The following is a 115,343-nucleotide window of genomic DNA, read 5'->3' on the forward strand; positions in this document are numbered from 1 at the left end:
TCTGCAGGACGACCGTCGCGTCACCCGGCCCGCCCTCGGTCAGGGCGTAGATGATGTCGAACACCTTCAGCGAGTCCATGAACCGGAAGATCACCGCGACCAGGACGTACGGCCACAGCATCGGCAGGGTCAGCCGCCGGAAGGTGTACCACCACCCCGCGCCGTCCACGGCCGCCGCCTCGAACGGGGAGGCGGGCAGCGACCGCAGCCCGGCCAGGGCGAGGATCGCCACGAACGGGGTGTAGACCCACACGTCCACCGCGATCGACGACAGCAGCGCCCCCGTCGGGGTGTCGGTCCACTGCACCCCGCCCAGCCCGAACGGCTTGAGCAGGTGATTGACCACCCCGACCGACGGCTGGAGCATCAGCTTCCAGATAATCGCCGCGATCACCGGGGCGATCATCAGCGGCAGGATCAGGATCTTCTCCAGGATCCGGCCGACGATCGTCGACCGGTGCAGCAGCAGCGCGACGGCCACACCGAGCACGGTCTCGGCGAGGGCCGCCCCGACCGCGTACAGCACGGTCACCCACGCCGAGTTCCAGAACGCCTCCTGCGTGAAGACGGCTCTGTAGTTCTCGAACCGCACCATGTCCGGCTGTGGTTTGGTCGCCGAGAAGTCGAACAGCGTGTAGTACAGGCCGAGTCCGAACGGGTAGAGGATCCCGCAGGTCAGCAGCAGGGCCGGGACGATCAGGAGGTACGGCCGCAGCGCGAGCCGCATGGCTAGCCCACCTTGCCGGCGAGGTCGTCCGCCAGCCCGTCCAGGACCGGCTTGGCGTCCTTGCCGCCGTAGATCTCCTGGAGGGCCGCCGCCCAGCTGGTCGTCGCGTCGAAGAACTGCGCCTGCGGGGTGAACTGGATCCTCGTCTGGTCGACGACCGTCTCGAAGGTCTCCAGGAAGCCCGGCAGGTGCCTCATCTTGTCCTTGTAGGCGGCGTCCTCGGCGACGGACCTGCGCACCGGGTCGATGTGGTTGTGGGTGATCGCCGACTTGCGCAGGTGCTCCTTGCCGGTAGCCCACTGCAGGAACAGCCAACCGGCGCTCTTCTTCTTGCTCTTGGCGTTCATGCCGAGCGACCAGATCCACATGTTGGTCGCGAGCGAGCCGTCCCGCCCCTTCGGCCCGGGGTGGAAGGCGATCTTCCCGGAGGCGGGGCTCGCGCCCTTCACCGCCTGGAAGTAGGCGGCCGTGTCGGCGTCGAACAGCATCCCCGCCTTCTTCGCGCCGAGGTCGCTGGAGCACTGGTACCAGGTGTACGACGTCCAGGACGGCGGCCCGCCCCGCTTGACCATGGCGGCCCAGTCCTCGGTGAAGGCGACGGCGTCGGAGCTGTTCATGACGGGGATGAGCCTCCCTCCGTCGACCGTGAAGTCCTTCAGCCCGTTGCGGGCGTACATCGTCATGAAGCCGGGGTGGATGGTGGCCCAGCTGCGGGACCCGCGTACGGCGATGCCGTACATGCCGTCGAAGCCCGCACCCGGCGCCCGCTGCTTGATGATCCCGGCGAGTTCGGTCAGCTCGTCGAACGTCTCGGCCGGTTTCACGCCGAGCTTGCGGAACACCTCGGTGTTGTAGGCGACGACGTTGGTCTCCCAGCCCCACGGCAGTGCGTATTGCCCGCCCCGGCCGAGCGGCGCGCCCGCCTTCAGGGACCACTGGTCGGCCTGGAGCAGGTTCGGGAAGAAGTCCGCCTGGTCCCATTCGGCGCCCGTCGCCGAGGAGTTGCGCATCCAGGGCCCGAGGTCCTCCAGCCAGCCCGGCGGCCCGTACTGCCACACCATGTACGCGCCGAGCATGAAGACGTCGTAGGACGCCCGCCCGCTGGAGAGGTCCACCGTGAGCTTGTCGAAGTAGTTGTCCTCGGGGAAGACGTCGTACTCGACCTCGATGCCGGTCCTCGCGGTGAACGACTTCAGGTCGGCGATGAGCGCGTCCGTGTACGGATGCTTGTTGAGCAGGGCCTTGACGGTGGTGCCCTTCTCCCGCTTCCAGTCGAAGGAGCCGGTGACGTCGTCCGCGGCGGACCCCTCGCTCTTGCCGTCGTCCCCCCCGAACCCGGCCCCGCACGCCGTCAGCAGGGGCGCCGCGGCAGCCCCGGCGGCGAGCGCGAGGAACCTCCGGCGGTCGTGCACGTGCGTGTCCATCCGTACCTCCACCTGGAAGCTGGTTAACACGTCGAGTCGACTCGTTAACAGAGGGTGGAACGGCTGAAGTTGGGCGTCAATCCCTCGCGCACGGGAAAATATCGGGGCACAGTGAGAAGTTCACAGATCCGGCTGCGACGGTGTGGGAGGTTCCGGATGGTGGACGACGGTGCGGGCGAGGGTGCGGGCTGGCTGGGCGTCGACCTGGGCACGCAGAGCGTCCGCGTGCTGCTCGTCAGCACCGACGGCACGGTCCTCGGCCGCGGCTCGGCCCCGCTGACCGGGCGGCGGAACGGACCGCGGCACGAACAGGACCCGCTGCGGTGGTGGGCGGCGCTGTGCGAGGCGTCGAGGACCGCCCTCGGCTCCGCGCCCCCGGGTCTGCCGGTCGGCGGACTCGCGGTGTGCGGCACGTCCGGCACGGTCCTGCTGACCGACGGGTCGGGCCGTCCGGTGAGCCCCGCGCTGATGTACGACGACGCGCGGGCCAAGGCCGAGGCCGCACGGGCCCGCGCGGCGGGGCTCGCGGTCCAGGACACCTGGGCGTTGCCGAAGGCACTGTGGCTGCTCGGCGAGTACGGCGGCTCCTCGCTGCGCCTGACCCACCAGCCCGACCTGATCGTCTCCCGCCTCACCGGCGAGCCGCCCCCGGCCGACTCCAGCCACGCCCTCAAGACGGGCTACGACGTGGAGCACGACCGCTGGCCGACCGCCGCCCTGGCCGAACTGGGCGTGCCCGACGGCCTGTTCCCCGGCGTCGTCCGCCCGGGGACCCGCCTCGGCGAGGTCGGCCCGGCCGCCGCCGACGCCACCGGCATCCCCGCCGGCACGCCGGTGCTCGCCGGGATGACCGACGGCTGTGCCGCGCAGATCGCCTCCGGCGCGCTGCGGCCCGGCTCCTGGAACTCCGTGCTCGGCACCACGCTCGTGCTGAAGGGCGCCGCCCGCGACCCCGTCCGCGACCCGTCCGGCGTGGTCTACAACCACCGTGCGCCGGACGGCACCTGGCTGCCCGGCGGGGCGTCGAGCGTCGGTGCCGGGGCGCTCGCAGCGCACTTCCCGGAGGCCGACCCGGCGGCCATGGACGCACGGGCCGCGGCGTTCGAGCCGTCGCGTGCGATCGCCTACCCCCTCGTCTCACCGGGGGAGCGGTTCCCGTTCCGCGCGCCGGAGGCGACCTGGCTCGTCCTGGGTCATCCCACCGGGGACGCGGACCGGTGGGCCGCGCTGCTCCAGGGCGTCGGCTTCACCGAACGCCTGTGCCTGGACTACCTGCACCACCTCGGCGCGCCCCTGACCGGCCCGCTCACCTTCACCGGCGGCGGCGCCCGCAGCCCGTACTGGAACCAGCTGCGCGCCGACATCCTGGGCCGCCCGGCCCGCGTCCCCGAGCAGACCGAACCGGCCCTGGGCATGGCGGCGCTGGCCGCCTACGGGGTGCTGGGCACCGGCGCCCTCGCGGACGTCACCGCACGCATGGTCCGCGTCCGGACCGTCGTCGAACCCCGCCCCGGCCGCACGGCGGTCTTCGCCGAGCCGTACGCGCGTCTGGTCGACGCCCTGCGGGACCGCGGCTGGCTGCCCGCGCCGGTCGCCGCGCACGCACACGGCCGCCTGAACCGGGATACTTCCGCCTCATGAGTACGACCCTCCTGCTGGTCCGCCACGGGCAGACCGTCTGGCACGCCGAGAACCGCTACGCCGGCATCAGCGACATCGACCTCACCGACACCGGCCGCGCCCAGGCCGACGCCCTCGGCCGGTGGGCCGCCGCCCATCCCGTCGACGCGATCTGGACGTCCCCGCTGTCCCGGGCCGTCGCGACCGCCGAGCCCGCCTGCCGCGCCCTCGGTATCACTCCGCAGAGCGAACCCCACCTGCGCGAATGCGACTTCGGTGTCCTGGAGGGCCGGACTCTCGCCGAGTTCGAGGCCGAGGACCCGGAGTGGGCCGCGGCCTACCGGGCCGACCCGGTGGAGCATTCCTTCCCCGGCGCCGAGGACCCGCTGGCCGCGGCGGCCCGGGGCGTGCGCGCCCTGCGGGACATCGCCGCGGCCCACGCCGGCGAACGCGTCCTGGTCGTCGCCCACAACACCCTGCTGCGGCTGGTGCTGTGCACCCTGCTGTCGATCCCGGTCGCCGAGTACCGCAGAGTGCTCCCGCGGCTGCGGAACGCGGCGATCAGCGAGCTGCGCATGAACCCCGACGGTTCCGCCGCACTCCTCTCACTCAATGTGCCGTGCGGGACCGAAGTGCCGTAGCACCATGGGCACATGACGCAGATCGACACATCGGTGCCGCACTCGGCCCGGATCTGGAACTACTGGCTGGGCGGCAAGGACAACTACCCGGTGGACGAGGCGGCCGGTGACGCGTACACCGCCGTCTTCCCCGGCATCGTCACCATCGCCCGCGGCAGCCGCGCCTTCCTGGGCCGCAGCATCCGGTACCTCGTCCAGGAGGCCGGCGTACGGCAGTTCCTCGACGTCGGCACCGGCCTGCCGACCGTCGACAACACCCACGAGGTCGCCCAGCGCCTGGCACCCGAGGCGAGGATCGTCTACGTCGACAACGACCCGATGGTCCTGGCGCACGCCCGCGCCCTGCTCACCTCCACCCCCGAGGGCGCGACGGCCTACGAGCCCATCAGCCTCTTCGAGCCCGAGGAGATCCTCGCGGCCGCCGGCAAGACCCTCGACCTCACCCGCCCCACGGCCCTGATCCTCAGCGGCATCCTGGGGCACGTGGCCGACTACGAGCAGGCCCGGGACCTGGTGCGCCACCTCCTGGCCGGTCTCCCCGCGGGCAGCCACCTCTCCCTCAACGAGGGCTCCCGCGGCACGGACCCGGCCTACGAACGGGCCCAGGACGCCTACAACGAGACGGGCGCGGTCCCGTACTTCCTGCGGCCGGTCGAGCAGATCGAGGCGTTCTTCGAGGGTCTGGAGCTGGTGGAACCGGGCGTGGTCCCGGTACCGCTGTGGCGTCCCGAGCCGGGCGACCCGGCCGAGCCGATCGGCCAGCACGGCGGGCTGGCCCGCAAGCCCTGAGCCGCCCTGGGCCCACCGGGCACCGGCGACCCGGCCGAGCCGATCGGCGTGCACGGCGGGCCGGGCCGCAAACCCCGCGCCCGCCGGGCACGGGAAGACCCCCGCGAGTCACGTCCTCGCGGGGGTCTCCTTCTTTCCGCCTGCCGCCGTGAAGGGTGAGAAGACGATCACGAGGCAGGACGCTTCAGCCGGCCGCCGTCACGGCGCCAGCAGCAGCACGTCCGTCCGGGACCTGGCCGCCTCGTAACGCCGGGCCACGTCCTGCCAGTTGACGACCTGCCACATCGCCTCGATGAAGTCGACCTTCTGGTTCTTGTACTGGAGATAGAAGGCGTGCTCCCAGGCGTCGAAGACCAGGATCGGGGTGGCGCCCTGCCCGACGTTGCCCTGGTGGTCGTAGACCTGCTCCACGATCAGCCGCCCGCTCAGCGGCTCGTAGGCGAGCACGCCCCAGCCCGAACCCTGCGTGGTCGCGGAGGCCTTGGTCAGCTGGGCCTTGAAGCCGGCGAACGACCCGAACGACTCGACGATGGCGTCGGCGAGCTCCCCCACACCGTCGGCGGCCAGCGGCTCACCGCCACCGTCCTTGGGGCCGGTCATGTTCTGCCAGTAGATGCTGTGCAGGATGTGCCCGGACAGGTGGAAGGCGAGATTCTTCTCCAGCCCGTTGACCGCCCCCCACGTCTCCTTGTCCCGCGCCTCGGCGAGCTGCTCCAGCGTGTCGTTGGCGCCCTTCACATAGGCGGCGTGGTGCTTGTCGTGATGCAGTTCGATGATCTCGGGGCTGATCACGGGGGCGAGCGCGGAGTAGTCGTAGGGCAGTTCAGGCAATGTGTAGACGGGCATGGGCGGGATCCCCTCCGGACCTCTTATTGCAATAGTCTTGCAACTGCACGCTAGCAGCAGAAAGGCGCCGAGGGGTGGTCCGGGTACGCGAAAGGCCCCCGCGTGTGTCGCGGGGGCCTTCGGTGGTGGGTCTGCTACTGCCGGGCGCGGGCCCTCTGCCACGCGTACCCGACCGCCGCCAGGACCAGGATCATCCCGCCCGTCGAGTACAGCTGGACGCGCGTGTCCGGCTCCCGGGCCATCAGGACGAAGACCGCGGCCATGCCGGCCAGGGCCACCCAGGTCAGCCAGGGGAACGCCCACATGCGCACGGCCAGCTTCTCGGGTGCCTCACGCTCCAGGCGGCGGCGCAGGCGCAGCTGCGAGACCGCGATGAAGATCCAGACGACCAGGATCACCGCGCCGATCATGTTCAGCAGCCAGGCGAAGACGTCGTCGGGCCGCCAGTAGCTCAGCAGCACGCACAGGAATCCGAAGACGCAGGACGCCAGTACGGCGATCCGCGGCACCCCGCCCGAGACCCGGCCGAGACCCTTCGGGCCCTGCCCGCGTTCCACCAGCGAGTAGGCGATGCGGGAGGCGCCGTAGATGTTGGCGTTCATGGCGGACAGCAGGGCCACCAGGACGACCACGTTCATCAGCTGCCCGGCGCCCGGGATGCCGAGTTCGTCGAGGGCGGCGACGTACGGGCCCTTCTCGACGACCGCCTTGGAGTCCCAGGGGACGAGCGTGACGATGACGGCCATGGAGCCGATGTAGAACAGCGCGATGCGCCACATCGCCGTGCGGACGGCGCTCGCGACGCCCCTGACGGGGTTCTCCGACTCGGCGGCCGCGATGGTGACCGTCTCCAGGCCGCCGTAGGCGAAGACCGAGGCGAGGAGGCCGATGACCAGGCCCTCACCGCCGTTCGGCAGGAAGTCGGTGAGGTGGCTCGCGCCCGGCGAGTCCGTGCCCGGCAGGACCCCCGCGATCGCCAGGACGCCGAGCACCAGGAACAGGGTGATCGCACCGACCTTCAGCGCCGCGAACCAGAACTCGAACTCACCGAAGTTCTTCACGGCGGCCAGGTTCGTGACGCAGAAGACGACCATGAACAGCGCGACCCACGCCCATTCCGGCGTGCCCGGCAGCCAGCCGCTGACGATCTTCGCGGCACCGATGCCCTCCAGGCCGACGGCCGTGCAGAGCAGCACCCAGAAGGACCAGCCGGCCGTGAACCCGGCCCATGGGCCGATCGCCCGCTCGGCGTGCGCCGAGAACGACCCCGACGACGGATACGCGGCCGACATCTCGCCGAGCATCCTCATCACCAGCATGACGAGGGCTCCGGAGAGGGCGTAGGCGACTACGATCGACGGGCCGGCCGCGGCGATACCGGCACCGGAACCGACGAACAGACCGGCCCCGATCACCCCGCCGAGGGCGATCATCGACAGGTGGCGCTGCTTCAGGCCATGGGACAGGGAGGTGTCGTCCGTACCGGGCGGGGTCCCCGTGGTGGTGCTGCTGGGCATGGGCGCGGCTCGTCCTATGCGTGAGAGACGTACGAGGGCAAAAACGCCGCCAGTCTCGGACGCCTCTCCGCATACACGAAGAGGCATCCCACTATCCGGACAGTCGCGTCGCTCTGTGTGGCTAGGCGGCGACCGGTGAGTAGTGCGTGGCGTCGCCCTCGATGACGTAGCTCTCCTTGCCCTCGATCCCCACGGGGATGTCCCCGGCCACGGTCACCCGGTGCAGGCGCCGCGGCCGGCCGTCGTAGTTGTCGACGGCGTAGTGCTGGGTGATGCGGTTGTCGAAGAGCACGAGCTGGTTCGGCGACCAGCGGTGGCGCAGGATGTTCTCCGGCCGGGTGACGTACGCCTGGAGCAGGTCGAGGATCTTGCGGGACTCGCCGGGCGAGAGGCCCACGATCCGCTGTGCGAAGCCGCCGATGAACAGCCCGCGCTCACCGGTCAGCGGGTGCACCCGGACCACCGGGTGGACCGTGCGGTACTTGATCGACGTGAACTGGGCGCGTCGGGCGGCCTGCTCCTCGTCGACGTCCTCCTCGGGGACGGCGTAGTCGTAGTCGTTGGTGTGCTCGGCCCACAGGGTGTCGGCGAGGCCGCGCAGCGACTCCGGCAGGTTGCGGTAGGCGGCGGCCGAGCTGGCGATCAGCGTCTCGCCGCCGTAGGGCGGGACGGTGATGCTGCGCAGACTGCTGGCCTGCGGCGGGTTGAGGACGAAGGTGACGTCGGTGTGCCAGTGGTTTGCGGCCCGGCCGCCCTCGCTGTCCACGGGCAGCACGTTCGGGGCGCCGTCCACCGCCGGCACCGTCGGGTGGGCGGTCGTGATGTCGCCGAAGTGGCGGACGAAAGCCTGCTGACCGGCGTCGTCCAATCCCCGCGCGTCGAAGACGAGGGCCTTGTGGGCGTTGAGCGCCTCCCTGAGGGCGGTGGAGGTCTCCTGGTCGAGGGGCCGGGTGATGTCGACGCCCTCGACGCGGGCGCCGATGTGCGCGGTGACCTTGTGGATCTCGATGGTCATGACGGGTTCCTTTCAGGAGGACCGGAAGAGGGATCAGACGAGCGCGGGGGCGACGACGTGCTGGTTGGCGGGGCGCGGAAGGCCGTAGCGCTCGCGCAGCGTGCTGCGGTCAGCGCCGTACTCGGTGCGGAGCAGGCCACGGGCGCGCAGGATCGGGACGACGTGGTCGACGAAGGCCTCCAGCCCGGACGGCAGCACCGCGGGCATGATGTTGAAGCCGTCCGCGGCGCCCGAGGCGAACCACAGCCCGATGGTGTCGGCGACCTGCTCGGGCGTCCCGGCGAAGGTGAGGTGCCCGCGCCCGCCGCCCAGCCGCGCGATCAGCTGCCGCACGGTGAGCCGGTCGCGCCGGGCCAGCTCGACGACGAGCGTGTAGCGGCTCTTGGCGCCCTCGATGGCGCTCTCCGGCGGCAGTCCGGAGGGCAGCGGGCCGTCCAGCTCCAGGGTGCCGGGGTCGAGGTGCAGCAGCCGCTCCAGGCGGTCCACGCCGTGCGCGTGCACGATGTGGTCCTCCAGGAGCCGCTCGTTCGCCCGTGCCTCGGCCTCCGTGGAGCCGATCACCGGGACGATGCCCGGCAGCACCTTGATGTGGCCGGCGTCCCGTCCGGCCGCGACCGTCCGCGCCTTGAGGTCGGCGTAGAAGGCCCGCGCGTCCTCGACGGTCTGCTGGGCGGTGAACACGGCCTCCGCGTACCGGGCGGCGAACCGCTTGCCGTCCTCGGAGGAGCCGGCCTGCACGAGCAGCGGGTAACCCTGGGGGGAACGGGGCACGTTGAGCGCGCCCTCGACGCTGAAGAACCGTCCCCGGTGCCGGGGCGGGTGGATCTTCGCGTCGTCGCCCCACACGCCCGCCGCCTTGTCGGCGACGATCGCGTCGTCCTCCCAGCTGTCCCACAGCTTCAGCGCGACGTCGAGGAACTCGGCGGCCCGCGCGTACCGCTCGGCGTGCGCCGGCTCCGCGTCCAGACCGAAGTTCCGGGCGGCCTCCGCACCGGCGGTGGTGACGATGTTCCAGCCCGCCCGGCCGCCGCTGAGGTGGTCCAGCGTGGCGAACTTGCGGGCCAGGTTGTACGGCGAGTTGTACGAGGTGGAGGCCGTGGCGATCAGGCCGATGTGCTCGGTCGCCGTGGCCAGCGCGGTCAGCAGCGTGATCGGCTCCAGCGCCCCGGCGGGCCGCTGCGCGAGGTTGTTCCACAGCTGCGGGCCGTCGGCGAGGAACAGCGAGTCGAACGTACCGCGCTCGGCGATCCGGGCCAGCCGCACGTAGTGGGCCAGGTCCACGTGCGCGTGCGGGTCGCTCTGCGGCAGCCGCCACGACGCCTCGTGGTGGCCGGTGTTCATCAGGAACGCGTTGAGGTGAAGCTGTCTGCGGGTCATCGATGGTCCTCCGTGACACCGAGCGCGGCCAGCAGCCGCTCCCGGTACTCGCCGAGCAGGGGGTCGCGGTACGACCGCGGGTGCGCGCGGTCGATGGTGAGGTCGAGGCCGATCCGGCCCTTCTCCAGGACGAGCACCCGGTCGGCGAGGACGATCGCCTCGTCCACGTCGTGGGTCACCAGCAGCACCGACGGCCGGTGCCGCTCCCACAGCTCCCTCAGCAGGCCGTGCATCCGGATCCGGGTGAGCGCGTCCAGCGCCCCGAACGGCTCGTCGGCCAGCAGCAGTTCGGGCTCGCGCACCAGGGAACGGGCCAGGGCGGCGCGCTGGGCCTCACCGCCGGACAGCTCGCCCGGCCAGGCCCGCTCGCGGCCCTTCAGCCCCACCTCCTCCAGGGCCGCGCGGCCCCTGCGGCCGGCGTCCTTGCCCTCCGCGCCGAGCAGCACGTTGTCGAGGACCCGCCGCCAGGGCAGCAGCCGGGAGTCCTGGAAGACCACCGACACCTGTTCGGGCGCGGTGAGCTGCCCGGAGCCGGTGACGCCGTGGTCGAGTCCGGCGATCGCCCGCAGCAGGGTGCTCTTGCCGGAGCCGCTGTGCCCGAGGAGGGCCGTCAGCTGCCCGGCGGGCAGATCGAGGTCGATGCCGTCGAGGACCGTGCGCCCGTCGAACGACCGTGTCAGGCCGCGCAGTCGGACGGCGGGACGGGTCAGCTGCTCAGTGTGCGGCGCCATGACAGCACCCTCCGTTCGACGATACGGACCGCGCTGTCGGAGAAGAGGCCGAAGATGCCGTAGACGACCAGCCCGACGAGGATGACGTCCGTCTGGCCGTAGTTCTGCGCCTGGAACATCATGTAGCCGAGGCCGCTGGTGGCGTTGATCTGCTCCAGCACCACCAGGCCCAGCCAGGAGCCGGTGACCCCCAGCCGCAGCCCGACGAAGAAGCCGGGCAGGGCGCCGGGGATCACGACCTGCCGGATGAACCTCGGCTTCGACAGGCCCTGTACCTCGGCGAGTTCGACGAAGCGGCTGTCGATGCCGGACAGCGCGGCGTGCGTGTTGAGGTAGATCGGGATGTAGACGACGATCGCGATGATGGCGATCTTGAAGGTCTCGCCGATGCCCAGCCAGAGGATGAACAGCGGGATCAGACCCAGGGTGGGGATGGCCCGGTTGAGGTTGACGGTCCCGTCGATCAGCGCCTCCCCGGTCCGGGTCAGCCCGGACGCCAGGGCGAGCAGGACCCCCACGGCCAGGCCGATCGAGAAGCCGGTGGCCGCGCGCTGCAACGACGTCAGGATGTCGTCCGGCAGCGTGCCCGCGGACCACAGCCGGCTGCCGGTCTCCAGCACCGTCCAGGGAGCCGGGATCGCGCCCGGGTCGAGCAGCCCGGCGGCCGAGGCGAGGCTCCACAGCGTGAGGACGGCGGCGGGCCCGACGAGCCGGGTGGCGGGCAGCCGCCTGCCCGGGGCCAGCCGCCGGCGCCTGCGCACCTGGTGCGTCCCCTCCTCCGCGGCGAGGGGAGCGAGCGGTGCGCCGGTGTTCGTGCTCGTGGTGCTCGTGCTCGTCGTCGTGTGCGTGGTCGTGGACACGGCGGTCACCTCCGGTACTCCGCGGGCACGGCCTTGGCCGCGAGGGACTCGAAGCGGTGGTCGAACAGCTCCGAGACGTCGAACTTCTTCACGAAGCCGCCCTCGGCGAGCAGATCGGCGGTCTCCTGCTCCCACCTGATGGCCTCGTCCCAGCGGGGCGGGAACAGCGGCTTGTTGGCCAGTGCGGTGATGGCCTTCGCCTGGGGGAGCGTCAGGTTCTGCGTCCCGACGTAGAACTGCTCGTTCCACTCGTCGGGGTGCTCGTACGTCCACACCTGGCCCTTCGCCCAGTACGGGACGTACGCGGCGACCGCGGCGGCCTTCGCCCGGTCGTTCAGCACCGAGACCGGCGCCCACAGCAGGTTCAGCAGGTCCACCACGTCCGTGGTGACCGTGCGCGCGGACCTGTACTGCGCCAGATAGGCGGGCGCCTGGCTGTTGGCGAGCGGGGCGACGTCCACCTGCCCGGACTGCAGGGCGGTGAGGAACTGGTTGCTGGTCAGCGGCACCAGCTCCACGTCGTCGTACGTCAGCCCGGCCTTCTTCAGCGCCCGCAACAGGACCACACCCTGCGCCTGCCCCTGGGAGAAGGCCAGCCGCCTGCCCCGGAAGTCCGAGACCCGGCGGATGTCGCTGCCGGGCTTCGTGGCGAAGAGGTAGTTGGGCCTGCGGGTGATGTTGATCGCCACGATCCTCGCGTCGAAGCCCTGGTAGTGCGCCTGGATCGGCGGGATCCCCGCGTTGTTGGCGACGTCCAGGGACTTCGCGCGGAAGGCGTTGATGACATCGGGGCCGGCGCCGATGTTCAGCCAGTCGGACACCTTGAACGGCAGATCACGGAACCCGGCCAGCTTGAACTGCAGCTGCTGCGCGTTCTGGTACGAGGAGATCTTCAGGCTCGTCCCCGCGGGAACCTCGGAGGCCAGGGGAGCGTCGGACGCCGCCTCGGCCGCGGCGCTGTCGTCCGCGCAGCCGCTCAGTCCGGCCGCCGCGGCCGTCACACCGAGCAGTGAGGTCAGGAACAGGCGCCGGTCGACACCGGCAACGGAGGGCGAGGGCATGGGAGTACTCCCTGGGTATGGAAGACGGCACAGCACGCTGAATTCCCGGCGGAAAAGACGCCGGACAAGGAATTCACGCGAATGTCACAAAGGAAGGAGAAGGCGCTCCGTGAACGGGGCGCCAGGGCGCGTCAACGGGTCAGCAACAGAGGGTGCGACAGCTCGTGAGCGGGGTCATGAACAGGATGTTCCTGGTCAGCGGCCCGGCCTGTCAACATTCCGAGTTTCTGAATTAAATAGCCTCAGGTGACACGGCCAGCGGATCCCGATAGAGAACGTCGAGCGCCACCGAACCGCCGGCCACGGCCGGCACGGAATCCGTGAAACTGATCGGTGCGACGGTCGCGCCGCGATCCGCCCCGGCCTCTTCCCGCAGGGCGGCCAGACAGTCCTCGCGGTGCATGGCCCCGATCTCCGTCACCACCACCTGCTCGGGGTTGAGCACGTCGAGCAGCAGCCCCACCGCGCGCCCCGTCCGCCGCGACCGCTCCCGCAGCAGTTCCGCGGCCACCGTGTCACCGGCCGCGGCCGCGCCGACCACGTGCATCGGGTTCACCGCGTCGCTGACCCCCGCCTCACGGGCCCGCACGCACAGGGTGCGCTCACTCAACTCGGCCTGCAGGCACCCCACCCGGCCGCAGTCGCACGGCTCCGTGCCGCCCGGCACGGGCAGATGGGCGATGGACCCGGCCTGGGAACGCGGCCCGTGGTGCACCTCGTCATGGGTGGCGAACGCCGCGTCGACCACGTTGCCCGCGAACAGGTGCAGCACACTGCGGCTGCCTCGCGCCTGCCCGAAGAGCCGCTCCGCGTTCACCAACGCCCGTGCGTGACCGTCCACATGGACCGGCAGTCCGGTGTGCGCCCCGAGCACCTCCCGCACCGGCACCTCGCGCCAGCCCAGCAGCGGATGCTCCACGACGGTGCCCGAGTCCCGGTCCACCCAGCCGCCCGCCGCGAACCCGACCCCGAGCACGGTGCTGCCGGGGACACCGGCGAGCAGCGCCGCCAGACCGTCGGCCGCCCGGGCCAGCACCCGCCCGGGCCCCGTGCCCTCGTGCCTGATTTCGCGCCGGGCGACCACCCGGCCGCGCAGATCCAGCAGCGCGACCGTGGTGTGCGGCACCGCCACGTGCACACCGCCCACCACGAACCGGGAGTCGTCCAGGTCGACCGGCAGGTGCGGCCGGCCCACGCCCCGGGAGCGCCGCGGCACGGCCGACTCGCGGATGAGCCCCAGCTCGGTCAACCGGGCGCAGTAGTCGGTCACGGACGCCGGCGACAGGCCCGTCAGACGGGCGATGGTGCTGCGCGCGACCGGCCCGTGCTCCAGCACGGACCGCAGCACGACGCTCGCGCTGGTGCGGCGCCGGTCGCTGTCGGCGGCACGGGGGATGGGGGATGTCAGAAGGGGAGCCGCGGTACGGGGCATGGGAGTCTTCCTGGAAGCCGGTCCGACACGGTGTCGTCTCGATCGGCGGACCGGATCCCTCCGCCCCGCCTCACAATGGCCGGCGACAGGTGGCCGTGCCCTGGCGTCGCAGGTCGACGTAGCGACGCGACGAGAAGTACCGGGCCTGGGCAACCATGTCCGGGACGCTAGCAAAACGCCCCCTGGCTGCCCAGACGGCGACCGACGGGCGAGACGGCCGCCCCGGAGCCTTTGGGGGAAACCTACAGAGGCCCGTTTTCCCGCTCCCGTGTCGCACGGCACCCCATCACCGTGACCGGCATCACGCCTGACTCGCTGTAACCCGCATCCTTTGTGTGAAGCCGACCAACGGCCGGTCCCGGCCTTTGTGGACGGCTGACGGTGATCGGCGCGAGGGCGCTGGGATAGCGTCACCGTGTCCCACCGGCCCTCACCTCCGCGGAGTCCCCATGAGCACCGCTGCCGCCACACCCGCCCGCACCGGACAGGTCCTCGCCGACCTGCTCCCCTCCTCCCGAGTCCGGGACGCGGCCCTCGTGCTCGGCGGCGCCGCGCTCACCGGCCTCGCCGCCCAGATCTCCGTGCCCGTGCCGGGCTCCCCGGTGCCGGTGACCGGCCAGACCTTCGCCGCGCTGCTCGTCGGCACGTCCCTCGGTGCCGGCCGCGGCTTCCTGGCGCTCGCCCTGTACGCCCTGGCGGGCATCGCGGGCGTGCCGTGGTTCGCGCAGGGCACCTCCGGTGTCGCCCCCTCCTTCGGCTACATCCTCGGAATGATCCTCGCCTCCACCGTCGTCGGCGCCCTGGCCCGCCGCGGTGCCGACCGCTCGGTGCTGCGCACGGCCGGCACGATGCTGGTGGGCGAGGCGATCATCTACGCCGTCGGCGTGCCCTACCTGGCCATGGCCACCGGCATGTCCGCCACCGCGGCGATCGCGGCCGGACTCACGCCGTTCCTCATCGGCGACGCACTGAAGGCCGCCCTGGCGATGGGCGCCCTGCCGACGGCTTGGAAGTTCGCGAACAAGCGCTGACACCAAGGGCGTTGCCGAGAGGCCCGCCGGGGGCGTACTGCCCCCGGCGGGCCTCTGCGCGTACGCGAGACGCGACAGCGGGGCCGGATCAGCCCCCCTGAGCCCCCGGACGCCGCCGCTGCGACCACCACATTCCGGCCATGCCCGCCGCCAGCAGCGACGCCCCGGCCGCGCCCAACGGCAGCAGATCGCGGGCCGGGCCGGTCTTCGGCAGCTCCTTGCCACCCGGTCCCGCCGGCTCGTTGTCGGTGCCGAGCAGCAGGGGCGTCGCCGGGGCGTCCGGCGACGGGTTGCTCGTGCCGAACGGTACCGGGCCCTGCTGCCAGAAGGTCTTCTTCCCGTCGCCGCTCTGCACGGGCAGACAGATCTTCCCGGTCTTGCCGAGGTCGAACGTCGCGTCGACGGCGTACGACTTCGACGCCCCCGCGGCGAGATTGTCGATCGGGCATGCGAATCCACTGTTCGAACCCTCGGGCAGTCCCTTCTCGGGTATCGCCGAACACCCCTCGACGTTCTTGACGACAAGCCCGTCGAAACCGACGACCAACAGCCTGATCCGCCCGCTGTCCTTACTCCCCTCGTTCTTCGCCGTGGCGGTAATCGCCGTCTTTTCGGAACTGTTGTCCACTGAGATCTTTCCGGGCAGTGTCGTGGTGAGCTTCACGCCTGCCGGGGCGGCGTCTACCACCTTTCCCCCCTTGCCGCTCGCAGGCCCGTCGTCCTCGGCGCCGGCCGTTCCGGAAAGGATCAACACCGCCGAGAAAGATGCCATGACCAGCGATCCCGTGACCACTGTCGTACGACGAGAACTCATGTTCGTCCCCCTTGCGTCCCCCTGGGCTGCGCCTGAATTCGCAGCACTGAAAGAGTTACCACAAGATTTCGCCGCACTATCCTGGTACGGCGCGAAGTGTGACCGTTGTGTTTCACTGGAGTCGGTCGCGGGGTCGTGGAGGGGGTGCAGCGAATTGCCGGGGAATGCGAACAGCGGCGGTGTTCCAGGGATATTGGTGACGGGACGCTATCGGTTGGTCGAGAGTATCGGCCAGGGGGGAATGGGGCGGGTGTGGCGAGCCGCCGATGAAATTCTCGACCGGCAGGTCGCCGTCAAGGAAATGCGGATCGACGGACTCGACGCGGAGGACAGCAGGACCCGTCGTGAACGCACCCTGCGCGAGGCCAGGGCGACGGCCCGGATCGACCACCCCAACGTCGTACGGATCTACGACGTGGTGGACGAGGGAGAACGCCTGTGGATCGTCATGGAGTTGGTGGCGGGCCGCTCCCTCGAACGGATCCTCGCGGAGGCCGGGCCGCTGAGCCCCGGTGAGACGGCCCGCCTCGGCCTCGGTCTGGTCGCCGGGCTGCGGCAGGTGCACGAACGGGGCGTCCTGCACCGCGACATCAAGCCCGGAAACGTACTGGTCGAGCACGTGGACGGGGTGGCCGGATCCGCACGCGCCAACGGCAACGGTTCCGGCCCCGCACGACGCGTCGTCCTGACGGACTTCGGCATCGCGGCGATCCAGGACGCCAAGGCGCTCACCATGGTCGGCATGCTGGTCGGCTCGCCCGACTACATGGCCCCCGAGCGCATCTCCGGTCGCCCCCAGGGGCCGCCGTCCGACATCTGGTCCCTCGGCGCGACCCTCTGCGCGGCCCTGGGCGGCCGCTCCCCGTTCTCCCGCGACACCACACTGGCGACCCTGCACGCGGTCCTGTACGAGGAGCCCGAACTGCCCGCCACGTCGGGGCCGTTGCGGGACATTCTGACGTCCCTGCTCGCCAAGGAACCGTCGGCGCGCCCGCACCTCGACGCACTGGAGACGGCGCTGCAGCCGGTGGCGTTCCCGGCCCCGACACCGACGGTGGCGGTGCCCGCAGCGGCAGAGGTGGGGGAGGGACTGAGCGACTCGGAGCCGGAAGGAGACCGGGAGCCGGAGGCTGTGGCGGGCCGGGGACCGTCACCGGGGCTCGAGCGAAAGCCTCCGCCCGACGGGGAGTTGCCGCCGACTCGGGGGCCGAGTGCGGTGGCGGGTGGGGAGTCGGCACTGAGCCAGGGGCCGAGTGCGGTGGCCGGTGGGGAATCGCCGCCGAGCCCCGAGCGGACGCCTCTGGTGGACGGGGCGGACCCGCCGAGGCCGGAGCCGGCGCCCGCCCCCGAGTTGGACACCACCCTCGGCGGACGACCGCCGGCCCCACCACCGCGGTCGCGGGCGCCTCTCCCCGCCACCTCGCCGGAGCCCGAATCACCCACCCCCGCCCACCTCCCGGCTCCGCCTCACCCGGCGCCACGGGACCCCCGCCGACCCGCCCCCACCCCGGGCCCGCACCACCACCCCACACCCCCGATCTCCACCACACCCGCTGCCGCCGCAGCGAAGGCCCAGCCGGCGGCAACCCCGGGTGAAGGCCGGGCCGTCGGCACCACCCAGCACGCGGGCCCCGGCCGCGTCTCCCTCAGCCGTGCCCAGGCGGAGACCGAACGCCGTCCGCATCCGACGCCCCCGCCGATGCCGCCGGGCGAGCTCCCCGGACCGGCCGTCCCTGCCGCTCCCCGCACCCGCCGTCCCCGCACTCGTCGCCGTGCGGTGCTCACCGCTGCGGCAGCCGCCCTCGCCGCCGCCGGCACCGTCGCAGCCATCCTGCTGGCGACGTCGTCGGGCCCACCCGGCGGCAGCGACGGGACTCCCCGAGCGGGCTCCTCGGCGTCCGCGCAGCCCACCACCGGGGACGCCTCGGTGGACCCCGCCGAGGATCCCGGGAAGGCAGGCACTCCCGCCCCCACCGTCGAGGGCACCACCAGGCCGCAGACGCTGCCGCCCGGCACACACCGGGAGGCCGGCGGGTTCGCCTGGGCGACACCCGACGGCTGGCGGCGGGACGTGAAGACGGGTGCGGAGGTGCACTACACCTCCCCGGACGGCTCCCAGGAACTGGTCGGCAAGTCGTCCCTGGCCAGGGGCGACCTGCTGGAGACCTGGCAGACCTCGGAGCGCAACGCCCACCAGGGCCAGGGCTACCGCAAGATCCGCCTGGAGGAGACGACGTTCCGCGGCCACCCGGCGGTGGTCTGGGAGTACACATTCACGCTGAGGGGCGTCCACTGGCACGCCCGCCTGCTCGGCTTCAACGTGACCGGCAAGTCGTACCAGGTCAACACGTGGTACGAGGCCGGGACCGAGCAGGAGGCGCTCGCCGTCTACGAGAAGGTCAAGGACGGTTTCACGGTGCTGTAGGCACCGGCAGGCAAACGAAAGGGCCTGTGGCGCGTGCCGACGCACGCACCACAGGCCCCCGTCCACGACGAACGGCGAGCGGCCGGAGGATCAGCCGGCCGACACCTCGCTGCGCTCCTCACCCTGGACCTGCGGGGCGTCGGCGGCCGGACGTCCCCCACGCAGCCCCTTCTTCACGAAGGCGATGGCGAGCACCACCGCCGCGACGAGCAGCGACAGCAGGATGGTCTGACGCCCGTCGTGCTCGGTGTCGGTGAGCATGTAACCGAGGATGAACACGATCAGCGCGGCAGTCGCCCAGGTCAGGTACGGGTACAGCCACATCTTCACGACGAGCTTCTCGGGCGCCTCGGCCTTGATGATCTTCCGCATGCGCAGCTGGGAGAAGCAGATCACCAGCCACACGAACAGGGCGACCGCGCCACTGGAGTTCACGAGGAAGAGGAAGACGGAGTCCGGGAACTTGTAGTTGAAGAAGACGGCGACGAAGCCGAAGGCGACGGAGGCGAGGATCGCCGTGCGCGGCACGCCGTTGGAGGTCGTGCGGGCGAAGGCCTTCGGCGCGTCACCGCGCTGGCCGAGGGAGAAGGCCATGCGGGAGGCGGTGTAGAGGCCGGAGTTCAGGCAGGACAGCACCGAGGTCAGCACGATGAAGTTCATGATCTGACCGGCGTGCGCGATGCCGAGGGAGTCCAGCGCGGCGACGTAGGAACCGTCCTTGGCGATGGACTTGCTGTCCCACGGCAGCAGGCACACGACGACGGCGATCGAACCGAGGTAGAAGACGGCGACACGCCAGATGATGCTGTTGGTGGCCTTGGTGACGGCCTGCCGCGGGTTCTCGGACTCACCGGCGGCCAGGGTGGCGATCTCGCTGCCCATGAAGGAGAAGACGACGAGCAGCACACCGGTGAGGATGGCGCCGGCCCCGTTGGGCAGGAAGCCGCCGTGCGCGGTGAGGTTGCTGATCCCGGCCTGCTCGCTGTCCACACCCGGGAGCAGGCCGAACACGGCCAGTCCGCCGATGACGATGAACGCGGCGATCGCGACGACCTTGATGCCCGCGAACCAGAACTCGAACTCACCGTAGGAGCCGACGGAGACCAGGTTGGTCGCGGTCAGCACCAGCATCACGATCAGGGCCCAGCCCCACTGGGGCACGGCCGGTATCCAGCCCTCCAGGATCACCGCACCGGCGGTGGCCTCGACCGCCAGCACGACGACCCAGAAGAACCAGTAGAGCCAGCCGATGGAGAACCCGGCCCAGGACCCGAGGGCCCGGTCGGCGTGCGCGGAGAAGGAACCCGAGGTCGGGTTGGCGGCCGACATCTCGCCGAGCATCCGCATCACCAGCACCACGAGCGTGCCGACGAGGGCGTACGACAGCAGGATGCCGGGACCGGCGGTGGCGATACCGGAGCTGGACCCCACGAAGAGGCCGGCGCCGATGACACCGCCGATGGCGATCATCGAAAGATGCCGGTTCTTGAGTCCGGCCTGCAGCCCGGAGCCCTCGACTCCGGGTTCTCCGGGCCCTCCGGGGTCGTTTCCGGTCTTGTTCATGGTCGGCTGCGAGGTCATGGAACGGATTTCCTTTGCGCCGGGGAGCTGTACTTCCGTACGAACCGCCCGAGCCGCACGAACGGGGTGTGTCGGGGCATGACGGTGTACGGGTGGCCCGTACGAGCGGTGTACGAGCCGGTCCAGTGAATCGGAGGCGAACGGATAGGAGAACCTTTGAATCCAGATTGTTACTTGAGGTTTTCCTGAGGTTCCGTAATGGGGCTCACATTCGCCTCAGGTTTTTGTGAGCGCCACCCCGCGCGCCTTCCCCGAAACACCCGTGTCACACTCATCCCATGCGCGTGTACCTCGGCTCGGACCATGCGGGCTACGAACTCAAGAACCACCTCGTCGAGTGGCTGAAGGCGGCGGGTCACGACCCCGTCGACTGCGGCCCGCACATCTACGACGCCCAGGACGACTACCCGCCGTTCTGCCTCCGCGCGGCGGAGCGCACGGCCGCGGACCCCGACGCCCTCGGCGTCGTCATCGGCGGTTCGGGCAACGGCGAGCAGATCGCCGCGAACAAGGTCAAGGGCGTCCGCGCGGCCCTCGCCTGGAGCGAGGAGACGGCGTCCCTGGGCCGCCAGCACAACAATGCGAACGTCGTCGCGGTGGGCGCGCGCATGCACGCGCAGGACGAGGCGACGAAGTTCGTGGAGACCTTCCTCGCCACGCCGTTCTCCGGTGACGAACGTCACATCCGCCGGATCGACATGCTGTCGTCCTACGAGACGACGGGTGACCTCCCCCCGATCCCCCCGCACCACCCCCAGCAGTAACCCTCCCCACCCCGAGCCCGGCGGCTCCGCCCAGGAGCCCCGGGGCCGGAGGGGGGCGCCGGGCGAGGACGGACGAAGCCGTGCAGGAAGCGGCGCCGAAGCCCGTGAGGGCCGGGCTCCGGCGGGCGGCCGGTGGGTGAACCCCCGGCCGCCACCGCAGGGTGTCGATCACAGGAGAACCCGTGCCGGAAGGCCACACCATCCACCGCCTCGCCCAGGACTACGGCGCGACCTTCCTCGGGACGAAGCCCCGCACCACCAGCCCCCAGGGCAAGTTCACCCCCGCCGCCGCTCTCCTCACCGGCACGGAACTCACCCACACCGAAGCCCACGGCAAGCACCTCTTCCTCGGCTTCCGCGACACCCGCTGGGTCCACATCCACCTCGGTCTGTTCGGCAAGGTCACCTTCGGCCCGGCCCCCGAACCGCCCCCCACCGACACGGTCCGCCTCCGCCTGGCGAACGACACCGCATACGTGGACCTCCGAGGCCCCACCACCTGCGCCCTCATCACACCCCTGGAGAAGCAGGCGATACACGGCCGCCTCGGCCCCGACCCCCTTCGCGACGACGCCGACCCGGACGCCGCCTACCGCCGCATCACCCGCAGCCGTACGACGATCGCCGCTCTCCTCATGGACCAGAAGGTCATCGCCGGCGTCGGAAACGTCTACCGCGCGGAGGTCCTCTTCCGGCACCGCATCGACCCGTACCGGGCCGGCAAGGACGTCACCCCCACCGAGTGGCACGCGATATGGACCGACCTCGTCGACCTCATGCACGAGGGCGTCCGCAACAACCGCATCGACACCGTCCGCCCGGAACACACCCCGGAGGCGATGGGCCGCCCCCCGCGCGTCGACGACCACGGCGGCGAGGTGTACGTCTACCGCAGGGCGAACCTGCCCTGCCACATCTGCGGCGGCGAGATCCGCACCGCCGATCTCGCCGCCCGCAACCTCTTCTGGTGCCCGGCCTGCCAACGCCCCTGAAACGGCGCCCTTGATACAGCCGGGCGTCCCTCAGAACCCGTGCGGCAGCCACGGCGGCACGACCGACCCGAACCCGAGCGACGCCTCCGCCAGCGCCCCCGGCCTGATCTCCCGCACACGCCCCGCCGCCGCCAGCGCGGCCAGCGACACGCCCCCGAGATACGCCGCGCCCAACTCCCGTACCGACAGGGCGACATCGGCCGCGTCCGCCGTACGCTCGCAGGACGCACCCTTCGTGTCCCCGCTCAGCCGCCAACGCCCGGCGTTCCAGGGGCAGAACGCGTCCTCCACCTCGAACACCACGTCCACCGGAGCCAGGTACGTCCGTGCCTCCAGCGCGGCCCCGACCTCGACCGGCCGCACGTACAGCGAGTCCCGCAACCACGGGTGGCACCGTCGCTGGTCGGACACCAGGAACTGCCACGCGTCGTCCACTGGACGCCCCCGCACGGTCACCTTCGACGTCAGGTCGATCCCGAGCAGAAACCGCCACAGCGCAGCGTTCGCCGCGGGGTCCAGCGCGACCACATCCGCCACGGCCACCGTGCCGTTGGACCCGGACAGCTCCCACTCCGGCTTGACGCGGAACCGTGCGTACCCGACCGGCTCCCCGTCCCGCTCGGCGAGCACGCACTGCAGCGGCGACGCCCCCGCCCGCTCGCTCTCCGGGTCGAGCACCCCGAGCCGCTCCCAGCCGGGCCGCCGCGCCAGCATCCCGGGCCGCGCCGGAACCAGCCGGGCGTACAGGGCCTCGCACACATCGAGCACATCGGTCGGCACCGCGTACCGCACCCGTACGTCATCCGTACCGTCCGGCACCGACAGCCCGACCCGGGTCGTGTCGATCTCGGCGGTCAGCGAGAGGGTCGCGTTGCCGTATCCGAACCGCCCATAGATCGCCGGCTCGGACGCGGTGAGCACGGCCAGCGGCTCACCCCACGCGCGCACGTCGTCCAACTGCCGTCGCATCATCGACGTCAGCAGGCCGCGCCGGCGATGCGTCGCGGCCACGCTGACCATCGTGACGCCCGCGACCGGCAGTGACGCTCCGCCGGGCACGGTCAGCCGGAAACTGAACGCCCCGGCCGTCCCCACGCACTCGTCCCCGTCCCATATGCCAAGGGAACGGTCGAATTCGGTCAGCGCGCGCCACAACTCCCGCTCCTCCGCGGCTTCCGGCACCCCGCCGAAGCCCCGAAGCAGGGCGTTGTACCAGGTGTCCCAATCGTCCCGCCGCAGGACTCGCAGACCGGGCGAAAGGCGGTTCGCGTCAGTTGCCATGAGCCATGCCTACCAGGGCAATGCGGGACGAGCGAGGGAATTTCTCCCGGGCGGCGGAGAGACGCACGCCGTGCCGTTCAACTGTGATGTTCCGCCCTCGGACGGGGGACAAGTAGGACCTCCCGTGCCAAGGGGCCGGTCCGATGGATAGGGTCCCGAACTAATGGCATCAGGACGAGAGCGGCGCGCGGAAGCCGAGACGTTCACGGCCCGGTTGAGGAAGCAGTGGCACCGGGTCCGTGTCGGCGTGCGCCGGGCCGCCGTGGACTACTTCCGCGGCAACGGCTCGGACTGGATCGCCCTGGCCGGTCTGATCCTGACCGTCCCTCTGATCGCGTCGGCGACGCTGGCGAACTCGGTGTGGTTCTCACCGGCCGCGCTGGTGCTGCCCGTCGTCGTGGGCGGTCTGCTGCTGCGGCCGGCGAGCCTGCTCGGGCTGTACGCCGCGGCGGCCACGGCACTGATCGTGGAGTCGGTGCAGCTCGGCCCGTACACGGAGGGCCCGTCGAGGGTCACCCCGGGCATCGTGCTGGTGGTGGCGGCCTGCGGATTCTTCGGACTGCTGCTCGCCCAGTTCCGCAGCCGGGTCGGCGTGCCCTGGCGGCGCGGCGGCACCATGCTGTTCGACCTGCGTGAACGCATCCGGGTGCAGAGCAAGCTGCCCGACCTGCCGGACGGCTGGCACCGGGAGATGGCGTTGCGCCCGGCGGGCGGCCAGTCCTTCTCGGGCGACTTCGTGGTGGCGGCGCGCACCAACGGCGGCCGCACGCTGGAGGTGGTCCTGACCGACGTCTCCGGCAAGGGTATGGACGCGGGCTCCCGCGCCCTGCTGCTGTCCGGCGCGTTCGGCGGCCTGCTCGGCTCCCTCCCGCCGCACGCCTTCCTGCCTGCCGCGAACGGCTACCTCCTGCGCCAGGACTGGGACGAGGGCTTCGCCACCTCCATCCATCTGGTCCTCGACCTGGACTCCGGCGACTACGAGCTCTACTCCGCGGGCCACCCGCCGGGCCTCCAGCTCAGCGCCGGCACCGGCCGCTGGGAGGAGAAGGCCGCCGAGGGCCCGCTCCTCGGGGTGTACGACGGCGCCCAGTTCGACCCGGTGAAGGGCTCGCTGCGGCCCGGGGACGTGCTGATGCTGTTCACGGACGGCCTGGTGGAGACCGCCGACCGTGACATCGTCGAGGGCATCGACCGCCTCACCGGAGAGGCCGACCGCTATGTGGCGGGCGGCTTCCACGGCGCCGCCTGGCACCTCATCGAGGCCGTGGCCAAGGACGTCAACGACGACCGGGCGCTGCTCCTGATCTGCCGCGAGGGGCCGACGGCCGCCGCGTCCCGCTGAGACACTGGAGCGGTGACCGAGACACCCCGGATGACCCTGGCCCAGGTGGAGGCCACCGCCCGCGCGGCGCACACCGGCCAGACGGACAAGGCGGGCCGGCCCTACGCCGAACACCTGCGGGCCGTGGCGGAGGGCGTTCGGGCGCGGGGCGGCGACGAGGAGCAGATCGCGGCGGCCTGGCTGCACGACGCCGTCGAGGACGACGCCCTGTCCGCGCAGTGGCTGCGCGAGGCCGCGCTGAGCAGCCGTACGAAGGACATCGTCCTCGCGGTCACCAAGCGGCCGGGGGAGCCACCGGAGGCATACGCAGCCCGGATCCTCGCCACGCCCGGTGCGCTGCTGGTGAAGGAGTCGGACCTGGCGCACAACGCGGACCCGGCACGGCTCGCGGTCCTCGACGCGGCGACCCGCAAACGACTGACCGAGAAGTACGCGCGGATGCGCGCACTTCTCGGTCTGGTGGGATGAACGCTGCCGCAGGCGTCAGGCGTTGACCTTCTCGCGCTCCCGTGCGCGCCGCTCGGCGCTCTGGCGCTCGCGGGCCTGCTCGGCCGCGTCCGGCTTGAAGGCCCAGTCCATCTTCGGTTCCATGGCGAACCGGAAGACGCGCTGCACCGGCTTGGTGCACAGCACCGTCACGACGGCGGCCGCGAGGACGGTCACGATGATCTCCCCGGTCGGCCGGTGCAGCCAGGACGCTTCGTACCAGCCCTGGTAGTCACCGGCCTTCACCAGGAAGCCGTGCAGCAGGTAGCCGTAGAGCGTGCCGGCGCCGAGGGCGGTGAACCACATGTGGCGGCGCGGCACCCACGCGAAGAAGCACGCGGTCAGCACCAGGGAGCAGCCGAACATGGCGAGCACCATGACCGGGCCGGTCCACCACGGGGCGCCGAGTTCCTGTGCGGCGTCACGGTGGTAGAACCATGCGGTGTTCATGCGCGGCACCGCCCACCAGCTGAAGGCCAGCGCGGCGGCGAACATCGGCACCGAGGCGATCCGCACCGCACGCGTACGCACCATGTGGAAGTGCTCGGGCTTCATGACCAGGCCGAGCACGAAGAACGGCAGGAACTGCAGGACGCGCTGCAGGTCCAGGTCGTCACCGATCTCCGGCGTGACGGTCGCCAGCATGGCGAGACCCAGCGCGAGCGGCAGCGGCCAGCGCACCAGGTTCCAGATGGGGGTGGTCAGGCGCCAGACGAACAGCGCGACCAGGAACCAGGTCAGGTACCAGGGGTCGAGGAGGCTGATCTCCTGGTGCGGGTCGTTGTCGATGACCCGCTTGAAGAGCGGATAGGCCGTCTCGAAGATGATGTACGGCACGGCCACGCCGGTGATCAGGCGCTTCAGCCGGCTGGGCCGCATGTCGAAACTGCGCGAGAAGTAGCCGGAGATGAGGATGAACGCCGGCATGTGGAACGCGTAGACGACCTGGTAGGCGGCCTCGAGTACCCGGCTGTCGCTCTTGAGCGGCTCCCAGGCGTGGCCCATGGCCACCAGCACGATCGCGAGGTACTTGGCGTTGTCGAAGAACGCGTCGCGCTGCTTGCCGTTCTGCTTATTCTGCGTGCTCTGCGGCGAGCGAGGGCTCGGCACTCCGTCGGCCGGCGACTGTGCCGGGGGAAGTGGCGCCCTGCGGTCGCCGTTCGGTCGCAGCGAGTTCGTCACAGACCCTCCCACCAAGAGCTCGGGGAGACGATCCGGGACCTCGCTGCGCGTGCGGGGGACGAGGCAGCGTGGAACATCTGAGGCACCCTAGCGTTCCCTGCAGCTATTCGTAAAACGCCGGACGTCATTCCCGGCTATTCGCTGCGGATACCCCGGATTACGGGTAGTTGACATCACTGTCGGCGTGATGGTCAACACATCGCCCGATGGCGGATTTTGCACACCAGGCCAGTCCTGCTTGTCAGCATACTTCCGGACTAAGCGGTGCATAAGACCAGCAGGCGACTCCAGCGGAATGTCCGCCTCCGTCCGTCTTCGGCCCCTGCCCATAGGGGTGTTGGTGAGGTCGTGGCAACAATTCGAAATACCTGCGAACGCATTGTGTGGAGACGGAAACGATGCAGCCGAATTCCCTGCCCGGGTGGCTCGTCGAATTGCCGTGCGACCGCTCGGTGTCGGGTACCCGCGCGGAGGCGTCACACACCGGCGGTGCACGGGGACGGATGCGACACGGGCGTGGTCGATGCGTCACCACCCGCATAGCCCGGCCCTGTTGGTGGCACGATGGTTCTGGCGGGGTGCGCGGGGTTGCGTCCCCGGGCCGGGAGAGCGGACCGACCGAGGGTGTGATCAGTTGTGGCCATTTCACTGTCTGTGGTGCTGCTGTTGGCGATCATCCTTGTGGTGTTGCTGAGAGGGGGGAGCATCAAGGCGGGCCCGGCCATCGTGGCGGTCCTCTTCGGCTTCTTCCTCGCCTCGACCGGCATGGCCCCGTCCATCAACCGCTTCCTCAACTCGATAGCGGACACCATCAACTCCATCAGCTTCTGACCGACCGGGAAGCGCCTCCCCTCCGGCCGCGGCCCCCGCGACAGCCCGAGCCGGCCGGCCGAGCGGCCAGGCCTACGTCCCGTGAGGCATCCGCCCCGCCTGCCCGGTGCGCGTACGCGTCCCCTGGACCCCGGGGGCATCGGGTTCCAGTGGTGGAACGGCAGGCTCGCCGCCCCGGTCGTCGAGCCTGATCCTGACCTGGCAATTGCGCTCGGCGTGCTCGACCACGCAGCCGCTGACCAGGAAACCCGGCGGGCGAGGGACGGCCTCGGGTGGTGCGGCGGAGATCTCCGCCGGCCCCGGCGCGGCATCAGCGACGCCGTCGATCCGCACGAAGACACCGAACGGCTGCCGGCGACGACCTCGCCGTTGACGGCGGTGCCGACCGGCAGGGCCGTTTTGGTCGCCACCCAGGCAAGCCGTATCTCCTCCGGTGCCGGAGCCCCGACGTCCGGCGGCCACGAGTACTCGGTCATGCACCGAACCCTGCCGGAGGCGCAGCGGTGACGAAGAGGCCGAGCTCCGGTCACCGTTCCCGCCGCACGTGGGGACGCCGGAAGATCGCTGACACGCCGAGCGACCTGGCCGACGAGGGCCGCAAGCCCGAGCCCGAGCCCCGGCAAGATCAGAAGGGGGAGGGGCGCGCGGGGGACACGCCGGGCTGAAGGGGGCCCCGGAAACACTCAGGGCCAGGTCGAGGAGCATCCCTCTGGCCTGGCCCTGAGTCATGTGGAGCGGGCGACGGGAATCGAACCCGCGTAGCTAGTTTGGAAGACTAGGGCTCTACCATTGAGCTACGCCCGCACGCGTGCGCCGCAGGTCGTGTGACCGCGGCACTGAAGGCATCCTAGCGGGTCGGCCCCCTTCGTCGCACACCGCATTCCCGCCCCGCCCGACGCGGCACGAACCCGGTGGAAATGCGGCGGCCGCACCGCCTGTGGGCATGTACCCTACGTGTCGCACCGAACGGGGTGTGGCGCAGCTTGGTAGCGCGTCCGCTTTGGGAGCGGAAGGCCGTGGGTTCAAATCCCGCCACCCCGACCAGCCACCCGATCACCTCGCGTGATCGCCCATCCGATCACCTCTCGTGATCGCCTTTTGGGCGGTGTAGTCGCTGCCGTTACTATGCAAGCTGCACGCCCGTGTGTCTCAGCGTCTGAAGTCCTCCGGGCGGCGAAATCCGCCGGGCCGCTCTGGCCCCGGCAGAAACCAAGAAGTCAGCCACAAGGAGACCGAACCGTGAAGAGCGCCGTGGAGACCCTGAACCCGACTCGGGTTCGGCTCACTGTCGAGGTGCCCTTCGAGGAGCTCAAGGACAGCCTCGACGCGGCGTACAAGAAGATCAACCAGCAGGTCACGGTGAAGGGCTTCCGCAAGGGCAAGGTCCCGGCCCGGGTCATCGACCAGCGGTTCGGCCGCGGTGCGGTCCTGGAGGAGGCGGTCAACGACGCGCTTCCGAAGTTCTACACCGACGCGGTCAACGAGGCCGAGCTCAGCGTGCTGGGCCAGCCCGAGGTCGACATCACGGAGCTGAAGGACGGCGAGACGCTGAACTTCACCGCCGAGGTCGACATCCGCCCGGCCATCGAGATCCCGGACTTCTCCGGCATCGAGGTCGAGGTCGACGCGGTCGAGGTCACCGACGAGGACGTCGACAAGGCCGTCGAGGAGCTGCGCGAGCGCTTCGCCTCCACCGCCCCGGTCGAGCGTGCCGCCGAGGACGGCGACGTCGTGACGATCGACCTGCAGGCCAAGGTCGACGGCGAGGTCCTGGAGGACGGCGTCGCCGACGGCGTCTCCTACACCATCGGCTCCGGCGAGCTGCTGGACGGCATCGACGACGCCGTGAAGGGCCTGGAGGCCGGTGGCGAGGCCACCTTCACCTCCGAGCTCAAGGGCGGCTCGGCGGCCGGCAAGGAGGCCGAGGTCACCGTCAAGGTCACCCAGGTCGCCAAGCGCGAACTGCCCGAGCTGGACGACGAGTTCGCGCAGCTCGCCTCCGAGTTCGACACCATCGGTGAGCTGCGCGCCGACAGCCGCAAGCGCCTCGAGAACATGAAGCAGTACGACCAGGCCACGCAGGCCCAGGAGCGCGTCCTGGAGAAGCTGCTCGAGCTGGTCGAGGTTCCCGTCCCCGAGAAGCTGCTCGAGGACGAGGTCAACACCCGCAAGCACAACCTCGAGCACCACCAGCTCGGCCAGATGGGCCTCGACCTCGCGAAGTACCTGGAGATCCAGGGCAAGAGCGAGGAGGAGTTCGAGACCGAGACCCGTGAGGCCGCGGTCAAGGGCATCAAGACCCAGTTCGTGCTCGACGAGCTCGTCAAGCAGGAGAAGCTCAACGTCAACCAGGAGGAGCTCACCGAGCACCTCATGCGCCGTGCGGCCTCCTCCGGCATGTCCCCCGACCAGTTCGCCCAGGCGGTCGTCGAGGGCGGCCAGGTTCCGCTCCTGGTCGGCGAGGTCGCCCGCGGCAAGGCCCTGGCCGTCGTGGTCGAGAAGGCCACGGTCAAGGACACCAACGGCGAGATCATCGACCTCGACGACGAAGAGGACGAGACCGAGTCCGCCGAGGCCTCCGCCGAGGAGACCCCGGCCGAGTCCGCCGAGGAGAAGACCGAGGGCTGAGCCCCCGGCAGCGGTGAGTTCGTGAGAAGACCCTGGGGCACGCCCCAGGGTCTTTCTTGTCACTGGGGGGGCAGCCCACCTCAGGGGCGCGGGGAACTGCGCGAGCGACCACGACGCGCCCGCAGCCGCCGATGAACGGAACCACCCCGCCGAAGCCGCGCGGCGCTACGCCCCCGGCGAACACTCCCATCTCCGGGATTCCCCGAAGGGACCCGCGCGTTAGGGTCCATGAATACGAGGGCAGTGGAGTCCCCGAACGGCTCCTAGCCCCTAGGGAAACGTGAGACGGCCCGGCGCCGTCGTAAGACGAGCAGGTGGATACGTGACGAATCTGATGCCCTCAGCCGCCGGCGAGCCCTCTATCGGTGGCGGCCTCGGCGACCAGGTCTACAACCGGCTGCTCAACGAGCGGATCATCTTCCTCGGCCAGCCGGTCGACGACGACATCGCGAACAAGATCACCGCGCAGCTGCTGCTCCTTGCCGCCGACCCGGACAAGGACATCTACCTGTACATCAACAGCCCCGGCGGTTCCATCACGGCCGGCATGGCGATCTACGACACCATGCAGTTCATCAAGAACGACGTGGTCACCATCGCCATGGGCCTCGCGGCCTCGATGGGCCAGTTCCTGCTCAGCGCCGGCACCCCCGGCAAGCGCTTCGCGCTGCCGAACGCCGAGATCCTGATCCACCAGCCCTCCGCCGGCCTCGCCGGTTCGGCCTCGGACATCAAGATCCACGCCGAGCGGCTGCTGCACACCAAGAAGCGCATGGCCGAGCTGACCGCGCAGCACACCGGGCAGACGGTCGAGCAGATCACCCGCGACTCGGACCGCGACCGCTGGTTCGACGCCTTCGAGGCCAAGGAGTACGGCCTCATCGACGACGTCATCCCCACGGCCGCCGGCATGCCGGGCGGCGGCGGCACCGGGGCCTGAGGGGTCCCCACGGGGCGTGTGGCGCCCCGTGAGGCCCATGGAGCCCTTCCGGGCCCCAGCAACCCCAGACTGCCCCAGCCGACCGCCTCAGCCCTTTTCAGGAGACACCGTGAACCAGTTCCCCGGCAGTGGGATCTACGACCGTATGCACGCCGTGCAGGACATGAGCGGCTCGCAGGGCCGCTACACCGGCCCGCAGGCCGAGTCCCGCTACGTCATCCCCCGCTTCGTCGAGCGCACCTCCCAGGGCATTCGCGAGTACGACCCGTACGCGAAGCTCTTCGAGGAGCGCGTGATCTTCCTCGGCGTCCAGATCGACGACGCCTCCGCCAACGACGTCATGGCGCAGCTGCTGTGCCTGGAGTCGATGGACCCCGACCGTGACATCTCGGTCTACATCAACAGCCCCGGCGGCTCCTTCACGGCGCTCACGGCCATCTACGACACGATGCAGTACGTGAAGCCGGACATCCAGACGGTCTGCATGGGCCAGGCCGCCTCCGCGGCCGCTGTCCTGCTGGCCGCCGGTACGCCGGGCAAGCGCATGGCCCTGCCGAACGCGCGCGTGCTGATCCACCAGCCGTACAGCGAGACCGGCCGCGGTCAGGTCTCCGACCTGGAGATCGCCGCCAACGAGATCCTCCGGATGCGCTCGCAGCTGGAGGAGATGCTGGCCAAGCACTCCACCACGCCGGTCGAGAAGATCCGCGAGGACATCGAGCGCGACAAGATCCTCACGGCCGAGGACGCGCTGAGCTACGGCCTGATCGACCAGATCATCACCACCCGGAAGATGGACAACTCGAGCCTGCGTTGAGGCGAGAGGCTGTAACGTCTGCCGCCCCTTGGCACGGTTTGGCTCGGTTCACGTCAAAGCGAACCGCGCCAAGGGGGGCCCGAACGGGGGGCCCGGCAAGGTACCGTCGGACATAAGGCAGCACCAGGAGTCCGCTGGACGTCGACGTCCAGGAGTCTCCCAGGCGAAGGGGAAGCACACCGTGGCACGCATCGGTGACGGCGGCGATCTGCTCAAGTGCTCGTTCTGCGGCAAGAGCCAGAAGCAGGTCAAGAAGCTCATCGCAGGGCCCGGTGTGTACATCTGCGACGAGTGCATCGATCTCTGCAACGAGATCATCGAGGAAGAGCTGGCCGAGACCAGCGAGGTCCGCTGGGAGGAGCTTCCGAAGCCCCGCGAGATCTACGAGTTCCTCGAGGGCTACGTGGTCGGCCAGGAGGCCGCCAAGAAGGCCCTCTCCGTGGCGGTGTACAACCACTACAAGCGCGTGCAGGCCGGTGAGAACGGCGGGGCGAACGGCCGCGACGACGCCATCGAGTTGGCGAAGTCCAACATCCTGCTCCTCGGCCCCACGGGCTCCGGCAAGACCCTCCTCGCGCAGACCCTCGCGCGCATGCTGAACGTCCCCTTCGCGATCGCCGACGCCACGGCCCTCACGGAGGCCGGTTACGTCGGCGAGGACGTCGAGAACATCCTGCTCAAGCTGATCCAGGCGGCCGACTACGACGTCAAGAAGGCCGAGACCGGGATCATCTACATCGACGAGATCGACAAGGTCGCGAGGAAGAGCGAGAACCCCTCGATCACCCGCGACGTGTCCGGCGAGGGCGTCCAGCAGGCCCTGCTGAAGATCCTTGAGGGCACCACGGCCTCCGTACCGCCGCAGGGCGGGCGCAAGCACCCCCACCAGGAGTTCATCCAGATCGACACGACGAACGTGCTGTTCATCGTGGGCGGTGCCTTCGCGGGCCTGGAGAAGATCATCGAGGCCCGGGCCGGCGCCAAGGGTATCGGCTTCGGCGCGCAGATCCGCTCCAAGCGCGAGATGGAGTCCAAGGACCAGTTCCAGGAGGTCATGCCGGAGGACCTGGTCAAGTTCGGCATGATCCCCGAGTTCATCGGCCGCCTCCCGGTCATCACCTCGGTCCACAACCTCGACCGCGAGGCCCTGCTCCAGATCCTCGTCGAGCCGCGCAACGCGCTGGTGAAGCAGTACCAGCGCCTCTTCGAACTCGACGGCGTGGAGCTGGACTTCGAGCGCGAGGCCCTGGAAGCCATCGCCGACCAGGCCATCCTCCGCCAGACCGGCGCCCGCGGCCTGCGCGCCATCATGGAGGAAGTCCTCCAGGGCGTGATGTACGAGGTCCCGTCCCGCAAGGACGTGGCCCGCGTCGTCATCACGGCGGACGTCGTCCAGTCGAACGTCAACCCGACCCTGATCCCGCGGGACGCGCGGGGGCGGGGGCCGGGCGAGCAGAAGACGGCGTGAGGCAGACGTAGACGTAAGGGAAGGGCCCCGGTCGATGACCGGGGCCCTTCCCTTTGTGCGCTTGGCGGCGTCAGGCCTTGACGCGGATCTCAGCGCGCAGCTTGGTGGTGATGTCGATCGCGACGTCCTTGGAGACGTTTCCGCTGACCTCGCCGGGCGACACCATCGTGACCGTGCTGTAGTCGGCCCACGCGCAAAACCAGTCGGTCTTGTCCTTCTTGGTCGCCGGGTCCTGCCCCTTGGCCGCCTGGCACTTCATGACCGCGCCCTCGAGATCGGCCTCTTCGGGCTCGCCGATCAGCTCGGTCTTCTTGCCGCTGCTGGAGGAACCTTCCTCCGACGACTTCTTGAAGTTCGAGAAGAACGTGTCCAGCGCCGCCTCAGGATCGGAGACCTCGCCATAGACACCGACGAACGTGACGCCCTTGGCGGTCGCCATCTGGGCGGCTGACGACGGATCGGTCGGGTCGTACTTGCTCATGTCCACCGTGGAGTAGGAGCCCAGCACGGACTTGCCGTTCTTGACGCCGCTCTTCTCCAACTCCTTGGTGGAGTCGTCACCGACCGTCTGCCCGTCCTTCGTGATGCGGTTGTACTCCCCGAGCACCTTCGCCGGCGTAGCCAGCTTGTGCGGACCGTCGTCCTCCAGGGCGCCCGCGCCGCCACCGCCGCCGATCACGAAGTACGCGCCCACGCCGATCGCCGCCACGACCGCGACCGCGCCGATGATCAGGCCCGCCTTCTTCTTGCCGCCGCCCGGGGCCGGGGGCTGGGGCACGCCGTACGGGGCCTGGCCGTAGGGCGGCTGCTGGCCGTAAGGGGGCTGCTGGCCGTAGGGGGCCTGCTGCGGCGGGACGCCCTGCGGGGGCTGCTGCGGGTAGCCGTAGCCGGGCTGGGGCGGAGGGGCCTGCTGGGGGTAGCCGTAGCCGGGCTGGGGTGCCTGCGGCGGCTGGCCGTACGGACCCGGCTGGCCGTACGGGCCGGGCTGCTGGGGCTGCTGCCCGCCGTACGGGCCCGGCTGGTTGTAACTCATGTTCTGGGTTCCCCTCCAGATGCTTATGTGTTCCGGACATCCTGGCGCAGACCCGCCGTGTGCATGGCATCGGGGCCCCCACCGTTACAAACGAAACGCGTTTCGGGACGGGGTCGTGACACCTCTAAACTGACCCCCGTGACCGAGAACGCTCAGCAGCAGCCACCAGCGCCCAGCACCGACCTGCCGACCCAGTACGCGCCGGCCGACGTAGAGGGGCCGCTGTACGAGCGCTGGGTAGAGCGGGGTTACTTCGAGGCGGACGAGAAGAGCGACAAACCGCCCTACACCATCGTCATCCCGCCGCCGAACGTCACGGGCTCGCTCCACCTGGGGCACGCCTTCGAGCACACGCTCATCGACGCCCTGACCCGCCGCAAGCGCATGCAGGGCTACGAGACGCTGTGGCAGCCCGGCATGGACCACGCCGGCATCGCCACGCAGAACGTCGTCGAGCGGGAGCTCGCCAAGGAGGGCAAGTCCCGCCACGACCTGGGCCGTGAGGCCTTCGTCGAGCGTGTCTGGCAGTGGAAGGGCGAGTCCGGCGGCCAGATCAGCGGCCAGATGCGCCGGTTGGGCGACGGCGTCGCCTGGTCGCGCGAGCGCTTCACCATGGACGAGGGCCTCTCCCAGGCCGTCCAGACCATCTTCAAGCGCCTCTACGACGACGAGCTGATCTACCGCGCCGAGCGCATCATCAACTGGTGCCCCCGCTGTCTGACGGCCATCTCGGACATCGAGGTCGAGTACCAGGACGACGACGGCGAGCTCGTCTCCATGAAGTACGGCGACGGGGACGACACCATCGTCGTCGCCACCACCCGCGCCGAGACGATGCTCGGTGACACGGCCGTCGCCGTCCACCCCGGGGACGAGCGCTACAAGCACCTGATCGGCAAGCTGGTCAAGCTGCCGCTGACCGACCGCTCCATCCCGGTCGTCGCGGACGAGCACGTCGACCCCGAGTTCGGCACGGGTGCCGTCAAGGTCACCCCTGCGCACGACCCGAACGACTTCGAGATCGGCCAGCGCCACGACCTCCCGGCCCTGACGATCATGGACGAGCACGCGGTCATCACCGCCCACGGCCCCTTCCAGGGCCTGGACCGGCTGGAGGCCCGCTCGGCGATCGTCGCAGCGCTGCGCGCCGAGGGCCGGATCGTCGCGGAGAAGCGGCCCTACGTCCACTCCGTCGGCCACTGCTCGCGCTGCAAGACCACCATCGAGCCGCGGCTTTCCATGCAGTGGTGGGTCAAGGTCGGCCCGCTCGCGAAGGCGGCCGGTGACGCCGTCCGCGACGGCAAGGTCAAGATCCACCCGCAGGAGATGGAGAAGCGCTACTTCGACTGGGTCGACAACCTCCACGACTGGTGCATCTCGCGGCAGTTGTGGTGGGGTCACCGCATCCCGGTCTGGTACGGCCCGAACGGCGAGGTCGTCTGCGTCGGCCCCGACGAGCAGCCGCCCGGCACCGAGGCCGAGGGCTGGCGTCAGGACACCGACGTCCTCGACACCTGGTTCTCCTCCGGCCTGTGGCCGTTCTCCACGCTCGGCTGGCCCGAACAGACCGAGTCGCTCGCGAAGTTCTACCCGAACTCGGTCCTGGTCACCGGCTACGACATCCTCTTCTTCTGGGTCGCCCGGATGATGATGTTCGGCCTGTACGCGATGGACGGCACCCCGCCGTTCCACACCATCGCCCTGCACGGCATGGTTCGCGACCAGTTCGGCAAGAAGATGTCGAAGTCCTTCGGCAACGCGGTCAACCCGCTGGACTGGATGGACAAGTACGGCTCCGACGCCCTGCGCTTCACCCTCGCCCGGGGCGCCAACCCCGGTGTCGACGTCCCGATCGGCGAGGACTGGGTCCAGGGCTCGCGGAACTTCGCCAACAAGATCTGGAACGCGACGCGCTTCGCGATGATGAACGGCGCGACGATCGAGGGTCCGCTGCCGGACGCCTCGAAGCTGTCGTCGACCGATCGCTGGATCCTCTCCCGGCTCAACTCGGTCGTCGCCGAGGTCGACGCGTTCTACGAGGACTACCAGTTCGCGAAGCTCTCCGACGCGCTGTTCCACTTCGCGTGGGACGAGGTCTTCGACTGGTACGTCGAGCTGTCCAAGACGACGTTCCAGGCGGGCGGCGAGGCGGCCGAGGTCTCCAAGCGGGTCCTCGGCGAGGTCCTCGACGTCACGCTGAAGCTGCTGCACCCGGTGGTCCCGTTCGTCACCGAGACGCTGTGGACGACGCTGACCGGCGGCGAGTCGGTCGTCATCGCCGAGTGGCCCAAGGACAGTGGCTTCCGCGACGCCGACGCCGAGCGCGAGATCGAGTCCCTCCAGTCGGTCATCACCGAGGTCCGCCGCTTCCGCGCCGACCAGGGCCTCCAGCCCGGCCAGCGGGTCCCGGCCCGGCTGACCCTCGACGGCACGCGGTTCGCGCCGCACGAGGCCGCCATCCGCCAGCTGCTCCGCCTCCAGCCCGAGGGTGACGCCTTCACGGCCACGGCGACCCTCCCGGTCGCCGGTGCCGAGGTCGCCCTCGACCTGTCCGGCACGATCGACGTCGCGGCGGAGCGCAAGCGCCTGGCCAAGGACCTCGCCGCGGCCGAGAAGGAGAAGGCCCAGGCCAACGGCAAGCTCGGCAACGAGGCGTTCCTGGCGAAGGCCCCCGACCACGTCGTCGACAAGATCCGCACCCGCCTGGCCAAGGCGGAGGAGGACATCGCCCGCATCCAGTCCCAGCTGGAGAGGCTGCCGCAGGCATAGCCCGTTCGTACGGTTCGTGAGGCCCCCGGAGTCGTCAGGCCCGGGGGCCTCACGCATGCCTCGGGGACATGCGCTCAGGGGCGCGGGGCTGTATCGATGTGCGGCTCCGCCGCGTGGGCGCGAACGACTCCCATGGACCCGCAGCCGCCCACGGTCACAAGCCACCGCAAACAATGTCAGTCGGTCTCCGTAGACTGGGCCCCGTGAGCGAGCTCCCTCCAGACCACAACGCCGACGACCAGCCCGACCCCCTCGACCCCTTCGACGAGATCATCGCGGAGGAAACCGACCGCGACCCCGACCTCGCCGTCATCGAAGCCGGCAGCCGCACCCTGCGCACCCAGGGCGGTCCGCCCGACGCCGACATCCCCGCGCGCCCCGCCGACCCCGAGGTCGACAAAGCTCTGCGCGAGGTCGAGACCGAGCTCGCCACCCGCTGGGGCGAGACCAAGCTGGAGCCCTCGGTCAGCCGTATCGCGGCGCTGATGGACGTCCTGGGAGAGCCGCAGCGGTCGTACCCGTCGATCCACATCACGGGGACGAACGGCAAGACCTCCACGGCCCGCATGATCGAGGCCCTGCTCGGCGCCTTCGAGCTGCGCACCGGCCGCTACACCTCGCCGCACGTGCAGTCGATCACCGAGCGCATCAGCCTCGACGGTGCCCCGATCTCCGCCGAGCGGTTCATCGAGACGTACCAGGACATCAAGCCGTACGTGGAGATGGTCGACGCCGCCCAGGAATACCGGCTGTCGTTCTTCGAGGTGCTCACCGGCATGGCCTACGCGGCCTTCGCCGACGCCCCCGCGGACGTGGCCGTCGTCGAGGTCGGCATGGGTGGCTCCTGGGACGCGACGAACGTGATCGACGGGGACGTCGCCGTGATCACGCCCATAGACCTCGACCACACCGACCGGCTCGGCACCACGCACGCCGAGATCGCCACGGAGAAGGCCGGCATCATCAAGCAGGGTGCGACGGTCATCATGGCGCAGCAGCCGGTCGAGGCGGCTCAGGTGCTGCTGAAGAAGGCCGTCGAGGTGGACGCGACCGTGGCCCGGGAGGGCCTGGAGTTCGGCGTCGTCGAGCGGCAGGTCGCCGTCGGCGGGCAGCTGGTGACGCTGCGCGGGCTCGGCGGCGAGTACCCGGAGGTCTACCTGCCGCTGCACGGCGCGCACCAGGCGCACAACGCGGCCGTCGCGCTCGCCGCCGTCGAGGCGTTCTTCGGTGTCGGTGCGCAGCGGGCCGACGCGCTGGATCTGGACACGGTCCGCAAGGCCTTCGCCGCCGTGGCCTCGCCGGGCCGGCTGGAGGTCGTGCGCCGGTCGCCGACGGTCGTGCTGGACGCCGCCCACAACCCGGCGGGTGCCCGGGCGGCCGCCGAGGCGATCGGGGAGGCGTTCCAGTTCAGCCGGCTCGTCGGCGTGGTCGGCGCGAGCGGCGACAAGAACGTGCGGGGGCTGCTGGAGGCCTTCGAGCCGGTGTTTGCCGAGATCGTGGTCACGCAGAACTCCAGCCATCGCGCGATGGACGCCGACGAGCTCGCCGCGATCGCCGTGGAGGTGTTCGGCGAGGAGCGCGTCCAGGTCGAGCCGCGGCTTCCGGACGCCCTGGAGGCCGCCATCACGCTGGCGGAGGAGGAGGGCGAGTTCTCCGGCGGCGGTGTGCTCGTCACCGGTTCCGTCATCACCGTCGGCGAGGCCCGACTGCTCCTGGGGAGGGGCTGAGTCCCGTGCGCACGCTTTGTTCTTCGACGTTGATCGGCGAGTTCTTCGTCATCGGGTTCGCCGGTCTGGTCGCCATGAAGGACCCCGACCTGTCCATGGCGACCGTTTGGACGGTCAGCGGCGTCGCGATGTTCCTGTGTCTGGTGCTGTGCGGCCTGGTGACGCGGCCGGGCGGGGTCGCCCTCGGCTGGGCGCTGCAGATCGCGCTCATCGCGTCGGGGTTCATCGTGCCGACCATGTACTTCCTGGGTGCGGTCTTCGCGGCCCTGTGGTGGGCGTCCGTCCACTACGGGCGGAAGATCGACGAGGCGAAGGCGAGATTCGCGGCCCAGGCGGGCTCCTCCACGGCTGACGCTGCGTAACAGCCCTCCGGACACGCCGGGTAATCTCGTCCCACCGCAAGACCTTCACCCCTAAGGAGCCCGTCGTGAGCCAGCGCACCCTCGTCCTCCTCAAGCCCGACGCCGTTCGTCGTGGCCTGACCGGCGAGATCATCAGCCGCATCGAGCGCAAGGCGGGCTGGACGATCACCGCGCTGGAGCTGCGCACCCTGGACCAGGAGACGCTGGAGCAGCACTACGGTGAGCACAAGGGCAAGCCCTTCTACGAGCCGCTGGTGGACTTCATGGCCTCCGGCCCGGTCGTGGCGCTGATCGTCGAGGGCGAGCGGGTCATCGAGGGCGTGCGCGCGCTCGCCGGCCCGACCGACCCGATCGCCGCGGCGCCCGGTTCCATCCGCGGCGACTACGGTGTGATCGTCCGGGAGAACCTGATCCACGCCTCCGACTCCGAGGAGTCCGCAGAGCGCGAGGTGAAGATTTTCTTCCCCGGCCGGGCGTAGCGTCCGCACCTCACCAGCACATACGGCAGAGTCTGGGGGCGAGTCCCCCGGGCTTTGCGGCATATGCGTGGCGATCGAGGGAACGATGGGCCCCGAACGCCCGTCTCCAGAAGCGAATGCGGTCGGCATCTGCTGACAATGGCGGAGACCCTCCCGCAGTGTTCGCGAAGGCGCGTCTACGATGGAAGCCTTCACGTCACAGCACCCACCTTTGCCTACCTGAAAAGCCCTCAAAAGCTCCTGGGAAGGCCAGACGAATCCTGATGGGGAACTCAATGTCGTTCATCGGCCGTGACATGGCTGTCGACCTCGGGACCGCCAACACGCTGGTGTACGTCAGGGGTCGCGGGATCGTACTCAACGAGCCGTCCGTCGTCGCGATCAACACCAACACCGGTGGCATCCTCGCGGTCGGTGCCGAAGCGAAGAAGATGATCGGGCGGACCCCCGGCAACATCGTTGCCGTGCGGCCGCTGAAGGACGGCGTGATCGCCGACTTCGAGATCACCGAGCGGATGCTCCGCTACTTCATCCTGAAGATCCACAAGCGGCGCTATCTGGCTCGTCCGCGGGTCGTCGTCTGCGTGCCCTCGGGCATCACGGGCGTCGAGCGTCGCGCCGTCATTGAGGCGTCGTCCCAGGCCGGCGCCCGTCAGGTGCACATCATCGAGGAGCCCATGGCCGCGGCCATCGGCTCCGGCCTGCCGGTCCACGAGGCCACGGGCAACATGGTGGTCGACATCGGCGGCGGCACCACGGAGGTCGCGGTCATCTCCCTCGGCGGCATCGTCACCGCCCAGTCCATCCGGGTCGCGGGCGACGAACTGGACAACGCGATCATCCAGCACATCAAGAAGGAGTACTCCCTCCTGCTGGGTGAGCGCACGGCCGAGCAGATCAAGATCACGATTGGTTCGGCGTACGACCTTGACTCCGACGAGCACACCGAAATCCGCGGCCGGGACCTCGTCTCCGGGCTGCCGAAGACCGTGGTCATCTCCGCAGCCGAGGTCCGCAAGGCGATCGAGGAGCCGGTCAACGCGATCGTCGACGCCGTCAAGACCACCCTCGACAAGTGCCCGCCGGAGCTGTCCGGCGACATCATGGACCGAGGAATCGTTCTGACCGGCGGCGGAGCGCTGCTGCGCGGCCTCGACGAGCGGCTGCGCCGGGAGACCGGCATGCCGATCCACATCGCCGAGGACCCGCTGGACAGCGTGGCGCTCGGATCCGGAAAGTGCGTCGAGGAGTTCGAGGCGCTCCAGCAGGTGCTGGACGCCCAGCCGCGCAGATGACATAACTCTTCGATTCCGCCGTACGGGACGATCTCCTCTCGTACGGCGGATCGTTGATATAGAGGCATAAGCTCCCAAAAGCAGCCCCTCGGGTTTCCCTGGGGCTTCCCGAATTCCTATGAGGAAGGGCACGGCCGCCGCACGTGAGGGACACACGAGAGAGCCGGCTGCTCCTGGTGCTGCTGATCGCCATCGCGTTCGCGTTGATCACGGTGGACATCCGCGGTGGGGAGGACTCGCCCGTCGACGGTGCCCGGCAGGGTGCGGCGACGGTCTTCGGCCCGATCGAGAGCGGCGTCTCAGCCGCGGTCGACCCGGTCGGCAACGCGGTCTCCGCCATCCGCGACTCCGGGGATCGCCACGACCGGCTCGCCGCGCTGGAAGAGGAGAACGCGGCCCTGAAAGCGCGGCTCGGCAGCGACGACCGCAGCCGCAGCCGCCTCAAGCAGCTCGACAAGATGCTGAAGATCGCCGGCCAGGGCCAGTACGGCATCAAGGGCGCGCAGGTCATCGCCATCGGAGCGGCGCAGGGCTTCTCCTGGACCATCACCGTCGACGTCGGCGCCAACGACGGCATCAAGCGCGACATGACCGTCCTGAACGGGGACGGGCTCGTCGGCCGCGTCACCACCGTCGGCCCCGACACCTCCACCGTGCTGCTGGCCAGCGACCCCGACTTCACGGTCGGCACCCGCATGGAGTCCGGCGACGAGCTCGGCTTCGCCTCCGGGCAGGGCGACCGTCCGCTGCGCGTGGAACTTCTCAACGGCAAGGCCGAGGTGAAGAAGGGCGACCGCCTGGTCACCTTTGGCTCGCAGGCCGACCGGCCGTTCGTGCCCGGCGTGCCCGTCGGCGTGGTGTCCCGCGTGGACCCCTCCGGCGGCGGCCTGACCCGCACGCTGTACGTCACGCCGTACGCCGCCTTCACCAAGCTCGACATCGTCGGTGTCGTCGTCGAGGCCCCGAAGAAGAACCCGCGTGACACGGTGCTCCCGCCCAAGCCCAAGCCGACCCCAAGGCCGACGGTGACGGTGACCGTGACGCCGTCCCCCGAGGCGCCCGTGGACGGCCAGAACCAGCAAGAGCAGTAGGAGCTGTCACCCCATGCGCGTCAACCGGATCCTGCTCTCCTCCGCCCTGGTCGTCATCGCCCTGGTGGTCCAGGTGAGCGTCCTCGCCCGCCTCCACCTGCCGGGCGCCGTCCCCGACCTGCTGCTGCTCACCGTCCTCGGCCTCGCGCTGGTGTACGGCCATGTGGGCGGCGCCCTCGTCGGGTTCGGCGCGGGTCTGCTCGCCGACCTGGCCCCGCCCGCCGACCACGCTGCCGGGCGCTACGCCCTCGTGCTCTGCGTCGTCGGCTACCTCGCGGGTCTGGTGAAGCCCGAGACGGGCCGGCTGAAGTCCGCGACCGGCCCCATGGTCGTGGTGGTCGCCGCCGCGGTCGCCTCCACGCTGCTGTACGCCGGCGTCGGCGCCCTGGTCGGCGACACCGCAGCCCGCCACGTGGGCCTCGGCAGCCTGCTGTTCACGGCCGCCCTGTACGACCTGCTGCTCGCCCCGTTCGTCGTGCCGGGGGTGATGGCGCTGGCCCGGCGTGCCGACAACGACCCGCTCGCCGAGTCCACCTCGGCCGCCGCCAAGGCCTCGGACATCTCCTCCGGCTGGCTCTCCGGCGGCACCGGCCTGAAGATCGGCAGCCAGCGCAACGGGCTGCGCGTGAAGGCCGCCCGGGCACGGATGGCGCGCGCCGGGCGCATCAAGGGGGTCAAGCGGCTGTGAACGCAGGGAAGTTCACCCGAACGGATCGGTCCGGGAGGAACGCCGGCCCGTGGGCCCGTCGTTCATCACTCGTATCCGCACATCCGTGCCCGGACACACCGTCGCACCCGCACATCCGTACGCGCACCGAGAGGGGGAGGCAGCCGCAGTGACCAACATTCCCGAGACCGGCAGGAGCTCGCGGGTCCAGATCCGGCTCGTCGTCATCCAGGTCCTCGTCCTCTCCCTCCTGCTCACCCTCGGCGGCCGGCTCTGGTACCTCCAGATCCGTGAGGGCGCCGCCTACGCCAAGGAGGCGTCGGGCAATCACGTCCAGCAGGTCGTCCAGCCGGCCGTCCGCGGCTCCATCCTGGACGCACGCGGCGTCGCCCTCGCGGACAACGAGACCCGGCTGGTCGTCTCCGCGTCCCGCACGGAACTGCTGAAGATGAAGGACGACGGCGAGGAAGTCCTGACCAAGCTCGCCGGAGTCCTGGGCATGACGCCCAAGGAGGTCCGGGAGAAGGTCCGGCTGTGCGACGCCAAGACGCCCCAGCCCTGCTGGAACGGCTCGCCCTACCAGCCCATCCCGATCACCGACGAGGCCACCGCCAAGCAGGCCCTGCAGATCCGCGAGCGCGCCGAGGACTTCCCCGGGATCACCGCCGAGCCGGAGGCCGTGCGCCGCTACGCGAGCCCCGGGAAGGCCAACTCCGCCCAGGTCCTCGGCTACCTCTCACCGGTCACCGACGAGGAGATCAAGAAGGCGCAGAACACCAACTCGCCGTATTTGCGCTCCGACCAGGTCGGCCGCTCCGGCCTGGAGCGCCAGTACGACAAGGCCCTGCGCGGCAAGGCCGGCGTCACCCGCTACGAGGTCGACAACCTCGGCCGGGTCATCGGCCAGGCCGAAGCCGACCCGGCCCACCCCGGCGACAACCTCGTCACCAGCATCGACTCCCGGGTCCAGCGGATCGCCGAGTACCAGCTGAACGAGGCCATGAAGGAAGCCCGCAAGCAGCACGACCGCAACACGGGCACCAACTACAAGGCCGACTCCGGCGCCGTGGTCGTCATGGAGGCCAAGACCGGCCGTGTCGTCGCCATGGCCTCGAACCCCACCTACGACCCGAACGCCTGGGTGGGCGGCATCTCCGCCAAGGACTACGCGCGGCTCACCGGCAAGAGCAGCAACTACCCGCTGCTCAACCGCGCCATCCAGGGCCAGTCGGCACCGGGCTCGATCTTCAAGGTCGTCCCGACCGCCGCCGCGGTCAACGCGGGCTACTCCTTCAACGGCCCCTACGACTGCTCCAGCTCGTACTCGATCGGCGGCCAGGTCTTCAAGAACTTCGAGTCCAAGGGGTACGGCCCGATCAGCCTCGGCCGCGCCCTGGAGGTCTCCTGCGACACGGTCTTCTACCGGCTCTCCCACGAGGAGTGGAAGCGCGACGGCGGCACCAAGCCGAAGAAGAACGCCAACGACTGGTTCTACAAGACCGCCCACCAGTTCGGCCTCGGCAAGGAAACCGGCATCGACCTGCCCAACGAGGTCACCGGCCGCGTCCCCGACCGCCAGTGGAAGCTGAACTACTGGAAGGCCAACAAGGACGCCTGGTGCCGCACCGGCAAGCGCAACGGCAGCTACGCCGAGAAGATCGCCTACGAGAACTGCCTCGAAGGCAACCGCATGCGCGCCGGTGACTCCGTCAACTACTCCATCGGCCAGGGCGACACCCTCGTCACGCCCATCCAGATGGCCACCATCTACGCGGCCATCTCCAACGGCGGCACCCTGTACAACCCTTCCGTCGGCAAGGCCGTCATCAGCGCCGACGGCAAGACCGTCTCGCCGATCAAGCCCGAGTCGCACGGCAGGCTGCCGATGACGCAGAAGACGCGCGACGAGGTGGACGAAGCCCTCGCGGGAGTCGCCACCCGCGGTACGGCCGCCTGGAGGTTCGGCGGCTGGCCGCAGGACAAGATCCCGATGCACGCCAAGACGGGTACGGCGGAGGTCTACGGCAAGCAGACGACCTCCTGGTTCGCCACGTACACCAAGGACTACTCGATCGTCATGACGATCTCCCAGGGTGGTACGGGCTCCGGCGCCTCGGGCCCCGCCGTCCGCAACATCTACAACGCGCTGTACGGCGTCTCCGAGGACGGCGACATCGATACGAAGAAGGCCCTGCTGCCCACGCCGCAGAAGACCCTGCCGAAGATCAAGACGGACGGCACCATCGCCTCCCCGAAGGTTCCCAAGGACGCGGCAAAGGACCGCCAGGCGGACAAGAAGGACCCCAACGCCCCGGCGGACCCGCTCCAGCCGGTCACGTCGGCCCCGCCGTCCCCCGAGAACCGCAACACCCGAAGGCGCCGCCGCCGGGGAAGCCGGAGGTGGCCGGCATGACCGGCGGAGTGAACAGCTTCCAGGTCTCCGGCTACGGACCCGAGCGCACCGGCTGGACACGGCTGCTGGCCCGCGACTCGGTGGCACGGCGGCTCGACTGGCCGATCCTGCTCTCGGCACTGGCCCTGTCGCTGCTCGGCACGCTCCTCGTCTACTCGGCGACCCGCAACCGCACCGAGCTCAACCAGGGCGACCCGTACTACTTCCTCATCCGGCACCTGCTGAACACCGGCATCGGCCTGGCCCTGATGGCCGGCACGATCTGGCTCGGCCATCGCGCCCTGCGCACGGCCGTGCCGGTCCTGTACGGCTTCTCTTTGCTGCTGATCCTGCTGGTGCTGACCCCGCTCGGCTCCACGATCAACGGCGCCCACTCCTGGATCAAGCTGCCCGGCGGCTTCTCGCTCCAGCCCTCGGAGTTCGTCAAGGTCACGATCATCCTCGGCATGGCGATGCTGCTGGCGGCCCGGGTCGACGCGGGCGACAAGCAGTACCCCGACCACCGCACGGTCGTGCAGGCCCTCGGCCTGGCCGCCGTGCCGATGCTGATCGTCATGCTGATGCCCGACCTCGGGTCGGTCATGGTGATGGTCATCATCGTGCTCGGCGTGCTGCTGGCCTCCGGGGCGTCCAACCGTTGGGTGTTCGGCCTGCTCGGCGCGGGCACCCTCGGCGCGGTCACCGTCTGGCAGCTGGGGATCCTCGACGAGTACCAGATCAACCGCTTCGCCGCCTTCGCCAACCCCGAGCTCGATCCGGCCGGCGTCGGCTACAACACCAACCAGGCCCGCATCGCCATCGGTTCGGGCGGCCTGACCGGCTCCGGCCTCTTCCACGGCTCGCAGACCACCGGCCAGTTCGTGCCCGAACAGCAGACGGACTTCGTCTTCACGGTGGCAGGGGAGGAACTGGGCTTCCTCGGCGGCGGCCTGATCATCGTGCTCCTCGGCATCGTCCTGTGGCGGGCCTGCCGCATCGCCCGGGAGACCACCGACCTGTACGGCACGGTGGTGGCCGCGGGCATCGTCGCCTGGTTCGCCTTCCAGACGTTCGAGAACGTCGGCATGACGCTCGGCATCATGCCGGTCACCGGCCTGCCGCTGCCGTTCGTGTCGTACGGGGGATCGTCGATGTTCGCCGTGTGGATAGCGGTGGGGTTGTTGCAGTCGATCAGGGTGCAGCGGCCGATGTCGGCCTAGCATCCCGGGAGGGGGAGCGGACATGTCCGGGGAGTACGTGGCCCGGTGCCCGGTGACCGAGGAACTGGTGAGCCAGCTCCTCGCCCTGGCGGAGCTGGACCTGACCGACGACGACGCCATCGAGGCGCGGATGCGGGCGGCCGGCTGGCCCGACTGGTCGCAGGCGGTGAGCGGACCGGCGTACGAGGACACACCCGACGTCCCGGACGCCACCCATGTCAGCCCGCAGGGGCACTTCGTCACCTGTGACGGCGACGGTGCGCTCCGCCTTCCCTTCGCCTACCTCTACTCGGTCGACGGCGGCCTGCTCGACGAGGACTGCTGGGGTCCCATGCCCGGCTGGACCAGCGAGCAGGGCGCCTGGCGGCCGGAGTTCGACGCGCACTTCGCCGCCGTCGTGCAGCGCTTCACCGACCGGCTCGGCCTGCCGGACCACGACATCCGGCAGCCCCGGTACGACACCCGGTACGTCAGCTGGCGCCTGGAGCACAACGTGCTGATCGTCGGCCAGGGCCCGGAGCCGCTGTCGTACCACCAGTTCGAGGACGCCCACGTCCACCTCGTCTCCCGCACCGTCAAGGACGCGCCGTTCCCGGACGGCGAGAAGATGCGGGCCCTGCTGACGACCTGAGCGTGACAGCCCTCGGGAGGACGCCCACCACTGCTGTCCCGGCCCGTCGGCCACTAGATTTGATCCATGGCGGAGACGAAACGCGAGATCGAGCGCAAGTACGAATCCGACGAGAGCGGGCTTCCCGACCTGACCCGCGTCGCCGTGGTCGCGTCCGTGGTCGACAAGGGCATCGCCCACCTCGACGCCACCTACCACGACACCGCGGACGAACGTCTCGCCGCCTCGTCCGTCACCCTGCGCCGTCGCACCGGCGGTTCCGACGCGGGCTGGCACCTCAAGTTCCCCGTCGCTCCGGGCGTCCGCGACGAAATCCGCGCCCCGCTCACCGACACCCTCCCCGACGAGCTCGCCGCGCTGGTCCGCTCCCGCGTCCGCGACAGCGAGCTGCTCCCGGTGGTCCGGCTGCGCTCCGACCGCGACGTACGCCACCTGCTCGACGCCGACGGACGGCTGCTCGCCGAGGTGAGCGTGGACACCGTGCACGCCGAGCGGCTCACCGGACGCGGCGGAGAAGCACGGTGGACCGAGATCGAGGTGGAACTCGCCGACGGGGGAGACCCGGCCCTGCTCGACAAGATCGACAAGCGGCTGCGCAAGGCGGGCGTCCGACCGTCGACGTCATCGTCGAAACTGGTCCGCGCCCTGGAGGAGACCGCACCGGGAAAGCGGCGCAGGTCCACCCGCGACCGCAAACCCGTGACCGCCGGAGACCATGTGCTCGCCTACGCGCGCACCCAGCGGGACGCGATCGTCGCCCTCGACCCCGCCGTCCGCCGGGACACTGAGGACTCCGTGCACAGCATGCGGGTGGCCACCCGCCGGCTGCGCAGCACCTTCAGGTCGTTCGGCAAGATCCTCGACCGGGCCGTCACCGATCCGGTCGCCGACGAGCTGAAGTGGCTCGCCGGTGAGCTGGGACGGGACCGGGACCGCGAGGTGCTGACCGAGCGGCTGACGTCGGCCGTCGGCGAGGTGCCCGCGGAGCTGGTGCGGGGCCCGGTCCTTGAGCGCGTGCGCTCCTGGTCGAGCGCCGAGCACGGCGGGGCCCGAGGCCGCCTCCTCGGTGTCCTGGACTCCCGCCGCTACCTGACCCTGCTCGACACCCTCGACGTCCTGATCGCCGACCCGCCCCTGCTGAAGGCCGCCGGGAAGGAAGCCCGCAAGCCGGTCGCCAAGGCCGTGCGGAAGGACTTCCGCAAGGTCTCGAAGCTGGTCGAACGGGCGGCGGAGCTGGAACCCGGCACCGACCGGGACGTCGCGCTGCACGAGGCCCGCAAGAAGGCCAAGCGCACCCGCTACGCGGCGGAGGCGGCCGAACCGGTCCTCGGCAAGCCGGCCAAGACCATGGTCAAGTCCATGAAGGCCCTGCAGAACCTGCTCGGCGAGCACCAGGACAGCGTCATGGCACGGCAGGCCCTGCGCGAGCTGTCGGCGGTCGCCCACGCGGCGGGGGAGAGCGCCTTCACCTACGGCCTTCTCCACGAGCGCGAGGAGCAGCGGGCGGTGCGCGTGGAGGCCGAACTGCCCGGCTTCTGGGACGGGATCAAGGACGTCGGGGCGGCCCTCTGATCTTCCGGCGTACGGAGGTACCCCGCGACCGCGTTAGTCTGGATGGTCACCCCTGTCAGTTCAGTCCAGCTCACGAAGGTGCGCGACATGCCTGCCGAAGTCGCTGCGTCGGTCTTCCCGCAGCTCGAAGCTCTGCTCCCGCATGTGCAGAAGCCGATCCAGTACGTCGGCGGAGAGCTCAACTCCACGGTCAAGGACTGGGACTCCTGTGACGTCCGCTGGGCGCTCATGTACCCGGACGCCTACGAGGTCGGTCTGCCCAACCAGGGCGTCATGATCCTCTACGAGGTGCTCAACGAGCAGCAGGGCGTCCTCGCCGAGCGCACCTACAGCGTGTGGCCGGACCTCGAGGAGCTCATGCGGGAGCACCACGTCCCGCAGTTCACGGTCGACAGCCACCGGCCCGTGAAGGCCTTCGACGTGTTCGGCCTGTCCTTCTCCACGGAGCTGGGCTACACGAACATGCTGGCCGCCCTGGACCTGGCCGGCATCCCGCTGGAGTCCAAGGACCGGACCGTCGACGACCCGATCGTCCTGGCCGGCGGTCACGCGGCGTTCAACCCCGAGCCGATCGCCGACTTCATCGACTGCGCGGTGATCGGCGACGGCGAGCAGGCGGTCCTGGAGATCACCGCGATCGTCCGCGCCTGGAAGGCGGAGGGCCGCCCCGGCGGCCGAGAGGAACTCCTCTTCCGCCTGGCGAAGACGGGCGGGGTGTACGTGCCCGGGTTCTACGACGTCGAGTACCTGCCGGACGGCCGTATCGCCCGTGTCGTGCCGAAGCGCAGCGGGGTGCCGTGGCGGGTCTCCAAGCACACCGTCATGGACCTCGACGAGTGGCCCTACCCCAAGCAGCCGCTCGTCCCGCTGGCCGAGACGGTCCACGAGCGCATGTCCGTGGAGATCTTCCGCGGCTGCACCCGCGGCTGCCGCTTCTGCCAGGCCGGCATGATCACGCGCCCGGTGCGCGAGCGCTCCATCACGGGCATCGGCGACATGGTCGAGCAGGGTCTGAAGGCGACGGGCTTCGAGGAGGTCGGCCTGCTGTCCCTGTCCTCCGCCGACCACACGGAGATCGGCGACATCGCCAAGGGCCTCGCCGACCGCTACGAGGACGACAAGATCGGCCTGTCGCTGCCCTCCACCCGCGTGGACGCCTTCAACATCGACCTGGCCAACGAGCTGACCAGGAACGGCCGCCGCTCGGGCCTCACCTTCGCCCCCGAGGGCGGTTCGGAGCGCATCCGCAAGGTCATCAACAAGATGGTCTCCGAGGACGACCTGATCCGCACGGTCGCGACGGCGTACGGCAACGGCTGGCGCCAGGTGAAGCTGTACTTCATGTGCGGCCTGCCGACGGAGACCGACGACGACGTCCTGCAGATCGCCGACATGGCGACGAAGGTCATCGCCAAGGGCCGCGAGGTCTCCCGCTCCAACGACATCCGCTGCACGGTCTCGATCGGCGGCTTCGTCCCCAAGCCGCACACGCCGTTCCAGTGGGCCCCGCAGCTCTCCGCCGAGGAGACGGACGCCCGTCTGCAGAAGCTGCGGGACAAGATCCGCGGCGACAAGAAGTACGGCCGCTCGATCGGCTTCCGCTACCACGACGGCAAGCCCGGCATCGTCGAGGGCCTGCTCTCCCGCGGCGACCGCCGCATCGGCGCGGTCATCCGCGCGGTCTACGACGACGGCGGCCGCTTCGACGGCTGGCGCGAGCACTTCTCGTACGACCGCTGGATGGGTTGCGCCGACAAGGCCCTGGCCCCCTTCGGCGTCGACGTCGACTGGTACACCACCCGCGAGCGCACCTATGAGGAGGTCCTCCCCTGGGACCACCTCGACTCCGGCCTGGACAAGGACTGGCTCTGGGAGGACTGGCAGGACGCCCTCGACGAGACCGAGGTCGACGACTGCCGCTGGACACCGTGCTTCGACTGCGGGGTGTGTCCGCAGATGGACACCAGCATCCAAATCGGCCCGACGGGCAAGAAGCTGCTGCCCCTGACGGTCAAGAACGCCGCCCCCACTCCGGGCGGGCATGCGCACTGAGGTGAGTGAGGCGCTGGCCCTGTCGGAGCTGCGCTGAAGCTCGCGACCACTGAGCCCCCTTCATCCCGGAGGGGGCTCAGGCGTGTCCGGCGCCCGATGACGTCCTCAGCCGGTCTGCGCTGACCTGCCCGAACGATTCGTTCTGATCGCTTTGGCAACTTGATATTCAGGACGGCGATTGCTGGATACAGTCGTTTTGTCACTACTGGTTGCGGGAGCAATCAGAGCGTGGTCGGCTGGGCCGACGTCCTGGGGAGGGCCTGTAGCGCATGAGTCGTCGCTCTGCTGGTTTTGTCGGTGCGTGGGCTGAGATGCAGCGGCAGCAGCAACGTCAGGTGGAAGCCGAAGCGAGACAGCGCCGGGAGGAGGCACGGCAGGCCCGGGAGTACCAGCGGCTGGCCGCGCAAGGCCACCGTGAGTACCGCCAGGCAGAGGCCCGGCGACGCACGGAGGAACTGGAAGCCCAGGTCGCAGCCCTGCAGAGTCTGCTGACCACGGGCTGCCAGGCGCCGGCCTTCAGGTCATCGTCTCTCATGCGAGCGGAAGACATCCCACCGCTCGATCCGGGACCGCTCGCCTGGCCGGTGCGGATGCCCGACCCGAACCAGTACCAGGCCCAGGGCGGCTGGACCACCGGCCAGCGGGCGCGGGCACAAGCCGAGGCGCGGGCCCGGTTCGAGCAGGACTGGCATGCCGCCCAGGTCGCCGAGGCCCAGCGGCAGGAGCAGTTAGCCGCTTTGCGGCGGGACCACGACCAGCGGGCGGAGTCTCAGCGTGCCGAGGTGCGTCGGCACAATGCCGGGGTCGTGGAAGTGGCCGAAGGAGTCAGGCGGGGCGACCCGGACTCGGTGGTCGAGTACTTCTCCGCTGCGCTCTACGCGTCGACAGCTTGGCCGGAGGGCTTTCCTCGCCAGGTGGCTGCGGCATACGACGCAGCGGGGCGGCAGTTGGTGCTGGACTGGGAACTTCCCGGCTATGGCGTCGTCCCGGAGGCGAAGTCGGTGAAGTACATGTACGGGCAGGATCAGTTCAAGGACACGGCCCGTCCTGTGACCCAGCGCCGTGCGCTGTATCGGGAAGTACTGGCGCAGAGCGTGCTGCTGGTGCTGCACCAACTGTTCACGGCGGACGAGTACGGCGTCTTGGACTCGGTGGCTCTGAACGGCTTCGTGGACGCCCATGACCCGGCGACAGGCAGGCGTGCCTGCGTCTTCCTCGTAACTGTCATGGCTCCGCGGGCGGCCTTCACGGATCTGCATCTGGAGCAGGTGGACCCGGTCAGCTGCCTGACCGACGCGCTGAGGGGGCAGATCTCGGGCCGACCCGACCAGCTCACCGCCGTGCGGCCGAGTCGGCAGCCCCAGGACGTCGGCAGCCCCGTGGCCGCCCACGGTGGCGATCACGAGCCGAACCTGTACGACATGGATCCGATCGCCTTCGAGTCCCTCGTCGCCGACCTGTTCCGCGCCATGGGTATGCAGGCCGTGACGACCCAGCGCTCGAACGACGGTGGTGTGGACGTCGACGCCATGGACCCGACTCCCATCCGCGGCGGCAAGATCGTCGTCCAGGTGAAGCGCTACCGCAACACGGTGCCGCCCACGGCGGTGCGCGACCTCTACGGCACTGTCCAGGACGTCGGCGCCAACAAGGGTGTTCTGGTGACGACGTCCGGTTTCGGTCCGGGCTCTCACACCTTCGCCAGGGGCAAGCCGTTGGAGCTGATCCCGGGCGGCGAACTCGTCGACCTGCTGCACAGGCATGGGCTGCGTGGACGCTTGGGAGATGAAGGAGCGGCGGCCCCGGCGCAGCCGGCACGGTCCAGCGCTGCGGCTCCGGCGGACGACTACAACGTGCTGGGCATGACGTGGTCCGGCAACGTCGCAGTCGACGTGTGCGCGCTGGTCTGCCGTGGCGGCCGAGTCCTCAGCGAAGACCACTTCGTCTTCTTCAACAACGCGCAGACGCCGGACGGTTCGGTGCGCGCATTGCCGGCTGCGGAGCCGGACAAGGCGGCCATGCGTGTCGCCTTCGACGCGCTGCCGGAGGCGGCCGATCGGCTGGTGCTGGTGGCGGCTGTGGATCCGGAAGTGAATCCGGAGGCCGATCTTTCCGGTTTCACCGATGCACACATCCGGCTGCTCGATCCGACGATGACCGAGCTCGATCTGCTGGAGGTCTCCGAGGGGCGGACCCGGGAGACCGCATTGGTGCTCGGTTCCTTCCGGCGCAGGCCCAGCGGTGACTGGGACTTCGTACTGGGTGGGAAGGGCTACACGGGCGGCCTGGAGCAGCTCGTTCGGGACTACGGCATAGATGTGGAGTAACGCACCGCTGCTGACGCGTACCGCGTCCGGTCCTGCTGTCGGCCCGTCGTGAGGGGCGGCCGACAGCAGGTGGTGGGGGTCAGCGCAGGAGTTCACAGATCCTGAACAGCAGCATCGTGACGGCGATGAACGCGCCCCCCGCACAGGTCACCGCACCGAGGATCGTCGCGTGGAGCAGGACGGCGAGTACGCCCGCTGTGAGGCCTGTGAGGAGGCCGAGCAGTAAGGCGATGATGATGAGCAGGGCTCGCTGCGACAGCCCCCCGGCAGGAGGAGGCGGCAACTGAGTCATGAGGTGCCTCCCCCCGGACTTGCTATGGGGCCGGTGGGGAATGCCCAGCCGTGGCTCTGGCGGGTGACACGACTCGCGTTACTATCTGCCATGAGGCTTCCTGGTTCATTCGAGTGGACGAGGGCGCTTCGCGGTGGGGGAGTACTCGGACGATGCTTGCCGGCTGACCGAGCGCTCCCCTTCTCGCTGTGAAAACTCTCCGCTTGCTTGGCCGAAAAGAAGCTTGCCGCTTTGCGGAGCACCATGTGCTGGTCAATTTTCCATGGCCGTCCCCTTCTTCGGCTTCGGGATCATCCGTTTTCGGTGGCCTTGGCAGCCATGACGCCTGCCGTCATACTGACGGCCAGGGGCCTGACTGTGCCGTCGGTACTGCAGTGCGGGATTGGGGGAGTCGTGACCTTTCCGGATCCGACATCGGAGTGGCGGAAGAGTTCCGCCAGTGGGCCGGAAAACTGCGTCGAAGTCCTTCTGGGCCGCCCTGTCATGGTCAGGGATTCAAAAGTGTCCGAGGGGCCCTGCCTTGCGGTTGGTTCCACGGCGTGGGCCTCCTTTCTGGATTCCCTGTCCCGGCGCTATGCGGCGAGCTGAGGCAGATTTGCGCTCCACTCGGTGATGGGCTGGGCGTAACGGTTCTCGATCTCCCAGAAAGCCTCGAGGTAGTTCTCGACGCTCCGTTGCACGCCGACGATCGCCTTGTTGTTGAGGATGACGCTTCCGTCGGGATTCTCGAGATACACCACCCGTTCCTGCTCGGCTTTGGCGAACTCGAAGATGACGTAGGGCGAACGCAGCAGGGGGTACAGCCCGCTGCTGAAAGGCACCACCCCGATGCTTACGTGTTCCAGCGCGCTGACTTGTCGCAGGTGCCGGATCTGGTCCTCCATCAACTCGCTGCTGCCCACCACGCGTCGGAGCGCGGCCTCGTCGATCAGGAATCGCAGCTCGGTGCTCGATGATTCGTCCAGCATGCGTTCCTGGCGCTTCAGGCGGAGGTCGAGCAGTTCCTCCTTCTCAGGCACCACGGACTGCTGAAGGGCGACGCGAGCGTACTCCTCGGTCTGCAGCAGGCCGGGGACGAACAGCGCCTCGAAGTTCCGGATCACGGACGCGGACGCCTCGTACCCGAGGTAGGACTGAAATCCCTCCGACAGCAGGGACCGGTACTCGTGCCACCAGGGCTGCCGGCGTGCTTCCTCCCCGGCGCGAAGCAATTTCTCCTTGCCGTCCTGGTCCAGTTCATAAAAGTTGATCAGCGCTTTGAGGTCGGTCATGGAGATCTTCACCCTGCCCGACTCCAGCCGCATGACTTTCGACAGGGACCATCCAGTCTCTCGCGCAACATCGGGCTGCGAATACCCCGCCTTTTTACGCGCCTCCTGAAGCTGAGAACTCAGGAGGTGTCGGTAGAACATCGGGTCGGCATCGGGCATGAAAAGCTCCTTCTGGTGCCACAGGTCGTACCGCCGCCAGGCACTCCGACCGTGTTCAGGACGACCAGCGTCGCAAGGCTACGCGGATTTTTGCCAGGTGTCACTATGCCTCACGGCTCCGCGTCGGCACGGCCCATTCTGAAGGTATGCACGGGATGAGTGAGAAAGAATGGAACGTTGTTACGTCTCATGCGGACGCATAATCGATGCATTCACTCGCACGTGTGACTTCCGGTGACTTCAGTGATGGCGGTCCCCAGGAATTTCTCTCTCCGATCCCGCGGCACATCGGGGAAATGGAGCAACATCGGCCCCCTTGCTCGCATGGCGCCCGCACGTGTGCGGACCAGGGATGTGAGAGGACCGTCCTACGGGGGACCCGCAGAGCAGGCCGAGTGGGCGACGCTCCCCCGGGGGGCCGGCCCGGCCAGGTTCCCCCAGTTCAGAATGTGTGCTGGGGGAGCCGTCAGGTCAGGCGGCCCTCGTGGCAGACCCGCCGCGCGACCTCGCGGAGCTTGATGTTCTTCTCCTGGGAGTAGCGGCGCAGCACGTCGAAGGCCTGGTCCTCCGTGAGGCGGTGGCTGCCCATGAGGATGCCCATGGCCTCGCCGATGGTGTGCCGGGTGGCCATTGCCTGTTCCATCTGGGCGTGGCTGCGGGCGCTGGAGAAGGCGACCGCGGCGTGCGAGGCCAGCAGCCAGCCGGCCGTCTCGCTGTCGTCGGTGAAGGATCCCGGTCGGTGCGCGTAGAGGTTGAGTGCGCCCAGGTCCTCGTCCTCGGTGTACAGCAGGAAGCCCATCATGCTGCCCACGCCCAGCTCGCGGGCGCGCGCGGCATAGGCGGGCCAGCGGTCCTGCTCGGCGGTGAAGTCGGCGATGCGGAACACGCGCTCTCCGGAGCTGGTCCGGGCCGCGTCGAAGCAGGGGCCTTCCGTGAGGCGTTCCTGCAGCCGGTCGCTCTCGACCACCATGTCGTCGGTGGGGGCCAGCGTCTCCACGCGCTTGCCGTGCAGGAGGAGGATGCCGGCCGCGTCGCACCCGGCCACGCGCTGCGTGGCCGCCCTGGTGATGTGCTGCAGGGTGGCGCCGACCGTCTCCTGGGCCAGCAGGTCGCGCGCCATGGACGCCATCTGCTGTGCAAACACGCGCCAGTCCACCGTCGTCCTCCTCGTCCGGGTGCTCCGGGTGTCCCGGTTGCTCCGAGTGCCGGGTCTGCCTACCTCCTGCCACGGTGTCACGGGTCGTACACACCGGCAGGGGCGCACACCGAGCCCTTGGCTCAGACGGGCCTCCCCTTGCGCCATCTATCGAATCTCGATAGATTTCCATCGCGGTTCGATCGAAGGAGTGGCGATGGGGAAGCTGGCCGTGGCGGCGTTGCGTGGGGTGCTCGTGGTGCTGCTCGCCGGATCGTTGTTCGTGCAGGGGGTGATGGTGCCGCTGCTGGCCGTCGACATGAACGGGCTCAGGCCCGAGTACGCGTATCTGCGCACCCCGATCCTCGTGATCACGGTCCTGGGTATCGTGACGGCTCAGGTCGTCGTGGTCTGCGTGTGGCGGCTGGTGACGATGGTGCGTCGCGGCACGGTGTTCTCCACCGCCGCCTTCCGCTACGTGCACATCGTGATCGGCGCGTTCGTGGCGGCCGCCCTGCTGGTCTTCGCCCTCGCCGTCGTGCTCGCGCCGGGCGAGGCCGTGGCTCCCGGGGTGGTTCTCCTGCTGTGCGGGGTGGTGGTGGCCGTGCTGGGCGTCGCCCTGGTCGTGCTCGTCCTGCGGATGCTGCTCGCGCAGGCCGTCGCACGCGACATCGAGGCGGCCCAGATGCAGGCAGAGCTGGAAGAGGTCATCTGATGCCGATCGCCGTCGACATCGACGTGATGCTGGCCAAACGCAAGATGTCCGTGGGCGAGTTGGCGGAACGCGTAGGCATCACTCCCGCCAACCTGGCCGTCCTCAAGAACGGCCGCGCCAAGGCGGTCCGCTTCTCCACCCTCGCCGCGCTGTGCGAGGTGCTGGAGTGCCAGCCGGGGGATCTGCTGCGCTGGGAGACGGAAGACGCCGCGGAGCCGGCCATGCGCTGATGGAGAACACCGGCATCCGCCCGGCCGGGCCCGCCGAACTGGCTGCCCCGGCCGCCCTCCGGCGGGAGTGGCTCGTCGAGAACGGGCTCGCAGCACCTCGGCGAACCCGACGCGTGCGTACGGCACTTCGTCGCCTGGGCGCAGGAGACCGGTCCGCGAGCCGTCTCCGCGTACGCGAGCGGCTTCGAGGAGTCGCCCCGGCCGCTGCAGGCGCAGTTCGCCCGCGGGTGACCCTTATGATCTTGCGGCCGAGTGGAGAGAACGCGGGAGAACGGGGCGGGGCTGTGCGGTGCTGGATCCGGACGGGACTCTGAGGGCGTCTACGAAGGTATGGATCTGGAGAAGCGACCCCGCGAGGGTTCCGAGGCACCGGCCGACCTGCCCCACGGGCCTGACGATCCGTCCCGACGGCCAGTCGATCCGTCCCAGGGGGCTGAGGATCCGTCCCGGCGGTCTGTCGATCCGTCCCAGGGGGCTGACGATCCGTCTCGACGGCCTGACGACCCACTCCTGTGGCCGGACGGACAGCCCCGGCGGTCGGCCGACCTGCCCCGGCGGCCGGGCGTCCCGTCCGTGCGGCGCGAGCCGCAGGCGCCCGAGGGGTGCCTCACCGTCGCCATCCGCATCCCCGTGCGGATCATCGCGCTCGTCCTGGTCGTCCCCGTGCGGATGCTGTGGGACGCGCTCGTCGTGGCCGGGCGGTTCCTGAACGACACGCTGCTCCGGCCGCTCGGCCGGGCGCTGCTGTGGGTCGCGCGGGCCGTGTTCGTCTGGCCGTTCGTGGGGCTGTGGCGCTACGTCGCCGTGCCGGTGGGCAAGACCCTCGGTCTGCTCGGGAACATCCTCTTCGTGGTCCCCCTGGTCTGGCTGTACCACTCGGTCCTCACCCCGGTGGGGCACGCGATCGGATGGGCCGCCCGGGGCATCGGGGCCGCGGCCGGCTGGGTCGCCAGGGGCCTGGGTGCCGGACTCGGATGGGTCGCCAGGAGCCTGGGGGCCGGGCTCGGCTGGGTGTACGCGCAGCTGCTCACGCCCGTCGGGCACGCGGTGCGGTGGGTCATGAAGGGACTCGGCGCCGGCCTCGCCGCGCTCGGCATCGGCGTCTGGACCGTCGTGGCCCTGCTCATGAAGTACCTCGTGGTCGTACCGGCCCTCTGGCTGTACACCTGGGTGCTCGCGCCCGTCGGCCGCGCGGTCGCCTGGTGCGGCAGGGGGCTCGTATGGCTGGTGCGCACGATCCTCACCGGCATCGGGACGGCGCTCCACTGGGTCGCCCGGATCCTGCTCGTCCTGCCCGCACTCGCCCTCTGGCGCTGGATCCTCGCGCCGGCCGGACGCGCCCTGGCCGTCATCGGCCGGGAGGTGTGGGACGCCCTCGGGCACGCCTGGCGCATCGCCGGGCACATCTCGCTCGCCGTCGGGCGGTTCCTCGGCACCCTCTTGCGGTGGATCTTCGTCGAGCCGGTGCGGTGGGTGTACCGCAGCGTGCTGACGCCCGTCGGGCACGCCGTGCGGGACGCCGTCCTGAGGCCCGCCGCCGAGGCCGCCCGCAGCGTGGGGCGGGCCACCCGGCAGGCGCTGGCCGCCGCCCGGGAGTCCGTACGGCAGGCCCGCGCCGACTTCCGCCGGATGCTCTTCGGCGAGCCGCGCCGGCCGCAGCCCGTCGAGGGCCGGGAACCATCGGGACGCGGGGCACGTACTCTTGGTAGCAGTACGACCGCTCTCACGAAGGACTGAACGACACTGGGCAAGCGACAGCCCGAAGGCCCGCCGCCCGCACCCGCGGTGCAGCGCATCCGACTGCGTTACACCAAGCGCGGCCGCCTCCGGTTCACCAGCCACCGTGACTTCCAGCGCGCCTTCGAGCGTGCGTTGCGCCGTGCCGAGGTGCCGATGGCCTACTCGGCGGGCTTCACACCGCACCCGAAGGTGTCGTACGCCAATGCCGCACCCACCGGCACGGGCAGTGAGGCGGAATACCTGGAGATCGCGCTCACCGCGCCCCGCGACCCGGAGCAGCTCAGGGCCCTTCTCGACGAGTCGCTGCCCACCGGGCTCGACATCACCGACGCGGTCGAGGCCCGCACCTCCGGGCTCGCCGACCGGCTGACGGCTTCCGTCTGGGAGCTCCGGCTGGACGGAGTGCCGGTGGAGGAGGCCCGCCGAGCGGCGGACGCCTTCAACGCGGCCGAGACGGTCGAGGTCCAGCGCCTCGCCAAGAACGGCGTCCGTACGTTCGACGCCCGCGCCGCCGTGGCGAGCCTGGAGGTCCGCGACCTCAAGGAAACGCACAGTTCGCAGGCTGATAGGCCGACCGACCAGCCCTGTGCGATACTGCGGCTGGTTGTTCGGCACGTGACGCCTGCCGTACGACCCGACGACGTCCTGTCCGGTCTCCGCGCCGTGGCCGACCTGGCGCCGCCGGTCCCCGCAGCGGTGACCAGGCTGGCGCAGGGGCTGTTCGATGAAGAGACCGGCACGGTGACCGACCCGCTCGCGCCCGACCGCGAGGCAGCCGAGGCCCACCCAACGGCCGAACCGACTGCCACCGCGACGGCGCCGGCGTAAGGAAGGTCCCGCGTAGGGACGGACGTCGAAGCGCCGCCCTCGGACTCGGGAGCCACCTGGGTCGGGCAGCGCACCGACCAGAAGACTTTCGCCAGGCCGTACGCATTCGGCGTACGGAACCGGCGAGACAGGACACAGAGAGCTCCCGTGCGGCGCCCGCGCCCCGGACGGCGGCGAACGCGCACAGCGCGCGCCGCGGACGTCACCGGCATTCGCCGGACCAGGCGCGGCGCCCGGGAGCCTGACGGGAGACAAGCCCGCATGCTCGAGCCGACCGAACCCACAGAGGGTTCCGAACAGAACACCCCCAGCGACACCCTGCCGCCCCGTCGGCGGCGCCGTGCCGCGTCCCGCCCGGCGGGTCCGCCCACCGGTGCCTCTTCCGACACGCCGGTGGAGACCGTCGCGCCGGCCATACCGGCCGCCGATGCCGAGGAACTCGCGGACGTCGAGTCCGGCGAGGCCGAGGAGGCAGCGGCCGAGGCCGCCCGGGCCCCCGAGGCAGCCGCAGCGCCCGTGGCCGGTGAGAGCGACGAGGACGCCGCGCCCGCCGGGCGCAAGCGCCGTCGCGCCGTGCGCCGCGCCTCCGCCCCCGCCGGTGCTCCCGCCGCCGCGGAGGCCGCCGAGACGGTGGTCCCGGTGACCGCCGCCACAGCCACCGACGCCGACGCCGAGACGACCGAGCCGGCCGAGACCGCCGCTCCCGCCGCGGTGACCGAGGACGCCGCCCCCAAGCGAGCCCGCCGCCGCGCCACCCGCACCGTCACCTCACCCGCCGCCGCTGAAGAGGCCGTTGAAGAGGCTGCACCGCGCCGGACCCGCCGGCGTGCCGCGCGACGTGCGTCCGCGCCTGCCGGGGCGCCCTCCGCCGCGGAGACCGCGGAGGTGACCGCCGAGGAGGCGAAGGCACCCGTGACCGAGACTCCCGCCGCCCGGCCCGACCGCGCGTCCGAGGCCGCCGCCTCCGAGACCCCCGCCGCCGAGGCCGCTGCCACCGAGACCCCCGCCGCCGAGGCGCCCGCCGGTGAGAGCGTCGAGCCGGCCGAAGAGGCCGGTCCGCGTCGCCGTCGCCGGGTCGTGCGCCGGGCCGCCGGCGGCTTCGCCGAGCCCGCCCAGCCCACCCGGGGCGGGAAGGCCTCGAAGGCCGCCGCCCGGGTGTCCGCGGACGAGGCCGACGGTGAGAGCGAGGCGCCCTCGCGTCCGCGGCGGCCCGCCGTCGCGCTGTTCCAGGCGCCCGTCTTCACCGAGCCCCAGTTCCAGACGCCGGAGCGGGCCGCTGCCGCTGCCGCCGCCGAGGCGGCCGGGGCGGAGCCCGAGGAGAAGCAGGAGTCCGCACCGGCCGAGGCCCAGCGCGAGGAGCAGAGCGGCGGCTCGCGTCGCCGTCGCCGTCGCCGGGGTGCCGCGGACGAGCCGGAGGCCCAGGCCCCCGAAACCGCGGAGGACACCGCCGCCGACGAGGCGGAGGAGACCGACGAGTCCGCCGAGGACCAGGGCGACGGCGACGAGCAGGACGAGGCCGAGGGCACCGGTTCGCGCCGCCGCCGTCGCCGGGGCGGTCGCCGTCGCCGGCGTGGCGAGTCCGCCGACTCCGACGGTGAACTCGGCGAGGGCGGCGACGACTCGGACGCCGAGTCCGAGCCGACCGCCGCACAGGACGGCGAGGACGGCGCCGAGGAGGACGACGAGGACTCCGAGGAGACCACCGACCGTGACGAGTCCGGCGGGAGCGGCTCCAGCAGCAGCCGCCGTCGCCGTCGGCGTCGCCGCCGCGCCGGGGACTCCGGCACCGACTCCGAGCCCTCCGGCGACGACCCGGAGCGCACGGTCGTCAAGGTCCGCGAGCCCCGCCCCAAGACGGAACCGTCCGACGAGGTGCAGTCCATCAAGGGCTCGACCCGTCTGGAGGCCAAGAAGCAGCGCCGTCGCGAAGGCCGCGAGCAGGGCCGTCGCCGCGTCCCGATCATCACCGAGGCCGAGTTCCTGGCCCGCCGCGAGGCCGTCGAGCGCGTGATGGTCGTCCGCCAGCACGGCGACCGCACGCAGATCGGCGTCCTCGAGGACAACGTGCTCGTCGAGCACTACGTCAACAAGGAGCAGTCGACCTCGTACGTCGGCAACGTCTACCTCGGCAAGGTGCAGAACGTGCTGCCGTCGATGGAGGCCGCCTTCATCGACATCGGCAAGGGCCGCAACGCCGTCCTGTACGCCGGTGAGGTCAACTTCGAGGCGCTCGGCATGGCCAACGGGCCGCGCCGCATCGAATCCGCCCTCAAGTCCGGCCAGTCGGTGCTCGTCCAGGTGACGAAGGACCCGATCGGCCACAAGGGCGCCCGCCTGACCAGCCAGGTCTCCCTCCCGGGCCGCTACCTCGTGTACGTGCCCGAGGGCTCCATGACCGGCATCAGCCGCAAGCTGCCCGACACCGAGCGGGCCCGGCTGAAGACCATCCTCAAGAAGATCGTCCCCGAGGACGCGGGCGTCATCGTGCGCACCGCCGCCGAAGGCGCGAGCGAGGACGAGCTGCGCCGGGACGTCGAGCGGCTGCAGCAGCAGTGGGAGGACATCCAGAAGAAGGCCAAGAGCGGCAACGCCCCGACGCTGCTCTACGGCGAGCCGGACATGACCGTCCGGGTCGTGCGCGACATCTTCAACGAGGACTTCTCCAAGGTCGTCGTCAGCGGTGACGAGGCCTGGTCGACCATCCACGGCTACGTCTCGCACGTCGCGCCGGACCTCGCCGAGCGGCTGTCGAAGTGGACCTCCGAGGTCGACGTCTTCGCCACGTACCGGATCGACGAGCAGCTCGCCAAGGCCCTCGACCGCAAGGTCTGGCTGCCCAGCGGCGGTTCGCTGGTCATCGACCGGACCGAGGCGATGGTCGTCGTCGACGTCAACACCGGCAAGTTCACCGGCCAGGGCGGCAATCTCGAGGAGACCGTCACCAGGAACAACCTGGAGGCGGCCGAGGAGATCGTGCGTCAGCTGCGGCTGCGTGACCTCGGCGGCATCATCGTCATCGACTTCATCGACATGGTGCTGGAATCCAACCGGGACCTGGTGCTGCGGCGCCTGCTGGAGTGCCTGGGCCGGGACCGTACGAAGCACCAGGTCGCCGAGGTGACCTCGCTCGGCCTCGTGCAGATGACCCGCAAGCGGGTCGGGCAGGGACTGCTGGAGTCCTTCTCCGAGACCTGCGTCCACTGCAACGGCCGCGGTGTCATCGTCCACATGGAGCAGCCGACGGCTCCCGGAGGCGGCGGCAAGCGCAAGAAGCGTGCCCGCGCCGGTGCCGCCGAGCAGCACGTGCACGAGGCCGCCGTCGACACCGCCGAGACCGCCGAGCAGGAGGCGGAGACCGAGGCGGAGGTCGTGGCCGAGGTCGCCGAGCCGGTCGCGCTGCCCGCGCCGGCCTTCGAGCCCGACGAGGAGCTGTACAGCAGCGCCGCCGAGGCGGAGGCAGCGGCCGGCCGCGGGCGCTCGCGTCGCCGGGCGAGCCGGCGGGCGTCGGCCCCGGCGGGCTCCCCGCGCGCGGAGGCGGCCGAGCCGAAGGCCGAGGAGAGCAGGGAGACGACCCGGCGGGGCAGGGGCAGGGCCGCGCAGTCCGTGGCCGAGGCGCCGACGGCTCAGGACGTGACCGCCGAGCAGGAGGCCGCCCGTCCCGTGCAGCCGGAGCCGGCAGCCGAGGCACAGGCCGAGCCGATGGCCGTGGAGGACCCGGTGGTCGAGGCCGCGCAGGCCGCGCCCGCCGCCCCCGCGGCCCCGGTGGAGGAGGCCGCGCCCAAGGGCCGTACCCGGCGCCGGGCCACCCGCAAGGTGTCCGCTCCGGCCGGTTCCCCCGCGGGTGCCGAGGCGGCCGTGGTGACGGTCGCCGAGACCGCGCCCGTGGAGCCCGGGGCCGAGGCCGCCGAGGCACCGGCCGAGCCGGTCGCCGAGCAGCCCGCCGCGAGCGCCGCCCCGGCCCGTCCGCGGCGCCGTGCCGTGCGCAAGCCGACGGCGTCCACGGCGTCCGAGGAGACGGCCGTGATGGTCGTCCCGACGGCCGCGTCCGAGGAGGGCGCAGCCGGGGATGCCGTGTCCGGAGCGGCCGGGTCCGAGGCCGCTGTCGAGCCGGCCGCCGAGGAGTCGGCCCCCGCCAAGAAGACGGCCCGTAAGACGGCCAAGAAGGCCACGGCGAAGAAGGCCGCCACCAAGAAGACGGCGGCCAAGAAGACCGCGGCCAAGAAGACGACGGCCAAGAAGGCGGCGAAGACCACCAAGACCGCCGCCAAGAAGACCGCGTCGAAGAAGACCGTGGCGGCTGAGCAGTCGGTGTCCTCCGGGTCCTCCGTCTCGGCCTCCACCGACGAGGGCTGACCGGCCGACGAGGGCTGACCGGCCGACGAGGGCTGACCGGCCGGCGAGAGCCGACCGGCCGACGAGCCCGACCGGCCTCGACGTCCCCGGGGCGTGCGCGAACTCCGCGTACGCCCCGGGGACGCGACCGGCGTGACCGGTCGCACAGGCGGCGGGTCCGACTCGGTTTGACCCTTTCGGCCGCGGCCCCGTAACCTTGACCGTCGGCGTGTCGACTGACGCGTCACATCCCCGTAAACCTCATCCTCCGGGCGCCGGGCGCCCAGGAGAGGCTGTTCGCTGAGTCGGGCGGCTGGCCTGCGGGGGTGCCGTTTCCCGAGCGAGAGAGTGAGTTCCGCGTGTACGCCATCGTGCGCAGCGGTGGTCGCCAGCACAAGGTTGCTGTCGGCGACATCGTTGAGGTTGACAAGATTTCCACTGCCAAGGTTGGCGACACGGTCGAGCTCTCGACCCTGCTCGTTGTCGACGGCGACGCCGTGACCAGCGACCCGTGGGTGCTGGCCGGCATCAAGGTCCAGGCCGAGGTCGTGGACCACCACAAGGGCCAGAAGATCGACATTCTGCGCTACAAGAACAAGACGGGTTACCGCCGTCGCCAGGGCCACCGCCAGCAGTACACGGCGATCAAGGTCACTGAGATCCCCGCGGCTGCGAAGTAAGGGACTGAGGAGAAATGGCACACAAGAAGGGCGCATCGTCCACCCGGAACGGTCGCGACTCCAATGCCCAGCGGCTCGGCGTGAAGCGCTTCGGCGGTCAGGTCGTCAACGCGGGTGAGATCCTGGTCCGTCAGCGTGGCACCCACTTCCACCCGGGCTCCGGTGTCGGCCGTGGCGGCGACGACACGCTGTTCGCCCTCGAGGCCGGTTCGGTGCAGTTCGGCACCCACCGTGGCCGCAAGGTCGTGAACATCGTTCCGGTCGCCTGATCGGACACTTTCGCGAGGCGGACCTCACTTCCCTCACGGGAAGCGGGTCCGCCTTTCGCGTGTTACGCAGAGAACAACCCCGTAGAACCTCGTACACATACGTACGCACCTGGAGGCACACACCATGACCACCTTCGTGGACCGCGTCGAGCTGCACGTCGCCGCGGGTAGCGGAGGCCACGGCTGTGCCTCCGTCCACCGTGAGAAGTTCAAACCGCTGGGCGGACCGGACGGCGGCAACGGCGGGCGCGGCGGGGACGTGATCCTCACCGTCGACCAGTCGGTCACCACGCTGCTCGACTACCACCACTCCCCGCACCGCAAGGCCACCAACGGCAAGCCCGGCGAGGGCGGCAACCGCTCCGGCAAGGACGGTCAGGACCTCGTCCTGCCGGTGCCGGACGGCACGGTCGTGCTGGACAAGGCGGGCAACGTCCTCGCCGACCTGGTCGGGCACGGCACGTCGTACGTCGCCGCGCAAGGCGGCCGGGGCGGCCTCGGCAACGCGGCACTGGCCTCCGCGCGGCGCAAGGCGCCCGGGTTCGCGCTGCTCGGCGAGCCGGGAGACCTCCAGGACGTCGTCCTGGAGCTGAAGACCGTCGCCGACGTGGCCCTCGTCGGGTACCCGAGTGCCGGCAAGTCGTCGCTGATCTCGGTGCTGAGCGCCGCCAAGCCGAAGATCGCCGACTACCCCTTCACCACGCTCGTGCCCAACCTCGGTGTCGTCACGGCCGGTTCGACGGTGTACACGATCGCCGACGTGCCCGGGCTGATCCCCGGCGCCAGCCAGGGCAAGGGCCTGGGGCTCGAGTTCCTGCGGCACGTGGAGCGGTGCAGTGTGCTCGTGCACGTCCTCGACACCGCGACGCTCGAGTCGGAGCGCGACCCCGTCTCCGACCTCGACATCATCGAGGAAGAGCTGCGGCAGTACGGCGGGCTGGACAACCGGCCGCGGATGGTCGTCCTGAACAAGATCGACGTACCGGACGGCAAGGATCTGGCCGAGATGGTGCGGCCCGACCTGGAGGCGCGCGGCTACCGCGTGTTCGAGGTCTCGGCCGTGGCGCACATGGGCCTGAAGGAGCTGTCCTACGCGCTCGCCGAGCTCGTGGCGCAGTCGCGGGCCGCGAAGCCGAAGGAAGAGGCCACCCGGATCGTGATCCGGCCCAAGGCCGTGGACGACACCGGCTTCACCGTGACGCAGGAGGCCGACGGCCTGTTCCGGGTGCGCGGCGAGAAGCCCGAACGCTGGGTGCGCCAGACCGACTTCAACAACGACGAGGCCGTCGGCTACCTCGCCGACCGGCTCAACCGGCTCGGTGTCGAGGGAGAGTTGATGAAGGCCGGTGCCCGGGGTGGTGACGGCGTCGCCATCGGCCCCGAGGAGAACGCGGTCGTCTTCGACTGGGAGCCGTCCGTGACGGCCGGGGCCGAGATGCTCGGCCGGCGCGGTGAGGACCACCGGTTCGAGGGTGCGCGGCCGGCCGCGCAGCGCCGCAGGGACCGGCAGGCCGAGCGGGACGAGGCGGAGCAGGAGTACGACGACTTCGAGCCGTTCTGAGTCCTCGGGCCGTTCTGATTCAACAAAGAGCACATTCGCAACGGACTTCGGTGCAACCAAGTCGCTCCCGGGTGAGTCGTACAGGGCGGCGCCGGTGAGGATCTTGTTCCTCACCGCGCCATAACTGCTCAGCGACGCAACGGAGTCGACGTGCCACAGTCCATGAGCAAGCGCAGGGTCGGCCGGGCGGTCGCGGTGGCCGTCGCCGTCGTCGCGGCCGTGACCACCCCGGTGGTCGCGCACGCCGCCCCCGCCGCTCCGTCCGTCGCGGACAGGCTCCGGGACGACTTCAACGGCGACGGCTACCAGGACCTGGCGGTCGCCGCGCCGCGCGGCACGGTCGACGGGAAGGCCCGGGCCGGGTACGTGGCCGTCGTGTACGGCTCGGCCAAGGGCCTCGACCTCGCGCACAAGCAGATCGTCAGCCAGAACACCCCGGGCATACCCGGCGTCGCGGAGACCGACGACGACTACGGCAGCGATCTCTCCGCGGGCGACCTGGACGGCGACGGTTACGCGGACCTGGTCGTCGGCTCCCCCGGCGAGGACGTCGGGGAGGTCCTGTCGGCCGGCACGCTCGCCGTGCTGTGGGGCGGGAAGCAGGGCCTGTCCGGCGGTACGGCCGTCGCCACCGGCACCGAGGAGGACCGGGTCGACGCGGAAACCCCGGCGCTCGGCGACTTCAACGGCGACGGCCGGCTGGATCTCGCCACCGGAAACCGCCTGCTGTACGGGCCGTTCGACCGCACCGCGGGCGCCGCCAAGAGCCGGAACCTGGCCATCGAGCCCGCGTACTTCACGGACGACGTGGCGGCCGGGGACGTCGACCACGACGGCATCACGGACCTGGTCGCGCTCATCCACGACCGCAGCGACGACGACATGCACGACCCCGACTACAAACACCGCCGCGCGGTCTTCCTGCGGGGCACCCCTGAGGGCCTGAGCGCCCCCGCCCCGGTGAACGACCCGGACGGCACGCGCATGCGGGGCGGTGAGAGCCTCGGCGTCGGCGACGTGGACAAGGACGGCTACGCCGACCTCGTCATCGGCCGCCCGAACGACGGCTACGGCGAGGTCGATCTCGACGACCCGCTGCTGAAGGGCGGCCAGATCGCCGTGGTGCACGGTTCGGCCGACGGCCCCGACACCTCCCGTACGGCGATCATCACGCAGGACAGCCCGGGGGTGCCCGGCAGTTCGGAGTGGGCGGACACGTTCGGCGGGGGCATCTCGGTCGGCGACGTCAACGCCGACGGCTACGCGGACGTCTCCACCGGCAGCGCGAGCGAGGACCTCGGAGAGGTGTACGCGGCCGGCCAGGTGACCGTGCTGCGGGGCGGCAGGTCAGGGCTGACCGGTGACGGCTCCTACAGCATGAGCCAGAACACCGGGAACGTCCCGGGCGAGGCGGAGCGCAACGACTTCTTCGGCGCCGACACCAAGCTGCTGGACGTCAACGGCGACGGCCGGGCGGAGCTGTTCGCCGGAGCCACCGGCGAGAACCGGGACGGCGGCGTCTGGGCGTTCCCCAACCCCGTCAACACCCCCACCGCGACCGGATCGGTCAGCTTCGGCGCGGGCACCCTCGGCACCGTGAAGAACGGTTCCTCCCTCGGCGCGGGGTTCACCCGCTGACCGCAGTACACCCGCCCGCCCCACATGTACGGCCCGGCTCCCGGGCCGCCCGCTGAACACCTGTCAGACTCGCCCCGGCAACGGCTTGTTCCGATGCTGGCGGCGAGTCTCTCTTTGTCTGCTTAGTTGTCATGTACGTGAACCCCGACGTTCAGCGGGCGGACCGCCCGTGAGCGTGAAGCTTCCCCGTGTCCATGTGGCCAGCGAGGTAAGGGAGTCAGCCGATGACCGGAGCAGCAACCCCCGACCGACGCCGCTTTCTGACCGCCGGTGCCGCGGTGCTCGGTGCCGCCGCCTCCGCCCAGCTGTGGCTCCCGGCCGTGGCCCGCGCGGCCGAGACCCCGCTGCCGGACGGCGTGTTCAGCCTCGGCGTCTCCTCGGGCGACCCGCTCCCGGACGGCATCGTGCTCTGGACCAGGCTCGCCCCGGACCCGCTGAACGGCGGTGGCATGCCCGACCGGGTGGTGCCGGTGGAGTGGCAGCTCTCGGAGGACACGCGGTTCAGAAAGCCCGTCCGGCAGGGCATCGCACAGGCCCGGCCCGAGTACGGGCACAGCGTTCACGTGGACGTACGCGGACTGCGTGCGGACCGTACGTACTGGTACCGCTTCCGCACCAGCGGGCAGCTCTCACCCGTCGGCCGCACCCGCACAGCGCCCCACCCTCACAGCTCCGGAGGCTCCCTGCGCATGGCCCTCGCCTCCTGCCAGAACTGGCAACACGGCTATTTCACGCCATACGCAGACATGCTCGACCAGGACCCGGATGTCGTGGTCTTCGTCGGCGACTACATCTACGAGTCCACGCCCTCGGCGACGGCCGTACGGCGGCACGAGGGCGCCGGTGAGCCGTTCAGCCTCCTCCAGTACCGCAACCGGTACGCCCAGTACCGCACCGACCCGGACCTCGCGGCGATGCACGCGAACGCGCCCTTCGTGGTGTCCTTCGACGACCACGAGGTGGACAACGACTTCGCGGGCGAGATCCCGCAGGACCCGGACAAGCAGCCGCACGACGCGTTCGTGGCCCGGCTGACCGCGGCCTACCAGGCGTTCTACGAGCACATGCCGGTCCGTGCCACCGCCGTCCCGGACGGTCCGCACATCCGGATGCACCGCCGTCTGGAGTTCGGCCGGCTGGCCCGGCTCCACGTCCTGGACACCCGGCAGTACCGCAGCGACCAGGCCACCAGCCAGGAAGGCGCCCAGGACCCCGCCCTGACCATGCTGGGCGCCCGGCAGAAGCGCTGGCTGCTGAACGGGCTGCAGGACTCGCCCGCCCGCTGGAACCTCATCGCCTCCCAGATCATGATGGCCGAGACGGACCTCAAGGTCGGCGAGGGCAAGCTCTGGTTCTACGACGCCTGGGACGGCTACCAGGCCGAACGCAATCGGTTCCTGGAGGAGTTCCAGCAGGTCCGCAACCCGGTGGTGCTCTCCGGGGACCGGCACCTGACGATGATCAGCGACCTCAAGGAGGACTTCGCCGATCCGGAGTCGGACGTCGTCGGCGCCGAGTTCGTCGGCACGTCCATCTCCAGCAACGGTGACCAGGACCAGGAGGCCTTCCGCAGGGAGTGGGACCCGCGGCGCCCGGACAACCCGCACTGGAAGCTGCTCGACGCCCATCGCGGCTACCACCTCTTCGACGTCCGCCGCGACGGCATCGACGCCCAGGTCAGGGTGGTCGACACGGTGCGCCGGCCCACGGCGGTCCCGAGCACGCTGGCCCGGCTGAGGGTCGAGGCGGGCCGTCCGGGCGTCGAGGTCGTCTGACCCGTCCGTGCGCCGCGCGGCCCGGGACCCTCGGGGTCCCGGGCCCTTTCCGTACGGCGGTCGGGACGTGTGAGAAGTCCGACCCGGGTTTGTGGCGCACCGCGCTCGGCGAGACCGAAATGCTGCGGAATCCTGACCGGGAATTCCGTGGCAATGAGCGGCCGGGAGAGCCGTATTAGCGGCCGGCCGTCATGAAGAACGCGTACAGCCGCGGGCACCGGGAAGTGGAGATCCGTGCACCGCGAGCCCCGTACCAGGCCCCGCGGGCGGCGCGCGGTACGTGGAGCACCGCCAAAGCGCGTACCGTGCACAGGACATCGTCCGAGGAACCGGCGCAGGTCCCCGGTCACCGCAGTCCCGGCGGCCCCGTCGCCGAGCTCCTGTGCAGTTACTCACAACGCTTTTACCGGGGCTTGAGCAACCATCCGCAATCACCAGCGTCGGCAGGTGAATGAGAGGTGGCGCGCACATATGCGGTGGAGGGCGCTCACCTTGCATTGCGGTAACCACAAGTGGGACCATTTCCGAGTTCCCTGTCGCCCCAAGGTAGGTCACCTGTGTCCCAGCACATAGCCAAGCCCCGTACCACCGCAGTGATCCTGGCCGGTGGCACCGGTCAGCGCGTGGGTCTGTCGATCCCCAAGCAGCTGCTGAAGATCGCCGGCAAGGCAGTCATCGAGCACACGCTGACCACCTTCGAGAACACCGACTCGATCGACGACATCATCGTGCTGATGGCGCCGGGTTACGTGCCCGACATCGAGAAGATCGTCGCCAAGGCCGGATTCAAGAAGGTCTCGAAGGTCATCGAGGGCGGCTCCACGCGGAACGAGACCACCGAGCGCGCCATCGCCGCGCTGGGCGAGGGCCTGGCCGAGGGCGAGGACGCCAACGTCCTCTTCCACGACGCCGTGCGCCCCCTGCTGTCGCAGCGCGTCATCGAGGACTGCGTCACCGCGCTGGAGCGCTACCAGGCCGTCGACGTGGCCATCCCGTCCGCGGACACCATCATCGTCACGCGCACGCACGGCGAGGACGGCGAGTTCATCACCGAGATCCCGGACCGCTCCCGGCTGCGCCGCGGCCAGACGCCGCAGGCCTTCAAGCTGTCCACGATCAAGCGGGCCTACGAGGTCGCCGCCGGCGACCCCAACTTCCAGGCCACCGACGACTGCTCCGTCGTGCTCAAGTACCTGCCGGACGTGCCGATCCACGTCGTCGCCGGTGACGAGTACAACATGAAGGTCACCCAGCCCGTCGACGTCTTCATCGCCGACAAGCTGTTCCAGCTGGCCTCCACGGCCGCGCCCGAGCAGGTCTCCGAGGAGGCCTACCGCGAGCTGCTGACCGGCAAGACCATGGTCGTCTTCGGCGGCAGCTACGGCATCGGCAAGGACATCGCCGAGCTCGCCGAGTCCTACGGCGCCAAGGTCTACGCCCTCGGCCGCTCCACCACCGGCACCCACGTGGAGAACCCGGAGGAGGTCGACGACGCCCTGTCCAAGGCGTACGCCGAGACCGGTCGCATCGACTACGTGGTCAACACCGCAGGCGTGCTGCGCATAGGGAAGCTCGCCGAGACCGACAACGCCACCATCGAGGAGGCGCTGAAGGTCAACTACCTGGCCCCGGTCCAGATCGCCCGGTCGTCGTACAAGTACCTGTCCGAGACCAAGGGCCAGTTGCTGCTCTACACCTCCAGCAGCTACACCCGCGGCCGCGCCGAGTACAGCCTGTACTCCTCCACCAAGGCCGCCATGGTGAACCTCACCCAGGCGCTGTCCGACGAGTGGGCGGGCGAGGGCGTCCGCGTCAACTGCATCAACCCCGAGCGCACCGCCACCCCCATGCGCACCAAGGCTTTCGGCCAGGAGCCCTCGGGTTCCCTGCTGTCCTCCGAGGCCGTGGCCCGCACCTCCCTCGACGTGCTGCTCTCCGAGCTCACCGGCCACGTCATCGACGTCCGCCAGCAGGACCCGACGGCCGGCGCGGCCCGGGCCTCCGGCTTCGAGCAGGCACTGGCCACGGTGCTGGACCGGCAGGACGGCGTGTAATAATTGGCGCCAAATAGACTTCGGTAATTCAGGCCTCTGCGCCCTCCTGTTCACGGCATTTGCCGTCGACCGGAGTGTTCGCAGGGGCCTGAATCCATACCGTCCCGCGAATATTCACAGACCAGCCGCATTCTCGAACCAAGACCGGCACACCCCTCCCAAGAGCAGGTTTCTCCGTGATATCCACCGCTATTCGCGTCGCCCGGGTGGGCAGCGCGGCCCAGCTGGCCGCGGCGGTCCTCATGGTGGCGGGCTTCCCCGCCCTCATGCTGGCCGCGCTCGTCCCGAGCGTTCCCGCCTTCGCGGCAGCGGCCGCCGTGACGTACCTGGCGGACCACTATCTGCACCGCAAGGGCAGTTACCTGATCAACCGCCTCGGAAAGGTGCGGGCCGGCCTGCCGATCCGCTTCCTGATACGGCAGCTGCTGCTCGTCCTGCTGCTGGCCCGGCTGTCTCTGGCGGACAACCTGATCTACTACGGGGCGATCGCCTGCTTCATCGCCTTCTACGGTCTTCAGGCCCCGCACGGCGCGCTGGTCCAGCTGATCCGCAACCGCCGCCGCATGCCGGTCGCCACCCGCAACGTCGACCTGGCCTCCCGCATCCGCATCCCGGACGCCCCGCCGCGCAAGCTGCTGCACCGCTCCGCCGAGAAGATGCTGCACCTCGACCTCGCGGCGGTCGTCGGCATCCTGATCGCCGCGCAGGTGAAGTCGTCCCTGGTCGGCTTCATCGGCATCGGCATCACGGTGGCCGTGGCCATCCTCTACGTCCTGGCGCTCGTGCCGTACGTGCGCGGCCGGAAGATCCCGCCGAAGGCGGAGACGGTCCTGGCGGCCGTCGACGACTGGCTGGGCGAGTACAAGCCGGAGACGGTGCTCTACTTCTCCGGGTCCAAGGACTCCGCGTACCAGGTCAACATGTGGCTGGACACCATGGAGAAGCTGGACTCCAAGCCGCTGATCATCCTGCGTGAGCGGGCCATCCTGAACAACCTGGCGCCCACCACGGTCCCCGTCATCTGCGTGCCCGGAGGGGTGCACCTGATGAACATGGACCTGTCCACGGTGCGCGTCGCGCTCTACGCGGCCAACGTCGGCAAGAACATCCACATGCTGCGCGTGCCCACCATCAAGCACGTCTTCATCGGCCACGGCGACAGCGACAAGCTCGCCAGCGTCAACCCGTACAGCAAGGTCTACGACGAGGTGTGGACGGCCGGGCGTGCGGGCCGCGACCGCTACGCCATCGCCGACGTCGGCGTCCGCGACGACGACATCGTCGAGGTCGGCCGCCCTCAGCTCGCCCCGATCCAGACCTGGCAGGGTGTGCCCGAGGGCCGCATCCCCACGGTGCTGTACGCCCCCACCTGGGAGGGCTGGGACGGCAACCCGGGCAACACGTCGGTCGTGCTGGCCGGCGAGAACATCGTGCAGCAGCTCGTGCAGGCCGACCCGCCGGTCCGCGTCCTGTACAAGCCGCACCCCTTCACCGGCAACGTCAGCAAGGAGGCCGGCGCCGCGCACCGGCGGATCACCGCCCTGGTGCAGAAGGCCGCCGCCGAGCGGGCCATCGACACCCGGTTCGTCGCCGACACCGCCGCGCAGGCCCAGGCCAAGGCCGAGCTGAGCCGCATCGAGGCCCGGCTGGCGCAGCTGTCCGGCTCCGGCGGCGACCGCGGCGACGAGGCCGTGGCCACCCGTGACGGGCTGGTCGACGTCGCCCGGCACGAGGAGGTCGCCCGGCTGCGCGCCGAGTGGAACGAGGCCTACTGGCGTTCCTTCCCGTCCTGGGAGCACCGCGTCATCACCGGCGCCGAGCCGCGGCTGTACGACTGCTTCAACGTCTCCGACGCGATGGTCTCCGACATCTCCAGCGTGGTCTCCGACTTCATCGCCAGCGGAAAGCCGTACGCGGTCACGGACTCCGCCGGAGTGGGTGTCGAGGAGTTCAAGCGGAACAACACGGCGGTGCGCGCCGCGGTGATCCTGTCCAACAGCGCCGACGAGCTGGGCGAGCTGCTCGGCGCGGTCCGCGCCCCGGACGCCGACCCGCTGGCCGAGGACCGCAAGGAGCTCAAGCAGTACCTGCTGGGCCCGGACGAGCCGACCTCGCTGGAGCAGTTCAACACCGCTGTGGCGAACCTCGCGCTCAAGGCCGAGACCCGCAACGTCGGCCAGCAGTCACGGGACGCGGCCGCCCTCGCGGAGACCGAGGCCGAGCTTGCGAACGCCGTGCCGGGGCAGCGGATGCCCGCCGCCGGTGACACGGACGAGGTCGGCACGGCCTGAACTGCCGCCGCTGACTGAAGAGTTCGGCCCCGAGGGTGCTCCTCGGGGCCGAACTCTTTTTCCTTCCCACGGCATGTCCGATCACTGTGTGACGTGTCCCACTAACACCCGTGTGCGAGGCAACCGCTTGCCTCGATCACCCGTCTTTCAAGTAGCGAATGAGGCGATACGGGGGGAATATCCCATTGACTAGGGGGAAACGTGACCGTGACGCAGCCTGATGTGAGTGTGATCATCGGTGCGTACGAAGCGATGCCGTATCTGATCGAGTGCCTCTCGTCCGTCGAGGCACAGACCATCGATCCGAAGCGCGTCGAGGTCATCGCGGTGGACGACGGTTCGACGGACGGGACGGGGGAGTACCTGCTGGAGTTCGCCGAGCGGGCTCCCATGCACGTGCTCGTGATCCGGCAGGAGAACTCCGGGGGCCCCAGCGGTCCCCGCAACGTGGGCCTGGGGAAGGCCACCGGGCGCTACGTGTTCTTCCTCGACGCCGACGACCGGCTGGGCCCCGAGGCTCTGGAGCGGATGGTCGCCATGGCCGACCGCGCCGGCACGGACGTGGTGCTCGGCAAGGTCGAGGGCGTCAACCGCTCGGCGCCCAAGTCCATGTGGGGCAGGACGGTGGAGCGGACGGACGTCTTCTCCTCCAACATCAAGTTCACCCTCAGCGCGCAGAAGCTGTTCCGCCGCGCGCTGCTCGACCGGCACGGCATGCGTTTCGACGAGTCGCTGTTCACCGGCGAGGACGCGCTGTTCACCATGGAGGCCTACCTGCGGGCGGACGGCGTCTCCGTGGTCGCCGACCACACCTGCTACTACCTGGTCGGCCGCGACGACGGCAAGCATGTGACGAAGAGCGGCAGTTACACGCTGCGTTTCGACTCCGCCCGGGCCCTCATGGAGCTCATCGCCGAGCTCGTCCCCGCGGGCGGCCGGCGCGACCAGCTGATGGTCCGGCCCTTCCTCGTCACGCTGCTGCCGCAGTTCGGGCCCAAGTACCTGACGGACAGCGAGGAGATCCGCCGGCACAAGTTCGAGCTCGCCAAGCCGCTGATGGACACCCACTGGACCGAGGGCGTCGCCCAGCGCCTCAAGGTCCACGAGCGGCTGCGGCTGCACCTGGTCGCCGAGCAGCGTCCCGAACTGCTGCCGGACGTCGTGCAGTTCGTCAAGAGCAAGAAGCAGGCGGCGGCCCTCCTGGAGAGGAAGGGCCGCCGTGTGTACCTGGCCTACCCGCATTTCCGGGACCGCGCCGCCGGTGTCCCCGACTCCGTCTACCTCGCCGAGCCCCGGGAGGCCCGTGCCTTCCCGGGGTACCGCGAGGGCGGTGTCGACACGTTCATGCGGCGCGCCGTGCGCAAGGCCCGACGCGTGCTGACGTCCCGGGAGATACGCCACGCGGCGTGACCGGCACGGGGATGTCCGGCGCCGCTCAGCGCTGTGCGGCGGGGACCTCGGCCCCGGTGCGCTGACCGGGCACCGCGGCCAGCCGCTCCGCCACCCGCGCCCGGTGGTCCCGGGCCTCCCCGCACAGGGCCCGGACGGCCTCGTTGAAGCGCTCCTGCGACGACGGCTCGGCCGGGCCCAGCAGACGCAGCTTCAGCTCGGCACGCGCCTCGGCCAGTTCGTCGTGCTCCGGGTGCCGGACGGTCTCCAGCAGGTCCGGCACCCCGGCGGCGTCCGGCGTCAGCACCGTAGCCGCCGCCACCGTCGGGAAAGCCGTGCGGAAGGCGTCCTCGGGCAGCCCGCTGGTGTTGGCCACCGCGTACGGCTTCTCACTCGCCAGGAAGTCGCTGATCACGCTCGACACATCGCTGATCAGCAGGTCGGCGACGTTGAAGCAGGAGTACAGCGTGGGCCGGGCGTCCGTGATGATCTGGTGCTCGCCCGCCGGCAGCGAGGCCCAGTACGCCTCGTTCCACGCGGCCGCCGCCCGTGCCACCGACTCCGCGCGGCCCGGCTCCGGCGCCGACTGCACCAGCATCCGTTCCACGGTGTCGGCCCCGGACCGGAAGACCGAGGTGGTGAGCCGGTCCAGTTCGGCGGTGCGGCGGGCGAGTTCCGTACCGTCCGAGGGGCGCTCGCCCACCCGCTCCCGGTTGGCGGCCCGGATCAGCTCCCGGATCCGCAGGTCGGCCGCGCCCGCACGCGGATCCACCGACCCCGTCAGCGGATGCGGCTTGTACAGCAGCCGCACGCCCGGGTCCGCGAGCAGCGCCCGCACCAGGTTCTCCCCGGCCGCGATCACCGACGTGTTGCCGGGGTTGCCGTCCCAGCCTTCCCAGGTCGGCGCGTACAGCACGGTCGTCCAGGGCCCGGCCGGCGGACCCGCGTAGGGCAGCACACCGTCCAGCTGCGGGCGGCCCGTCTCCACCACGTCCTTGTCCTCGACCCCGACCTCGGCCAGGGCGTAGCGCTCGCGCGCGGCGGGCCCGGCCACCCAGACCTCGTCGTACGCCTTCGCGTAGGGGTTGCACGAGGACAGCTTGTCGCTCTCGCCGTGGTTGACGAAGGTGTGCTTGATCGTGGGGATGCGCAGCACCTGGGAGGTCTTGCCGGAGTTCGACGGGTGGATGAGGACCTGGAGCGTGGAGTGTTCCAGGCGCATCAGCGTCGACACCTTCGGCAGGCACACGATCGGGATGTCCGTCGCCGCGATCTTCTGCACCATGAACCGCTCGCGCAGGATGATGATGGGCCTGCCCTCCAGACCGGCCAGCGGCTCCAGCCACATGTTCGCCTGGTAGGCCGAGGAGGCACCACCGGAGAAGTACAGGCCGGCGGTGGGCCGGTACTCGGCCAGCCACGCGTCGAACCACTCGAGCACCTCCTGCTCGTCCGCCGGGCGACGGCCGGGCAGCAGCCGGAGCAGCAGGACGCCGAGGCCGGTCAGTCCGAGGGCGAGGGAGAGCGCGATGCCCGCCGCCGCGTACACGGGACGGTCGCCCGGGGTGCTGGCGAGCAGCCCGGCCGTCGCCGGCAGGCCGAACACCAGCAGCCGGTGACCGGGCCGGCGCAGCAGCCCCCACGGGGCCGGGGACAGCCGCAGCGCGGAGGCGTCGATGTTCCGGGTGAGCACCGGCAGGGTGCGGGTGCGGCGCACCAGCACGGAGACCGCCTGGATCGCGCTGTGCAGCACGTAGCACAGGAGCAGCCCGGCCACCAGCGGGGCGTACACCGTCTCCCGGTCCTGCTCGCCCAGCCGCAGCAGGGCCACGACCAGCAGCAGGTCCCGTACGACCTGCCGCACGGTGATGTCCGCGTGCGACTTGGCGAAGAGCGAGAGCACCCCGCGCTGCCACTTGTACAGGACGCCCTCGGTGGCCAGGGAGACGGTCGTGGCGGCGATCAGCAGCGGGACGTCGGGCAGCAGCGCCGCGACCGCCTGTGCGGCGAACGCGGCGGCCAGGACGACGGTGACCAGCCCCTTGAAGAGGGCCTGCGGGCGGGGGAGAGGTACGGGCACTGCGGTCACTCCAGGAGCGTCGGGTCGGCGCAGGTCGGCCGTCCGGGTTAACGCGTGGCGGCGTCCCGACGACACGCGCGTGGCGTCGGGGTGTGGGGCGGGGGCCGAAAGGCGTGTCGTCGGACGGTAGCGGATGATCCTGTTCCTGTCGTGGGGTGGGCCCGGAAGGGGCGGAAGGTCGGTTTCCGGCCGCAGCAGAGGCCGAGCGATGAGGGGCGTGGATGATCGGTTCCCCGCCATGGGGTCGAGGGGGCACGGAGGGGTGTGCCTGCCGGCCCAGGCGGTGCCGAGGCGACGGAGGGACGGCCGGCTGCGCTCCCGTGACGCGGACGGCACCGTCCGTAGCGTGGACCGGCGCCGCACCCCGTGCCGGCGTCCCGTAGATTTCCTGGTGAGCGACCGAATCGACGTGAGGGGACGGACGGCGACGTGGCAGGGGCAAGGCAGGCCGTGGGCGAGGCCCGCAGGATCGTCGTCAAGGTCGGGTCCTCCTCGCTGACCACCGCCTCGGGCGGCCTGGACGCGGACCGCGTGGACGCGCTGGTCGACGTGCTCGCCAAGGTCCGCAGCGGCGGGGAACGGGAGATCGTCCTGGTCTCCTCGGGCGCCATCGCCGCCGGTCTCGCCCCGCTCGGCCTGCGCCGCCGCCCCAAGGACCTCGCCCGGCAGCAGGCCGCCGCCAGCGTCGGCCAGGGCCTGCTGGTCGCCCGCTACACCGCCTCCTTCGCCCGCTACGGCGTCCGCGTGGGGCAGGTCCTGCTGACCTCCGACGACATGAGCCGCCGCTCGCACCACCGCAACGCCTCGCGCACGCTCGACAAGCTGCTCGCGATGGGCGCCTTCCCGATCGTCAACGAGAACGACACCGTCGCCACGGACGAGATCCGCTTCGGCGACAACGACCGCCTCGCCGCACTGGTCGCCCACCTCGTCCGCGCCGACCTGCTGGTCCTGCTGTCCGACGTGGACGGCGTCTACGACGGGGACCCTGCCAGGCCCGGCACCTCCCGCATCGGCGAGGTGCGCGACCCCTCCGACCTCGCCGAGGTCGAGATCGGCAGCGCGGGCAAGGCGGGCGTCGGCACCGGCGGCATGGTCACCAAGGTCGAGGCCGCCCGGATCGCGGCCGCCGCCGGCATCCCCGTCGTCCTCACCAGCGCCGTCCACGCCGCCGACGCCCTGACCGGCCAGGACACCGGCACCTTGTTCCACCCCACCGGCAAGCGCTCCGCCGACCGGCTGCTGTGGCTCCAGCACGCCTCCACACCGCAGGGTGCGCTGACCCTGGACGACGGCGCCGTGCGGGCCGTCGTGGACCGCCGCAAGTCGCTGCTGCCGGCGGGGATCGCAGCGGTCGAGGGCGAGTTCAGCGCCGGCGACCCGGTGGAGTTGAGGGACGGGGCGGGGCACGCGGTCGCCCGCGGGCTCGTCAATTTCGACGCCAAGGAGATTCCCCGGCTGATCGGCCGCTCCACCCGGGAACTGGCCCGCGATCTGGGGCCCGCGTACGAACGCGAGGTCGTACACAGGGACGACCTGGTGGTCCTGCACCCGTAATGTGTCGAAACGTCCGCCCCCGGTGGTGGACGTTCCGCAAAAGCGCCACACGATCCCGTGCGGCCTGCTCAACTTTGTCTCGGGGAACTGTTCCGCAGCAGCGCCACTGTGCAAAGGAGGCCGTCGTGAGACGAGTGCGCCCTGGGACTCAGGCGTCCCGCGGTGGTGCCGGCTCCCGCGCGGCCGGTGAGGAGCGCGCCCTGACCAGCGTGGCGGCCGGGGACCGGTTCGAGGGCGAGGATCCCGTGGAGAGCCCGCGCCTGTGGCACGTCACGCTCAGCGTCTCCGGCAAGGAGGCCCCGCTCCCCGAGGTCCGGCGCGCCCTGGAACAGCTCGCCCACGACCACCCCTTCTTCCTGACCAGCCGCTACGCCGTCGACCACGCGGAGATCCGCTACTGGGAGGAGGCCCGCGACCTGCACGACGCGGCCGCCGTCGCCCTGCGCCTGTGGGGCGAGCACCGTCAGACCGCCGGGCTGCCGCCCTGGGAGATCGTCGGCCTGGAGGTCATCGACCGCGCGACCTATCACCAGCGCGTCGCCGAGGGGTACGGCCCGCCGCCGGCGTCCCCGGTGGGCGTTCATCCGTTTTGACCCGTTCCACGAAGTGTCTCGCGCTGTGGAACGAACGATGAACCGAGCCGCCCGGCGCACTACCCTTCCCTCATGACCACGCTCTCTCCGTACGACTCCATGTCCCCGGTCACCGAGGCCGCCTACCGGGCCAAGGCCGCCGCCGCGGTCCTCGCGCCGCTGCCCCGGGCCGAGAAGGACGACGCGCTGCTCGCCATCGCGGACGCGCTGGAGGTCCGTGCGAGCGAGATCTTCGAAGCCAACGCCAAGGACGTCGCCAAGGCCCGTGAGGCCGGCACCAGCGAGGGCATGATCGACCGGCTCACGCTCACCCCCGAGCGGATCCGCGCCATCGCCTCGGACGTGCGCGACGTGGCCGCGCTGCCCGACCCGGTCGGCGAGGTCGTCCGCGGCTCCACGCTGCCCAACGGCATCGACCTGCGCCAGGTCCGGGTGCCGCTCGGCGTGGTCGGGATCATCTACGAGGGCCGGCCGAACGTCACCGTCGACGCCGCCGCCCTCTGCCTGAAGTCCGGCAACGCGGTCCTGCTGCGCGGCTCCTCCTCGGCGTACCAGTCGAACACCGCCCTCGTGCGCGTCCTGCGTGACGCCGTCGGCGGGGCTGGGCTGCCCGCCGACGCCGTCCAGCTCGTCCCCGGTGAGAGCCGCGACAGCGTGCGCGAGCTGATGCGCGCCCGCGGCCTGGTCGACGTGCTCATTCCGCGCGGCGGCGCCTCCCTGATCAACGCGGTCGTCCAGGAGTCCGTCGTCCCCGTCATCGAGACCGGCACCGGCAACTGCCACGTCTACGTCGACGCCCGGGCCGACCTCGACATGGCCGTCGAGATCCTGATCAACTCCAAGGCCCAGCGGGTCGGCGTCTGCAACGCCGCCGAGACCCTCCTGGTCCACCAGGACATCGCCGCGGAGTTCCTGCCCCGCGCCCTGGACGCCCTCGCGGAGGCCGGGGTCACCGTGCACGCCGACGAGCGCGTGCAGGCCTACGCCAAGGACTCCAAGGCCACCGTCGTCGAGGCGACCGCCGAGGACTGGGAGACCGAGTACCTGTCGTACGACATCGCCGCCGCGGTCGTGGACTCGCTGGACAAGGCCGTCGAGCACATCCGGCTGTGGACCTCCGGCCACACCGAGGCCATCGTGACGACCTCCCAGCAGGCCGCCCGCCGCTTCACCCAGCTGGTCGACTCCACCACCGTCGCCGTGAACGCCTCCACCCGCTTCACCGACGGCGGCCAGTTCGGCTTCGGCGCCGAGATCGGCATCTCCACGCAGAAGCTGCACTCCCGCGGGCCCATGGGGCTGCCGGAGCTGACCAGCACGAAGTACATCGTCACCGGCGACGGGCACGTACGGCGCTGAGCCGGGTCCGCGCGGAGCACGGAGTATGCGCGAGGGCGCAGGCCGCTGCGAGGTCACCCGAATGGCGCAGTCGCGCGCGGGAGGAGTGATCGGTGGGGCGTGCGCCGTCCGGCGCCCCGTGGAAGCCGTCTCGACCAGCGGATGAATTTCCATACCGTCTGCCCAAATTGACCCCCCAGGTCTACTCTGGATCCGTGCCGGAGGACGTGGGGGGCACGCCGTCTCCGGACGGCCGGGAGCCCGACGACGACCAGGACCGCGGGGTGTCGGACGAAGAGTTCGCCTCCGTGGTCTTCGACGAGGCCTTCGTACGCGCGGCCGTGGTGCACGAGCCGAGCGCGGTGGAGCGCCTGCTGGCCGCGGCACAGGCGAGAGCGGAGGCCTCCGAGGCCGAGGCGCGCCGCGCCCACACCTCAGGCGAGCGCTACGACGAGGGGTACGGCCCGGACCGGCGGGGTGTCCACGGCCCCGATCCCGGCCTCGACGAGCTGGACGACCCCGACCTCTTCGAGGACCACTACGGCGCCGGGCCGTACTCCAAACAGGTCCGCTGGCACCGCCCCGTCGCCTGGCTGCTGGCCCTGGTGATGGGCATCGGCATGGTCGCCCTCGCCTTCACTGCGGTCTACCGGGGCGCCTCCGGCAACCGCGAGGAGCCCGCGCCGCCGCCCGCCTCGACCGGGCTGGAACAGGGCAGCGGAGCCGCGCCCTCGGCCTCCGCCGAGTACTCCCCGCCGGCCGTCTCGGTGATCCCCCACGGCCCCTGACCGGAACCCGCCCATCTTGGTGAGAACCTGTCAGAACTTGTGGAGCAGCCGGGCGTTTACCCGAGCTTCCGGCGACCTACCCTGAAGATATGGGCGGGCCTGGAAACCCACCTGAGGGGAGTCCAGAGGGCGCCCCCGGTGGTGGAGAGGACGAGTACCGATCCGTCGTCTTCGACGAGTCGTTCGTCCGTGCTGCCCGCCTCCAGGAGTTCTCCGCGCAGGAGCGCATCGCGGACCACGCCCCCGCAGTGCGACGCAGGCCCCCGCTGCGCCGGGGTCTGTCCCGGCAGGCCCTGGTCCTCGTCCTGCTGATCGCCATCGCCTTCGGCACCGCGATCTACATGGGTGTGCGGCACCCCTACCAGACCCCCGCCGCCCGGGAGCCCGCCGAGCCCCTGCGGATGACCGTCATCCCCCTCGCCCCCGAGGGCAAGGTGCCCGGCAAGGGCGACCCGGCGTACCTGTACGAGCACAGCCCCGCCGCGCAGTTCCGCACCGGCGCGGAGGGGGTGCCGCTGCCGGCCTCGCGGCGCACCGCGCACTTCTCGGACAGCCAGGTCGTGACCGCCCTGACGACCGCCAAGGACTACATCGTCCGCTCGGCCCTCGACCCCGAGGTCCTCACGGGCGGTGAGGTCCGCGCCGTCCGGGTGCTGCTCGACCCCGACCAATTGGACCAGTTCGACCAGAGCTTCGCCCGCCCCACCGCCGACGGACGCCACGCGCCCACCGGCTGGCTGGTGCGCTTCGACCCGTCCCGCGCCGAGCTGGCCGACCGGAAGGTCCGCGTCCAGGGCACGCTGCAGGCCGCCGAGGCCGACGCGTCGACGCTGGAGGTCACTGCCGATCACACGTTCGTGTACGCGCTGCGGGCGGCCGGGGCCGGGGCCAAGGACGACGTGTCCCTCTTCACCCTCCGGCGTGAGCTGCACTTCCGCTTCGACCGCGACGACCTGCGGCTGCACCAGACCCAGCTCCTGGTCTCCTACGTCCAGGCCGGCCCGCTGTCCTGCGCCGAGGACTCCACGAACCATCTCCGGCCCCTCCTGGCAGGGCAGACGGCCAAGGAGGGCGGCCCCGCCGGCACCGACCCCTACGCCACGGGCGGCGCGACGGCCCTGTGCGGCTCCCTGGCGACGAGCGCGCAGCCGAAGGTGTAGAGAGGTCCCAGCCGGGCCGGGGAAGCCTCCAGCCGGGCCGGGGAAGCGTCCAGCCACGCCGGGGAAGCCCCCAGTCGGTCCGGGCAAGCCTCCAGCCGGGACGGGAGGACACTGGCCCGGGCCGCCGGGCCGGAAGGGCACGGGGCGGCGGGCCGTGCGCCCCCCGGGCGGACGTGTGGCGCCTAGCGCTCGTCTCGCGGCGGCTGGTCGCCCCTCGAGGAGTCCGACGGGCCCGAGGAGTCCGACGGGCCCGACGGGCCCGACGGGTCCGTCCCAGGCCCCTGAGGCGGCTTCGGGGGCGCGGCCGTGAAGCCGCCGAAGCCGCGGCGGACCCGGTCACCCAGGTCGCCGGCGCCGCCCGCGAGGTCCGTGACCAGCTTCATCAGCGGGTCCTTGGAGTTCTTCACGTGGGACGTGTAGTGGTTCGCCGAATCCCGCCAGGAGTCGCGGACCGAGGTGTCCTTGTCCTCGTCACGCCGCGCGTAGTGGCCGTCCATGATCCGCTGGAAATCCCGCGACTCGGCCCACTTCTTCAGCTCGGCCGCCCGCACCGTGGTGAAGGGGTGGGTGCGGGGCAGCACGTTCAGGATCTTCAGCACGGAGTCGCGCAGATCGCCCCCGGCCTCGTACTCCTCGGCCTGGGCGAGGAACGCGTCCACGTTCATCTCGTGCAGGTGGTTGCCGCCGGCGATCTTCATCAGACCCCGCATCGAGGCCCGCAGGTCCTGCCCGACCAGCAGCCCCGCGCGGTCCGCCGACAGCTCCGACTTGCGGAACCACTCCCGCAGCCCGGTCACGATCGCCATGATCGCGAGATTGCCCAGCGGGATCCACGCCACCCGGACGGCGAGGCTCGTCAGGAACAGCAGGATCGTCCGGTAGACGGAGTGCCCGGACAGCGCGTGCCCCACTTCGTGCCCGACGACCGCGCGCATCTCCTCCTCGTCGAGCAGTTCGACGAGGCCGGTCGTGACGACGATGATCGGCTCGTCCAGGCCGATGCACATCGCGTTGGGCTGCGGATCCTGGTTCACGTACATCGGGGGGACCTTCTCCAGGTCCAGGATGTAGCAGGCGTCCCGCAGCATCACGTTCAGATGGGCGAACTGCTGGTCCGAGACGCGCACCGAGTCGGACAGGAACAGCAGCCGCAGACTGCGCTCGGGCAGCAGGCCGCTGAGCGCCTTGAACACCGTGTCGAACCCGCTCAGCTTGCGCAGTGCCACCAGGGCGGAACGGTCGGCCGGGTGCTCGTACGTCCGCGAGGAGATCCCGGGGAAGCGCCTGCGCTGCCTGCTCGGCACACGCTCGTGCCCCTGCTGCTCGTGGCCGTCGGACATGTCTTCCCCCATGCGTCTGGTATGACCTTTGCGGCCCTTTGTGCGGCCCTTTGCTTCCCCGAGGCAGAGCCCAGCCTAGGCGGAGTTACGGTGGTCGGGCAGTACAGCGAAGGAGACCACCACCATGGAGCACCACCCCCTGTCCGCCTGGCTCGCCGGGGCCGCGAACGCCGCCGGGGGGCAGGGGCCGGGTTTGCTGCGGATCGTGCTGATCGTGATGGTCCTGGGCTGTGCGCTGACCGCCTGGTTCCTGCTGCGTGGCTACAGACGGAAGGACGACTGACGCCGCACGAAGGTTCCCCGCCGGGCCCCGGGGCCGGGCCAGGCGCGGCACGCGGGAGCGCCCGCGGCACGAACAGGCGGAGTCGGGGTGATCGCGCGAGGGGCGCCCGCTTACGATGAGCCGACGTCTTTAACCCGCCCACACGCGATAGGTCCTGCCGAAGATGAGCTTCCACAGCACCGCTGCCCAGTTGGTCACCCTCGCCGCCGAGGGCGAGGAGCACGGCGGAAACCACGAGAGCCTCAGCCCCTACCTCACCGGCGGCGGCGCGCTCTTCATCCTGCTGCTCCTGCTGTGGATCACCACCCGCTTCAACCGCGACCGCTGACCCGCGGGGCGTCCCGCCGGGGACGCCCAGGGGACCACGGGGGCGGCCGGAGCCCTCAGGCAGGGCCGGTAGGGTCTGCACGCATGGGAGAGCAGGACATGCCTACCGGTCCGGCGGACGAGACGCCGCACGACCCGGCACAGGAGACGGCGAGCGGCCCCGAGCGGTACTCGGAGCCCCGCCGTGCCTCCGCGGTGGCCCCCCGAGCCGGCGGCCCGGGACGGAGTCCTTCGCGTCCGGGCAAGCGCCGACTCGGCGTCATGGGCGGCACCTTCGACCCGATCCACCACGGGCACCTGGTGGCGGCCAGTGAGGTCGCCGCGGCGTTCCACCTCGACGAGGTGGTCTTCGTGCCGACCGGTCAGCCCTGGCAGAAGAGCCACCGCAGCGTCTCCCCGGCCGAGGACCGCTATCTGATGACGGTCATCGCGACCGCCGAGAACCCGCAGTTCTCGGTGAGCCGCATCGACATCGACCGCGGCGGCCCCACCTACACCGTGGACACCCTGCGCGACCTGCGCGCGCTGAACCTCGACACGGACCTGTTCTTCATCACCGGCGCCGACGCGCTCGCCCAGATCCTCACCTGGCGGGACAACGAGGAACTGTTCTCCCTGGCACACTTCATCGGGGCCACCCGGCCGGGTCACCACCTGGACGACTCCGGGCTCCCGGAGGGCGGTGTCTCGCTGGTGGAGGTCCCCGCCCTGGCCATCTCCTCCACCGACTGCCGCGCGAGAGTCGCCAAGGGCGACCCCATCTGGTACCTGGTGCCGGACGGCGTCGTGCGCTATATCGACAAGCGCGAGCTGTACCGCGGCGAGTGAGCCGAGAGGGGCACCGGTGAACGACCGATACGACGCGGGGGCCGCGGGATACGGCGCCGACCAGTACGAGCTCGTGGGCTACGACGAGTTCGGCCAGCCGGTCTACCGGCAGGTCCAGGCACAGCAGACCCAGCAGCAGAGCTACGACCCGTACGCCCAGCAGCACCAGCAGGGCTACGGCTACGACCCGTACGCCCAGCAGCAGGGGCAGCAGTCCCCGCCCGGGTACGCCTACGGCACGGACGGCCGGCAGCCCGCCTCCGGCTACGGCTCCTACGACCCGTACGGCACCGTCCCGCAGCAGGGCGGCCCCGGGCAGGGCGCCCCGCACGACCCCTACGGCCAGGCCACCGCCGCCGGCGGCCGGCAGCCGCGGGTCGCCGAACAGACCGCTCAGCACACCGCCCAGCACACCGCCCACATCCCGCAGCAGGCCGGCCCGGACCACGACACGGAAGCCCGGGCCGAGCAGCAACGGGAGTACCACACCGAGCAGTTCGCCTTCGTCGAGGAACCGGACGCCAACTCCGAGGACGTCATCGACTGGCTGAAGTTCACCGAGAACCGCACCGAGCGCCGCGAGGAGGCCCGGCGCCGGGCCCGCAGCCGGATCGTCGCCCTGACGGTCGTCCTCGCGCTCGTCGCGGTCGGCGGCGTCGGCTGGCTCTGGTACGCGGGCAAGCTGCCCGGCCTGTCCTCCGAGGACTCCAAGGAGGGCGCGGCGACGGCCGCAGGCGCCCAGAAGCGCGACGTGATCGTCGTCCACCTGCACGACACCAAGGGCGGCGGCACCTCCACGGCCCTGCTCGTGGACAACACCACCACCCAGCGCGGCACCACCGTCCTGCTGCCCAACTCCCTCGCCCTGACCAGCGACGACGGCACCACGACGACGCTCGCCAAGTCGGTGGAGGACGACGGCTCCGACGGCACCCGCGACGCGCTCGACACGGTCCTCGGCACCGACATCGAGGGCACGTGGCGTCTGGACACGCCCTACCTGCAGAACCTGGTCGACCTCGTCGGCAACATCGACGTCGACACCGACGCCGACGTCCCGGACCCCGCCGCCAAGAAGAAGGGCGAGGCCCCCCTGGTCAACAAGGGCCAGGACCAGACCCTCAGCGGCAAGATGGCGGTCGCCTACGCCACCTACCGCGCACCCGGCGAGGCCCAGAACGCCCAGCTGGAGCGCTTCGGGCAGGTCATGCAGGGCATCCTGCGCAAGCTGTCCTCCGACCCGCAGGCCGCGACGACCACGATCCAGACGCTCGCCCAGATCCTCGACCCGTCCCTCACCGACAGGGACCTCGGCACCTTCCTCGCCGGTCTCTCCGACCTCGCCAAGGGCGGCGACGTCAAGACCGACCTGCTGCCCGTCCAGAACGACGGCACGCTCAGCACCCAGGCGAGCGCGGGGATCGTCAAGAACGTCCTCGGCGGCACCGCAAAGAGCCCCGACAAGGACGCCGCGGTCAGTGTCTCCGTCCAGAACGCCACCGGTGCCGAGGACAACACCGAGAAGGCCCGCGTCGTGCTCCTCAACGGCGGCTTCACCTTCCTGGAGAGCGGCACCGGCACAGCCCGGGCCACCTCCCGGGTCGTGTACGCCGACGCCGCCGACAAGGCGAACGCCGCCGAGGTCGCCAAGACCCTCGGCCTGCCGGCGGGCTCCGTCACCAAGGGCAGGACGTCCGGCAGTGCCGACGTCTCCGTGGTCCTCGGCCAGGACTACAAGCCGTCCTCCGACTAGACGGCGGGAGCGCGCTCCCCACGTGATCCGCGTCATCTCGTGGGGGGCCCGGGGCGGTCCGTGAGACCCTTGGTGTCAAACGACCGCCGACCGAAAGCCATGCAGTGACCGTGACCGACCGCTCTCACGAGCTGATCAACACCGCCGCCCAGGCGGCCGCAGACAAGCTGGCCCACGACATCGTCGCCTACGACGTCAGTGACGTGCTGTCCATCACGGACGCCTTCCTGCTGGCCTCCGCACCCAACGACCGCCAGGTCAAGGCGATCGTCGACGCGATCGAGGAGAGCCTCGCGAAGGAACTCGGCGCGAAGCCGGTGCGCCGCGAGGGCGACCGCGAGGCCCGCTGGGTGCTGCTCGACTACGTCGACATCGTCGTCCACGTCCAGCACAGCGAGGAGCGTGTCTTCTACGCCCTGGAGCGGCTGTGGAAGGACTGCCCCGAGCTCGACCTGCCCGAGGAGGCCAAGGCCACCCGCGGCAAGGCCGAGGAGCACGCCAAGCTGCGGGCCGCCGAGGAGGAGGCGGAACTGGACGGTGACTGGCGGTGACCTCCTCCCGTGAGGCGTCCGCCGGGAAGGGCCGTGGCCGCCGGATCATCCTCTGGCGGCACGGCCAGACCTCGTGGAACGTGGAGCGCCGTTTCCAGGGCAGCACGGACGTCGAGCTGACCGAGACCGGCGTCGCCCAGGCCCGCCGCGCCGCCCGGCTGCTCGCGTCCCTGAAGCCGGACGCCATGGTCGCCTCCGACCTGCGGCGCGCCGCGGCGACGGCCGCCGAGCTCGCCGCGCTCACCGGCCTCGACGTCACCCACGACGAGGGGCTGCGGGAGACCTACGCGGGCGTCTGGCAGGGCCTGACGCACGAGGAGATCATCGCCCGGTACGGCGAGGAGTACGCCGCGTGGAAGCGCGGCGAGCCGGTGCGCCGCGGTGGCGGCGAACTGGAGACCGAGGTCGCCGACCGCGCGGCTCCCGTGGTCCTCCGGCATGCGGAGAAGCTCCCCGAGGACGGCACGCTCGTCGTGGTCAGCCACGGCGGCACGATCCGCACCACCCTCGGCCGCCTGCTGGGTCTCGACCCGCGCAACTGGGAGAGCCTCGGCGGACTCTCCAACTGCTGCTGGTCCGTGCTGGGCGAGGGCGCCCGTGGCTGGCGTCTGCTGGAGCACAACGCCGGCACCCTGCCCGAGCCGGTGCTGGGCGACGACGACTGACCCCGGATTTCACTTTCCGGCAGGTCGCAGGCTAAAGTTCTTCTTGTTCGCCCCGCCAGCGGGGAAGGACAGAGGGGCTATAGCTCAGTTGGTAGAGCGCCTGCATGGCATGCAGGAGGTCAGGAGTTCAATTCTCCTTAGCTCCACGTCAAGATCCCGTTCCCGGTGTGGGGGCGGGATTTTTCGTGCTTGGGCTTGAGTCACTCGGGCACGCTCAGGCGTATACCTCTACGGCCCCGCCGGGTGGCGTGTCCGGACTGGTACTGAGGCGTCGCTGACCGTATTGGTCCTGCCGTGGCAGAATCAAACGGCCGGAAGGGGGCGCGGCCCGACGGGAGGAGTAGTGATGCCTGCGAGCATCCTCGAGGAGGTCGACCACCTCCTCGAAGCAGCGTTCACACGGGACATGTCCACCCGACTCAGCTGCCCTTCCTGCGGTTCCGCGCACGTGGCCCAGATGCTCGGCGACAACGGCGGGATCTCCTACGTGTGCACGGCCTGCGGCCACAGCTGGAGCTGATCGATGGGTGCACACAGGCGGAAGTGCGACTGGTGCGGCAGCGGGACTCCGATCGTCCGCGACATGGAACCGATCAATCCCGACTACCAGTACTGGTGCGAGGAATGCGCGCGGGCGCTGATCATAAAAGGCGACCCGATCGAGACGTACCGCGAGTTGGAGGGCGAGCCGATCTACGGCCGGCTCCTGGAGGAGCACTGCACGCTCAAGCGGTTCTATTCGTTCGTGACGGCCTGACGCCCGAAGGCTCGGCATAACGGGCATATCGGGCAAGGGGAAACCGATTTGGTGTTGGGCGCCCAGGACCAGTAATGTTGGCGTCGCCGCCGGGGAAACCGGGCGGAACACAGCAAGGGGCTATAGCTCAGTTGGTAGAGCGCCTGCATGGCATGCAGGAGGTCAGGAGTTCAATTCTCCTTAGCTCCACAGTAGATGAGAAGGCGGGCCATCCGATCGGATGGCCCGCCTTCTTGATGTGCTGATACGTGCGGCGGGCCTCCCTGGCAGGAGGCCCGCCGGGGATGCCCGCCGGTGCGTGTGCTCAGCGGCCGAGAGCGCGGCGGCCGCGGCCCTGGGAGAGGACCGGGAGGTTGCGGGACGGCGCGCCCTGCGGGCCCGTCTCCTCGATGCGCAGCGCCAGCGCCGGACAGCGGCGCACCGCGCGTAGAGCCTTCGCCTCGGCGTACCGCGGCACCTGAGCCTGCGCCACGGTCGGGAAGCCGTCGGCGCCGAGCTGGAACACCTCGGGGAGGATGTCCGCGCACAATCCGTGGCCCCGGCACAGGGTCCAGTCGACGTAGATCTTCTGGCGGCTCGCGCCGCTCTCCTCGGGCTCGGCGCCGCCCGGGATCCCCGTAGGGGCCCTGCCACCCTCGAAGAGCGGCAGAACGCCCTCCACGGGCCGTCCGCAGCCGTTGCCGAGGACATGGGCGGCCAGGTCGTCCGTGAACGCCTTGATGGTCGACTCCAGGAACATCGCCGAGCCGTCCGGGTGCGAACACGCGCCGCGCCGCTTCACGTTCTTGGCGACCTGCTTGAGCGCCTCCAGGGCGGCCGGTCCGCCGCCGTTGAGGATGTCCTCCATGCCGCGCGCGGCGGCCGGCAGGCCCAGGTAGCAGGGGCCGCACTGGCCCGCGCTCTCCTCGGCCAGCCACTGCGCCACCCGCAGCGACTCGCCCAGCGGGCAGGTGTCCTGAGTGATCGGCAGAATCGCGCCCGCGCCGAGCGCGCCGCCCACCGCGTCCAGGGAGTTGCGGGAGACGATCGCCTCGTTGACCGTCGCCGCGTCGATCCACTTGCCGTGGTAGCCGCCGGTGAGCACGCCCTGCGGCACCGGCGGCGCGCCCGCCAGCTGCAGGACGTAGCGCAGCGGCACGCCCGTCGGGACCTCGATCACCATGGGGCGCGCGACCGCGCCGGAGACCGTGAGCATCACGGTGCCGGGCTCGTCGTACAGGCCGGTGTTGCCGTAGCGCTCCGGGCCGATGCGGGCGGCGATCGCCAGCTGGGCGAAGGTCTCGGCGTTGGACAGCAGGGTGGGTGCGCCGCCGACGCCGTTCTGGGAGGCGCTGACCTTCCGGCCCGGCGGGATGGCCGGGCCGCCGTCGATCGAGCGGATCAGCGACGCGGCGGCGCCGGTGACCATGCGGACCGGGTTGCGCTGGACGCGTGCGCGCAGGGCCGATCGGCGGCCGTTGCTCAGGCCGCGCTCGGACAGCGCCGCCTCCATGGAGCGCTGCGTCGACTCACGGGTGACCCCCACCACGAGCGTGCGGGCACCCAGAGCCTCGGCGCACAGCAGCGCGCCGTCCAGGATGAGATGCGGGGCACGGTTGATCAGCACCGTGTCCTTGCGGCAGGCCGGCTCGTCCTCGCTTCCGTTCACGACGACGACCGGCCGGACGCCGCGCTTGATCGCCGCTTCGGCGACCGAGCGCAGCTTCTTGTGGAAGGGGAAGCCCGCGCCGCCGCGGCCCTTCAGGTTGATGCGTTCGGCGAGTTGAGCGAGCTGCTCGCCGCCCATCGGCTCGAGCGGCCCGTGCACCTTGAGGTGCATGGGCAGATCGAGCCGATCGACAAGGTCGAAGCCAGACGTGAGCTGGGGAAGGCCGACCACGCGGACTTCGGGTACGTCGGGCAGGGCCTCGTTCACTTAAAGCCTCCGGAAGGCGTGTTCCAAGGTTCGCCCGATCCCGGAGCGTCGAAGTCGTAGGACGCACCGGGGTTTGTTTCATTGGCGGGACCGCTGTTGTACGTGTCGTTCGGGTAGTACGGGTTGAAGGCGGTGTTCGTCTCACCCGTGTCGTACACGTCACTCGATCCGTAACCGGCGGCGCCTGGATTGCCATAGGCCGGGATGCTTTGTCCGGTGTCCTGCAGGGGGTCGTAGGGCGGGATGTTGAAGCCCGTGTCCTGGAGCGGGTCGTAGGCGGACGGCGGTGCCTCACCGACCGGCGGCGGGGACGGGATGGGCCAGTTGCCCGAAGTGCTGGAGGGGCCGTCCACGGTCGGGATGGTCTCGGTGGGCTGCATGTCCAGCGGGAGCTGCATGCTGGTGGTCGGCCCGGGCGCGAAGGCCTGCTGGCCCTGGGGCGGCCCGGAGACGGCCCGGTAGGCGGCGGCGAAGCCGTTCGCCGGCTCCTTGGCCGCGGGGCGCTCCGCCTTCTCGTAGAGCGGACCCGACGGGGACGCCGCGGAGCGCGCGGGAGTCTCACGGCCCTCGTAGCCGGGCAGTCCGGAGCCACCGCCGACCCGGGCGCGGCTCTCCTCCAGGTCCCTGCGGGCCTGGCTGTCGCCGGGCCCGATCATCGACGCGATCTTGTCGGCGACCTGGCGCTTGACCTGGCGCGGAGCCGCGCGCAGGGCGAGCGCTCCGGCGACGCCGGCCAGGGAGAGGCAGTACAGGATGACGAAGATCGGTTTGGCGGAGCGACCCGCGTAGAGTCCGTGGACCAGGGCGGCACACCAGGCCGGGTAGGCCAGCATGTGCATGGCCCGCCAGCGCGCCGCGACGGGCGCGGGGGACGCGAAGCGGTTGCGCAGCACGCCGGTGATGCCCACGAAGATCATGAGCATGCCCGCCAGGGTGCCCAGGCCGATCAGGAACGACCGGCCTCCGACCAGCTCCTCGTCGGTGAACACCAGCCCGAAGGGGATCACCGCGGCGATCCACGAGGTGTGGGACAGCGCCAGCTTCACGCCGATGTGCACCAGCAGGAAGACGATCGAGGCGACGGCCGTGGTCCGGTGCACGGCCTGTGCCAGGATGCGGCGGCGCGTGTCGAGCAGGACCCGGTCCTGGGCGACCAGGCCCCAGATCACCGAGCACGTCAGACACACGAGGGACAGCACGCCCGCACCGAAGTTGAGGAACTCGGCGAACGAGTCGTCTGCCGTGGAGTCGTAGGTGTTCACGACAATCCTCCCCACGTCCCGGCGGCCGGGTGTAGGGAGGTGTTACTGCGATGAGGGTTCATGGGGGCAACTCCGAGCGGTTCGGGAAAGCAGCGGTCCCGCTGCCGAACTCTAAGCGGAGTCATACCGATCAGTACGAGGTTTGAGTTATTGCGTTGTTATCAAAGGACGATATGGCCGTGGTGATGTCCCATAGCGGCCGTTACGCGAAGTAACCATTGACCTTGGTTCAGCTTTTCGGGTGCTTCGACAGCCCTCGGAAGCGCGTCGCGGCGCGCTGAGGGCCTGCGGTACCCTAGCGCCATGCGTGCCGTACGCCTTCTGCTTAGCGGGCCGCGCTGATCAGTCCCGGCCACCGGAGAAACCGAGTGGCCGGCATCGGCGCGGCGTCCCCTCCTGTGTGAGGGGATTTTTCGTTTCTCGAACCAGACACCCGCGGCAGAGACGATCGATGGAGCTTTGAGGATCATGAGCGAGACGAACCCCGCCGCCACCTCCGAGGTGGCGGCGCCGCACCGCTACACGGCCGCCATGGCTGCCGAGATCGAGGCACGCTGGCAGGACTTCTGGGACGCCGACGGCACCTACGCCGCACCCAACCCCAAGGGCGACCTGGCCGGTGACCGAGAGATCGCCGACCGCCCCAAGAAGTTCATCATGGACATGTTCCCGTACCCCTCCGGTGCGGGCCTGCACGTCGGCCACCCCCTGGGCTACATCGCCACCGACGTCTTCGCGCGCTTCCAGCGGATGACCGGCCACAACGTCCTGCACACCCTGGGCTTCGACGCCTTCGGCCTGCCCGCCGAGCAGTACGCGGTGCAGACCGGCACGCACCCGCGCGTGTCCACCGAGGCCAACATGGAGAACATGAAGGCCCAGCTGCGCAGGCTGGGCCTGGGCCACGACAAGCGCCGGTCGTTCGCCACGATCGACCCGGACTACTACAAGTGGACCCAGTGGATCTTCCTGCAGATCTTCAACTCCTGGTACGACCACGACGCCCGCCGGGCCCGCCCGATCGCCGAGCTGGTCGCCGAGTTCGAGTCCGGTGAGCGGCCCGTGCCGGGGCACACGCGCGCGTGGGGCGAGCTGAGCGCCGCCGAGAAGGCCGACGTCCTGGGCGAGTTCCGGCTGGCCTACGCCTCCGACGCGCCGGTCAACTGGTGTCCCGGGCTGGGCACCGTGCTGGCCAACGAGGAGGTCACCGCCGAGGGCCGCTCCGAGCGCGGCAACTTCCCGGTCTTCAAGGCCAAGCTGCGCCAGTGGAACATGCGCATCACCGCCTACGCCGACCGGCTGCTGGAGGACCTGGACGCGCTGGACTGGCCCGAGGCCATCAAGCTGCAGCAGCGCAACTGGATCGGCCGCTCCGAGGGCGCCCGCGTCGACTTCCCCATCGACGGCGAGCGCATCACGGTCTTCACCACGCGCCCGGACACCCTGTTCGGCGCCACCTACATGGTCCTGGCGCCCGAGCACCCGCTGGTCGAGAAGTTCACCCCGGCCGCGTGGCCGGAGGGCACCCACGAGGTCTGGACCGGCGGTCACGCGAGCCCGGCCGAGGCCGTCGCCGCCTACCGCGCCCAGGCCGCCTCGAAGTCGGACGTGGAGCGCCAGGCCGAGGCCAAGGACAAGACCGGCGTCTTCATCGGCGCCTACGCGACCAACCCGGTCAACGGCGAGCAGGTCCCGGTCTTCATCGCCGACTACGTGCTGATGGGCTACGGCACCGGCGCGATCATGGCCGTCCCGGCCGGTGACCAGCGCGACTTCGAGTTCGCGCGCGCCTTCGAGCTGCCGATCCACTGCATCGTCGAGCCGACCGACGGCCGCGGCACGGACACCTCCACCTGGGAGAACGCCTTCTCGTCGTACGACGCGAAGATCATCAACTCCTCGAACGACGAGGTGAGCCTGGACGGCCTGGACGTCGCCGAGGCCAAGGCTCGTATCACCGCGTGGCTGGAGCGGTCCGGCGTCGGCGAGGGCACCGTCAACTTCCGGCTGCGCGACTGGCTGTTCAGCCGCCAGCGCTACTGGGGCGAGCCCTTCCCGATCGTCTACGACGAGGACGGCATCGCCCACGCCCTGCCCGAGTCGATGCTGCCCCTGGAGCTGCCCGAGGTCGAGGACTACTCGCCGCGCACCTTCGACCCGGACGACGCCGACACCCAGCCCGAGACCCCGCTGTCGCGCAACGAGGACTGGGTGAACGTCACGCTGGACCTGGGTGACGGCCGCGGCCCGCGCCCCTACCGGCGCGAGACCAACACCATGCCCAACTGGGCCGGTTCCTGCTGGTACGAACTGCGCTACCTGGACCCGCACAACTCCGAGAAGCTGGTCGACCCGGAGATCGAGCAGTACTGGATGGGTCCGCGCGAGGGCCAGCCGCACGGCGGCGTCGACCTGTACGTCGGCGGCGCCGAGCACGCCGTGCTGCACCTGCTGTACGCGCGCTTCTGGTCCAAGGTCCTGTTCGACCTGGGACACGTCTCCTCCGCCGAGCCGTTCCACAAGCTGTTCAACCAGGGCATGATCCAGGCCTACGTCTACCGCGACAGCCGGGGCATCGCCGTGCCGGCCGCCGAGGTGGAGGAGCGCGACGGCGCCTACTGGTACCAGGGCGAGAAGGTCTCCCGGCTGCTGGGCAAGATGGGCAAGTCCCTGAAGAACGCGGTCACTCCGGACGAGATCTGCGCCGAGTACGGAGCCGACACCCTGCGCCTGTACGAGATGGCCATGGGCCCGCTGGACGTCTCCCGGCCGTGGGACACGCGCGCGGTGGTCGGTCAGTTCCGCCTGCTGCAGCGGCTGTGGCGCAACATCGTCGACGAGGCCACCGGCGAGGTGACCGTGGTCGACAGCGAACCGGACGAGGAGACGCTGCGTGCCCTGCACAAGGCGATCGACGGGGTCCGCGGCGACCTGGAGGGCATGCGCTTCAACACCGCCATCGCCAAGGTCACCGAGCTGAACAACCACCTGACCAAGGCGGGCGGTGCGGTGCCGCGCTCCGTCGCCGAGCCGCTGGTACTGATGGTCGCCCCACTGGCCCCGCACGTCGCCGAGGAGCTGTGGCGCAAGCTGGGGCACACGGACTCGGTGGTGCACCGGGACTTCCCGGTGGCCGACCCGGCGTACGTCGTCGACGAGACGGTGACCTGTGTCGTGCAGATCAAGGGCAAGGTCAAGGCCCGGCTGGAGGTCGCCCCGTCGATCTCCGACGACGAGCTGGAGAAGGTCGCGCTGGCGGACGAGAAGGTCGTCGCCGCGCTGGGCGGCGCCGGGATCCGGAAGGTGATCGTGCGCGCGCCCAAGCTGGTGAACATCGTTCCGGCGTAGCGGACAGGGCGTGAGGGCCGCTCTCGGGGTGGTCCCCTACGGGCAGGTTCGGGGTTTTTCTGGAACTCCGGACCTGCTCGTTGCGTTTACCGTGGAAGAGCGACGCGAGGCGCCGTGACGTCCTGAGGAGGAGCCCTTGTGGAAGCAGTGATCGCAGTCTTCGCCCTGCTCTTCGTGCTCATTCTCGGGCTCGGGGCCTACGCCACCGTGAAGGCGGTCGGCGCCGCCAAGCGCGGCGTGGACCGCGGCATCACCCAGGCCCGCCGCACGGTCGAGGACCACACACTGCGCGCCAAGTCCTTCGCCCAGCCCGGCGCCGCGGGTGAACTCGCCCAACTCCGGCTGAAGCTGCGCACCTCGATGCGCGCCACCCAGGAGGCCCTGCACGCGGCCGTCGCCGAGGACGAGTCCCTCAAGGAGTCCCTCGGACTCTTCGAGCGGCTCAGCGTGCATGGACGGGAGCTGGACGACGAGCTCAAGCGACTGGAGTCCGAGCCGGACCGCGCCGCGCTCACCGAGCGGCTGCCCGGGCTGCGCGAGCGCACCGAACGGATCACGCATTCCGCGGACTCGCTGCGCTGGGCCGCCCGCGACCGGGCCCGTCGCTTCGCCGACGACGACCTGGACACCCTCAGCGCCCAGATCGACGTGGAGTCCGGCGCGCTGCGGCACTGGACGGCACCGGAGCCGCAGGCCGCGCAGTCCGCATCCGCGCAGCAGTCGGCGCCTTCCCGGCAGCCGGGCTCCCCCTCCCCCGCGACCTCCCCATGGCCCGAGGCGCCCGCCGCCGACGCCGGCACGGCCGGGCAGACGTGGCAGGACAGCGCGCAGCCGAGCCCGGCACAGGAACCGGCACGGCCCGCCATCACGCCCCCGGGGCCACGGCTGACCCACCCGTGGCAGAAGAAGCCCCGCCCCGAGAGCACCACTTGATCCGGCCACTCGCACCGCAGGCCGCGGGGGCCGGGCTGCCACATGAGCGCTACGGCAGGTAACCTCCAGCTCATGTCCCGCCATGTCGCGATCGTCACCGATTCAACGGCCTACCTGCCGACCCGGACGATGGAGCGTCACGGCATCACGGCGGTCCCCTTGACGGTGGTCCTCGGCGACCGGGCGCTGGAGGAGGGCACCGAGATCTCGACCCGCGCCCTCGCCCAGGCTTTGCAGAAGCGGCGCTCCGTGACGACCTCGCGGCCGGCTCCCGCGCTCTTCGAGGAGACGTACCGCAAGGTCGCCGAGTCCGGCGCCACCGGCATCGTCTCCCTCCACCTCTCCGCCGAGCTCTCCGGCACCTACGACGCGGCCGTCGTGGCCGCGCGGCAGGCCCCGGTGCCGGTGCGGGTGGTCGACACGGGCATGATCGCGATGGCGCTCGGCTTCTGCGCGCTCTCCGCGGCGCAGGTCGCGGAGTCGGGCGGGACGATCGACGAGGCCGTCACCACCGCGGAGAAGCGGGCCGCGGGCACCTCCGCCTACTTCTACGTCGACACCCTCGACTACCTGCGGCGCGGCGGCCGTATCGGTGCCGCGCAGGCGCTGCTGGGCTCGGCGCTCGCGGTGAAGCCGCTGCTGCAGCTGGCCGACGGCCGTATCGAACCACTGGAGAAGGTGCGGACCGCGTCCAAGGCGATCGCCCGCCTGGAGGAGATCGCGGCCGACCGTGCGGGCAGCGCCCAGGTCGATGTCGCCGTCCATCATCTCGCCGCCCCGGACCGGGCGTCGGCTCTCGCCGACCGACTGCGGACCCGGGTGTCCGGGCTCGCCGATCTGCATGTCAGTGAGGTCGGCGCGGTGATCGGGGCGCATACGGGGCCCGGGCTGCTGGGGGTCGTCGTTTCGCCCCGGTGAACGTTGCTGTGCGGCCGCGTTCGCTCGTGTGAGTGGCGGGGTTCTCCACAACCGGGGTCCTGTCCCCGGGAATCGGGCAAGATCATCGCGAGTGTGCCGAGGTGGCCGATCCTCGTCGCATGGCACTTCGATCACGTTCACGCACAGCGATCGCGACCAGCGGGCCGGGCCGTGGGCCGGCGTCCGACGGGCGCGTCCGTCATCACCGGCGCCCGCCGGTAGCGCGCAGGCGGGCCCGGCAGCGTCAGGCCTCCGCGGAGGAACTGCGGCGGCGCGCGGGGGTGTTGTTCGACGACCTCACCGGGCAGGCGGGGTTTCCGCGCCGCGCCGAACCGGACGAACGGCCCCGGGGGCACCGGGAGTCGGGGCAGGGGCCGCCGGGCTCGGCCGAGGACGAGGGGAACCGGCGACGGTTCGGCGGTCACGGGGCCGTGGCCGAGCCCGTGGGTGCCCGCCCTGAGCCGGCCTTTGTTGAGCCCGTGGGTGCCCGCCCTGAGCCGCCCGTCGTTCAGCCCGTGGGCGTTCTCACCGGGTCGGTGAGCGAGGGCGGCGGCGTCGCGGACGGAGCGTGGCGGGAGCGGGCCGGCCTGGCGTTGCGGGAGCGGATGCCGCTGTGGTTGCAGACCAGGTGCGGTCTGGAGCGGCGGAGTGTGCTGGCCCTGACGGCGGTGCTCGTCGTGGCGGCGGTTTTCGCCGTGCAGCACTTCTGGACGGGACGGACTCAGTCCGTGAAGCCGCCGGAGGTGGTGCGGGCGGCCGTGCCGTACGGGGAGCGGCAGGAGAGCGGGCCGGTCGGGGAGCAGCGGAATCGGGGCGCCGCCGGTGCGTCCGCCGGGGCTTCGTCGGGGCCGGTGAGGACCGGGGCGGGTGCGGGGGAGATCGTCGTGGATGTCGGCGGCAAGGTCCGGGACCCGGGGATCCACCGGCTGCCGCCCGGTTCACGGGTGGCGGACGCGCTGCACGCGGCGGGCGGGGTGAAGCCGGGCACGAACACCGACGGGCTGAACCGTGCCCGGTTCCTCGTGGACGGCGAGCAGGTCATCGTCGGGGCACCGGCTCCCGCCGGCGGGCCGGGGGCGGGCGGTACGGCTCCCGGCGGCCCGGCCGGTGCCGCCGGGAGCGCCGCCGGTGCCGCGGCGGGTGGAGCGGCCGCACCGGCGGCTCCTATCTCCCTCAACACGGCCACCGCGGACCAGCTCGACACACTGCCCGGCGTCGGTCCGGTGCTGGCGCAGCACATCATCGACTACCGCACCCGGCAGGGCGGTTTCCGCTCCGTGGACGAACTGCGCGAGGTGAACGGCATCGGCGACCGCCGATTCGCCGATCTGCGCGCCCTCGTGCGGCCATGAGGGGGCTCCCCGGCCCTCCTCCGCGACCGGACGAGGCCGCGACCGGTTCCCGTCCCGCCCGGTCGTCCGTGCACGCCTCCTCCGGCACGCGCCTCGGCGCCGCCCGGCCACGCCAGGAAGGCCCGACGGACCTGCGGCTCGTGCCGCCCGCCCTCGCGGCCTGGGGCACGTCGGCGCTGGTCCTGGGCGCATCGCCGAAGTGGGCGGTGGGCCTCGTGATCGGCTGTCTGGCAGCGGCCGGACTGCTGCCTTTGACCAGGCGGCACCGGGCTGCCCGGCACCGGCTCGCCCCGCACCGGTCCGCCCCGCACCGGTCCGCCCCGCACCGGTCCGCCCCGCACCGGTCCGCCCCGCACCGGTCCGCCCCGCACCGGTCCGCCCCGCACCCCATCGCCTCATGGCCGCGCGCGACGCTCGCCGCCGTGCTGCTGTGTGTCGCTGCGGCGGCCGCCTCGGCCGGGCTGCACGGGGCGGATCTGCGCCGCGGGCCCGTGCCCGGCCTGGCGCGGGCGTACGCGACGGCGACCGTCGAGGTCGAGGTGACGTCCGACCCGCGGCTCACCCGGCCGAGGGTGAAGGGCGATCACATGGCTCCGACGGCCGTGCTGATCGAGGCCGACGTGCGACGCGTCCACGGGGCGGGCGGCACGGCGGTGTTCACGCGGGCACCCGTGCTGATGATCGTCGACGTGGACCCGGCCCCGCCCGGCCGGGCGGCCGACGGGCGGGGCCGGTCGCCGTGGCTCGGTCTGCTGCCGTCGACGCGGCTGCGGGTCGGTGCGCGGCTGGCGCCTGCGATGACCGGCGGCGATCGGGTCGCGGCGGTACTGCGGGTGCGGGACCGGGACGAACCGCACGTGGTGGGGGAGCCCTCGGGACCCCAGCGGTTCGCCGGACGGTTGCGTGCCGGGCTGCGGGAGGCGACCGACGGGCTGCCGGCGGACGCCAGGGCGCTGCTGCCGGGCCTCGTGGTCGGGGACACCTCGCGGGTCACACCGGAGCTGGAGGAGGCCTTCGAGGAGACCGACCTCACCCACACCCTGGCGGTGTCCGGGGCCAACTTCACGATCCTGCTCGCGCTGCTCCTCGGGCCACCGGGCCTGGCGCAGCATGTGGAGCGGAGAGGGCTCGCGCCGCGGCTCGGTATCTCCCTGCGGGGGACGGCGGTGCTCGGGGGTGTGCTCTCGCTCGGGTTCGTCGTCGTGTGCCGACCGGACCCGAGCGTGGTGCGGGCCGCGGCCTGCGGAGCGGTGGCACTGCTCGCCCTGGCGACCGGCCGCCGGAGGTCGATGATCCCGGCACTGGCCACGGCGGTTCTGCTGCTGGTGCTGTACGACCCGTGGCTGGCGCGCAGTTACGGCTTCCTTCTCTCGGTCGTCGCGACCGGCGCCCTGCTCACGCTCGCACCGCGCTGGAGTGCCGGGCTGCGGCGGCGCGGGGTGTCGCCGAGGTGGGCCGAGGCCCTGGGTGCGGCCGCTGCCGCGCAGGCCCTGTGCGCGCCCGTCGTCGCCGTGCTGTCGGCGCGAGTGAGCGTGGTGGCGGTGCCGTGCAATCTGCTCGCGGAGTTCGCGATCGCGCCGGCGACCGTGCTGGGGTTCGCGGCACTGGCGACGGCGCCGGTGGCGATGCCGGTGGCCGAGGCGTTGGCGTGGTGCGCGCACTGGCCCGCCGCGTGGATCGCGCGGATCGCCCGGGGCGGGGCGGCGCTGCCGGGCGGGGGAGTGGACTGGCCGGGCAGCTGGACGGGTGCGGCGCTGCTCCTCGCCGTGATCCTGGCCCTGGTGCTCGTGGGGCGGCGGCTGCTCGGACATCCCTGGTGGTGCGGACTGTGTGGAGTGCTGCTGGCTCTGGTGGTGGTCCAGCCCCCTCCGCTGACCCGGGTGGTGACGGGCTGGCCGCCGCCGGGCTGGCGGCTGGTGATGTGCGACGTGGGGCAGGGCGACGCCCTGGTGCTCGCGGCGGGCGAGGGGGCCGGCGTGGTGGTGGACGCGGGGCCCGACCCGAAACTCGTCGACCACTGTCTGCGCTCACTGGGCATCAGCAGGATCCCCCTGGTCGTGCTCACCCACTTCCACGCCGATCACGTGGCGGGCCTGCCGGGGGTGCTGCGTGGACGGGCGGTGGGCGCCATCGAGACGACGGGCTTCCAAGAACCGGCCGACCAGGCCGCGTTCGTACGGAGGCTGGCGGCGGCGCGGCGGATTCCCGTGACCACGGCGGCGGTCGGGGAGCAGCGGCGGGCGGGGGAGCTGTCCTGGCAGGTGGTCTGGCCGCCCCCGAGCCCACCGCCGGACTCGCCGCCGGGTACGCCGCCCGGGCCGCTTCCGGGCGCGCCTCCGGGGGTGCTTCCGGCCCACCCGGTGCCGGAGGGGCCGAACGACGCCAGTGTCGCCCTGCTGGTCCGTACGGCCGGACTGCGCCTGCTCCTCCTCGGCGACCTGGAGCCCCCGGCGCAGCGGGCGCTGGCACGCTCGCCCGCGGCCGAGGCGCTGGAGGGTGTGGACGTGCTGAAGGTCGCTCACCACGGCTCGGCCTACCAGGACCCGGACCTCATACGCCGGGTGGCCCCGCGGCTCGCGCTCATCTCCTGCGGTGCGGACAACCCAAAGGGTCGTGACTTCCAGTTCTAGCACGTCTGCCCTGGTCAGCGCGATGGTTCAGCGGCAAGACCTGCGCGACAGGGGCCAAGCACACCCACTTTCAGGGCGCCTCAGGGGACACGGATTTCCGTACGCTGATCACGTCGAAACGAAAGCGCCCCAGCAGGAAGGGTGAGAGCTTCCGACTGGGGCTAACCGACTGGATGGAGTCGGCATGACTGAGCCTATCGGCGCCGAGCAACTGCGCGACCGCACCGAAGATCACACCATCAGCACGGCCCGCAATGACGCTGTCTACGCGCTGGCCATGTCTCAGCGTCCGGACGTCTCTCGTGCTGAACTCCGCACGCTCATTGGGCAGTTGGCTACGCGCGTGAGAGAGGTCGCCCATGTGGCAGAGCTTCGAGGGGAACGGCTGAACTCCCCAGCGGCAAGGGCACTGGAAGAGGCATTGCGCGCGGCTCTGGGTCAGCGCTGAACAAACTGAGCCCCGTAGCGATCGCCTGGGGAGTTTCCAGGGCGCTACGGGGCAGTCAGCAGTGCACCTCATGCTGAGGTTGTTCGGCGCACCTCGCGGAGTTGGTTGTTGTGTCCGAACTTCCGGTGAGCCTGCATGTCGCGGAGCACCGCGAGTCCCTCCCACGCTGAGACTTCGTCGTCCAGGAAGCGTTCTGCTCGTTCTTGCAGCGCACGGCACTGGATGCACGCGACGCTTTCCGCTGGAGGACGCAGGACGACGTACTCCAAAGCCACACCAGCGATGTACGCGTTAGCTACAGGGTCCAGGGGGATTTGGGCCGGCGATGTCATGCCGTGCCGCCAAGCTTCCTGTGGTGCCGGATCAGCGCCAGCACACCTCGCGCTAGCCGCTGGGCATGGCCGACCAACTGCGGGATGTCAGAGCCGGGGACGATGTGAGCGCGCGTCCGGGCCTCAGTAACGCCAGCGCGGGCACAGATGGAGGGGGTGTGGTTCTTGGGGTGCTTGGCCAACCCTTGCTCAACCTCAGGGATCAGAACCATGATCATGCCCCGCAGCAGCAGGATGATCGTCTCCAGTTCGTCAGCGTCCGTGATCTTGGCGCCGTTATCGATCACGTCCTGTGCTGCTTGCTGGATCGTCTCAATGTCCACGGGGACTGTGTCGGACGATCCGGGCCGGGCTGTAGCGTTCATGTCGGTCGACTCCACTCAGTCGGCTCGCCCCTGGATCACGCCGCCGTGTGGTTCAGGGGCTCTCTGTTGTGTCTGTCGACCTAACCGATTCAGCGCAGCCGTGGGGGAGTTGACCAGCGTTGACTAGGCTGGACGTCAACAGTCAACGGCCAACGGGCGGACGATGATGGACTTCGGGACTGAGGTACGCAGCGCACTGAAGGCTCAGGGAAAGAGTCTGAGGGGCGCAGCCAAAGACCTGCATTACGACGTTGCCTATCTGAGCCGCGTACTCAACGGCAAGCAGGCGCCTTCCGCTGAGCTGATCCAGGCTGTTAACGAGTATCTCGGTTTGTCGTTCAGCGCTGAGGACAGCAAGCAGCACGATGATGAGCTTGACGCCTGGGAACTTGCCCGGCGAGTGCAGGCCAGCGATGTAGGAAACGCCACGCTAGAACGTCTCGAACACGCCTTTGACCACTTGGCAATGTCCTACCCCAAGGCTGACCCTGCGGACTTGCTGCGGCAGGTGCGGAAACACTCGGCGTATGTGGTCAAGCTGCTGGACGGGAAAAAGACACTGTCCGAGCATCGGCGCCTGTTGGTCGTGGGCGGATGGCTTTCGCTGCTTGGCGCCACGGTTCATATCGACCTGATGCAGGATGACGCTGCTACGGCCAGGCTGGAGGCTGCTGCCACGCTCGCCCGGGAATCCGGACAGCGCGAGATTGAAGCATGGTGCTATGAAACAGAAGCGTGGCGCGTGCTCACCGATGGCGACTATGTGCAGGCTGTTGAGTTGTCGCGTACGGCCCAGGACATTGCGCCGGCCGGTACCTCGGCGCTGATTCAGTCGACAGCCCAAGAGGGCAGAGCGCACGCAAGGTTGGGCGAGGGGAAGGAAACCTACTCAGCGATCAAGCGTGTACAGGACATGTCCGCTGCGCTGGGCACGCCGGACACGCCAGAGCACCATTACCGGTATGACCCCGCCAAATCGCTGTCCTATACGGCGACTACGCTCGCTTGGCTCGGCGATGCAGCAGCGGAACCCTACGCGCGGGAAGTGATTGCCAGGCTCAGCCCCAGCGATGACGTGACCAGATGGCCCAGGCGCGTAGCTTCGGCGAACATTGATCTGGCTTTAGTCCTGCTCGAACAGAGCCGACTTGACGAAGCATGCGACGCTGCCCAAAAAGCCATCCTGTCCGGCAAGGTTGTTCCCTCGAACCACTGGCGTGCGCTGGAAGTTGTCAAGGCTGTCGAGGCCAGGCAGTTGCCGGAAAGCGCGGACCTGCGAGAGGCGTACCAAGAATTAAAGGCCATCGAGCGGTAGTAAGCATGCCGCACACGAAAGAAGCCCCGTACCTGTCGCGTTACTCATGGCAGGTACGGGGCATGACAGTTGTCACGAATGTGATCGTACGAAAGGGAGTTGTCCAACAGTGCTCACCAGCTTGCTCCCCGGCTTTCGCCACTTTCGCACACCGTTCGCGATAGGGGTTCTGTGCGCATTCCAAATCTGGTTGATCTTTGGGGAGCTAATCCCGAAACGCGATAAGGCAACTGGGATGACAGAACGCCTGTATGTCCTAGGGGAGGTGGTCGGGCGTCCTGCAGTATTCGCCTTCGTGGCGTTTGTGTTGTTCCTGCTAGGCGACACAGTGAAAGTCTCGGCGCAACAGATAGCGAAGTTTGTCTACACCCTGCAGCCGAGTGTCAGGTTGTCACTACTGACTAGAGAGTCGTATCACGCGCTTCACCTCTACGCGGGAAGGCTCCAGGACAACGGGGATGACCGATTTGATTTGATGAAGCTAATGAGCGGCATCATGCAAGAATTTCCAGAGATTCGAATGCGTCTAATTGCAAATCATATGGACGTCTACCTGGAGCATGATCGCCTCGACTCGGAGGGGGAGCTTCGAGTAAACCTAGCTGTCTACTCCGTCACCCTGTGGTTCATACTTGCTGCACTCTGGACGCCCTGGTTGTTGCTGGGCTTGGTGGTCTCGGCAGTATTTTTCCGAAATGGAACGCGGGCCCTACAGGAAGGTAACGCAATACTTGTTCAGGCGCTCGCGTCCGGGATTGTGGAGTCGCAGCGTTTCACGGAAGAAAAAGACCGGCAGGAATCGCGTTACCAAGCCATCTAGCATGCTACGACTTACCCATGCGGGGAAGCGAATCAGGGGTTTTCACTAGCGCTGCCTGTGGAGACTGGGGCCCTGGGGGCTTCAGTGGAACACTCATGTGATCCCTCAGCGAGTTCGGCCCGGATCCGCTGTGCTCGCGCCTGGCCGATGCTCAGATGCGACTGAAGTGCGCGCAGGCTTGGCACCTTGCCCGTATCCCGCTGCACCTCGCTGACGAATGCGCGGGCAGATGCAAGTAGCGGATCGGCATTCGCCGCTGGCTTCAGCTCAGGTGCACTCGGCGGAAGCGCTACAGGGGCCTCTGCTGGACGCTCAGGCTTCGGAGGCTCCGGGCTTACCGGCGAGGGCTCAGGGACGCTCACAGAGGCACTCAGAGCCTTCACGCGCCAGAGAACCAGCGGGGCTATCGCGCTGACAGCAACGACCAGGGGCACGCCCACGGGAATCAGTTCTGAACTGACCAAGTGCGCAAGCGCATTTGTCACGATCAGTGCAGCGACGACAGCGGATACATCGCGCCGGACGCTGAATGCACGGAGCGCGTACACATCCAGAGCCGCAGGCACGCATGCCGCTGTGAACTCGCCGAATCCTGCTGCGCGGGCTAGTTGGTACTCAGCGGATGCAGTGGCGACGAGCGCAGCGACTAGGGCGAGTGCGCCGAGCAGATCTCTAGGCTTGGTCATCTGACGCTCTTTCAGGTATGTGCCCCGATCGGCCGGCTGAGGCCCGACTAGGGAGCCCTTGACCGGCCTGCGCCTGCTGCGAAGATGGCGTCATGGATGCGGGATTGGCAGCAGTGCTTGGGGCGTTGACGGGATCGGTAGCGACGATCGGCGCCGCGCTGGCGACTGGTTGGGCACAGCGAGAGGGAGCCCGAATTACCGCCCGGTCAGAACACAGGCGGCAGCGACTAGAGCCGCGTACGGCGATTTACAAGGAGTTCGTCTCGCATGCCAACACGATCCAAGGGATAGCCAGTCGGTTCATCGTCGACCCAGAGGCTATTGACTTGGACGCAATTAACGAGGATGTGCTTCGCGGGGTTACGTCAGCGGCGCATGGCATAGAGAAAGCGTGGGCGGACGTGGCGCTGGCCGGCCCGGAATCGGTAGCAACGTGCGCAGGCGAGATCTACGCTCACAGTATCCGCATGACGATCGCTGTCAACGAAGTGGCTAGGCGCAACAGTGGTGAAATTCCGCTAAATCCCGGACGGGAACTTGCGACGCGTGTAGCCGTGTCTGACAGCGCACACCGGCTTTGGATGAAGGTTGATGATTTCGCACCGTTGGCCCGACAGGCACTGGACGATGATGGCAGCCTGAGCTAGCACCGCGCTACTCGTTCTTCATCCGACAGTGCAGGCAGGAAGTGCCGGGCTGGATGCCGAAGTTGTGGTGCTCGCATACAGTCCAGCCCGAACTATCGCGCTCGTTCCAGGGGCCAACTGGTCTGCGCTGGTTTGTCTGTTCTTCCTTGGCGGCGCGAGCGGCTTTCATGGCTTGCTGTCGGGGCGTTAGGGTCATTCGCCGGCCTCGCGAATGCGGATGTTCAGGCGGATGCGCGAGGCAGGCGTTAGCGCAAGCTGCTCAGCGATCTGCCGGAATTCTCCCAGGACGCCAGCGCTGATGCGACCGTTCAAGAACTGCGATTCCAGGACGACATACACAGCAACGATGCCAACGACGTCTTCAGCCCACAGATTTGCAGCGGATGACGTCCAAAGTTCCTGCCAGCGCTGGCATTCGCGGTCAGTCCAAGTGCGCCCAGTAGGCAGAGGTGGAACCGGCAGGGTGCAGACAGCGTCTATGAGGATTGGTTGGATCTTGTCTTGGCGGGGTGCGTAATTGCCCCGGCGAGTCGTGCTGATCACGTGGATTCCTTACTGAGAGTGGTTATGTATCACGCTTTGTATCGCGCGATTGAGCCTTTGAAATAGGGCGCGCACCTCAGAGCCCTCCCCCGCGCTGAACCTCCCCGTAGGGTCCGGGGTCACCCCCCAGGGGGAGGGGTCACTGTGCGTGGTCATCAGCGCTAACGGCCGAAGCTCTCGCCTGCGGTCTTACGTGAGTGACACGGCTTGCACAGGGCCCGCCAGTTGCTTGGGTCATCCCAGCGCGGTCCCTGTAGGCCTAGCCCGTCGACGTGGTCTGTCTCTGTAGCAGCGGGACGCAATGGTGCGGGGATGGCAGCGCACTCGGCTGACTCACATAGCGCGTGGCTACGCAGATGCGCCTTACTCAGGTGGCTCCAGCGGGCACGGCGCGATGACCCAGCGGTGTAGCTATCCCGGTAGCGCTGACCCTTGGCACTGCTGCGAGCGTGCGCCTTGCATTTGCCCGACCACGTGAGGCAGGGACAGCCGGCGACGGGGCATGTCTGCATGGCGCCACGGTGCTTCGCGGGCTTGGGCCCAGGGTCGCAGGGCTCATGGGCTACGGCTACGTCCTCAGACGGCTCTGTAGGGGCCTCAGGGGGCTGCGTAAGGGTTCCTGGGGTGATCCCTCGCCAATCGCCATCAGCGGGCACCACCAGGCCGGTAGCTAGCAGCGCGGCAGGCCCCTCGAACTCCTCGCCGTTGGAACGCTGTACGCCGCCGTAAACGAACTGGCGACCAAATGCGACGCGCAGGCGAACGCTCATGGGTACTCCTCAGCGGAGGGGCCGGGGCACATACGACTTTCGTATCTGGGATCCCGGCCCCTCCCTCAGCGGCTAGGACTGCTTGGCCCGGATGACCGTCTGCGGGATGCCGTTGTCGAAAACCCGCACGGTTTCCACGTCGGTATCAGTGCCGACACCCAAATTCTTCAGCCACAGTCGAGAGTGGTCGATCAGATCGGCGTCACGGTTGGGCGAGTACAGCGGCATGTCAGCCTTGGAACGGACCACGCCGCGCCGCATCAGGCTCACATAAGCCAGCGTGCTCACAATCGACATGACATTGCTGCGCGCGGCCCTGTAAGCATCCTCGGCCCGCCTCAGTGCATCCTCAGCCTTTCCATGCGCGTCGGTCAGTTCGCCCTCAACCTGAGGCAGCGCAGCAACCCACTGTCGGTAGATCTCGGCGTCACACTGGCGCACACGGTCAGCGAGACCATTGACGATTCCGACGGCCGTACCGCGCTGAGCAGTTACGCGCTCGACCTCACTGCGCAGCTCATCCGGGTCAGCGCCAGATGCAACAGCGGCGCGAGTATTCGCAGCGTCACGCTCCTGAGCAGCCTTGACGTAATCCTGGCGAAGACAGTCGTCATACTTGACGAGCGCATCGCCGTACGCGTCATAGGCCGTGTCGCGAGCGCCCATGGCCTTTGTCAGCGCATCGGGCAGGGTGAGACCACGTGGAATCAGGTTGGTATCCGCTTCGGTGTACGTGATCGAGAGGCTGTCAGACATGGTTTGATCCTTTTCGTGGGTTGGGTGCGCGTCGCAGGTCACGCAGCGCGCTTGAGAAACGTGCGGTACGCAGCACGGGTGATGCCGATATCGCGCAGTGCATCGCCGTATTTGCCGGGCTGCACATCGACACCCACGGCCTCAAGCAGTCGGCGAATGTGGGTTGCAGTGAGCGGAGGGCGGTCGTTGCGCTCACACCAGCGACGGGCGAGGAGGGCAACCTTGTTCAGGCTCACGTCACGGCCAGGGCTCCGTTCTAGGGCGTAATCAACGAAGGTGGCAACATCCGTCATGTTTGTGTCTCTCTGTAAAGTGGCTCAGGTGCCGGCTGAGAGCTGCGACCTACGAAAGTCGCACCTGCCGAGTGCGATGGTCAGCGCTGCTTATAGGCCCGATCACGTCGAGGACGCAGGTAGCCATGACGCAACAGGCTGCCAATGGAGCTGACTACGCTTCGGCGCCCCGCATCGCGCAGGTCCTCGGGCACTGCGTTGTACAGCCGGTCAAATAGCTCTAGCAGCCCGGAAGTGCCGTACTGCGCCACGTGACTGTCATACGCGTGGTGGCAGCGCTGACAGAGACTCACATAGTGGTCTGGGTCCAGCGAGTAAGCGCGGCCCTTTTCATCTCGCTGGAGGTCAGGCGAGTCATGGTCAATAGCCCAATGGTCGGCGCTCAACGCGCAGAACGCGCAGAACCAGTTCTTCGCCGGCCCGTAGCGACTCCTTACGCGGGCGTGCGCAAGCTTGTAGTCAGGCGTAGCCACAGCGGTGTGCCCCTTCGCTGGGAAAACAAAAAGGCCCTGTGCCTGCGGAACCGGTCCCCTGCCGCCAGGAAGGGAGATCAGTTCGACGCAGGCACAGGGCCTTGGTCTGTGGGCGGACGCGTGATCAATGCTGGCGGCATCTGCGTCACTATGTATGAGAGATAGCGAGTGGGTTACCAGCCGCCGCCTCTGCTGTATAGGTAGCGAGTGGATTGCCTGCGGGGGCGCGATGGGCGGAAGACCACGGTTAGGTACACCTGAGTGACGTAGTGACGATCTGCACCCCACTTTGGGTTTCGCATAGAGGCCCCTATAGAGATGTGAAGTGTGTGTCATTTCGTCACTTCGTCACTAAGTGCAGGTCAGAGGGTTTTTGATCTTGTGCGCAGGGTTCTTGTTCGTCACTTCGCTGCCTCGCTGTCGTCTAGACCAATCCCGAAATGCGCGATATCTGGCGAGGGTTGCCCAGTCATGCCGCACGCGCCTGTCTGAGGGCATGGAAGAGCCCCGCCCGAGCAATCCCGCATGGGACGCCTGAACGGGGCTGAGAGGGGCGCTGAGGGGCCTAGCCGGCGAGCATCTGCGGTTGTCCCATAAGGGCCTGCTGGACCCGCTCCAGTCGGTCAACGCGCTGCGCCACGTACATGCTCACGTCTCCAGCCGCCTGCCGCTCATAGAGCTTGTCGAGCTGACTCGATATCGCTCTAAATTCGAACTCGCGTTCCCATGCTGCTCTTTCTTCCTCCGCCTGAGCCAGGAACTCTGCGCGCGTCATATACTGCTGTCTCCTCTGTTGAGGATGCAGGCCCGGTCTATCCGCCAAGATCTGTCCGGGCCTGCGCCATTGACTACCGCTGAATCAGCCTGCCGACGTCGTCTGTCGCGTCTCCCATTCCCATGCAGTCTCTTCCGCTGTCGCGTCTGTAAGTGCGTGCGCTGCCTCAGTGAAGAACGGGTCTCGCACGCTGAAGTCAACGCGCCGTTCGTCCAACTTGCGCCAGCCGCCCCGTGCTCCGCGCTTGACGCTCAGGCGTGCGCCAGCTTCCTGCATCAATCCGCGCTTCCCTGCCGTGTCTGCTTTCGCCCACAGGTCTGCGTAGGTCTTTCCGGTGCGGATTTCCTCTGTGCGTGTCTCGACGCGTTCGCGGGTCTCAAGTTCAGCGAGTCGGGCGTCAAGGGCGTCTGCGTGTCGCTGCCAGGCTGCCTTTGCCGCACTGCTGCGCTGGCGCCCCTGCTGTTCCTGGTGTGCTTCGAACTCAGCGATAGTGGCGTCAATTTCTGGCTGGGGGTCATAGCCCGGAATCGTGCGCGTCTGCGTGACTTCCAGCGCGCCCAGCATCCGCAGAAACTCGCGCTCTGCGTATTCGTCCGCCCATTCCCGTTTGATGATTGCAGGCGCCTCGCACTGCTTGCCCCTGATGTTCGCGCCGCACTTGTATGTTTCCGTTTTGCTGGTGCTCTTGCTGTTGGGCGATGGCCTGTGAAGGTACATGCGTTCCCCGCAGCCGGCGCAGTGAATGACGCGAAGCAAAAGCGCCACGGTGTCCACTCGATCCACAGACTTGTTATCGACGGAACGCCCAGCGAGCACCGCGCCGATTGCGTCGAATTCCTCACGAGTCAGGATCGGTTCAGCGGTAGCCATGACAGGCGCACCCTCGCTGTCACGTACCGGTTTGTTGTCGGTGAGCTTCCAACCCAACAGCCGCTCACTGGTCAGCAGTTCTTTGATGGCGTTGTGTCGCCAGGCAAAGCGCCCACGAACGACAGTCTCACCAGCCTTACCGCCTGTCTTGCCACCAGTCTTCCGGCCCTGTTTCAGGCTCCAGTGGTCACGAGACGACGGAATGCCATCTGCGTTCAGCCCGCGCGCGATGGCTGCAAGGCTCTTCCCTGACACGCCGTTGGCCGGGTCTCCCATCAGTTCTTTGATGATGCGTTCGAGTACGGCCACTGCGTCCGGGTCCTGAACCAGGGTCCAGCCGCCACCCTCCAGCGGCGCAGGCATGTAGCCGTACGGAGGACGAGAGCCGCGCCAGCGAAGGGGCATGGCCCGCATTGCTGCCTGCGCGCTGGTGACACGCTCGCGGATTGCCTGCGCTTCCATCTGTGCGGCGAATGCGAACAGCGTGACCATGAGTTGCGCCATGGGATCCAGCGGATTGCGGAAGTCCAGCACCAGCCGTCCGCCCGGCCCTTCAGCGAACACGATCATTTTCCGCTGTTCACGTGCCCACTTCGCCAGTTCGTGCATGTCGTCCATAGACCGAACGGCGCGATCGAATCGCCAAAAGACCAGCGCATCGAAATCGTCCGGGCGCCGAAGCCAGGAACCCAATTCCGGGCGCTCAAACGGCGTGGTCTTGCTGGCGGACACGCCGAGATCAACAGCTTCGCGGTCGGCGAGGTCGATACCCAGCGATGCGGCTGCGCCCCGGTTGGCTTCGCGCTGGCGCTCGGGCGAGGTCGTTTCGTCCGTGAGGACAGACAGGCGGAGGGCAGACACGCCCCTGAGTTGAGTGGTCACGCGGGTCGGGTAACGGGTGGGTTGCCTGGTAGACGGATGCGAAGCGCTGACCTGCGAAGATGCCGCCATGGCGGGTGTCTCCTAGAACTACTAGTCGGAGACCCCTTGGAAACTCGTACGGGCATCCGGCGCCCGGCACGGTGGCGGCGCTGCGCGCCGGAGGCGCGGCGGTGCTGCGGACGGACCGGGACGGCGCGCTCGCGGTCACCGGAGGGGGCGGTGAGCTGAAGGTGGCGCGAGACTGAGGGCATGAACTCAGCACAGGTTGATGCCTATCTGCGCCGACTGGGAGTCGAGCACCCGGCGTGGCCCACCGTCGACGCGCTGCGCGAACTGCACCTGCGGCACCTGCGGACCGTGCCGTTCGAGAACCTCTCGATCCATCTGGGCGAGGAGATCGTGCTGGAGGAGAAGCGGCTGCTGGACAAGGTGGTGGGCGCGCGACGGGGCGGGTTCTGCTACGAACTCAACGGCTCCTTCGGAGCGTTGCTCGCGGCGCTCGGGTACGACGTGGCGCTGCTGGCGGCGCGGGTGTACGGGGACGAGGGACGGCTCGGGATCCCGTACGACCATCTCGCGCTGCGGGTGCGGACGGTGGACGGGGGCGACTGGCTGGCCGACGTCGGGTTCGGGGCGCACAGCCACCTTCCGCTGGCGTTCGGGGACCGGGGGGAACAGGAGGATCCGGGAGGCAGGTTCCGGATCGTCGAGGCGGGGCCGGACGCGGCCGGGGTGCGCGGCGGGCACGGCACGGTGGAGGCGGCGGACCTGGACGTGTTCCGGGACGGCCGGGCGCAGTACCGCCTGGAGGTGCGCCCGCGGGCGCTCGGCGACTTCGTGGCGGGGGCGTGGTGGCACAGCACGTCGTCGGTGTCGCACTTCACGCGGTCGCTGGTCTGCTCCCGGGTGACCGAGGAGGGGGGACGGATCACGCTCAGCGGGCGGCGGTTCACGGTGACGGCGGCCGACGGGACAAGGGAGGAGAGGGAACTGGAGACGGACGAGGAGGTACTCGGGGCGTACCGGGAGTGGTTCGGCATCGCGCTCGACTCGGTGCCGGTGCCGCGGAATCCCGCGTAGAAGTCAATTCGGGCCACACGGGGCTACTCGTGCGTAGTACCTGCACATGTGCTGGATTCCCGTGATGTGGTCCCGTGTTGCCTCGAAAGCCTCAACGGTGGTCGAATGCGTCTTCGGCAATGTGTGATCGACAGTGATCAACAGGCGATTTCGAGTCACTCAGAGGAGCCGTGGATGATCGGCCGCTGGCGGGGAAGCCGCACCGACCGGGTGCAACGGACGAGTCCACTGGCGGCGGTGCCGACACCGCCGAGCGCGGGGGTGCTGGCGTGCCGGGTGCTGGATCCCGTCAACGAGCCCGTCAGACACGCGGAGTTCGCGGTCACGGACGCCGTGGGGCGCATGGTCGTCAGCGGCGGAGCGGATCCCTACGGGTCGTTCGTGACGACGGTGCCCGCGGGGGAGTACCGGCTCGCGGTGTCGGCGGAGGGGTACTCGCCCTACCGGGCGACGACGCAGGTCGCGGAGAACACGCTCGCCTCGCTCGGCGACGTGACGCTGCAGGTGGCCCGGCCGCCGGAGCTTCCCGCCGCCGGTGACTGGGAGATCGAGTCGGCGCACTCCTCGATCGGCTTCACCGCCCGGCACATCGGAATGGCCCGGATCCACGGGCAGTTCAAGTCGTTCGCGGGTGTCATACGGGTCGCCGACCAGGTGGAGCGGTCTGCGATGCACGTGGTGATCGACGCGGCGTCCATCGACACCAACATGCGGATGCGGGACGAGCACCTGCGCTCGGCGGACTTCCTGGACGTCGAGCGGTTTCCGACACTGGAGTTCTACAGCGACCGGTTCGTGCACAAGGGCGGGAACCGGTGGGCGGTGACGGGGGCGTTGTCGCTGCACGGCGTGACGCGGACGGTCACGCTGGACACGGAGTACCTGGGGCTGGGCAACGGCATGGAGGGCGAGGTGCGGGCGGCCTGCCGTGCCACGACCGAGCTGCACCGGGACGACTTCACGGTGAGCTGGCAGACCATGCTCGCCCGGGGTATCGCGGTGGTGGGGCCGAGCATCAGGGTCGATCTCGATGTGCAGGTCGTCCGCAAGGGCTGAGCGGCCGGCCCGCGACGCGGTGTCGGACAATGTCGGGCGTGAGTGATGTGCGACATGTGCTGGTGCTGCCCGACCGTGACTCCGCGGAAGAGGTCGTGGAGGCGCTGCGGGAGCGGTTCGGGGTCGTCGAGGAGCCGCAGCTGGTGCGGGACGCTCTGGCCGGGGAGGACGACGCCGAGGACGCGCAGTGGCTGGTGGTCCTGCGCGACGCGGACGAGCGGCTGGACCCCGGCGAGCTGGACGGACTGGCCGGCGAGTGGGAGGGCTGGCGGGAGGAACCGTAGGCACCCGGGCTCCCGTGGCCCGTACGCCCTTCCGGCACGTCCGCACGTCCACGTGTCCGCACCCTCGGCCCGTCTGCATGCTCCGCCCGTTCGCACCTCCGGCCCGTCTGCATGCTCCGCCCGCCCGCACCTCCGGCCCGTCTGCATGCTCCGCCCGTTCGCACCTCCGGCCCGTCTGCATGCTCCGCTCGCCCGCACCTCCGGCCCGTCCGCATGCTCGGCCCGTCCGCATGCTCGGCCCATCCGCACCTTCGGCCCGTCCGTATCCTCCGCCCCCGGATGTCCTCCGCGTGCGTACGCCCCGGTCCGTCGGGACCCGCTGTCAGTGGTGCGTGGGATGCTTGGGGCGATGGCCAGGAAGACTGCGAATGACGACCCTCTCGCCCCGGTGACGCTCGCCGTGGGCCAGGAGGAGCTGCTCCTCGACCGTGCCGTGCAGGAGGTGGTGGCCGCGGCGAAGGCCTCCGACGCCGACACGGACGTACGGGACCTGACCCCGGACCAGTTGCAGCCGGGCACGCTCGCCGAGCTGACGAGTCCCTCGCTCTTCGCGGAGCGCAAGGTCGTGGTCGTCCGCAGCGCGCAGGATCTGTCCGCCGACACCGTCAAGGACGTGAAGGCGTACCTCGGGGCTCCGGCCGAGGAGATCACACTCGTGCTGCTGCACGCCGGCGGGGCGAAGGGCAAGGGACTGCTCGACGCGGCGCGCAAGGCGGGGGCGCGCGAGGTGGCCTGCCCGAAGATGACGAAGCCGGCGGACCGGCTGGCGTTCGTGCGGGGCGAGTTCAGGACGGCGGGGAGATCCGCCACGCCGGAGGCGTGCCAGGCGCTCGTCGACGCGATCGGGAGCGATCTGCGGGAGCTGGCCTCGGCGGTGTCGCAGCTGGTCGCGGACGTCGAGGGCACGATCGACGAGGCGGTCGTCGGGCGGTACTACACGGGGCGGGCCGAGGCGTCGAGCTTCACGGTCGCCGACCGTGCGGTCGAGGGGAGGGCCGCGGAGGCCCTGGAGGCGTTGCGCTGGTCGCTGGCGACGGGCGTCGCGCCGGTGCTGATCACGAGCGCGCTCGCGCAGGGCGTCCGGGCGATCGGGAAGCTGTCGTCCGCGCGCGGGGGGCGACCGGCGGATCTGGCGCGGGAGCTGGGCATGCCGCCGTGGAAGATCGACCGGGTGCGCCAGCAGATGCGGGGCTGGACTCCGGACGGGGTGTCGGTCGCCCTGCGGGCCGTGGCCGAGGCGGACGCGGGGGTGAAGGGCGGGAGCGACGACCCCGAGTACGCCCTGGAGAAGGCCGTGGTCACCATCGCCCGGGCGGCCCGCTCCAGGGGGCGGTCCTAGGTCGTGTCCGGAGAGTCCGCCTGCCGCGCGACACCTGGCACACCGTCTCGCCGTACGGGGAGAAGCCTCGGGTACGTCGAGTACGAGGGTCTTCGCCCGGCACGCCGAGAGCACGCACCCGACGCCGCGCGGCCCGCCCTCCGGGCCGACGACGGGACTGTGCGGACACGACCTGGCCGGACCCGGGTGGCCCGCTCCGGACACCGCCCCGGCGCCCTGCCCGGAACCGCAGCCGCTTCTCCGTGGAGCGGGTCAGCCCGTCAGAAGACCGGCTCCCCCATCCCCAGCAGGTTCCCCTCGCTGTCGTGGAACCAGGCGCCGCGTTCACCCCGCGCGCCCTTGCTCGGGTAGTTGCCCTCGACCTCGGCGATGCCGTCCCGGGTGCGGAAGCCGGGGGCGTCGACCTCCTCGAACACCACGCCGCGCCGTTTCAGCCCGGCGACCGCCGCCTCGATGTCCTCGACCTCCAGCGCCATCTGCGTGAAGGTGCCGGGCGAGGTTCCCGTCGACCGGAACAGTACGAACTCCGCGCCGCCGCACCGGTAGAGGAGCCCACCCGGGCGTTCGTCCACGGGGTCCAGGCCGAGTTTCTCCGAGTAGAAGCGCCGTGCCCGCTCCAGGTCCCGGGCGGGG

General features: G+C 70.0%; 98 protein-coding genes and 4 tRNA genes (2 of these 102 only partly in view). 71 read left to right on the forward strand and 31 right to left on the reverse strand.

What is annotated here, in order from left to right; all coding sequences use genetic code 11:
- Positions 1–727, reverse strand: partial view of a carbohydrate ABC transporter permease gene (locus ACIQU3_RS07035; RefSeq protein ID WP_403726091.1) — the 5' portion only. 152 nt of this gene lie to the left of the window's left edge; the window shows 727 of its 879 coding nt (coding positions 1–727); the start codon lies at positions 725–727; its stop codon lies off the left edge, out of view.
- A 2-nt stretch (positions 728–729) separates the two neighbouring features.
- Entirely contained in the window at positions 730–2,151 is a 1,422-nt protein-coding gene (locus tag ACIQU3_RS07040; protein ID WP_403923744.1) for an extracellular solute-binding protein, read from the reverse strand.
- A 156-nt stretch (positions 2,152–2,307) separates the two neighbouring features.
- Here ACIQU3_RS07040 and ACIQU3_RS07045 point away from each other — a divergent pair, with 156 nt between their 5' ends.
- From ACIQU3_RS07045 to ACIQU3_RS07055, 3 genes are read left to right on the forward strand one after another with little or no spacing between them, the layout of a single operon-like run.
- Positions 2,308–3,792, forward strand: coding sequence for an FGGY-family carbohydrate kinase (locus ACIQU3_RS07045; RefSeq protein ID WP_403726083.1), 1,485 nt, complete (start codon positions 2,308–2,310; stop codon positions 3,790–3,792).
- Positions 3,789–4,412, forward strand: coding sequence for a histidine phosphatase family protein (locus ACIQU3_RS07050; RefSeq protein ID WP_403726080.1), 624 nt, complete (start codon positions 3,789–3,791; stop codon positions 4,410–4,412). The genes ACIQU3_RS07045 and ACIQU3_RS07050 overlap by 4 nt, the downstream gene beginning before the upstream one ends.
- Before the next feature lie 12 nt (positions 4,413–4,424).
- Complete coding sequence (locus ACIQU3_RS07055) at positions 4,425–5,201, forward strand: SAM-dependent methyltransferase (RefSeq protein ID WP_403923747.1); 777 nt, start codon at positions 4,425–4,427, stop codon at positions 5,199–5,201.
- 198 nt (positions 5,202–5,399) lie between these two features.
- Here ACIQU3_RS07055 and ACIQU3_RS07060 read toward each other — a convergent pair whose 3' ends face one another.
- From ACIQU3_RS07060 to ACIQU3_RS07095, 8 genes are all read right to left on the reverse strand, one after another.
- Complete coding sequence (locus tag ACIQU3_RS07060) at positions 5,400–6,047, reverse strand: superoxide dismutase (RefSeq protein ID WP_403726074.1); 648 nt, start codon at positions 6,045–6,047, stop codon at positions 5,400–5,402.
- Between the two features lie 134 nt (positions 6,048–6,181).
- A complete protein-coding gene (locus ACIQU3_RS07065; protein ID WP_403726069.1) occupies positions 6,182–7,564 on the reverse strand; it encodes an amino acid permease in 1,383 nt (460 codons plus the stop codon).
- A 121-nt stretch (positions 7,565–7,685) separates the two neighbouring features.
- Positions 7,686–8,579 (reverse strand): TauD/TfdA dioxygenase family protein, encoded by an 894-nt coding sequence (locus ACIQU3_RS07070; protein ID WP_403726065.1) that lies wholly within the window; start codon positions 8,577–8,579, stop codon positions 7,686–7,688.
- Positions 8,580–8,612: 33 nt separating this feature from the next.
- Positions 8,613–9,956, reverse strand: coding sequence for an LLM class flavin-dependent oxidoreductase (locus tag ACIQU3_RS07075; RefSeq protein WP_403726062.1), 1,344 nt, complete (start codon positions 9,954–9,956; stop codon positions 8,613–8,615).
- On the reverse strand, positions 9,953–10,687 hold the full coding sequence (locus ACIQU3_RS07080; protein ID WP_403726059.1) for an ABC transporter ATP-binding protein: 735 nt from the start codon (positions 10,685–10,687) through the stop codon (positions 9,953–9,955). Before ACIQU3_RS07080 ends, ACIQU3_RS07075 begins: the two co-directional genes overlap by 4 nt.
- Entirely contained in the window at positions 10,663–11,556 is an 894-nt protein-coding gene (locus ACIQU3_RS07085; protein WP_403726056.1) for an ABC transporter permease, read from the reverse strand. Before ACIQU3_RS07085 ends, ACIQU3_RS07080 begins: the two co-directional genes overlap by 25 nt.
- Positions 11,553–12,608 (reverse strand): ABC transporter substrate-binding protein, encoded by a 1,056-nt coding sequence (locus tag ACIQU3_RS07090; RefSeq protein WP_403726048.1) that lies wholly within the window; start codon positions 12,606–12,608, stop codon positions 11,553–11,555. Before ACIQU3_RS07090 ends, ACIQU3_RS07085 begins: the two co-directional genes overlap by 4 nt.
- Before the next feature lie 232 nt (positions 12,609–12,840).
- The gene (locus ACIQU3_RS07095) at positions 12,841–14,040 is read right to left on the reverse strand and encodes an ROK family protein (protein ID WP_403726044.1); all 1,200 of its coding nucleotides are present in this window, start codon (positions 14,038–14,040) and stop codon (positions 12,841–12,843) included.
- 449 nt (positions 14,041–14,489) lie between these two features.
- Between ACIQU3_RS07095 and ACIQU3_RS07100 the strand changes: the two genes are divergently transcribed.
- Positions 14,490–15,071 (forward strand): biotin transporter BioY, encoded by a 582-nt coding sequence (locus ACIQU3_RS07100; protein WP_403726041.1) that lies wholly within the window; start codon positions 14,490–14,492, stop codon positions 15,069–15,071.
- 88 nt (positions 15,072–15,159) lie between these two features.
- On the opposite strand, the gene ACIQU3_RS07105 is transcribed toward ACIQU3_RS07100, so the two are convergent.
- Positions 15,160–15,885: a hypothetical protein gene (locus tag ACIQU3_RS07105; RefSeq protein WP_403726038.1), complete on the reverse strand. Its 726-nt coding sequence runs from the start codon at positions 15,883–15,885 to the stop codon at positions 15,160–15,162.
- Between the two features lie 214 nt (positions 15,886–16,099).
- Between ACIQU3_RS07105 and ACIQU3_RS07110 the strand changes: the two genes are divergently transcribed.
- Positions 16,100–18,310 (forward strand): serine/threonine-protein kinase, encoded by a 2,211-nt coding sequence (locus ACIQU3_RS07110; protein WP_403923750.1) that lies wholly within the window; start codon positions 16,100–16,102, stop codon positions 18,308–18,310.
- 90 nt (positions 18,311–18,400) lie between these two features.
- Here the strand turns inward: ACIQU3_RS07110 and ACIQU3_RS07115 are convergent, their stop codons facing one another.
- The gene (locus ACIQU3_RS07115) at positions 18,401–19,891 is read right to left on the reverse strand and encodes an amino acid permease (RefSeq protein ID WP_403726032.1); all 1,491 of its coding nucleotides are present in this window, start codon (positions 19,889–19,891) and stop codon (positions 18,401–18,403) included.
- A 278-nt stretch (positions 19,892–20,169) separates the two neighbouring features.
- Here ACIQU3_RS07115 and ACIQU3_RS07120 point away from each other — a divergent pair, with 278 nt between their 5' ends.
- Together ACIQU3_RS07120 and ACIQU3_RS07125 are read left to right on the forward strand one after the other, a co-directional pair.
- Entirely contained in the window at positions 20,170–20,655 is a 486-nt protein-coding gene (locus tag ACIQU3_RS07120) for a ribose-5-phosphate isomerase (RefSeq protein WP_403726025.1), read from the forward strand.
- A 182-nt stretch (positions 20,656–20,837) separates the two neighbouring features.
- Complete coding sequence (locus ACIQU3_RS07125; RefSeq protein ID WP_403726022.1) at positions 20,838–21,647, forward strand: Fpg/Nei family DNA glycosylase; 810 nt, start codon at positions 20,838–20,840, stop codon at positions 21,645–21,647.
- Between the two features lie 30 nt (positions 21,648–21,677).
- On the opposite strand, the gene ACIQU3_RS07130 is transcribed toward ACIQU3_RS07125, so the two are convergent.
- The gene (locus tag ACIQU3_RS07130) at positions 21,678–22,928 is read right to left on the reverse strand and encodes a GNAT family N-acetyltransferase (RefSeq protein WP_403923753.1); all 1,251 of its coding nucleotides are present in this window, start codon (positions 22,926–22,928) and stop codon (positions 21,678–21,680) included.
- A 163-nt stretch (positions 22,929–23,091) separates the two neighbouring features.
- Between ACIQU3_RS07130 and ACIQU3_RS07135 the strand changes: the two genes are divergently transcribed.
- Both ACIQU3_RS07135 and ACIQU3_RS07140 read left to right on the forward strand, forming a co-directional pair.
- On the forward strand, positions 23,092–24,270 hold the full coding sequence (locus tag ACIQU3_RS07135) for a PP2C family protein-serine/threonine phosphatase (protein ID WP_403726016.1): 1,179 nt from the start codon (positions 23,092–23,094) through the stop codon (positions 24,268–24,270).
- Positions 24,271–24,300: 30 nt separating this feature from the next.
- Positions 24,301–24,738, forward strand: coding sequence for an HD domain-containing protein (locus ACIQU3_RS07140; RefSeq protein ID WP_403924155.1), 438 nt, complete (start codon positions 24,301–24,303; stop codon positions 24,736–24,738).
- 15 nt (positions 24,739–24,753) lie between these two features.
- Here the strand turns inward: ACIQU3_RS07140 and ACIQU3_RS07145 are convergent, their stop codons facing one another.
- Positions 24,754–25,866 (reverse strand): acyltransferase family protein, encoded by a 1,113-nt coding sequence (locus ACIQU3_RS07145; protein WP_403924158.1) that lies wholly within the window; start codon positions 25,864–25,866, stop codon positions 24,754–24,756.
- 708 nt (positions 25,867–26,574) lie between these two features.
- Between ACIQU3_RS07145 and ACIQU3_RS07150 the strand changes: the two genes are divergently transcribed.
- Both ACIQU3_RS07150 and ACIQU3_RS07155 read left to right on the forward strand, forming a co-directional pair.
- On the forward strand, positions 26,575–26,769 hold the full coding sequence (locus tag ACIQU3_RS07150; RefSeq protein ID WP_403726011.1) for a hypothetical protein: 195 nt from the start codon (positions 26,575–26,577) through the stop codon (positions 26,767–26,769).
- Positions 26,770–26,850: 81 nt separating this feature from the next.
- Complete coding sequence (locus ACIQU3_RS07155; RefSeq protein ID WP_403923756.1) at positions 26,851–27,276, forward strand: hypothetical protein; 426 nt, start codon at positions 26,851–26,853, stop codon at positions 27,274–27,276.
- A gap of 223 nt (positions 27,277–27,499) precedes the next feature.
- Here ACIQU3_RS07155 and ACIQU3_RS07160 read toward each other — a convergent pair.
- Positions 27,500–27,573 (reverse strand) — tRNA-Gly (locus tag ACIQU3_RS07160).
- Positions 27,574–27,736: 163 nt separating this feature from the next.
- Here ACIQU3_RS07160 and ACIQU3_RS07165 point away from each other — a divergent pair.
- The 5 genes from ACIQU3_RS07165 to clpX all read left to right on the forward strand — a co-directional run bounded on the left by ACIQU3_RS07165 (position 27,737) and on the right by clpX (position 32,622).
- A tRNA-Pro gene (locus ACIQU3_RS07165) sits at positions 27,737–27,813 on the forward strand.
- 195 nt (positions 27,814–28,008) lie between these two features.
- Complete coding sequence (tig, locus tag ACIQU3_RS07170; RefSeq protein ID WP_403726006.1) at positions 28,009–29,397, forward strand: trigger factor; 1,389 nt, start codon at positions 28,009–28,011, stop codon at positions 29,395–29,397.
- 334 nt (positions 29,398–29,731) lie between these two features.
- Positions 29,732–30,337, forward strand: a complete 606-nt coding sequence (locus tag ACIQU3_RS07175; protein WP_030240055.1) for an ATP-dependent Clp protease proteolytic subunit — start codon at positions 29,732–29,734, stop codon at positions 30,335–30,337.
- Between the two features lie 109 nt (positions 30,338–30,446).
- On the forward strand, positions 30,447–31,154 hold the full coding sequence (locus tag ACIQU3_RS07180; protein ID WP_308122550.1) for an ATP-dependent Clp protease proteolytic subunit: 708 nt from the start codon (positions 30,447–30,449) through the stop codon (positions 31,152–31,154).
- Positions 31,155–31,335: 181 nt separating this feature from the next.
- Positions 31,336–32,622, forward strand: a complete 1,287-nt coding sequence (gene clpX, locus ACIQU3_RS07185; protein ID WP_031114127.1) for an ATP-dependent Clp protease ATP-binding subunit ClpX — start codon at positions 31,336–31,338, stop codon at positions 32,620–32,622.
- Positions 32,623–32,692: 70 nt separating this feature from the next.
- On the opposite strand, the gene ACIQU3_RS07190 is transcribed toward clpX, so the two are convergent.
- Positions 32,693–33,655, reverse strand: a complete 963-nt coding sequence (locus tag ACIQU3_RS07190; RefSeq protein ID WP_403923759.1) for a hypothetical protein — start codon at positions 33,653–33,655, stop codon at positions 32,693–32,695.
- Positions 33,656–33,793: 138 nt separating this feature from the next.
- On the opposite strand from ACIQU3_RS07190, the gene ACIQU3_RS07195 reads away from it, so the two are divergent.
- From ACIQU3_RS07195 to ACIQU3_RS07255, 13 genes are all read left to right on the forward strand, one after another.
- Positions 33,794–36,424 (forward strand): valine--tRNA ligase, encoded by a 2,631-nt coding sequence (locus tag ACIQU3_RS07195; protein WP_403726001.1) that lies wholly within the window; start codon positions 33,794–33,796, stop codon positions 36,422–36,424.
- A 203-nt stretch (positions 36,425–36,627) separates the two neighbouring features.
- Positions 36,628–38,151 carry a bifunctional folylpolyglutamate synthase/dihydrofolate synthase gene (locus ACIQU3_RS07200; protein ID WP_403725998.1) on the forward strand — a complete coding sequence of 508 codons (1,524 nt, stop codon included), beginning with the start codon at positions 36,628–36,630 and terminating at the stop codon, positions 38,149–38,151.
- 5 nt (positions 38,152–38,156) lie between these two features.
- On the forward strand, positions 38,157–38,513 hold the full coding sequence (locus ACIQU3_RS07205; protein ID WP_403725996.1) for a DUF4233 domain-containing protein: 357 nt from the start codon (positions 38,157–38,159) through the stop codon (positions 38,511–38,513).
- A gap of 65 nt (positions 38,514–38,578) precedes the next feature.
- A complete protein-coding gene (gene ndk / locus ACIQU3_RS07210; protein WP_234845836.1) occupies positions 38,579–38,992 on the forward strand; it encodes a nucleoside-diphosphate kinase in 414 nt (137 codons plus the stop codon).
- Positions 38,993–39,267: 275 nt separating this feature from the next.
- Positions 39,268–40,287 carry a rod shape-determining protein gene (locus ACIQU3_RS07215; protein WP_004001297.1) on the forward strand — a complete coding sequence of 340 codons (1,020 nt, stop codon included), beginning with the start codon at positions 39,268–39,270 and terminating at the stop codon, positions 40,285–40,287.
- A 143-nt stretch (positions 40,288–40,430) separates the two neighbouring features.
- On the forward strand, positions 40,431–41,378 hold the full coding sequence (mreC, locus tag ACIQU3_RS07220; RefSeq protein ID WP_403725990.1) for a rod shape-determining protein MreC: 948 nt from the start codon (positions 40,431–40,433) through the stop codon (positions 41,376–41,378).
- A gap of 13 nt (positions 41,379–41,391) precedes the next feature.
- Entirely contained in the window at positions 41,392–42,066 is a 675-nt protein-coding gene (mreD, locus tag ACIQU3_RS07225) for a rod shape-determining protein MreD (RefSeq protein ID WP_403725987.1), read from the forward strand.
- A 148-nt stretch (positions 42,067–42,214) separates the two neighbouring features.
- On the forward strand, positions 42,215–44,458 hold the full coding sequence (gene mrdA, locus ACIQU3_RS07230) for a penicillin-binding protein 2 (RefSeq protein WP_403725984.1): 2,244 nt from the start codon (positions 42,215–42,217) through the stop codon (positions 44,456–44,458).
- Positions 44,455–45,657 (forward strand): rod shape-determining protein RodA, encoded by a 1,203-nt coding sequence (rodA, locus tag ACIQU3_RS07235; RefSeq protein WP_403725982.1) that lies wholly within the window; start codon positions 44,455–44,457, stop codon positions 45,655–45,657. The genes mrdA and rodA overlap by 4 nt, the downstream gene beginning before the upstream one ends.
- Positions 45,658–45,679: 22 nt before the next feature.
- Positions 45,680–46,288, forward strand: coding sequence for a hypothetical protein (locus ACIQU3_RS07240; RefSeq protein ID WP_403725980.1), 609 nt, complete (start codon positions 45,680–45,682; stop codon positions 46,286–46,288).
- Positions 46,289–46,354: 66 nt separating this feature from the next.
- The gene (locus ACIQU3_RS07245) at positions 46,355–47,860 is read left to right on the forward strand and encodes a CHAD domain-containing protein (protein ID WP_403923762.1); all 1,506 of its coding nucleotides are present in this window, start codon (positions 46,355–46,357) and stop codon (positions 47,858–47,860) included.
- 87 nt (positions 47,861–47,947) lie between these two features.
- Positions 47,948–49,912, forward strand: coding sequence for a TIGR03960 family B12-binding radical SAM protein (locus tag ACIQU3_RS07250; protein WP_403725974.1), 1,965 nt, complete (start codon positions 47,948–47,950; stop codon positions 49,910–49,912).
- Positions 49,913–50,181: 269 nt separating this feature from the next.
- A complete protein-coding gene (locus tag ACIQU3_RS07255) occupies positions 50,182–52,239 on the forward strand; it encodes a restriction endonuclease (protein ID WP_403923765.1) in 2,058 nt (685 codons plus the stop codon).
- A 79-nt stretch (positions 52,240–52,318) separates the two neighbouring features.
- On the opposite strand, the gene ACIQU3_RS07260 is transcribed toward ACIQU3_RS07255, so the two are convergent.
- Positions 52,319–52,531 carry a hypothetical protein gene (locus ACIQU3_RS07260; RefSeq protein ID WP_403923767.1) on the reverse strand — a complete coding sequence of 71 codons (213 nt, stop codon included), beginning with the start codon at positions 52,529–52,531 and terminating at the stop codon, positions 52,319–52,321.
- Positions 52,532–52,849: 318 nt separating this feature from the next.
- On the opposite strand from ACIQU3_RS07260, the gene ACIQU3_RS07265 reads away from it, so the two are divergent.
- Positions 52,850–53,119 (forward strand): DUF397 domain-containing protein, encoded by a 270-nt coding sequence (locus ACIQU3_RS07265; protein WP_403924161.1) that lies wholly within the window; start codon positions 52,850–52,852, stop codon positions 53,117–53,119.
- On the opposite strand, the gene ACIQU3_RS07270 is transcribed toward ACIQU3_RS07265, so the two are convergent.
- A complete protein-coding gene (locus ACIQU3_RS07270; protein ID WP_403725966.1) occupies positions 53,104–53,961 on the reverse strand; it encodes a helix-turn-helix transcriptional regulator in 858 nt (285 codons plus the stop codon). The two genes, ACIQU3_RS07265 and ACIQU3_RS07270, sit on opposite strands and share 16 nt — an antisense overlap.
- Before the next feature lie 466 nt (positions 53,962–54,427).
- A complete protein-coding gene (locus ACIQU3_RS07275) occupies positions 54,428–55,117 on the reverse strand; it encodes a GAF and ANTAR domain-containing protein (RefSeq protein WP_403725963.1) in 690 nt (229 codons plus the stop codon).
- Between the two features lie 196 nt (positions 55,118–55,313).
- Here ACIQU3_RS07275 and ACIQU3_RS07280 point away from each other — a divergent pair, with 196 nt between their 5' ends.
- From ACIQU3_RS07280 to ACIQU3_RS07340, 13 genes are all read left to right on the forward strand, one after another.
- Positions 55,314–55,811, forward strand: coding sequence for a DUF2975 domain-containing protein (locus ACIQU3_RS07280; RefSeq protein ID WP_403923770.1), 498 nt, complete (start codon positions 55,314–55,316; stop codon positions 55,809–55,811).
- Positions 55,811–56,041, forward strand: a complete 231-nt coding sequence (locus ACIQU3_RS07285; protein ID WP_403725958.1) for a helix-turn-helix domain-containing protein — start codon at positions 55,811–55,813, stop codon at positions 56,039–56,041. Before ACIQU3_RS07280 ends, ACIQU3_RS07285 begins: the two co-directional genes overlap by 1 nt.
- 546 nt (positions 56,042–56,587) lie before the next feature.
- Positions 56,588–57,778 carry a hypothetical protein gene (locus ACIQU3_RS07290; protein ID WP_403924164.1) on the forward strand — a complete coding sequence of 397 codons (1,191 nt, stop codon included), beginning with the start codon at positions 56,588–56,590 and terminating at the stop codon, positions 57,776–57,778.
- 48 nt (positions 57,779–57,826) lie between these two features.
- Positions 57,827–58,609 (forward strand): TIGR03936 family radical SAM-associated protein, encoded by a 783-nt coding sequence (locus ACIQU3_RS07295; protein ID WP_403725950.1) that lies wholly within the window; start codon positions 57,827–57,829, stop codon positions 58,607–58,609.
- A gap of 261 nt (positions 58,610–58,870) precedes the next feature.
- Complete coding sequence (locus ACIQU3_RS07300; protein ID WP_403923772.1) at positions 58,871–62,962, forward strand: Rne/Rng family ribonuclease; 4,092 nt, start codon at positions 58,871–58,873, stop codon at positions 62,960–62,962.
- Positions 62,963–63,300: 338 nt separating this feature from the next.
- Positions 63,301–63,621, forward strand: a complete 321-nt coding sequence (gene rplU, locus ACIQU3_RS07305; protein WP_004931419.1) for a 50S ribosomal protein L21 — start codon at positions 63,301–63,303, stop codon at positions 63,619–63,621.
- A gap of 14 nt (positions 63,622–63,635) precedes the next feature.
- Entirely contained in the window at positions 63,636–63,890 is a 255-nt protein-coding gene (gene rpmA, locus ACIQU3_RS07310; protein ID WP_031107501.1) for a 50S ribosomal protein L27, read from the forward strand.
- A gap of 124 nt (positions 63,891–64,014) precedes the next feature.
- Positions 64,015–65,451, forward strand: coding sequence for a GTPase ObgE (gene obgE / locus ACIQU3_RS07315; RefSeq protein WP_403923775.1), 1,437 nt, complete (start codon positions 64,015–64,017; stop codon positions 65,449–65,451).
- 150 nt (positions 65,452–65,601) lie between these two features.
- Positions 65,602–67,089: a VCBS repeat-containing protein gene (locus ACIQU3_RS07320; RefSeq protein WP_403923778.1), complete on the forward strand. Its 1,488-nt coding sequence runs from the start codon at positions 65,602–65,604 to the stop codon at positions 67,087–67,089.
- Between the two features lie 224 nt (positions 67,090–67,313).
- The gene (locus tag ACIQU3_RS07325; protein ID WP_403725936.1) at positions 67,314–68,864 is read left to right on the forward strand and encodes an alkaline phosphatase D family protein; all 1,551 of its coding nucleotides are present in this window, start codon (positions 67,314–67,316) and stop codon (positions 68,862–68,864) included.
- A 557-nt stretch (positions 68,865–69,421) separates the two neighbouring features.
- The gene (locus ACIQU3_RS07330; protein WP_403725934.1) at positions 69,422–70,918 is read left to right on the forward strand and encodes a D-ribitol-5-phosphate cytidylyltransferase; all 1,497 of its coding nucleotides are present in this window, start codon (positions 69,422–69,424) and stop codon (positions 70,916–70,918) included.
- Between the two features lie 176 nt (positions 70,919–71,094).
- Entirely contained in the window at positions 71,095–73,209 is a 2,115-nt protein-coding gene (locus tag ACIQU3_RS07335; RefSeq protein WP_403725931.1) for a hypothetical protein, read from the forward strand.
- Positions 73,210–73,410: 201 nt separating this feature from the next.
- Positions 73,411–74,619, forward strand: a complete 1,209-nt coding sequence (locus ACIQU3_RS07340; RefSeq protein ID WP_403725928.1) for a glycosyltransferase family 2 protein — start codon at positions 73,411–73,413, stop codon at positions 74,617–74,619.
- Between the two features lie 25 nt (positions 74,620–74,644).
- Here the strand turns inward: ACIQU3_RS07340 and ACIQU3_RS07345 are convergent, their stop codons facing one another.
- A complete protein-coding gene (locus tag ACIQU3_RS07345; RefSeq protein ID WP_403725925.1) occupies positions 74,645–76,678 on the reverse strand; it encodes a hypothetical protein in 2,034 nt (677 codons plus the stop codon).
- 450 nt (positions 76,679–77,128) lie between these two features.
- Between ACIQU3_RS07345 and proB the strand changes: the two genes are divergently transcribed.
- The 5 genes from proB to ACIQU3_RS07370 all read left to right on the forward strand — a co-directional run bounded on the left by proB (position 77,129) and on the right by ACIQU3_RS07370 (position 82,114).
- The gene (gene proB, locus ACIQU3_RS07350; protein ID WP_403727176.1) at positions 77,129–78,235 is read left to right on the forward strand and encodes a glutamate 5-kinase; all 1,107 of its coding nucleotides are present in this window, start codon (positions 77,129–77,131) and stop codon (positions 78,233–78,235) included.
- 125 nt (positions 78,236–78,360) lie between these two features.
- A complete protein-coding gene (locus ACIQU3_RS07355; protein WP_403725922.1) occupies positions 78,361–78,828 on the forward strand; it encodes a hypothetical protein in 468 nt (155 codons plus the stop codon).
- Between the two features lie 72 nt (positions 78,829–78,900).
- The gene (locus ACIQU3_RS07360; RefSeq protein ID WP_403923781.1) at positions 78,901–80,187 is read left to right on the forward strand and encodes a glutamate-5-semialdehyde dehydrogenase; all 1,287 of its coding nucleotides are present in this window, start codon (positions 78,901–78,903) and stop codon (positions 80,185–80,187) included.
- Between the two features lie 167 nt (positions 80,188–80,354).
- Entirely contained in the window at positions 80,355–80,954 is a 600-nt protein-coding gene (locus tag ACIQU3_RS07365) for a hypothetical protein (RefSeq protein ID WP_403725916.1), read from the forward strand.
- Positions 80,955–81,043: 89 nt separating this feature from the next.
- On the forward strand, positions 81,044–82,114 hold the full coding sequence (locus ACIQU3_RS07370; protein ID WP_403923784.1) for a hypothetical protein: 1,071 nt from the start codon (positions 81,044–81,046) through the stop codon (positions 82,112–82,114).
- A 182-nt stretch (positions 82,115–82,296) separates the two neighbouring features.
- On the opposite strand, the gene ACIQU3_RS07375 is transcribed toward ACIQU3_RS07370, so the two are convergent.
- Entirely contained in the window at positions 82,297–83,454 is a 1,158-nt protein-coding gene (locus ACIQU3_RS07375; RefSeq protein WP_403727173.1) for a M48 family metallopeptidase, read from the reverse strand.
- Positions 83,455–83,578: 124 nt separating this feature from the next.
- On the opposite strand from ACIQU3_RS07375, the gene ACIQU3_RS07380 reads away from it, so the two are divergent.
- The 10 genes from ACIQU3_RS07380 (at position 83,579) to ACIQU3_RS07425 (ending at position 88,807) form a co-directional block, all read left to right on the forward strand.
- On the forward strand, positions 83,579–83,737 hold the full coding sequence (locus tag ACIQU3_RS07380; protein ID WP_403725912.1) for a hypothetical protein: 159 nt from the start codon (positions 83,579–83,581) through the stop codon (positions 83,735–83,737).
- A gap of 163 nt (positions 83,738–83,900) precedes the next feature.
- Complete coding sequence (locus ACIQU3_RS07385; protein ID WP_003990192.1) at positions 83,901–84,065, forward strand: hypothetical protein; 165 nt, start codon at positions 83,901–83,903, stop codon at positions 84,063–84,065.
- 83 nt (positions 84,066–84,148) lie between these two features.
- Positions 84,149–84,892, forward strand: a complete 744-nt coding sequence (gene nadD, locus ACIQU3_RS07390; RefSeq protein WP_403725907.1) for a nicotinate-nucleotide adenylyltransferase — start codon at positions 84,149–84,151, stop codon at positions 84,890–84,892.
- 16 nt (positions 84,893–84,908) lie between these two features.
- The gene (locus ACIQU3_RS07395) at positions 84,909–86,645 is read left to right on the forward strand and encodes an LCP family protein (RefSeq protein ID WP_403923786.1); all 1,737 of its coding nucleotides are present in this window, start codon (positions 84,909–84,911) and stop codon (positions 86,643–86,645) included.
- A 104-nt stretch (positions 86,646–86,749) separates the two neighbouring features.
- Complete coding sequence (rsfS, locus tag ACIQU3_RS07400; RefSeq protein WP_385662508.1) at positions 86,750–87,196, forward strand: ribosome silencing factor; 447 nt, start codon at positions 86,750–86,752, stop codon at positions 87,194–87,196.
- Positions 87,187–87,861: a histidine phosphatase family protein gene (locus ACIQU3_RS07405; RefSeq protein WP_403924166.1), complete on the forward strand. Its 675-nt coding sequence runs from the start codon at positions 87,187–87,189 to the stop codon at positions 87,859–87,861. The genes rsfS and ACIQU3_RS07405 overlap by 10 nt, the downstream gene beginning before the upstream one ends.
- A gap of 73 nt (positions 87,862–87,934) precedes the next feature.
- Positions 87,935–88,007 (forward strand) — tRNA-Ala (locus tag ACIQU3_RS07410).
- 200 nt (positions 88,008–88,207) lie between these two features.
- Positions 88,208–88,381 carry a hypothetical protein gene (locus ACIQU3_RS07415; RefSeq protein WP_104780615.1) on the forward strand — a complete coding sequence of 58 codons (174 nt, stop codon included), beginning with the start codon at positions 88,208–88,210 and terminating at the stop codon, positions 88,379–88,381.
- 3 nt (positions 88,382–88,384) lie between these two features.
- Positions 88,385–88,618: a hypothetical protein gene (locus ACIQU3_RS07420; RefSeq protein WP_006136074.1), complete on the forward strand. Its 234-nt coding sequence runs from the start codon at positions 88,385–88,387 to the stop codon at positions 88,616–88,618.
- A 116-nt stretch (positions 88,619–88,734) separates the two neighbouring features.
- Positions 88,735–88,807 (forward strand) — tRNA-Ala (locus ACIQU3_RS07425).
- A 115-nt stretch (positions 88,808–88,922) separates the two neighbouring features.
- Here the strand turns inward: ACIQU3_RS07425 and ACIQU3_RS07430 are convergent.
- Positions 88,923–90,533, reverse strand: coding sequence for an NADH-ubiquinone oxidoreductase-F iron-sulfur binding region domain-containing protein (locus ACIQU3_RS07430; RefSeq protein WP_403725900.1), 1,611 nt, complete (start codon positions 90,531–90,533; stop codon positions 88,923–88,925).
- On the reverse strand, positions 90,530–91,795 hold the full coding sequence (locus tag ACIQU3_RS07435; RefSeq protein WP_403725897.1) for a cytochrome b/b6 domain-containing protein: 1,266 nt from the start codon (positions 91,793–91,795) through the stop codon (positions 90,530–90,532). The genes ACIQU3_RS07430 and ACIQU3_RS07435 overlap by 4 nt, the downstream gene beginning before the upstream one ends.
- A 468-nt stretch (positions 91,796–92,263) precedes the next feature.
- On the opposite strand from ACIQU3_RS07435, the gene leuS reads away from it, so the two are divergent.
- The 6 genes from leuS (at position 92,264) to ACIQU3_RS07465 (ending at position 101,424) form a co-directional block, all read left to right on the forward strand.
- Positions 92,264–95,143, forward strand: a complete 2,880-nt coding sequence (gene leuS / locus ACIQU3_RS07440) for a leucine--tRNA ligase (protein WP_403725895.1) — start codon at positions 92,264–92,266, stop codon at positions 95,141–95,143.
- A 138-nt stretch (positions 95,144–95,281) separates the two neighbouring features.
- A complete protein-coding gene (locus ACIQU3_RS07445; protein ID WP_403725892.1) occupies positions 95,282–96,076 on the forward strand; it encodes a hypothetical protein in 795 nt (264 codons plus the stop codon).
- Between the two features lie 72 nt (positions 96,077–96,148).
- Complete coding sequence (locus ACIQU3_RS07450; protein ID WP_403725889.1) at positions 96,149–96,994, forward strand: DegV family protein; 846 nt, start codon at positions 96,149–96,151, stop codon at positions 96,992–96,994.
- Between the two features lie 119 nt (positions 96,995–97,113).
- Complete coding sequence (locus ACIQU3_RS07455; protein WP_403725886.1) at positions 97,114–98,346, forward strand: helix-hairpin-helix domain-containing protein; 1,233 nt, start codon at positions 97,114–97,116, stop codon at positions 98,344–98,346.
- Complete coding sequence (locus tag ACIQU3_RS07460; protein WP_403923789.1) at positions 98,343–100,976, forward strand: ComEC/Rec2 family competence protein; 2,634 nt, start codon at positions 98,343–98,345, stop codon at positions 100,974–100,976. Before ACIQU3_RS07455 ends, ACIQU3_RS07460 begins: the two co-directional genes overlap by 4 nt.
- Positions 100,977–101,160: 184 nt before the next feature.
- Positions 101,161–101,424, forward strand: a complete 264-nt coding sequence (locus ACIQU3_RS07465; protein WP_403923792.1) for a hypothetical protein — start codon at positions 101,161–101,163, stop codon at positions 101,422–101,424.
- Between the two features lie 328 nt (positions 101,425–101,752).
- Here the strand turns inward: ACIQU3_RS07465 and ACIQU3_RS07470 are convergent, their stop codons facing one another.
- A complete protein-coding gene (locus ACIQU3_RS07470; RefSeq protein WP_403923798.1) occupies positions 101,753–102,079 on the reverse strand; it encodes a DUF6415 family natural product biosynthesis protein in 327 nt (108 codons plus the stop codon).
- 205 nt (positions 102,080–102,284) lie between these two features.
- Between ACIQU3_RS07470 and ACIQU3_RS07475 the strand changes: the two genes are divergently transcribed.
- The 3 genes from ACIQU3_RS07475 (at position 102,285) to ACIQU3_RS07485 (ending at position 105,589) form a co-directional block, all read left to right on the forward strand.
- The gene (locus tag ACIQU3_RS07475) at positions 102,285–103,436 is read left to right on the forward strand and encodes a helix-turn-helix domain-containing protein (RefSeq protein WP_403923805.1); all 1,152 of its coding nucleotides are present in this window, start codon (positions 102,285–102,287) and stop codon (positions 103,434–103,436) included.
- A 235-nt stretch (positions 103,437–103,671) separates the two neighbouring features.
- Complete coding sequence (locus tag ACIQU3_RS07480; protein WP_403923808.1) at positions 103,672–104,256, forward strand: hypothetical protein; 585 nt, start codon at positions 103,672–103,674, stop codon at positions 104,254–104,256.
- Positions 104,257–105,034: 778 nt separating this feature from the next.
- On the forward strand, positions 105,035–105,589 hold the full coding sequence (locus ACIQU3_RS07485) for a hypothetical protein (RefSeq protein ID WP_403923811.1): 555 nt from the start codon (positions 105,035–105,037) through the stop codon (positions 105,587–105,589).
- Between the two features lie 192 nt (positions 105,590–105,781).
- Here ACIQU3_RS07485 and ACIQU3_RS07490 read toward each other — a convergent pair whose 3' ends face one another.
- The 6 genes from ACIQU3_RS07490 to ACIQU3_RS07515 all read right to left on the reverse strand — a co-directional run bounded on the left by ACIQU3_RS07490 (position 105,782) and on the right by ACIQU3_RS07515 (position 110,951).
- Positions 105,782–106,132, reverse strand: coding sequence for a hypothetical protein (locus tag ACIQU3_RS07490; RefSeq protein ID WP_403923814.1), 351 nt, complete (start codon positions 106,130–106,132; stop codon positions 105,782–105,784).
- 842 nt (positions 106,133–106,974) lie between these two features.
- The gene (locus ACIQU3_RS07495) at positions 106,975–107,658 is read right to left on the reverse strand and encodes a hypothetical protein (protein ID WP_403923816.1); all 684 of its coding nucleotides are present in this window, start codon (positions 107,656–107,658) and stop codon (positions 106,975–106,977) included.
- A gap of 38 nt (positions 107,659–107,696) precedes the next feature.
- Positions 107,697–107,894: a hypothetical protein gene (locus tag ACIQU3_RS07500; RefSeq protein WP_403923819.1), complete on the reverse strand. Its 198-nt coding sequence runs from the start codon at positions 107,892–107,894 to the stop codon at positions 107,697–107,699.
- 137 nt (positions 107,895–108,031) lie between these two features.
- On the reverse strand, positions 108,032–108,424 hold the full coding sequence (locus tag ACIQU3_RS07505; protein ID WP_403923822.1) for a hypothetical protein: 393 nt from the start codon (positions 108,422–108,424) through the stop codon (positions 108,032–108,034).
- A 565-nt stretch (positions 108,425–108,989) separates the two neighbouring features.
- Complete coding sequence (locus ACIQU3_RS07510) at positions 108,990–109,199, reverse strand: hypothetical protein (RefSeq protein ID WP_403923825.1); 210 nt, start codon at positions 109,197–109,199, stop codon at positions 108,990–108,992.
- An 84-nt stretch (positions 109,200–109,283) separates the two neighbouring features.
- Complete coding sequence (locus ACIQU3_RS07515) at positions 109,284–110,951, reverse strand: recombinase family protein (protein WP_403923828.1); 1,668 nt, start codon at positions 110,949–110,951, stop codon at positions 109,284–109,286.
- 249 nt (positions 110,952–111,200) lie between these two features.
- On the opposite strand from ACIQU3_RS07515, the gene ACIQU3_RS07520 reads away from it, so the two are divergent.
- The 4 genes from ACIQU3_RS07520 to holA all read left to right on the forward strand — a co-directional run bounded on the left by ACIQU3_RS07520 (position 111,201) and on the right by holA (position 114,710).
- Positions 111,201–112,031, forward strand: coding sequence for an arylamine N-acetyltransferase (locus tag ACIQU3_RS07520; protein ID WP_403923830.1), 831 nt, complete (start codon positions 111,201–111,203; stop codon positions 112,029–112,031).
- 174 nt (positions 112,032–112,205) lie between these two features.
- Positions 112,206–113,087, forward strand: a complete 882-nt coding sequence (locus ACIQU3_RS07525; RefSeq protein ID WP_403725878.1) for a YceI family protein — start codon at positions 112,206–112,208, stop codon at positions 113,085–113,087.
- Between the two features lie 38 nt (positions 113,088–113,125).
- The gene (locus ACIQU3_RS07530; RefSeq protein ID WP_403725875.1) at positions 113,126–113,371 is read left to right on the forward strand and encodes a hypothetical protein; all 246 of its coding nucleotides are present in this window, start codon (positions 113,126–113,128) and stop codon (positions 113,369–113,371) included.
- A gap of 349 nt (positions 113,372–113,720) precedes the next feature.
- Positions 113,721–114,710 carry a DNA polymerase III subunit delta gene (gene holA / locus ACIQU3_RS07535; protein WP_403725872.1) on the forward strand — a complete coding sequence of 330 codons (990 nt, stop codon included), beginning with the start codon at positions 113,721–113,723 and terminating at the stop codon, positions 114,708–114,710.
- 260 nt (positions 114,711–114,970) lie between these two features.
- Here the strand turns inward: holA and ACIQU3_RS07540 are convergent, their stop codons facing one another.
- Positions 114,971–115,343 carry the 3' portion of a VOC family protein gene (locus tag ACIQU3_RS07540; protein WP_403725867.1) on the reverse strand. Its footprint extends 53 nt past the window's final position, so only the last 373 of its 426 coding nucleotides appear in the window; its start codon lies off the right edge, out of view; it ends in the stop codon at positions 114,971–114,973.

The sequence above is a fragment of the Streptomyces sp. NPDC101110 genome (genome assembly GCF_044759525.1).
GTDB lineage: Bacteria > Actinomycetota > Actinomycetes > Streptomycetales > Streptomycetaceae > Streptomyces.

What these genes read in the sequence shown, in the direction of transcription:
- ACIQU3_RS07040 (WP_403923744.1), bottom strand. Translation starts at nt 2,151, where the DNA reads ATGGACACGCACGTGCACGACCGCCGGAGGTTCCTCGCGCTCGCCGCC.
- ACIQU3_RS07045 (WP_403726083.1), top strand. Translation starts at nt 2,308, where the DNA reads ATGGTGGACGACGGTGCGGGCGAGGGTGCGGGCTGGCTGGGCGTCGAC.
- ACIQU3_RS07050 (WP_403726080.1), top strand. Translation starts at nt 3,789, where the DNA reads ATGAGTACGACCCTCCTGCTGGTCCGCCACGGGCAGACCGTCTGGCAC.
- ACIQU3_RS07055 (WP_403923747.1), top strand. Translation starts at nt 4,425, where the DNA reads ATGACGCAGATCGACACATCGGTGCCGCACTCGGCCCGGATCTGGAAC.
- ACIQU3_RS07060 (WP_403726074.1), bottom strand. Translation starts at nt 6,047, where the DNA reads ATGCCCGTCTACACATTGCCTGAACTGCCCTACGACTACTCCGCGCTC.
- ACIQU3_RS07065 (WP_403726069.1), bottom strand. Translation starts at nt 7,564, where the DNA reads ATGCCCAGCAGCACCACCACGGGGACCCCGCCCGGTACGGACGACACC.
- ACIQU3_RS07070 (WP_403726065.1), bottom strand. Translation starts at nt 8,579, where the DNA reads ATGACCATCGAGATCCACAAGGTCACCGCGCACATCGGCGCCCGCGTC.
- ACIQU3_RS07075 (WP_403726062.1), bottom strand. Translation starts at nt 9,956, where the DNA reads ATGACCCGCAGACAGCTTCACCTCAACGCGTTCCTGATGAACACCGGC.
- ACIQU3_RS07080 (WP_403726059.1), bottom strand. Translation starts at nt 10,687, where the DNA reads ATGGCGCCGCACACTGAGCAGCTGACCCGTCCCGCCGTCCGACTGCGC.
- ACIQU3_RS07090 (WP_403726048.1), bottom strand. Translation starts at nt 12,608, where the DNA reads ATGCCCTCGCCCTCCGTTGCCGGTGTCGACCGGCGCCTGTTCCTGACC.
- ACIQU3_RS07095 (WP_403726044.1), bottom strand. Translation starts at nt 14,040, where the DNA reads ATGCCCCGTACCGCGGCTCCCCTTCTGACATCCCCCATCCCCCGTGCC.
- ACIQU3_RS07100 (WP_403726041.1), top strand. Translation starts at nt 14,490, where the DNA reads ATGAGCACCGCTGCCGCCACACCCGCCCGCACCGGACAGGTCCTCGCC.
- ACIQU3_RS07105 (WP_403726038.1), bottom strand. Translation starts at nt 15,885, where the DNA reads ATGAGTTCTCGTCGTACGACAGTGGTCACGGGATCGCTGGTCATGGCA.
- ACIQU3_RS07115 (WP_403726032.1), bottom strand. Translation starts at nt 19,891, where the DNA reads ATGACCTCGCAGCCGACCATGAACAAGACCGGAAACGACCCCGGAGGG.
- ACIQU3_RS07120 (WP_403726025.1), top strand. Translation starts at nt 20,170, where the DNA reads ATGCGCGTGTACCTCGGCTCGGACCATGCGGGCTACGAACTCAAGAAC.
- ACIQU3_RS07130 (WP_403923753.1), bottom strand. Translation starts at nt 22,928, where the DNA reads ATGGCAACTGACGCGAACCGCCTTTCGCCCGGTCTGCGAGTCCTGCGG.
- ACIQU3_RS07135 (WP_403726016.1), top strand. Translation starts at nt 23,092, where the DNA reads ATGGCATCAGGACGAGAGCGGCGCGCGGAAGCCGAGACGTTCACGGCC.
- ACIQU3_RS07140 (WP_403924155.1), top strand. Translation starts at nt 24,301, where the DNA reads ATGACCCTGGCCCAGGTGGAGGCCACCGCCCGCGCGGCGCACACCGGC.
- ACIQU3_RS07175 (WP_030240055.1), top strand. Translation starts at nt 29,732, where the DNA reads ATGCCCTCAGCCGCCGGCGAGCCCTCTATCGGTGGCGGCCTCGGCGAC.
- ACIQU3_RS07190 (WP_403923759.1), bottom strand. Translation starts at nt 33,655, where the DNA reads ATGAGTTACAACCAGCCGGGCCCGTACGGCGGGCAGCAGCCCCAGCAG.
- ACIQU3_RS07215 (WP_004001297.1), top strand. Translation starts at nt 39,268, where the DNA reads ATGTCGTTCATCGGCCGTGACATGGCTGTCGACCTCGGGACCGCCAAC.
- mreD (WP_403725987.1), top strand. Translation starts at nt 41,392, where the DNA reads ATGCGCGTCAACCGGATCCTGCTCTCCTCCGCCCTGGTCGTCATCGCC.
- rodA (WP_403725982.1), top strand. Translation starts at nt 44,455, where the DNA reads ATGACCGGCGGAGTGAACAGCTTCCAGGTCTCCGGCTACGGACCCGAG.
- ACIQU3_RS07240 (WP_403725980.1), top strand. Translation starts at nt 45,680, where the DNA reads ATGTCCGGGGAGTACGTGGCCCGGTGCCCGGTGACCGAGGAACTGGTG.
- ACIQU3_RS07245 (WP_403923762.1), top strand. Translation starts at nt 46,355, where the DNA reads ATGGCGGAGACGAAACGCGAGATCGAGCGCAAGTACGAATCCGACGAG.
- ACIQU3_RS07250 (WP_403725974.1), top strand. Translation starts at nt 47,948, where the DNA reads ATGCCTGCCGAAGTCGCTGCGTCGGTCTTCCCGCAGCTCGAAGCTCTG.
- ACIQU3_RS07255 (WP_403923765.1), top strand. Translation starts at nt 50,182, where the DNA reads ATGAGTCGTCGCTCTGCTGGTTTTGTCGGTGCGTGGGCTGAGATGCAG.
- ACIQU3_RS07260 (WP_403923767.1), bottom strand. Translation starts at nt 52,531, where the DNA reads ATGACTCAGTTGCCGCCTCCTCCTGCCGGGGGGCTGTCGCAGCGAGCC.
- ACIQU3_RS07265 (WP_403924161.1), top strand. Translation starts at nt 52,850, where the DNA reads ATGACGCCTGCCGTCATACTGACGGCCAGGGGCCTGACTGTGCCGTCG.
- ACIQU3_RS07270 (WP_403725966.1), bottom strand. Translation starts at nt 53,961, where the DNA reads ATGCCCGATGCCGACCCGATGTTCTACCGACACCTCCTGAGTTCTCAG.
- ACIQU3_RS07280 (WP_403923770.1), top strand. Translation starts at nt 55,314, where the DNA reads ATGGGGAAGCTGGCCGTGGCGGCGTTGCGTGGGGTGCTCGTGGTGCTG.
- ACIQU3_RS07285 (WP_403725958.1), top strand. Translation starts at nt 55,811, where the DNA reads ATGCCGATCGCCGTCGACATCGACGTGATGCTGGCCAAACGCAAGATG.
- ACIQU3_RS07300 (WP_403923772.1), top strand. Translation starts at nt 58,871, where the DNA reads ATGCTCGAGCCGACCGAACCCACAGAGGGTTCCGAACAGAACACCCCC.
- rpmA (WP_031107501.1), top strand. Translation starts at nt 63,636, where the DNA reads ATGGCACACAAGAAGGGCGCATCGTCCACCCGGAACGGTCGCGACTCC.
- obgE (WP_403923775.1), top strand. Translation starts at nt 64,015, where the DNA reads ATGACCACCTTCGTGGACCGCGTCGAGCTGCACGTCGCCGCGGGTAGC.
- ACIQU3_RS07325 (WP_403725936.1), top strand. Translation starts at nt 67,314, where the DNA reads ATGACCGGAGCAGCAACCCCCGACCGACGCCGCTTTCTGACCGCCGGT.
- ACIQU3_RS07360 (WP_403923781.1), top strand. Translation starts at nt 78,901, where the DNA reads ATGACCACGCTCTCTCCGTACGACTCCATGTCCCCGGTCACCGAGGCC.
- ACIQU3_RS07370 (WP_403923784.1), top strand. Translation starts at nt 81,044, where the DNA reads ATGGGCGGGCCTGGAAACCCACCTGAGGGGAGTCCAGAGGGCGCCCCC.
- ACIQU3_RS07375 (WP_403727173.1), bottom strand. Translation starts at nt 83,454, where the DNA reads ATGTCCGACGGCCACGAGCAGCAGGGGCACGAGCGTGTGCCGAGCAGG.
- ACIQU3_RS07380 (WP_403725912.1), top strand. Translation starts at nt 83,579, where the DNA reads ATGGAGCACCACCCCCTGTCCGCCTGGCTCGCCGGGGCCGCGAACGCC.
- ACIQU3_RS07385 (WP_003990192.1), top strand. Translation starts at nt 83,901, where the DNA reads ATGAGCTTCCACAGCACCGCTGCCCAGTTGGTCACCCTCGCCGCCGAG.
- nadD (WP_403725907.1), top strand. Translation starts at nt 84,149, where the DNA reads ATGGGAGAGCAGGACATGCCTACCGGTCCGGCGGACGAGACGCCGCAC.
- ACIQU3_RS07415 (WP_104780615.1), top strand. Translation starts at nt 88,208, where the DNA reads ATGCCTGCGAGCATCCTCGAGGAGGTCGACCACCTCCTCGAAGCAGCG.
- ACIQU3_RS07420 (WP_006136074.1), top strand. Translation starts at nt 88,385, where the DNA reads ATGGGTGCACACAGGCGGAAGTGCGACTGGTGCGGCAGCGGGACTCCG.
- leuS (WP_403725895.1), top strand. Translation starts at nt 92,264, where the DNA reads ATGAGCGAGACGAACCCCGCCGCCACCTCCGAGGTGGCGGCGCCGCAC.
- ACIQU3_RS07450 (WP_403725889.1), top strand. Translation starts at nt 96,149, where the DNA reads ATGTCCCGCCATGTCGCGATCGTCACCGATTCAACGGCCTACCTGCCG.
- ACIQU3_RS07455 (WP_403725886.1), top strand. Translation starts at nt 97,114, where the DNA reads ATGGCACTTCGATCACGTTCACGCACAGCGATCGCGACCAGCGGGCCG.
- ACIQU3_RS07460 (WP_403923789.1), top strand. Translation starts at nt 98,343, where the DNA reads ATGAGGGGGCTCCCCGGCCCTCCTCCGCGACCGGACGAGGCCGCGACC.
- ACIQU3_RS07465 (WP_403923792.1), top strand. Translation starts at nt 101,161, where the DNA reads ATGACTGAGCCTATCGGCGCCGAGCAACTGCGCGACCGCACCGAAGAT.
- ACIQU3_RS07475 (WP_403923805.1), top strand. Translation starts at nt 102,285, where the DNA reads ATGATGGACTTCGGGACTGAGGTACGCAGCGCACTGAAGGCTCAGGGA.
- ACIQU3_RS07480 (WP_403923808.1), top strand. Translation starts at nt 103,672, where the DNA reads ATGACAGAACGCCTGTATGTCCTAGGGGAGGTGGTCGGGCGTCCTGCA.
- ACIQU3_RS07485 (WP_403923811.1), top strand. Translation starts at nt 105,035, where the DNA reads ATGGATGCGGGATTGGCAGCAGTGCTTGGGGCGTTGACGGGATCGGTA.
- ACIQU3_RS07495 (WP_403923816.1), bottom strand. Translation starts at nt 107,658, where the DNA reads ATGTCTGACAGCCTCTCGATCACGTACACCGAAGCGGATACCAACCTG.
- ACIQU3_RS07510 (WP_403923825.1), bottom strand. Translation starts at nt 109,199, where the DNA reads ATGACGCGCGCAGAGTTCCTGGCTCAGGCGGAGGAAGAAAGAGCAGCA.
- ACIQU3_RS07520 (WP_403923830.1), top strand. Translation starts at nt 111,201, where the DNA reads ATGAACTCAGCACAGGTTGATGCCTATCTGCGCCGACTGGGAGTCGAG.
- ACIQU3_RS07525 (WP_403725878.1), top strand. Translation starts at nt 112,206, where the DNA reads ATGATCGGCCGCTGGCGGGGAAGCCGCACCGACCGGGTGCAACGGACG.
- holA (WP_403725872.1), top strand. Translation starts at nt 113,721, where the DNA reads ATGGCCAGGAAGACTGCGAATGACGACCCTCTCGCCCCGGTGACGCTC.